The 97,748-nt window shown below is 66.1% G+C and carries 91 protein-coding genes and 1 pseudogene (1 of these 92 cut by a window edge); 39 read left to right on the forward strand and 53 right to left on the reverse strand.

Going from position 1 to position 97,748, the window contains the following annotated elements:
- The 6 genes from ACOHWE_RS15530 to ACOHWE_RS15555 form a co-directional block, all read right to left on the reverse strand.
- A protein-coding gene (locus ACOHWE_RS15530; RefSeq protein WP_420667629.1) for an acetyl-CoA C-acetyltransferase crosses the window boundary here: on the reverse strand, nt 1-1,136 show its 5' portion. 40 nt of this gene lie to the left of the window's left edge; 1,136 of the gene's 1,176 nt are visible here — the first part of the coding sequence; the start codon lies at nt 1,134-1,136; its stop codon lies off the left edge, out of view.
- 323 nt (nt 1,137-1,459) lie between these two features.
- The gene (locus ACOHWE_RS15535) at nt 1,460-2,296 is read right to left on the reverse strand and encodes an EAL domain-containing protein (RefSeq protein ID WP_420667630.1); all 837 of its coding nucleotides are present in this window, start codon (nt 2,294-2,296) and stop codon (nt 1,460-1,462) included.
- A 141-nt stretch (nt 2,297-2,437) separates the two neighbouring features.
- Nucleotides 2,438-3,373, reverse strand: a complete 936-nt coding sequence (locus ACOHWE_RS15540; RefSeq protein ID WP_420667631.1) for a sterol desaturase family protein — start codon at nt 3,371-3,373, stop codon at nt 2,438-2,440.
- Complete coding sequence (locus ACOHWE_RS15545; protein ID WP_420667632.1) at nt 3,370-3,852, reverse strand: hypothetical protein; 483 nt, start codon at nt 3,850-3,852, stop codon at nt 3,370-3,372. The genes ACOHWE_RS15540 and ACOHWE_RS15545 overlap by 4 nt, the downstream gene beginning before the upstream one ends.
- Nucleotides 3,853-3,939: 87 nt before the next feature.
- A complete protein-coding gene (locus tag ACOHWE_RS15550) occupies nt 3,940-4,281 on the reverse strand; it encodes a hypothetical protein (protein ID WP_420667633.1) in 342 nt (113 codons plus the stop codon).
- 156 nt (nt 4,282-4,437) lie between these two features.
- Nucleotides 4,438-4,998, reverse strand: coding sequence for a TlpA disulfide reductase family protein (locus tag ACOHWE_RS15555; protein WP_420667634.1), 561 nt, complete (start codon nt 4,996-4,998; stop codon nt 4,438-4,440).
- A 23-nt stretch (nt 4,999-5,021) separates the two neighbouring features.
- Here ACOHWE_RS15555 and argH point away from each other — a divergent pair, with 23 nt between their 5' ends.
- From argH to ACOHWE_RS15580, 5 genes are all read left to right on the forward strand, one after another.
- Entirely contained in the window at nt 5,022-6,413 is a 1,392-nt protein-coding gene (gene argH, locus ACOHWE_RS15560; RefSeq protein WP_420667635.1) for an argininosuccinate lyase, read from the forward strand.
- Between the two features lie 29 nt (nt 6,414-6,442).
- Complete coding sequence (locus ACOHWE_RS15565; protein ID WP_420667636.1) at nt 6,443-6,619, forward strand: hypothetical protein; 177 nt, start codon at nt 6,443-6,445, stop codon at nt 6,617-6,619.
- Nucleotides 6,620-6,647: 28 nt separating this feature from the next.
- Nucleotides 6,648-6,794 carry a hypothetical protein gene (locus ACOHWE_RS15570; protein WP_420667637.1) on the forward strand — a complete coding sequence of 49 codons (147 nt, stop codon included), beginning with the start codon at nt 6,648-6,650 and terminating at the stop codon, nt 6,792-6,794.
- A gap of 743 nt (nt 6,795-7,537) precedes the next feature.
- Nucleotides 7,538-8,803 (forward strand): diaminopimelate decarboxylase, encoded by a 1,266-nt coding sequence (lysA, locus tag ACOHWE_RS15575; RefSeq protein ID WP_420667638.1) that lies wholly within the window; start codon nt 7,538-7,540, stop codon nt 8,801-8,803.
- A 37-nt stretch (nt 8,804-8,840) separates the two neighbouring features.
- Nucleotides 8,841-11,450 carry a TIGR02302 family protein gene (locus ACOHWE_RS15580; RefSeq protein ID WP_420667639.1) on the forward strand — a complete coding sequence of 870 codons (2,610 nt, stop codon included), beginning with the start codon at nt 8,841-8,843 and terminating at the stop codon, nt 11,448-11,450.
- Nucleotides 11,451-11,542: 92 nt separating this feature from the next.
- Here ACOHWE_RS15580 and ACOHWE_RS15585 read toward each other — a convergent pair whose 3' ends face one another.
- Nucleotides 11,543-12,418, reverse strand: a complete 876-nt coding sequence (locus ACOHWE_RS15585) for a zinc-ribbon domain-containing protein (RefSeq protein ID WP_420667640.1) — start codon at nt 12,416-12,418, stop codon at nt 11,543-11,545.
- Between the two features lie 198 nt (nt 12,419-12,616).
- Here ACOHWE_RS15585 and ACOHWE_RS15590 point away from each other — a divergent pair, with 198 nt between their 5' ends.
- Genes ACOHWE_RS15590 through ACOHWE_RS15600 form a run of 3 tightly spaced genes read left to right on the forward strand, consistent with a single transcriptional unit; the run spans nt 12,617 to nt 14,945 of the window.
- Complete coding sequence (locus tag ACOHWE_RS15590; RefSeq protein ID WP_420667641.1) at nt 12,617-13,294, forward strand: cell division ATP-binding protein FtsE; 678 nt, start codon at nt 12,617-12,619, stop codon at nt 13,292-13,294.
- Complete coding sequence (locus tag ACOHWE_RS15595) at nt 13,291-14,199, forward strand: cell division protein FtsX (protein WP_420667642.1); 909 nt, start codon at nt 13,291-13,293, stop codon at nt 14,197-14,199. Before ACOHWE_RS15590 ends, ACOHWE_RS15595 begins: the two co-directional genes overlap by 4 nt.
- Nucleotides 14,196-14,945, forward strand: coding sequence for a lysophospholipid acyltransferase family protein (locus ACOHWE_RS15600; RefSeq protein WP_420667643.1), 750 nt, complete (start codon nt 14,196-14,198; stop codon nt 14,943-14,945). Before ACOHWE_RS15595 ends, ACOHWE_RS15600 begins: the two co-directional genes overlap by 4 nt.
- A gap of 343 nt (nt 14,946-15,288) precedes the next feature.
- Here the strand turns inward: ACOHWE_RS15600 and lpdA are convergent, their stop codons facing one another.
- From lpdA to ACOHWE_RS15655, 11 genes are all read right to left on the reverse strand, one after another.
- The gene (lpdA, locus tag ACOHWE_RS15605; protein WP_420667644.1) at nt 15,289-16,680 is read right to left on the reverse strand and encodes a dihydrolipoyl dehydrogenase; all 1,392 of its coding nucleotides are present in this window, start codon (nt 16,678-16,680) and stop codon (nt 15,289-15,291) included.
- A gap of 188 nt (nt 16,681-16,868) precedes the next feature.
- Nucleotides 16,869-17,279, reverse strand: a complete 411-nt coding sequence (locus ACOHWE_RS15610; RefSeq protein WP_420667645.1) for an MAPEG family protein — start codon at nt 17,277-17,279, stop codon at nt 16,869-16,871.
- Entirely contained in the window at nt 17,276-17,545 is a 270-nt protein-coding gene (locus ACOHWE_RS15615) for a hypothetical protein (RefSeq protein WP_420667646.1), read from the reverse strand. Before ACOHWE_RS15615 ends, ACOHWE_RS15610 begins: the two co-directional genes overlap by 4 nt.
- Before the next feature lie 75 nt (nt 17,546-17,620).
- On the reverse strand, nt 17,621-19,159 hold the full coding sequence (gene odhB, locus ACOHWE_RS15620; protein WP_420667647.1) for a 2-oxoglutarate dehydrogenase complex dihydrolipoyllysine-residue succinyltransferase: 1,539 nt from the start codon (nt 19,157-19,159) through the stop codon (nt 17,621-17,623).
- 13 nt (nt 19,160-19,172) lie between these two features.
- Nucleotides 19,173-22,124: a 2-oxoglutarate dehydrogenase E1 component gene (locus ACOHWE_RS15625; protein WP_420667648.1), complete on the reverse strand. Its 2,952-nt coding sequence runs from the start codon at nt 22,122-22,124 to the stop codon at nt 19,173-19,175.
- A gap of 201 nt (nt 22,125-22,325) precedes the next feature.
- Complete coding sequence (gene sucD, locus ACOHWE_RS15630) at nt 22,326-23,210, reverse strand: succinate--CoA ligase subunit alpha (RefSeq protein ID WP_420667649.1); 885 nt, start codon at nt 23,208-23,210, stop codon at nt 22,326-22,328.
- Between the two features lie 13 nt (nt 23,211-23,223).
- Nucleotides 23,224-24,051 carry a glycosyltransferase family 25 protein gene (locus tag ACOHWE_RS15635; protein ID WP_420667650.1) on the reverse strand — a complete coding sequence of 276 codons (828 nt, stop codon included), beginning with the start codon at nt 24,049-24,051 and terminating at the stop codon, nt 23,224-23,226.
- Nucleotides 24,052-24,151: 100 nt separating this feature from the next.
- Nucleotides 24,152-24,589 carry a hypothetical protein gene (locus tag ACOHWE_RS15640; protein WP_420667651.1) on the reverse strand — a complete coding sequence of 146 codons (438 nt, stop codon included), beginning with the start codon at nt 24,587-24,589 and terminating at the stop codon, nt 24,152-24,154.
- Nucleotides 24,590-24,603: 14 nt separating this feature from the next.
- On the reverse strand, nt 24,604-25,797 hold the full coding sequence (sucC, locus tag ACOHWE_RS15645; protein WP_420667652.1) for an ADP-forming succinate--CoA ligase subunit beta: 1,194 nt from the start codon (nt 25,795-25,797) through the stop codon (nt 24,604-24,606).
- A gap of 314 nt (nt 25,798-26,111) precedes the next feature.
- On the reverse strand, nt 26,112-27,074 hold the full coding sequence (mdh, locus tag ACOHWE_RS15650) for a malate dehydrogenase (protein ID WP_420667653.1): 963 nt from the start codon (nt 27,072-27,074) through the stop codon (nt 26,112-26,114).
- Between the two features lie 371 nt (nt 27,075-27,445).
- Nucleotides 27,446-27,769: a hypothetical protein gene (locus tag ACOHWE_RS15655; protein ID WP_420667654.1), complete on the reverse strand. Its 324-nt coding sequence runs from the start codon at nt 27,767-27,769 to the stop codon at nt 27,446-27,448.
- A 346-nt stretch (nt 27,770-28,115) separates the two neighbouring features.
- Between ACOHWE_RS15655 and ACOHWE_RS15660 the strand changes: the two genes are divergently transcribed.
- From ACOHWE_RS15660 to ACOHWE_RS15730, 15 genes are all read left to right on the forward strand, one after another.
- Nucleotides 28,116-28,970: an HpcH/HpaI aldolase/citrate lyase family protein gene (locus tag ACOHWE_RS15660; protein ID WP_420667655.1), complete on the forward strand. Its 855-nt coding sequence runs from the start codon at nt 28,116-28,118 to the stop codon at nt 28,968-28,970.
- A gap of 36 nt (nt 28,971-29,006) precedes the next feature.
- Nucleotides 29,007-29,555: an NnrU family protein gene (locus tag ACOHWE_RS15665; protein ID WP_420667656.1), complete on the forward strand. Its 549-nt coding sequence runs from the start codon at nt 29,007-29,009 to the stop codon at nt 29,553-29,555.
- 7 nt (nt 29,556-29,562) lie between these two features.
- Complete coding sequence (locus tag ACOHWE_RS15670) at nt 29,563-29,766, forward strand: DUF1737 domain-containing protein (RefSeq protein WP_420667657.1); 204 nt, start codon at nt 29,563-29,565, stop codon at nt 29,764-29,766.
- Nucleotides 29,766-30,827: a MaoC family dehydratase gene (locus tag ACOHWE_RS15675; protein WP_420667658.1), complete on the forward strand. Its 1,062-nt coding sequence runs from the start codon at nt 29,766-29,768 to the stop codon at nt 30,825-30,827. Before ACOHWE_RS15670 ends, ACOHWE_RS15675 begins: the two co-directional genes overlap by 1 nt.
- A 109-nt stretch (nt 30,828-30,936) precedes the next feature.
- Nucleotides 30,937-32,076, forward strand: a complete 1,140-nt coding sequence (locus tag ACOHWE_RS15680; RefSeq protein WP_420667659.1) for a sensor histidine kinase — start codon at nt 30,937-30,939, stop codon at nt 32,074-32,076.
- Nucleotides 32,073-32,531 (forward strand): response regulator, encoded by a 459-nt coding sequence (locus tag ACOHWE_RS15685; protein WP_420667660.1) that lies wholly within the window; start codon nt 32,073-32,075, stop codon nt 32,529-32,531. The genes ACOHWE_RS15680 and ACOHWE_RS15685 overlap by 4 nt, the downstream gene beginning before the upstream one ends.
- 67 nt (nt 32,532-32,598) lie before the next feature.
- Complete coding sequence (locus tag ACOHWE_RS15690; RefSeq protein WP_420667721.1) at nt 32,599-33,288, forward strand: DUF1194 domain-containing protein; 690 nt, start codon at nt 32,599-32,601, stop codon at nt 33,286-33,288.
- Between the two features lie 194 nt (nt 33,289-33,482).
- Nucleotides 33,483-33,866: a succinate dehydrogenase, cytochrome b556 subunit gene (sdhC, locus tag ACOHWE_RS15695; protein WP_420667661.1), complete on the forward strand. Its 384-nt coding sequence runs from the start codon at nt 33,483-33,485 to the stop codon at nt 33,864-33,866.
- An 18-nt stretch (nt 33,867-33,884) separates the two neighbouring features.
- Nucleotides 33,885-34,256: a succinate dehydrogenase, hydrophobic membrane anchor protein gene (sdhD, locus tag ACOHWE_RS15700; protein ID WP_420667662.1), complete on the forward strand. Its 372-nt coding sequence runs from the start codon at nt 33,885-33,887 to the stop codon at nt 34,254-34,256.
- Between the two features lie 20 nt (nt 34,257-34,276).
- A complete protein-coding gene (gene sdhA / locus ACOHWE_RS15705) occupies nt 34,277-36,082 on the forward strand; it encodes a succinate dehydrogenase flavoprotein subunit (RefSeq protein WP_420667663.1) in 1,806 nt (601 codons plus the stop codon).
- A gap of 11 nt (nt 36,083-36,093) precedes the next feature.
- Nucleotides 36,094-36,873, forward strand: a complete 780-nt coding sequence (locus ACOHWE_RS15710) for a succinate dehydrogenase iron-sulfur subunit (protein ID WP_420667664.1) — start codon at nt 36,094-36,096, stop codon at nt 36,871-36,873.
- Nucleotides 36,874-37,008: 135 nt separating this feature from the next.
- On the forward strand, nt 37,009-37,278 hold the full coding sequence (locus tag ACOHWE_RS15715; protein WP_420667665.1) for a hypothetical protein: 270 nt from the start codon (nt 37,009-37,011) through the stop codon (nt 37,276-37,278).
- Nucleotides 37,279-37,347: 69 nt separating this feature from the next.
- Nucleotides 37,348-38,058 carry a ZIP family metal transporter gene (locus ACOHWE_RS15720; RefSeq protein WP_420667666.1) on the forward strand — a complete coding sequence of 237 codons (711 nt, stop codon included), beginning with the start codon at nt 37,348-37,350 and terminating at the stop codon, nt 38,056-38,058.
- Nucleotides 38,059-38,880: 822 nt separating this feature from the next.
- Nucleotides 38,881-40,056 carry a type III PLP-dependent enzyme gene (locus ACOHWE_RS15725; RefSeq protein WP_420667667.1) on the forward strand — a complete coding sequence of 392 codons (1,176 nt, stop codon included), beginning with the start codon at nt 38,881-38,883 and terminating at the stop codon, nt 40,054-40,056.
- A 108-nt stretch (nt 40,057-40,164) separates the two neighbouring features.
- A complete protein-coding gene (locus ACOHWE_RS15730) occupies nt 40,165-41,019 on the forward strand; it encodes an urea carboxylase-associated family protein (RefSeq protein WP_420667668.1) in 855 nt (284 codons plus the stop codon).
- Nucleotides 41,020-41,204: 185 nt separating this feature from the next.
- Here ACOHWE_RS15730 and deoD read toward each other — a convergent pair whose 3' ends face one another.
- The 3 genes from deoD to ACOHWE_RS15745 form a co-directional block, all read right to left on the reverse strand.
- Complete coding sequence (deoD, locus tag ACOHWE_RS15735; protein ID WP_420667669.1) at nt 41,205-41,909, reverse strand: purine-nucleoside phosphorylase; 705 nt, start codon at nt 41,907-41,909, stop codon at nt 41,205-41,207.
- Between the two features lie 19 nt (nt 41,910-41,928).
- Nucleotides 41,929-42,246, reverse strand: a complete 318-nt coding sequence (locus ACOHWE_RS15740) for an H-NS histone family protein (protein WP_420667670.1) — start codon at nt 42,244-42,246, stop codon at nt 41,929-41,931.
- Nucleotides 42,247-42,364: 118 nt separating this feature from the next.
- Nucleotides 42,365-44,332 (reverse strand): methylmalonyl-CoA mutase family protein, encoded by a 1,968-nt coding sequence (locus ACOHWE_RS15745; protein ID WP_420667671.1) that lies wholly within the window; start codon nt 44,330-44,332, stop codon nt 42,365-42,367.
- A gap of 198 nt (nt 44,333-44,530) precedes the next feature.
- Between ACOHWE_RS15745 and ACOHWE_RS15750 the strand changes: the two genes are divergently transcribed.
- From ACOHWE_RS15750 to ACOHWE_RS15775, 6 genes are all read left to right on the forward strand, one after another.
- Nucleotides 44,531-45,964, forward strand: a complete 1,434-nt coding sequence (locus ACOHWE_RS15750; protein ID WP_420667672.1) for a 1-acyl-sn-glycerol-3-phosphate acyltransferase — start codon at nt 44,531-44,533, stop codon at nt 45,962-45,964.
- Nucleotides 45,965-46,074: 110 nt separating this feature from the next.
- Nucleotides 46,075-47,361, forward strand: coding sequence for a crotonyl-CoA carboxylase/reductase (gene ccrA, locus ACOHWE_RS15755; RefSeq protein WP_420667673.1), 1,287 nt, complete (start codon nt 46,075-46,077; stop codon nt 47,359-47,361).
- 369 nt (nt 47,362-47,730) lie between these two features.
- Nucleotides 47,731-48,450, forward strand: a complete 720-nt coding sequence (locus ACOHWE_RS15760) for a helix-turn-helix transcriptional regulator (RefSeq protein WP_420667674.1) — start codon at nt 47,731-47,733, stop codon at nt 48,448-48,450.
- A 102-nt stretch (nt 48,451-48,552) separates the two neighbouring features.
- Entirely contained in the window at nt 48,553-49,194 is a 642-nt protein-coding gene (locus tag ACOHWE_RS15765; protein ID WP_420667675.1) for an acyl-homoserine-lactone synthase, read from the forward strand.
- 66 nt (nt 49,195-49,260) lie between these two features.
- Entirely contained in the window at nt 49,261-50,796 is a 1,536-nt protein-coding gene (locus tag ACOHWE_RS15770; protein WP_420667676.1) for an ATP-dependent DNA helicase, read from the forward strand.
- On the forward strand, nt 50,793-51,530 hold the full coding sequence (locus tag ACOHWE_RS15775; RefSeq protein ID WP_420667677.1) for an SDR family oxidoreductase: 738 nt from the start codon (nt 50,793-50,795) through the stop codon (nt 51,528-51,530). Before ACOHWE_RS15770 ends, ACOHWE_RS15775 begins: the two co-directional genes overlap by 4 nt.
- An 83-nt stretch (nt 51,531-51,613) precedes the next feature.
- Here ACOHWE_RS15775 and ACOHWE_RS15780 read toward each other — a convergent pair whose 3' ends face one another.
- The 20 genes from ACOHWE_RS15780 to pcaF form a co-directional block, all read right to left on the reverse strand.
- Entirely contained in the window at nt 51,614-52,396 is a 783-nt protein-coding gene (locus tag ACOHWE_RS15780) for a TIGR02186 family protein (protein WP_420667678.1), read from the reverse strand.
- Between the two features lie 2 nt (nt 52,397-52,398).
- Nucleotides 52,399-53,322 (reverse strand): sulfite exporter TauE/SafE family protein, encoded by a 924-nt coding sequence (locus ACOHWE_RS15785; protein ID WP_420667679.1) that lies wholly within the window; start codon nt 53,320-53,322, stop codon nt 52,399-52,401.
- Between the two features lie 377 nt (nt 53,323-53,699).
- Complete coding sequence (locus tag ACOHWE_RS15790) at nt 53,700-54,665, reverse strand: ABC transporter permease (RefSeq protein WP_420667680.1); 966 nt, start codon at nt 54,663-54,665, stop codon at nt 53,700-53,702.
- Nucleotides 54,665-55,759 (reverse strand): ABC transporter permease, encoded by a 1,095-nt coding sequence (locus ACOHWE_RS15795; protein WP_420667681.1) that lies wholly within the window; start codon nt 55,757-55,759, stop codon nt 54,665-54,667. Before ACOHWE_RS15795 ends, ACOHWE_RS15790 begins: the two co-directional genes overlap by 1 nt.
- Entirely contained in the window at nt 55,760-57,289 is a 1,530-nt protein-coding gene (locus ACOHWE_RS15800) for an ABC transporter ATP-binding protein (RefSeq protein WP_420667682.1), read from the reverse strand.
- Complete coding sequence (locus tag ACOHWE_RS15805) at nt 57,286-57,546, reverse strand: nuclear transport factor 2 family protein (RefSeq protein ID WP_420667683.1); 261 nt, start codon at nt 57,544-57,546, stop codon at nt 57,286-57,288. Before ACOHWE_RS15805 ends, ACOHWE_RS15800 begins: the two co-directional genes overlap by 4 nt.
- A 16-nt stretch (nt 57,547-57,562) precedes the next feature.
- Nucleotides 57,563-58,558 carry a BMP family lipoprotein gene (locus tag ACOHWE_RS15810; protein WP_420667684.1) on the reverse strand — a complete coding sequence of 332 codons (996 nt, stop codon included), beginning with the start codon at nt 58,556-58,558 and terminating at the stop codon, nt 57,563-57,565.
- A 154-nt stretch (nt 58,559-58,712) separates the two neighbouring features.
- Complete coding sequence (locus ACOHWE_RS15815; protein WP_420667685.1) at nt 58,713-59,138, reverse strand: GNAT family N-acetyltransferase; 426 nt, start codon at nt 59,136-59,138, stop codon at nt 58,713-58,715.
- Nucleotides 59,131-59,739, reverse strand: coding sequence for a tRNA (adenosine(37)-N6)-threonylcarbamoyltransferase complex dimerization subunit type 1 TsaB (gene tsaB / locus ACOHWE_RS15820; protein WP_420667686.1), 609 nt, complete (start codon nt 59,737-59,739; stop codon nt 59,131-59,133). The genes ACOHWE_RS15815 and tsaB overlap by 8 nt, the downstream gene beginning before the upstream one ends.
- A 34-nt stretch (nt 59,740-59,773) precedes the next feature.
- Nucleotides 59,774-60,340 (reverse strand): NifU family protein, encoded by a 567-nt coding sequence (locus tag ACOHWE_RS15825; protein ID WP_420667687.1) that lies wholly within the window; start codon nt 60,338-60,340, stop codon nt 59,774-59,776.
- 74 nt (nt 60,341-60,414) lie between these two features.
- Entirely contained in the window at nt 60,415-61,023 is a 609-nt protein-coding gene (locus ACOHWE_RS15830) for a 2-hydroxychromene-2-carboxylate isomerase (protein ID WP_420667688.1), read from the reverse strand.
- A 21-nt stretch (nt 61,024-61,044) separates the two neighbouring features.
- Entirely contained in the window at nt 61,045-61,500 is a 456-nt protein-coding gene (locus tag ACOHWE_RS15835; protein ID WP_420667689.1) for a universal stress protein, read from the reverse strand.
- Between the two features lie 246 nt (nt 61,501-61,746).
- Nucleotides 61,747-62,610 (reverse strand): branched-chain amino acid aminotransferase, encoded by an 864-nt coding sequence (locus ACOHWE_RS15840; RefSeq protein WP_420667690.1) that lies wholly within the window; start codon nt 62,608-62,610, stop codon nt 61,747-61,749.
- A 666-nt stretch (nt 62,611-63,276) separates the two neighbouring features.
- Nucleotides 63,277-64,038, reverse strand: a complete 762-nt coding sequence (locus tag ACOHWE_RS15845) for a Phenylacetic acid catabolic protein (protein ID WP_420667691.1) — start codon at nt 64,036-64,038, stop codon at nt 63,277-63,279.
- Between the two features lie 24 nt (nt 64,039-64,062).
- Nucleotides 64,063-65,136 (reverse strand): 1,2-phenylacetyl-CoA epoxidase subunit PaaE, encoded by a 1,074-nt coding sequence (gene paaE / locus ACOHWE_RS15850; RefSeq protein ID WP_420667692.1) that lies wholly within the window; start codon nt 65,134-65,136, stop codon nt 64,063-64,065.
- Nucleotides 65,137-65,146: 10 nt separating this feature from the next.
- Nucleotides 65,147-65,620, reverse strand: a complete 474-nt coding sequence (gene paaD / locus ACOHWE_RS15855; protein WP_420667693.1) for a 1,2-phenylacetyl-CoA epoxidase subunit PaaD — start codon at nt 65,618-65,620, stop codon at nt 65,147-65,149.
- 123 nt (nt 65,621-65,743) lie between these two features.
- Nucleotides 65,744-66,538 carry a 1,2-phenylacetyl-CoA epoxidase subunit PaaC gene (gene paaC, locus ACOHWE_RS15860; protein ID WP_420667694.1) on the reverse strand — a complete coding sequence of 265 codons (795 nt, stop codon included), beginning with the start codon at nt 66,536-66,538 and terminating at the stop codon, nt 65,744-65,746.
- Nucleotides 66,538-66,822, reverse strand: coding sequence for a 1,2-phenylacetyl-CoA epoxidase subunit PaaB (gene paaB / locus ACOHWE_RS15865; RefSeq protein WP_420667695.1), 285 nt, complete (start codon nt 66,820-66,822; stop codon nt 66,538-66,540). Before paaB ends, paaC begins: the two co-directional genes overlap by 1 nt.
- Before the next feature lie 58 nt (nt 66,823-66,880).
- Nucleotides 66,881-67,858, reverse strand: a complete 978-nt coding sequence (paaA, locus tag ACOHWE_RS15870; protein ID WP_420667696.1) for a 1,2-phenylacetyl-CoA epoxidase subunit PaaA — start codon at nt 67,856-67,858, stop codon at nt 66,881-66,883.
- A 31-nt stretch (nt 67,859-67,889) separates the two neighbouring features.
- On the reverse strand, nt 67,890-69,092 hold the full coding sequence (gene pcaF / locus ACOHWE_RS15875) for a 3-oxoadipyl-CoA thiolase (RefSeq protein ID WP_420667697.1): 1,203 nt from the start codon (nt 69,090-69,092) through the stop codon (nt 67,890-67,892).
- A gap of 456 nt (nt 69,093-69,548) precedes the next feature.
- On the opposite strand from pcaF, the gene ACOHWE_RS15880 reads away from it, so the two are divergent.
- Nucleotides 69,549-71,177: a sulfatase-like hydrolase/transferase gene (locus ACOHWE_RS15880; protein WP_420667698.1), complete on the forward strand. Its 1,629-nt coding sequence runs from the start codon at nt 69,549-69,551 to the stop codon at nt 71,175-71,177.
- Nucleotides 71,178-71,276: 99 nt separating this feature from the next.
- Here ACOHWE_RS15880 and ACOHWE_RS15885 read toward each other — a convergent pair whose 3' ends face one another.
- Nucleotides 71,277-73,253 (reverse strand): Hint domain-containing protein, encoded by a 1,977-nt coding sequence (locus ACOHWE_RS15885; RefSeq protein ID WP_420667699.1) that lies wholly within the window; start codon nt 73,251-73,253, stop codon nt 71,277-71,279.
- Between the two features lie 406 nt (nt 73,254-73,659).
- On the opposite strand from ACOHWE_RS15885, the gene ACOHWE_RS15890 reads away from it, so the two are divergent.
- Complete coding sequence (locus ACOHWE_RS15890; protein ID WP_420667700.1) at nt 73,660-75,750, forward strand: 3-hydroxyacyl-CoA dehydrogenase NAD-binding domain-containing protein; 2,091 nt, start codon at nt 73,660-73,662, stop codon at nt 75,748-75,750.
- Nucleotides 75,751-75,932: 182 nt separating this feature from the next.
- Here the strand turns inward: ACOHWE_RS15890 and rpe are convergent, their stop codons facing one another.
- Entirely contained in the window at nt 75,933-76,622 is a 690-nt protein-coding gene (rpe, locus tag ACOHWE_RS15895; RefSeq protein WP_420667701.1) for a ribulose-phosphate 3-epimerase, read from the reverse strand.
- Nucleotides 76,623-76,831: 209 nt separating this feature from the next.
- Between rpe and phnC the strand changes: the two genes are divergently transcribed.
- The 4 genes and pseudogenes from phnC (at nt 76,832) to ACOHWE_RS15915 (ending at nt 81,025) form a co-directional block, all read left to right on the forward strand.
- Entirely contained in the window at nt 76,832-77,686 is an 855-nt protein-coding gene (gene phnC / locus ACOHWE_RS15900) for a phosphonate ABC transporter ATP-binding protein (RefSeq protein ID WP_420667702.1), read from the forward strand.
- A 58-nt stretch (nt 77,687-77,744) separates the two neighbouring features.
- Nucleotides 77,745-78,647: a phosphonate ABC transporter substrate-binding protein gene (gene phnD / locus ACOHWE_RS15905; protein ID WP_420667703.1), complete on the forward strand. Its 903-nt coding sequence runs from the start codon at nt 77,745-77,747 to the stop codon at nt 78,645-78,647.
- 124 nt (nt 78,648-78,771) lie between these two features.
- Nucleotides 78,772-79,641: a phosphonate ABC transporter, permease protein PhnE gene (gene phnE, locus ACOHWE_RS15910; protein ID WP_420667704.1), complete on the forward strand. Its 870-nt coding sequence runs from the start codon at nt 78,772-78,774 to the stop codon at nt 79,639-79,641.
- A pseudogene (locus ACOHWE_RS15915) lies at nt 79,638-81,025 on the forward strand (PhnE/PtxC family ABC transporter permease). The gene phnE and the pseudogene ACOHWE_RS15915 overlap by 4 nt, the downstream one beginning before the upstream one ends.
- A 400-nt stretch (nt 81,026-81,425) precedes the next feature.
- Here ACOHWE_RS15915 and ACOHWE_RS15920 read toward each other — a convergent pair.
- Nucleotides 81,426-82,490 carry an Mrp/NBP35 family ATP-binding protein gene (locus ACOHWE_RS15920; RefSeq protein ID WP_420667705.1) on the reverse strand — a complete coding sequence of 355 codons (1,065 nt, stop codon included), beginning with the start codon at nt 82,488-82,490 and terminating at the stop codon, nt 81,426-81,428.
- 357 nt (nt 82,491-82,847) lie between these two features.
- Nucleotides 82,848-83,858, reverse strand: coding sequence for a type I glyceraldehyde-3-phosphate dehydrogenase (gene gap, locus ACOHWE_RS15925; protein ID WP_420667706.1), 1,011 nt, complete (start codon nt 83,856-83,858; stop codon nt 82,848-82,850).
- A gap of 229 nt (nt 83,859-84,087) precedes the next feature.
- On the opposite strand from gap, the gene ACOHWE_RS15930 reads away from it, so the two are divergent.
- A complete protein-coding gene (locus ACOHWE_RS15930; protein WP_420667707.1) occupies nt 84,088-85,092 on the forward strand; it encodes a LacI family DNA-binding transcriptional regulator in 1,005 nt (334 codons plus the stop codon).
- Between the two features lie 173 nt (nt 85,093-85,265).
- The gene (locus ACOHWE_RS15935) at nt 85,266-86,411 is read left to right on the forward strand and encodes a lytic murein transglycosylase (protein WP_420667708.1); all 1,146 of its coding nucleotides are present in this window, start codon (nt 85,266-85,268) and stop codon (nt 86,409-86,411) included.
- A 306-nt stretch (nt 86,412-86,717) separates the two neighbouring features.
- On the opposite strand, the gene ACOHWE_RS15940 is transcribed toward ACOHWE_RS15935, so the two are convergent.
- The 7 genes from ACOHWE_RS15940 to ACOHWE_RS15970 form a co-directional block, all read right to left on the reverse strand.
- On the reverse strand, nt 86,718-87,863 hold the full coding sequence (locus ACOHWE_RS15940; RefSeq protein WP_420667709.1) for an iron-containing alcohol dehydrogenase: 1,146 nt from the start codon (nt 87,861-87,863) through the stop codon (nt 86,718-86,720).
- Nucleotides 87,864-87,958: 95 nt separating this feature from the next.
- Nucleotides 87,959-89,341, reverse strand: coding sequence for an aldehyde dehydrogenase family protein (locus ACOHWE_RS15945; protein ID WP_420667710.1), 1,383 nt, complete (start codon nt 89,339-89,341; stop codon nt 87,959-87,961).
- Nucleotides 89,342-89,447: 106 nt separating this feature from the next.
- Nucleotides 89,448-90,800 carry a glutamine synthetase family protein gene (locus tag ACOHWE_RS15950; RefSeq protein WP_420667711.1) on the reverse strand — a complete coding sequence of 451 codons (1,353 nt, stop codon included), beginning with the start codon at nt 90,798-90,800 and terminating at the stop codon, nt 89,448-89,450.
- 115 nt (nt 90,801-90,915) lie between these two features.
- On the reverse strand, nt 90,916-91,950 hold the full coding sequence (locus ACOHWE_RS15955) for a TRAP transporter substrate-binding protein (RefSeq protein WP_420667712.1): 1,035 nt from the start codon (nt 91,948-91,950) through the stop codon (nt 90,916-90,918).
- A 50-nt stretch (nt 91,951-92,000) separates the two neighbouring features.
- Nucleotides 92,001-93,503 (reverse strand): TRAP transporter large permease, encoded by a 1,503-nt coding sequence (locus ACOHWE_RS15960; RefSeq protein WP_420667713.1) that lies wholly within the window; start codon nt 93,501-93,503, stop codon nt 92,001-92,003.
- Entirely contained in the window at nt 93,503-94,099 is a 597-nt protein-coding gene (locus ACOHWE_RS15965) for a TRAP transporter small permease subunit (protein ID WP_420667714.1), read from the reverse strand. Before ACOHWE_RS15965 ends, ACOHWE_RS15960 begins: the two co-directional genes overlap by 1 nt.
- Nucleotides 94,092-94,877, reverse strand: coding sequence for an N-formylglutamate amidohydrolase (locus tag ACOHWE_RS15970; RefSeq protein ID WP_420667715.1), 786 nt, complete (start codon nt 94,875-94,877; stop codon nt 94,092-94,094). The genes ACOHWE_RS15965 and ACOHWE_RS15970 overlap by 8 nt, the downstream gene beginning before the upstream one ends.
- Nucleotides 94,878-95,017: 140 nt before the next feature.
- Here ACOHWE_RS15970 and ACOHWE_RS15975 point away from each other — a divergent pair, with 140 nt between their 5' ends.
- Both ACOHWE_RS15975 and ACOHWE_RS15980 read left to right on the forward strand, forming a co-directional pair.
- Nucleotides 95,018-95,890 carry a MurR/RpiR family transcriptional regulator gene (locus tag ACOHWE_RS15975; protein ID WP_420667716.1) on the forward strand — a complete coding sequence of 291 codons (873 nt, stop codon included), beginning with the start codon at nt 95,018-95,020 and terminating at the stop codon, nt 95,888-95,890.
- 106 nt (nt 95,891-95,996) lie between these two features.
- Entirely contained in the window at nt 95,997-96,347 is a 351-nt protein-coding gene (locus ACOHWE_RS15980; protein WP_420667717.1) for a RidA family protein, read from the forward strand.
- A gap of 113 nt (nt 96,348-96,460) precedes the next feature.
- On the opposite strand, the gene ACOHWE_RS15985 is transcribed toward ACOHWE_RS15980, so the two are convergent.
- The gene (locus tag ACOHWE_RS15985) at nt 96,461-97,147 is read right to left on the reverse strand and encodes a dimethylsulfonioproprionate lyase family protein (RefSeq protein WP_420667718.1); all 687 of its coding nucleotides are present in this window, start codon (nt 97,145-97,147) and stop codon (nt 96,461-96,463) included.
- Between the last annotated feature and the right edge of the window lie 601 nt (nt 97,148-97,748).

Here is a 97,748-nt window from a genome sequence, read left to right on the forward strand (position 1 = left end):
CCGATGCACAGTGTGGCGAGCCCCTTCTTGGCGCCGCGCCGCTTCATCTCGAACAGAAGCGTGTTCAGCACCCGGCAGCCGGAAGCGCCGATCGGGTGGCCGATGGCGATGGCGCCGCCGTTCACGTTCACGATCGACGGATCCCAGCCCATGTCCTTGTTCACGGCGCATGCCTGGGCGGCGAAGGCCTCGTTGGCTTCAACCAGGTCCAGGTCATTCACCGACCAGCCTGCCTTTTCCAGCGCCTTGCGCGAGGCATAGACCGGGCCGACGCCCATGATCGACGGATCGAGGCCGGCAGTCGCGTAGGAGACAATCCGGGCGAGCGGCTCGATGCCGCGCTTCTCCGCTTCATCGGCGCTCATCAGCAGCGTCGCGGCGGCGCCGTCGTTAAGGCCGGAGGCGTTGGCCGCGGTGACCGAACCGTCCTTGGTGAAGGCCGGGCGCAGTTTCTGCATCGCCTCGATAGTGGCGCCGTGGCGGATGTACTCGTCCTGATCCACCACGGTCTCGCCCTTGCGGTGCTTGACGGTGAAGGGGGTGATCTCGTCGGCGAATTTGCCCGCCTTCTGAGCCGCTTCGGCCTTGTTCTGCGAGGCGACGGCGAATTCGTCCTGCATGTCGCGGGAGATCTGCCACTGCTCGGCCACGTTCTCGGCGGTCTGGCCCATGTGGTAGCCGTTGAAGGCGTCCCAGAGGCCGTCGCGGATCATCGTGTCGATGTATTTCATGTCGCCCATCTTGTGGCCCGCGCGCAGATGCGCGGCATGGGGGGAGAGGGTCATGTTCTCCTGCCCGCCGGCAGCGACGATGGAGGCATCGCCAAGCTGGATGTGCTGGGCGCCGAGCGCCACGGCGCGAAGGCCCGAGCCGCACACCTGGTTGATGCCCCAGGCAGCGCTTTCCTTGGGCAGGCCGGCGTTGATATGAGCCTGGCGGGCCGGGTTCTGGCCCTGGGCCGCGGTCAGCACCTGGCCGAGAATGGTTTCCGACACTTCGGATTTGTCGACGCCAGCACGCGCCACCACCGCTTCCAGCACTGCAGCGCCAAGGTCATGCGCCGGCGTGTTGGCGAAGGCGCCGCCAAAGGAGCCGACGGCGGTGCGCGCGGCGGATGCGATTACAACATTGGTCATTGATCTGGGTCCTCTGCCATCATTTGTCTGCCGGAAAAGCGGCGTCGCGCCGTGCAGGGCATCGGGCGCAGCGGCCGGGTTTCCTCCCATGTCCGGATGCAGGCATAACGCTTTGCTGCACCTGCAGCAATGGACAGGGTGTCTCATGCCCCGTGGCGGTGTCAACCGCAGGAAGCGCAGCCAGTGCGGGGAAATCCGCCAAGCGGCGCTTCGGGCGGACCGCCGAAACACCGGCCCTTCGCGTGGAGCCTCGGTTCGGAGTATCTGGGAAAGATGGAAGGCGGGGGCTGGCAGAAGCCAGCCCGGCGGAGCGTCCCGCGGGCCTAGCTGCCGCTGCGCCGCTTCATCGCCTCGACCCAGGGCGGCGTCACCGAGGGTGCGCCGTAGAGGAATCCCTGCAGGCAGTCGACGCCAATGGAGACCAGGAACTCGGCCTCGTCCGGCCGTTCCACCGATTCGGCGACGGTGAGCATGTCGAACTGCTTGGCGATGCTGACCAGCGCCCGCACCACCGCCTGGTTGTCGTGGTTGGCGTGCACGCCGCGGATGAACTGGCCGTCGATCTTCACCGCGTCGAAGAACAGCTGGCGGAAGTGGCCGATCGCCGTGGTTCCGGCGCCGAAGTTATCCAGCGCGAAGGCGATGCCGTGCTGCTGCATCCGGCCCATGAAGTCAGTCACCAGCTCGGGCGCGGCCATGGCGGAAGATTCGCTGATTTCCAGCACCAGCCTCTCCCCCAGGGTGGAATCGCGCTTGAGAATCCGCTCCAGCACCCGGGTCCAGGGCTGATAGCCGATTGAGCGTGCCGACATGTTGACCGACAGGCGGATGTCCGGGAAGCGTTCCAGCGCCTGCAGCCCGTGCTTCAGCGCCAGGCAGTCAAGCTCGCGGCCAAGCTCTTTGTCTTCCACCAGATGGAAGAAATCCCGTGCGGGGATCACCCGGCCGGTGGCGTCCAGCACCCGGATGTAGCCCTCGTAAAAGGCGGTGCCATGCGGCGGCATCGCCTGCATCACTGGCTGGTAGGCCAGCACCGTTTGGCCGTGCCGCACCGCCTCCTCCACCATGTCGAGCGTCGACCGGTCGCGGGTGGTCACCGCCGCGCTAAGCGGGTTGTCGGCCCCCTCGGGCAGATCTGCGGCTTGGAGGTGCTTGCTCATCTCTGTATTTTTCCCTGTTTCGGCCCGGGCAGGGCCCAGTATGCGGCTGCCTGCACCCTGGCGCAAAAGGGTTGCTGGGGAATTAAAGGCGGCATTTTCGTCAAATCCCGGGCAGTTTCCCCGCCGGGCCGGTGCCATTTCTCAGCGGCGGGCAAAACCCGGCGTGCCCGCTTCTTCGGGGTGGCGCGCAAGGTGCTTCGCCTTGATCGCGGCGGAGGTGTCGCGGCTGCCGTCGTGGCTGTAGCCGGGCGGCGCCAGCGCGTAGGCCAGCCGCTGCCGCCAGGTGAGCCCGGGCTGGCGCATGTCGGCAAGCATCCCCGCCCATTCGTGGAAGGCCACCCGCAGCGGGTTGAAGGTGGCGATGTTGCGGACCAGGCCGTAGTCCGGCTTGTCGTGGTCCTGTTCCGGCACGAAGGTGCCGAAGATCCGGTCCCAGATGATGAAGACGCCCGCGTAGTTGCAGTCGAGGTAGCGCGGGTTGCGGCCATGGTGGGCGCGGTGGTGGCTGGGGGTGTTCAGCACCGCCTCGACCCAGCGCGGCAGGCGGGTGATTGCCTCGGTATGGATCCAGAACTGGTAGACCAGGTTCACGCCCCCGACGAACAGCACCAGCGCCGGGTGAAAGCCCAGCAGCACCATCGGCGCCTTCACCACCATCATGAAGGTGAAGGTGCCGGTCCAGGTCTGCCGGAGCGCGGTGGTCAGGTTGTAGTGCTGGCTGGAGTGGTGGTTGACATGGGACGCCCAGATCCAGCGCACCCGGTGGCCCAGCCTGTGCACCCAGTAGTAGCGCAGGTCGTCCAGCACAAAGCAGACCGCGAGCGCCCAAACCGAGGTGCCGAGATCGAGCGGCGTGAGGCGCCAGAGAAACATCAGGAATCCCCAGGCCAGGAAGCCCAGGAGAAGCCCCTCTGCCACGCTGCCTGCCCCCATGATGAGCGAGGTGGCGGCGTCCCGCGTCTCGTAGCGGCCGCCGCGTTTCCTGAGGCTGATCCAGAGGATCTCGGCCAGAATGGCGGCGATGAAGAAGGGCACTGCGAGCTGGGTGGCATCGGGATAGGCGAGGGCGTCCGTCATGCGCGGGCTCCGGAACTGGGGGCAGGGGTAGAGGGTGGGCAGAAAGAAGAACGGCAGTCCGGGGAGAGGCTGGCGGCAGGCAGGCGGGCGAGCCAGGCGGCGCGTTCCTGTTCCGTGAGCGTGATGGTGAGGCCGGGGGCGGCAAAATCCGCGAATGCCGCCCGGAGCCCGGCGGGGGCCGGGGAAATGCGTGCGCCCTCAAGACTGCGCGCGGCTGTGTCGGCGCCGAAGGACCAGACCAGGCCGGGAAAGCCAGGTGCGGCAGAGCCGGAGCTGGGGCAGGGCAGCAGCAGCGCCGCGTCCTGTGCGGCGTTCACCAGAATCTCGCCGGGAGCGGCCTCAGGGTCATGCCGGAGCCAGGCTTGGCGGGCACTCGCGGCATCCAGAACGGCCCGCTGCGACCGGCCGGTCAGATGCAGCAGGGCGGCAATTGCAGTAATCCCGCCAGCCACCAGGGCCAGCAACAAGGGTAGCGGCATGATTTCCTCCCGCCGCCAGAGTGGCGCCGGGCCCGGCCGCCTGTCAAAGGTGGCGTGGGGTCAGGCCGGGTTCAGTTGGGCCAAGGTTCAGCCGGCAAGCGGCACTTTCGGCGGTTCAGCCAGCCCCTCCATCCGCACCACGCGTTCGACGAACGGCACCAGACCCTCCGGGCCGGACGCGCGGTCCTTCAGGTGGATGCAGAGATCAGGGCGCTGCTCGGCGATGATGCCGACCAGGTCGCCGCGGATGCGGTCGTCGAGTCCGGCGCCCATGATCACGCATCTGATGCGGGGTTCAGTCTCTAACTGGCGCACCACCTCGGCGTGGTCATGCGCGCCCAGCCATTCGATCGGCAGATGCTCCAGCTCGCGCGCCACATTGCCGATCACATGCGGCAGCTTGCCGATCAGCAGCACTACAGGTTTCATCTCTCTCTCCTCCACTCTGCACGGCGGCGGCGGGCGGCAAGGGCTGCGGCCCGCCTTAGCAAGAGGCCCGCCAAAGCAAGAGGGTAGAGCGTTTTGCCGCCGGGTCAGCCCGGAAGCGGCGGAGTCCGCAGCCCGGGACAAGGGCAGCCGCGCTGTTCAGCCCTCGATCATCTTGGAAATGATCGCCTTGGCGCTTTCCGAGTTCCACTCGGCATCGCCCAGCAGCCGCGCCACTTCCTGGCCCTCGCGGTCCAGGAGCACCGTGATCGGCAGGCCGATCACCGCCATCTCCCGCGCCAGGGCCTGTTTCGGGTCCTGGTGGCGGGGCAGATTGGTGACGCCGATCTCGTCGAAGAACTTCTGGATGCCCGCGGGGGAGTTGCGCCCCGTCGCGATGGTCAGGACCTCGAAGTCCTCGCCGCCCAGCTCCTCCTGGAGTTCAGCCAGCTGCGGCATCTCCTTGCGGCAGGGGGCGCACCAGGTGGCCCAGAAGTTCAGAAGCACCACCTTGCCCTTGTAGTCGGCCAGTGTCGCGGTGCCCGCGTCATCGGCGAGCTGGAAGGCGGCATCGGAGACCGGTTTCGGCTCGGCATGGACCACCAGTTTCCTCATGTCCCCCTGGCGCAGCGCCTCCAGTGCGGGACCATCGGCGGCAAACGCCGCATTTGCACCCAGAGCAAGGGCCATATAAAGGGTGAGCTGACGAAACAGACGCATTTTATCTCCGGGGTTTCACCACAATGACAGATCAATCCTCGAACCAGATGTGGGGCGGCCGCTTTGCCGCCGGCCCGGACGCGATCATGGAGGCGATCAACGCCTCGATCGGGTTCGACAAGCGGATGGCAGCCCAGGACATCGCCGGTTCCAGGGCCCACGCGGCGATGCTCGCCGCCACGGGTGTGATCAGCGATACCGATGCGGAGGCCATTCGGGAAGGGCTGCTCACCGTTTTGTCAGAAATCGAAAGCGGCAAATTTGCCTTCTCCACCGCGCTGGAGGACATCCACATGAACGTGGAGGCCCGCCTGAAGGAGATCATCGGCGAGCCCGCGGGCCGTCTGCACACCGGCCGCTCGCGCAACGACCAGGTGGCGACCGACTTCAAGCTCTGGGTGCGCGACCAGCTGGATGCTGCGGAAGCGGGCCTCCTGGCGCTGATCCGGGCGCTGCTGGCGCAGGCCGGGGCGGGCGCGGACTGGGTGATGCCGGGCTTCACCCACCTGCAGACCGCGCAGCCGGTGACCTGGGGCCACCACATGATGGCCTATGTGGAGATGTTCGGCCGCGATCTGTCCCGCGTGCGCGACGCGCGGGCACGGATGAACGAATGCCCCTTGGGCTCCGCCGCGCTGGCGGGCACCTCCTTCCCGATCGACCGGGAGATGACGGCGCAGGCGCTGGGCTTCGACCGGCCCACGGCGAACTCGCTCGATGCGGTCTCCGACCGCGACTTCGCGCTGGAGTTCCTCTCGGTGGCGTCGATCTCTGCCATGCACCTCAGCCGCTTTGCCGAGGAGCTGGTGATCTGGTCCTCCGCGCAGTTCCGCTTCGTGACCCTGTCGGACCGTTTCTCCACTGGCTCCTCGATCATGCCGCAGAAGAAGAACCCGGACGCGGCCGAGCTGATCCGCGCCAAGGTGGGGCGGATCTTTGGCGCCAATACCGCGCTGATGATGGTGATGAAGGGGCTGCCCTTGGCCTATTCCAAGGACATGCAGGAGGACAAGGAACAGGTCTTTGACGCCGCCGACAACTGGATGCTGGCGCTGGCGGCGATGGAGGGCATGGTGAAGGACATGACCGCCAACCGCGAGAGCCTCGCGGCGGCGGCGGGCTCGGGCTTCTCCACCGCGACCGACCTCGCGGACTGGCTGGTGCGGGTGCTGAAGGTGCCGTTCCGCGACGCCCACCACGTGACTGGCACGCTGGTGGCGATGGCCGAGGCGAGCGGCTGCGACCTGCCGGACCTGTCTCTGGCAGACATGCAGGGGGTGCACGCGGGCATCACCGAAGACATCTTCACTGTGCTCGGGGTCGAGAACTCGGTAAACTCGCGCCAGTCCTATGGCGGCACCGCGCCGGACCAGGTGCGGGCGCAGGTGGCGCGCTGGCAGGAGATCCTGGGCTGAGCGCCCGGGTGAAGCAGGGGGAGAGGCCGATGACCCGTTTGCTGATGGTACTGGGCTGCGCCCTGTCGCTTGCTGCCTGCGGTGCGGATGGCGAGCCGGTGCGCCCGTCGCTCAACGCCGGCATCGGCGTGGGCGGCGGCGGCGTTCATGCAGGCGGCAGCGTCGGCCTGCACAAGGGGCCGCTCAACGTTTACCTCGGGTTCTGAACGGGAACGGCCCGGAAAGGAAAGCGGGATGAAACAAGCTGTCGCGGCCCTGGCCCTGCTGGCCCTTGCCGCCTGCGAGACCGGCGGTTCAGGTGCAGACCAGCCGCAGGACGCGCCCTCGGGCGGCGTGAGCATCTCCGGCTACGCCCGCATCGGCGCGTCGCATACCTTCTGAGCCAAGTTCCGCTGCGGCCTGCGGCAGCGGGCGGCTCCCGCGCCTGAAGATGCTCCCTGCGGGATCATATTGCAGCCTTGGGCCGGGCGCCGGGCTGACGCCCGGCGCGGCGCTGCTGCTTGCGGAGTGGCAGAAAGGCAGCGAACCGAGGCGGGACACCGGGCGGTTTCTTTTTTGCTGAGAAACGTTTGAGGGGCAGATTTGCCCCTCAAGCGCCTTATCGAGTTTATCGAAGAGGGCGCGTCAAGGGTGAACGGCGCTGCGCGCCGCCGCCGACGCGGGCCTTGACTCGCCGGCGCGGTCTGGCGTTGCGGCTCGGCGGTGCGGCGGAATGGTGGCGTGCCCGGAGGGGGGATACCGCGGCCTGGGACCATGCACCGGGACCGGGAAGGGCCAGCGGCTGCTGGTGTTTGATCAGATGGCGGGCCGGGGCGGAAGATCGGGCGGTTTCTTTAAGCTGAGAAGCGCTTGAGGGGCAGGTTTGCCCTCAAGCGCCTTGTCCAGAGTATCAAAGTGGGCGCGTCAAGGGTGAACGCCGCTGCGCGCCGCCGCTGGCGCGGCCCTTGACCCGCCGGCGCGGCCTGGCCCCGCCGCGCGTGAGCGCGGCGCACGGCCCAACGGGAGCGGGGGCATCTTGGATGCGCCTTGCGACGGGCGGGAGGGGACGCGGGCGGCGGGGTGCCACGCCCCGCTAGGGCGGAATCAATTGATCCGCCTGCCCGTTTTGCCCTAAACGCCATCCCATGGATCACTTTCTCTACCGCGACGGCGCGCTTTACGCCGAGGATGTTCCCGTCACCGAGATCGCCGCGGCGGTGGGCACCCCGTTCTACGTCTATTCCACCGCCACCCTGCTGCGCCACTTCCGGCTGTTCGACGAGGCGCTGGAGGGCACCGACCACCTGGTCTGCTACGCGATGAAGGCGGCGAGCAATCAGGCGATCCTGAAGACCCTGGCGCAGGCGGGCGCGGGCATGGATGTGGTGAGCCAGGGCGAATACCTGCGCGCCAAGGCGGCGGGCGTGCCGGGGGAGAAGATCGTCTTCTCCGGCGTCGGCAAGACCGCGGAGGAAATCCGCGTGGCCCTCACCGGCGGCATCCGCCAGTTCAATGTCGAGAGCGAGCCCGAGATGGAGGTGATCAGCGCCATCGCCGCCGAACTCGGCACCGTGGCCCCGATCACCATCCGGGTGAACCCGGACGTGGACGCCAAAACCCACGCCAAGATTGCCACCGGCAAATCCGAGAACAAGTTCGGCATCCCGATTGCCCGCGCCCGCGAAGTCTATGCCCGCGCCGCCGCGCTGCCGGGGCTGGAGGTGGTCGGCATCGACGTCCACATAGGCTCGCAGCTGACCGAGCTGGAGCCGTTCCGCCTCGCCTACCAGAAGGTCGCGGAGCTGACCGAAACTCTGCGCGCCGACGGTCATGACATCCGCCGCCTCGACCTCGGCGGCGGCCTGGGAATCCCCTACGAGCGCTCCAACAGCGCTCCGCCTCTGCCGGTGGAATACGGCCAGCTGATCAAGGACACCCTGGGCCATCTGAACTGCGAGATCGAGATCGAGCCGGGCCGGCTGATCGCAGGCAATGCGGGCCTGATGGTTTCCAAGGTGATTTACCTGAAGCAGGGCGAGGGCCGCGATTTCCTGATCATCGACGGCGCCATGAACGACCTGATCCGCCCTGCCATGTATGAGGCGCATCACGACATCGTGGCGGTGATCGAACCCGCGCCGGGCGTCGACAGCCAGCCCTATGACATCGTCGGCCCGGTCTGCGAGACCGGCGACACCTTTGCCCGCCAGCGCGCAATGCCGCCAGTGGCGCCGGGGGACCTGATCGCCTTCCGCAGCGCCGGCGCCTATGGCGCGGTGATGGCGAGCGAGTACAATTCCCGTCCGCTGATCCCGGAGGTGCTGGTGCATGGGGATCAATTTGCGGTCATCCGCCGCCGCCCGGACTTTGACGAAATGATAAACCGCGATACCATCCCGGAGTGGCTCTGACGCGATCCGGCGCGGGCCATTGGCAGGGGAGCCCCGCATGGCCCGCAATACGGACCGCACCTGCGGCACCGAAGACACGCTGGAGCAGCTCAAGCGCCCCCTGGCCCTGACCCGGGCCGGGATGGCGGCTGAGCGCAGCTTGCGCGCCTTCTGGCCGTTCGCCTCGGTGGTGATGGCGGCTTTGGCGGCGCTGATGCTGGGGCTGCATGAGCTTCTGCCGGTTGAAGCCGTCTGGACCGGCACCGTGGCAGCGGTGCTGGGCGGGCTGACGGCTCTGGGCTGGGGCCTCTGGCGCTTCCGCTGGCCGAGCCGCGCCGCTGCGCTTGCGCGGCTGGATGGAACGCTGCCGGGCCGGCCGGTCAGCACGCTTCTGGATCAGCAGGCCATCGGCGCGGATGATCCCGCCTCGGCCGCGCTCTGGCAGGCGCATCAGCGCCGCATGGCCGAGGCCGCGCGGCGCGCCCGAGCGCCTGCGCCGGATCTCAGGCTTGCAGCCGCCGACCCGTTCGCGCTGCGCTATGTGGCGGCGCTTGCGCTGGTGGTGGCGCTCCTGTTCGGCTCTATCTGGCAGGTGGCCTCGGTCCGCGGGCTGGCGCCCGGCGGCAACGGCTCGGCGCTGGGCGGTCCGGCCTGGGAGGGCTGGGCCGAACCGCCCGCGTACACCCGCCTTCCGGTGCTTTACCTCAACGACCAGGCAGAAGGCCCGCTGGAGCTGCCCGAGGGCAGCAAGGTGACACTGCGCTTCTATGGTAAGGCGGGAGCGCTGTCGCTGGCGGAAACCGTCTCGGGCCGCGCCGGCGCGGAGGTCCCGCCCGCGGCGCCGATGCATGAATTCGAGGCCGCGCACTCCGGAACGCTGGAGATCGAGGGCCCAGGCGGGCGCAGCTGGTCTGTGGAGGTGATTGCCGATCAGCCGCCCAAGGCCGCCGCGGCGGGCGATCCCGAGCTGGACGCGGGCGGCGAGACCGCGATTGCCTATTCCGCCAGCGATGACTATGGCGTGGCAGGCGGCACGCTGACCATCACGCTGGACCTCGCCAGCGTCGAGCGGCGCTATGGTCTCACCATCGACCCGGACGCCCGCGAACCCATAGTGGTGGACCTGCCCCTGCCGATCACCGGCGGCCGCAAGGCCTTCACCGAAACCCTGGTCGAGGATTTCTCCGAGCACCCCTGGGCCAACCTGCCGGTCACCTACAGCATTGCCGTCAGCGACGAGGCCGGGCATGAGGCCGATGCGGCGGCGTACAGCGCGCCGCTGGTCACGCGGCGGTTCTTCGACCCGCTGGCGGCGGCGGTGGCGGAGCAGCGGCGGGACTTGCTGTGGTCGCGCGCGAACGCGCCGCGGGTGGCGCGCATCCTGCGCAGCCTGTCGCACCGGCCAGAAGGCGTCTTCCGTGATTATGGGGATTACCTGCGCCTGCGCAGCATTCTGCGCCGGCTGGAGAGTTACATCGCCCAGAACGCCCTGCCCGAACCGCGGCAGGAAGAAGTGGCCGCTGCGCTCTGGGCTCTGGCGCTGCATATGGAGGAAGGCGACATTGGCGATGCCCTGGAACGGATGCAGCGCGCTCAGGAACGGCTCAGCCAGGCAATGCGCGACGGCGCCAGCAATCAGGAGATCGCCCGCCTGATGCAGGAGTTGCGCGAGGCCACCCAGGACTACCTGCGCCAGCTCAGCCGCCAGGCAGAGGCCGGGCCGGAACAGCCGGGCGGCGGCGATCAGAATACGATGACGCTGAGCCAGGACGACTTGCAGGCGATGATGGACCGCATCCAGGAACTGATGGAACAGGGCCGCATGGCCGAGGCCGAACAGGCCCTGCGCGAGTTCCAGCAGATGATGGAGAACATGCGGGTGACCCGCTCCCAGGGAGGGCAGGGCGCTGATGCAGGCCGCGAGGCGATGGAGGGGCTGGCGGAAACCCTGCGTGAACAGCAGGGGCTCTCGGACCAGGCTTTCCGCGACCTGCAGGAGCAGTTCAATCCCGGTGCCCAGAGCGGCGAGAGCCAGGGCAACGAAGGCCGCGAGGGGGGGCTGGGCCGCGGCCAGTCCCATCAGGACGGCGGCCAGGAGGGCGCGGGCCGCGGCAGCGAGGCCGGCCGCGGCGAGGGCGGAAACCGCCAGAGCCGCGGCCCGGACGGCGGCGCTCAGGAGCCGGAAGCGGGCAGCCTCGCCGACCGCCAGGACGCGCTGCGCCGTCAGTTGCAGCGCCAGCAGCAGGGACTGCCCTTTGCGGGCGGCGAGGCGGGCGAGGCCGCGCGCGAGGCGCTCGACCGTGCGGGCCGCGCCATGGAGGGTGCGGAAGAGTCTTTGCGCGGCGGCGATCTCGCCGATGCCATCGGCCGCCAGTCCGAAGCGATGGAGGCGCTGCGCGAAGGCATGCGCAGCCTCGGCGAAGCGCTGGCGCAGCAGCAGCAGGGCCAGCCGAACGGCCAGGGCCAGCCGTCGGCGACGGCGCGCGGCGACCGGATGGACCCGCTGGGCCGCAACAGCCGCGGCACCCTGGACGGCGGCGAGGTCGGCGAGGGCCAGGCCTACCGCCGCGCCTGGGATCTGCTGGAGGAAATCCGCCGCCGGGCCGGCGACCGCGAGCGCGGCGACAGCGAACGCGGCTACCTGCAGCGGCTGCTCGACCGCTTCTGACTGCAGCTTGGGCGCGGCGGCGCGGCTGGGATGCGACGCCCGCTGCCCCGCGAACTCCCGGGATCGGGGGCCCAGGGGGCGGAGAAGGTTTTCTACGCTGCGGTGAGCGACTTCACCTGCACGTCCAGCCACAGCCGCAGCTGGTCGACCCAGGCGACATAGCCTTCCAGCGCGCTGCCCGCCTGCGGCAGATACTCGGCAATCAGTGGCGCGTTGGCATAGGTCATGACCAGCGCCAGCATCACCAGCAGCGACAGCGTAAAGCCGCGGGCAAAGCCACCCTGTCTGCGCCGCACGGAGCCGGTGCCGTCGGCTGCTCCGGCCGCGGTGGCGCTTTCGCCTGCGCGCAAGGTGGAGTTGATCTCTTCGATATCGGGCAGCAGGTCGCGGCGGGAGCCTGCTGCGGCGGCCTCGGTCTCCAGACCGTTGCGCCGCCAGTCCTGATCCCGCGCTTCGGCTGCGGGACGGGCCCCGCGGCGGGCACGGGCGATACGCTCGGGCTGCTCATGGTGCTCGGGGCGTTCTGCGCGGCGCGGGCGTGCGGGCGGCCCGCCGGGCATTGCGTCAAGGCCGAGGTCGGGCTGGGTTTCCAGCGCCTGGGCTTCGGCTGCGCGCAGGGCGGACTCGCGCGCCGCCTCCTCGCGCAGGATGTCGGACAGTTCCGGGTCAAGCCCGCGGGCCCGCGGGGCAGGCGGTTCGGGGGCGGGTCCGGGGGCAGGGTCGTGCTGGGGAGTTTCCGGCGCAGGCGTGCCGGATTCCGGCGCGTCAGGTGCAGCCGTTTCAGGCGCCTCGGGCTTGGTGTGTTCCGGGCGCGTGGTGTCTGGTGCCTGCGCCGCCGCTTCTTCTGCAACCCCGGGCTGGAACCAGGTCTGGTCGCACTCCGAGCACTGCACGTCCCGGCCCTCGGCGGGAATGACGTCATCCGGCACTTCGTACTGGGCGGCGCAATTCGGACAGGTCAGGCGCATTGCTCTCTCCTCGGCGCCGGCGCCCGCGGCCGCCGGCAGGTTGTTTTCCAGCGATCATAGGTAGTTCCGCCCCGCCATAAAAGGGCCAATCGCGGTGTGGCCCGGCCGCCCTCCGCCACGGCGGCTCTGCCGCAACAGCAGCCATTGAATCTGACGGGGCCTTGGGGCACAACGGCACGGAAAAACAAGGGGGCAGCGGTGATCGAGCTGGACGAGGTGGGCTACAATTACGGCGGCGGCGAGTTGCTGTCCGGCGTCTCGGTGCGGCTGGCGCCGGGCTCGTTCCACTTCCTCACCGGTCCCTCCGGCGCAGGCAAGACGACGCTCCTGAAGCTCTGCTACGGCGCGCTCACTCCGACCGCAGGGCGGGTGCGGGCCTTCAACATGGATGTGAAGGGGCTGGACCGGGACCAGATGGCCTATTTGCGCCGCCGTGTCGGCGTGGTGCACCAGGACTGCCGCTTTCTCGACCATTTGCCGGTAATCGAGAACATCGCCCTGCCGCTCACCGTCTCGGGACGCGGTCTTTCGCAGGAGGAAGCCAACCTGCGCGAGCTCCTGAACTGGGTGGGCCTGGCCGACCGCGCCGATGCGCTGCCGCCGGAACTCTCGGGCGGGGAGCGGCAGCGGGCGGCGCTGGCCCGCTCCTTGATCCTGTCCCCCGACGTAATCATCGCGGATGAGCCCACCGGCAACGTCGACTGGGAGATGTCGCAGCGGCTGCTGCAGCTTCTCGTGGAGCTGAACCGGATGGAGAAGACCATCCTGGTCGCCACTCACGACCTGTCGCTGATCCGCGCCGCCAAGAACCAGGTGCAGGCGCGGGTGCTGAGGATCTCGGGCGGGCGGCTGCACTCGGCGGGGGCCGATCTGTGAGCGGCGGGCGGTCCGCGCGGCTGCGCCAGCTGATCCTGGGCGATGCCCAGGCCGACCGGGTGGTGCCGCCGAGCGGCTTCACTGCCCATCTCACGCTGTTTGCCGCGGGGGCGATGGCGTTCCTCGCGGTCTTTGCGCTGGCGCTGTCTCTGGCCTCGGGGCGGCTGGCGGACCGCTGGGCCTCGGAACTCGCGCGCGCTGCTACCCTGCGCATCAACGCCCCTGCTGAGCAGCGCGCGGCGCAGACCGAAGCGGCGCTGGAAATCCTGCGCCAGACTCCCGGCGTTGCCCAGGCACGGGCGCTGAGCGTGGAGGAGCAGGCCGCACTGCTTGCGCCCTGGCTCGGCTCCAGCCTGCCTGCCGAAGATCTGCCGGTGCCGCAGCTGATCGAGGTGACGGCGGATGATCCGGGCTACGACGCCACCGGGCTGAGGCTGCGGCTGCAGGCCGAGGTGCCGGGCGCCGTTCTCGATGACCATGCCCGCTGGCGCGCGCCGCTGGTCGACGCCGCCCGCGCGCTCAGGCGGCTGGCCTGGGTCTCGATCCTGCTGATCGGCGGCGCGACGGCCGCGATGATCACGCTGGCCGCCAATGCCGCGCTGGCCGCGAATGCCCAGGTGATCGAGGTTCTGCGGCTGGTTGGCGCGCTTGACAGCTACATCGCGCAGGCCTTCGTGCGCCGCTTCACTCTGCGGGCGCTGATGGGCACTGCCGCGGGCGTGGCTTTGGGAATGGCCGGGGTCTGGCTGATGCCCGCCGCCTCGGAAGAGGGCGGCTTCCTGACCGGGCTTGGCTTCCAGGGCTGGGGCTGGCTGGCGCCGCTGCTGATCCCGCCGCTGGGCGCGCTGGTGGCCTTTGGCGCCACCGCCCGCGCGGCGCGCAAACGTTTGGGGGAACTTACGTGAAATCCGCATTCCAGTGGCTGCGCTCGGCCCTGTTCGAATTCCAGATCTACCTGGCGATGGCGGTCATCGGGCTGGTCTTCGCGCCCTGGGCGCTGGTTTCGCGCCGCGGCGCGAGGGTGGCCTGCAAGAGCTACTGCCGCTGGGTGCTGTGGACGGCGCGCTGGATGGTCGGCATCAAGAGCGAGGTGCGCGGCCCGGTGCCCGAGGGCGAGGTGATCATAGCCGCCAAGCACCAGAGCTTCCTCGACATCCTGATCATCTTCAACGCCGTGCCTTCGGCCCGCTTCATCATGAAGCGCGAGCTTCTGTGGACCCCGGTGATCGGCATCTATGCCAAGCGCCTGGGCTGCGTGCCGGTGAACCGCGGCAAGCGCGGCGCCGCCATTGCGAGGATGGTCAAGGGCGTCGCCGCCGAAAGCCGCGAGCCGGGCCAGCTGATCATCTATTCGCAAGGCACCCGCGTGGCGCCGGGGGTCAAAAAACCGTACAAGGTCGGCACCGCGGTGCTGTATCAGGCGCTGGGTCAGCCTTGCGTGCCGGCCGCCACCAACGTGGGCCTGTTCTGGCCGCGCAAGGGGCTGATGCGCAAGCCGGGCCTGGCGGTGGTGGAATTCCTGCCGCCCCTGGAGCCGGGGCTCGGGCGGGAAGAATTCATGGCAAGTCTGGAAGAGCAAGTCGAGCGCCGCTCGGACGCATTGATGCGGGAAGCGGGGTTTGAGCCGGATGGAGTATATCAGCAGTCTTGACGAGCTGGAGGCGCTTTACGGGGGACCGGGAGCGCGTGCCGGCCGGGGGCTGTTCCGCCCGGTCGGCCGACTGAGTGGCTTCTTCGCGGGAAGAGACTAGCTGCGCTTTGACGGCGCGCGCGGGGGCGATGCCAGCAGACGTGACTGGCAGTTTATCCCGGCAAAGTCCGTATGCCCTCCCGAGGGACCACCCAGCCGAAGCCAAATCGCCGCCGCGTGGGGGCGCGGCGGCGATGCGCGGCGGCCTTGCGGCCTTGTTCCGCGCTGAGGAGAAACGGACCGGGCAAGAAAAAAGGCAGCTCCGGGGAGCTGCCTTTGCGTTTCAGTGCCGGTGCGCGCCGGATCAGCTGTGGATCGCGCCGTCGCCGCAGGCCAGCGCCGCCTCGCGCACCGCTTCGGAGTAGGTCGGATGCGCGTGGCAGGTGAGCGCAACATCCTCGGCCGAAGCGCCGAACTCCATCGCCACGCAAAGCTCGTGAATCAGGTCGCCGGCACCGGGGCCGATGATCGCGGCGCCCAGGATGCGGTCGGTTTCCTTGTCGGCGATGATCTTGACGAAGCCGCCCTCGGCCTGGTGCACGGCCTTGGCGCGGGCATTGCCCATGAACATGAACTTGCCGACCTTGACCTTCTTGCCCTCGGCCTTCAGCGCGTCTTCGGTCGCGCCGACGGTGGCCACTTCCGGAGTAGTGTAGACCACGCCCGGGATCACGCCGTAGTTCACGTGGCCATGCTTGCCCGCGATCACCTCGGCCACGGCCATGCCCTCGTCCTCGGCCTTGTGGGCGAGCATCGGGCCTTCGATCACGTCGCCGATGGCGTAGATGCCCTTCACGTTCGTGGCCCAGGTCTTGTCGGTGGCGATCTGGCCGCGCTCGGTCATCTTCACACCCAGCGCATCGAGCCCCAGCCCCTCGGAGTAGGGCTTGCGGCCGGTGGCGACCAGCACCACGTCGGCATCGAGCGTTTCCTTATCGCCGCCCTTCTTGGGCTCATAGGTCACCTTGGCTTTGCCCTTGCCGGTCTCCACGCCCTGCACCGCGGCGCCCATGATGAACTTCAGGCCCTGCTTTTCCAGGATCCGCTTGAAGCTGCGCTGCACGTCCTTGTCCATGCCGGGGCAGACCGCGTCGAGGTATTCCACCACGGTCACGTCGACGCCGAGGCGGGCATAGACCGAGCCCAGCTCCAGGCCGATCACGCCCGCGCCGATCACCACCATCTTCTTGGGGATCTTCGGCAGCTCCAGCGCGCCGGTGGAGGAGACCACCTGCTTCTCGTCGATCTCCACGCCGGGGATCGAGGCGGGGACCGAGCCGGAGGCGATCACGATGTTCTTCGCCTCATGGGTGTCGCCGCCGACCTTGACCTTGCCCGCCTCGGGGATCGAGGCCCAGCCCTTGATCCAGTCGATCTTGTTCTTCTTCATCAGGAACTCGACGCCGCCGGTGTTCTGGCCGATGACCTCGTCCTTGTAGGCCTTCATCTGGTCCCAGTCGACGGAAGGCGTTTTGCCCTTGAGGCCCATGTGCGCGAAGTTGTGCTCTGCCTCGTGCAGCAGGTGGGTCGAGTGCAGCAGCGCCTTCGAGGGGATGCAGCCGACGTTGAGGCAGGTGCCGCCGAGCGTCTCGCGGCCCTCCACGATGGCGGTCTTCAGGCCCAGCTGGGCGCAGCGGATGGCGCAGACATAGCCGCCGGGGCCGGCGCCGATTACGATCACGTCATAAGAGGCCATTACAAGGTCCTTTCTTCAGAATGGGCGTGGTCCAAGCGGGGTGAGTCCCCTGCACCCCTTAGGCAGCGGGCCTACACCGGCTTGGACGGATTTGACAGAGAAGTGTTGCGCAGGGCGCAAGCCGGGGAGGGGGCGCTGCCCCCGGCCCTGGCGGGCCTCCCCCGGAGTATTTGGAGAAAGATGACAGGTCATAGCAGCGCCGCCAGCAGCATGAGCGCGGTGGCGAGGCAGCCGGCGCTCCAGATCAGGCTGCGCCAGGGCACCCAGCCGAAGGCATAGGCCGGGATGTAGAGCAGGCGCGCGCCGAGGTAGGCATAGGCGCAAGCCGCGGTGAGGGGCGAGCTTTTGCCTGCCAGCGTGACCGCGAGGCAGGCGATGGTGAACAGGATCAGCCCTTCGAAGTGGTTATTCATTGCCCGGTAGAGCCGCGCAGTGCGCCTCGAGACCTGGTCCTGCAAATCACCGCCCAGCCGGTCCCGGTCGCGGGGGCCGAGCGTCTTGCCCTGGCCAAGCTCCAGGTTGGCAGGCACCGCCATCAGGGCGATCTGAACCACCTGCAGAAGCGCAGCAAAGGTGAGGGCGGTGAGTTCGGGGGTCACGTTTGCTGCCTCCGGGCTTTTACCCATAGGCAAAACGGGTAAATCCAGCCAAGGGCAGTATAAAGCGCAAACCCTTTCGACGACGGGCGTTCCAACTGCTGCGGAGAGGAAACGGGCAAAAACAAGAGCGTGACACCGGCGCAGAGCAGCCAGATCCAGAACCAAAATGCAATCGGACGCTGAGCTTTCCACGCAATCACGCGGTGTTTAAGCGCAAACAGCCTGGGGTATTCCTTTTCAGGATCCGGTTCCGGTTGATAGCTCATACAGCCCACGCAATGCCTTAAAGAAACACGCATCGGGCCGCTGATGGGCCCGATGCAATCCGGATGCGCCTGTTTTTACAGATCCATCAGCAGCCGGCGCGGGTCCTCGAGGGCTTCCTTGACGCGGACCAGGAAGGTCACCGCGCCTTTGCCGTCGACGATGCGGTGGTCGTAGCTGAGCGCCAGGTACATCATCGGGCGGATCTTGATCTCGCCGTCGATGACCATCGGGCGCTCCTGGATCTTGTGCATGCCGAGGATGCCGGACTGCGGCGGGTTCAGGATCGGCGAGGACATCAGCGAGCCGTAGACGCCGCCGTTGGAGATGGTGAAGGTGCCGCCCTGCATCTCCGCCATCGACAGCTTGCCGTCGCGGGCGCGCTTGCCCTTCTCGGCGATCGCCTTCTCGATCTCGGCAAAGGACATCCGGTCGGCGTCGCGGATCACCGGCACCACCAGGCCCTGCGGGGTGCCAGCGGCAACACCCATGTGCACGAAGTTCTTGTAGACGATGTCGGTGCCGTCGATCTCGGCGTTGACCTCGGGCACTTCCTTCAGCGCATGGCAGCAGGCCTTGGTGAAGAAGGACATGAAGCCGAGGCGCACGCCGTGCTTCTTCTCGAACTGGTCCTTGTACTGGTTGCGCAGCGCCATCACCTCGGTCATGTCCACCTCGTTGTAGGTGGTCAGGATCGCGGCGGTGTTCTGGGCGTCCTTCAGGCGCTTGGCGATGGTCTGGCGCAGGCGCGTCATCTTCACCCGCTCCTCCCGCGCGGCGTCATCGGCCGAGACCGGGCCGCGGACCTGGGCGGCGGGCGCGGGCGCGGCGGCGGGTGCGGATTTCGCGGCGGCGATGGCGGCGGCCACGTCTTCCTTCATGATGCGGCCATCGCGGCCGGTGCCCTTCACGTCCGAAGCATTGAGGCCCGCTTCGGCCATCGCCTTCTCGGCGGAGGGGGCGTTGGCGACGTCCTTGCCTCCCGACGTTTCCGGGGCAGCTTCGGCCGCGGCTTCGCCGTTGCCGGATTTAGCGGCGGGCTTGGCAGCGCCCGCGCCGCCCGAGATCACGCCGAGCTTTGCATCGGCGGTCACGGTCGCGCCTTCTTCGGCGCTGATTTCTGCGAGCACGCCCGCGGCCGGTGCGGGGACCTCGACGGAGACCTTGTCGGTTTCCAGTTCGCACAGCATCTCGTCCTGGGCGACGCTGTCGCCGACCTTCTTGAACCAGGTGGAGACGGTGGCCTCGGTCACCGATTCCCCGAGCGCAGGCACCATGATGTCGGTGCTGGCACCGGCATCCCCGGTTCCGGAGGCTTCGGGCTCGGCAGCGGCGGCTTTTTCGCCGCGGGGCTTCACGACTTCGGGGCCGGCCGCGTCGGATTCGGCGATGTTGGCGAGCAGCGCATCGGCGCCGACGGTTTCGCCTTCGCCCGCGACGATGTCCTCCAGCCGGCCGGAGGCCGGGGCGGGCACCTCGACGGTGACCTTGTCGGTCTCCAGCTCGCAGAGCATTTCATCGGCAGAGACCTGATCGCCTGGCTTCTTGAACCAGGTGGCTACCGTTGCTTCGGTCACGGATTCGCCCAGGGCGGGCACGCGCACTTCGGTGGTCATATCAAATACTTCCTCAGATGCTCAGCGCTTCGTTCACGAGCGCCTCTTGTTGGGCTTTGTGTTCGCTGGCCAGGCCGGTCGCGGGCGAGGCCGAGGTGGCGCGGCCGACATAGATCGGCCGGGTGTGCTTGGCGCCGATCCGGGTCAGCACCCACTCGATGTTGGGCTCGATGAAAGTCCAGGCGCCCTGGTTCTTGGGCTCTTCCTGGCACCAGACCATCTCCGCCTGCTTGAAGCGCTCCAGCTCTTTCACCATGGAGATCGCGGGGAAGGGATAGAACTGCTCGATCCGCATCAGGTAGACGTCGTCGATGCCGCGGGCGTCGCGCTCCTCCAGCAAGTCGTAGTAGACCTTGCCCGAGCACATGACGACGCGCTTGATGTTGCCGTCCGCCACCAGCTGGGTGTCGGAGTTGCCATGCTGGGCGTCATCCCAGAGCACCCGGTGGAAGCTGGAGCCGGTGGTGAACTCATCGGCCTTGGAGACCGCGAGCTTGTGGCGCAGCAGCGACTTCGGCGTCATCAGCACCAGGGGCTTGCGGAAGGTGCGGTGCAGCTGGCGGCGCAGGATGTGGAAGTAGTTCGCAGGCGTCGTACAGTTCGCCACGATCCAGTTGTCCTGGCCGCACATCTGCAGGAAGCGCTCGAGCCGGGCGGAAGAGTGCTCCGGCCCCTGGCCCTCGAACCCGTGCGGCAAGAGACAGACAAGGCCCGACATGCGCAGCCATTTCGACTCACCCGAGGAAACGAACTGATCGAACATGATCTGAGCGCCGTTGGCGAAATCGCCGAACTGCGCTTCCCAGAGGGTGAGCGCGTTGGGTTCGGCCAGCGAGTAGCCGTATTCAAACCCCAGCACCGCATATTCGCTGAGCGCTGAATCGATCACTTCGAATTGCGACTGGCCGGACCGGATGTTGTTGAGCGGGTAGTAGCGCTCCTCGGTCTCCTGGTTCACGATGCCGGAATGGCGCTGCGAGAAGGTTCCGCGGGTGGCGTCCTGGCCCGCCAGGCGCACCGGGTATCCTTCCAGCATCAGCGAGCCGAAGGCGAGCGCCTCGCCGGTGGCCCAGTCGATGCCTTGGCCGTTCTCGAACATCTTGGCGCGGGCGTCGAGGAAGCGTTTCACGGTGCGGTGCACCGGGAAGCCCTCGGGCAGCCGGGTCAGCGCCTGGCCGATTTCCTTGAAGGTCTCCGGCTCGACCGCGGTGCGGCCGCGCTGGTAGTCGGCGTCCTGCTTGTCCAGATGCGACCAGCGCCCGTCCAGCCAGTCGGCCTTGTTGGGCTTGTAGTTCTTGCCGGCCTCGAACTCCTCGTTCAGCATCGCCTGGAAGGCGGCCTTCATATCCTCGATCTCGCCCTCGGGGATCAGGCCATCCTTGACCAGCCGCTCGGTATAGAGGCTGAGGGTAGTCTTGTGGCCCTTGATCTTCTTGTACATCAGGGGGTTGGTGAACATCGGCTCATCCCCCTCGTTGTGGCCGAAGCGGCGGTAGCAGAAGATGTCGAGCACCACGTCCTTGCCGAACTTCTGGCGGAACTCGGTCGCCACCTTAGCGGCGTGCACCACTGCTTCCGGGTCGTCGCCGTTGACGTGGAAGATCGGCGCCTCGACCACCAGGGCGTTGTCGGTCGGGTAGGGGGAGGAGCGCGAGAAATGCGGCGCGGTGGTGAAACCGATCTGGTTGTTCACCACGATGTGCATGGTGCCGCCTGTGCGGTGGCCGCGCAGGCCGGAGAGCGCAAAGCATTCCGCCACCACGCCCTGGCCCGCGAACGCGGCGTCGCCGTGCAGCAGGATCGGCAGCACCTGGGTACGGGTCTTGTCGCCCAGCTGGTCCTGCTTGGCGCGGACCTTGCCCAGAACCACCGGGTTCACCGCTTCCAGGTGCGACGGGTTGGCGGTCAGGCTGAGGTGGACCTCGTTGCCGTCGAACTCGCGGTCGGAGGAGGCACCGAGGTGGTATTTCACATCGCCGGAGCCGTCCACGTCCTCGGGCTTGAAGCTGCCGCCCTGGAATTCGTGGAAGATCGCCCGGTAGGGTTTCTGCAACACGTTGGCGAGCACCGACAGGCGGCCGCGGTGCGGCATGCCGATCACGATGTCCTTCACGCCAAGCGCGCCGCCGCGCTTGATGATCTGCTCCATCGCCGGGATCAGGCTTTCGCCGCCATCAAGGCCGAAACGCTTGGTGCCGGTGTATTTGACATGCAGGAACTTCTCGAAGCCCTCGGCCTCGACCATCTTGTTGAGGATCGCCTTGCGGCCCTCGCGGGTGAAGGTGATTTCCTTGTCGTAGCCCTCGATCCGCTCTTTCAGCCAGGCGGACTGCTCGGGGTCGGAAATATGCATGTACTGCAGCGCGAAGGTGCCGCAGTAGGTGCGCTTCACGATGCCGACGATCTGGCGCATGGTTGCAACCTGCAGGCCAAGCACGTTGTCGATGAAGATCGGCCGGTCCATGTCGGCGTCGGTGAAGCCGTAGGTCCTGGGGTCCAGTTCCGGGTGCGGGGTCTCGGCGCGCATGCCCAGCGGGTCGAGGTTGGCGGCCAGGTGGCCGCGGAAGCGGTAGGCGCGGATCAGCATCAGGGCGCGGATCGAATCCAGCACCGCGCGCTGCACGTCCTTGTCGGAGATCTCGACGCCCTTCTCGGATGCCTTGGCCTTGATCTTTTTGCCTGCGGCCTCGGCCTCAACCGGGTCGGGCCACTGGCCAGTGAGCGCGCTGGTCAGCTCATCGGCAGGCGCGGGCGGCCAGTCGGACCGGGCCCAGGACGGGCCGGTGGCCTCCGCCTTCACGTCCAGTTCGGCGTCGCCCATGCGGCGGAAGAACTCCCCCCAGGCGGCGTCCACCGCATTCGGATCATTGGCGTACTGGGCGTAGAGCTGCTCCAGATACTCCGCATTGTGCCCCTGCATGAAGGAGGAGGCGTGGAAGAGGTCATTGGGGCTTTGGTCGGTCATGAGGTTACCTCTAGCGGATTGGGACCGTATGGGTTTCGGCCCGGAGGCCGCGCCCCGCAATGTGGACTGCGGGGGTATTCAATGTCTTAAACCGCGCCTGATCGCCACTGCGGGGCGGCCGGGCCGGAGCATCAGACAGAAGCGCCCGGCGGGAACCGCCGGGCCGTGCCTGCCGTGCAGATGCCCCGCAGGCCCGCGGTCTTACTTGCCGATCGCCTTCAGCACGGCTTCGCCCAGGCCCGCCGGGCTTTCAGCGACGACGATGCCTGCCGACTTCATCGCTTCGATCTTGTCCTCGGCGCCGCCCTTGCCGCCGGCCACGATGGCACCGGCATGGCCCATGCGGCGGCCCGGAGGCGCGGTGCGGCCGGCGATGAAGCCAGCAACCGGCTTCTTGCGGCCCTTCTTGGCCTCGTCGGCCAGGAACTGCGCGGCTTCTTCCTCGGCGGAGCCGCCGATCTCGCCGATCATGATGATGCTCTCGGTCTCGTCATCGGCCAAGAACCACTCCAGCACGTCGATGTGCTCGGTGCCCTTGATCGGGTCGCCGCCGATGCCCACGCAGGTAGACTGGCCAAGGCCGACGTCGGTTGTCTGCTTCACGGCCTCGTAGGTAAGCGTGCCGGAGCGCGAAACAACCCCGACCGAGCCGCGGCGGTGGATGTGGCCGGGCATGATGCCGATCTTGCAGGCATCCGGGGTGATCACGCCGGGGCAGTTCGGGCCGATCAGGGTGGACTTGGAGTTCTCCAGCGCCCGCTTCACCTTCATCATGTCGAGCACCGGGATGCCTTCGGTGATGCAGACGATCACTTCCATCTCGGCGTCGATCGCCTCCAGGATCGAGTCGGCGGCAAACGGCGGCGGCACGTAGATCACGGAGGCGTTGGCCTCGGTCACGTGCTTGGCTTCATGCACGGAGTTGAAGACCGGCAGGTTCAGGTGCGTCTGGCCGCCCTTGCCGGGGGTCACGCCGCCGACCATCTTGGTGCCGTAGGCGATGGCCTGCTCGGAGTGGAAAGTGCCCTGCGAGCCGGTGAAGCCCTGACAGATGACTTTGGTGTTTTCGTCGATGAGGACTGCCATGTCGTCGGTTCCTTCAAGCGATAGGTGTCTGTTGGTTCTGTGGGGTGGCCAAAGCGCGGCCGTCGAAGCGGATTTTTTCGAGGGTGGCCCGCCCCAAGACCACACTGGGAAGTATTCGGAAGCCGCCGCGGAACTCGTAGATCCCGCGGCGGAGTTTCTGGCGGATCAGCGGCCAGCCGGTGGGGCGGTGGCGCGCCGGGCCAATGGCGTGTTCGCCGGGGGCCTCGTTGCCCTGTTCGGCGAGGGCCGGCTGGACCTGGTAGACCTTGATGCCGCGCGCGGGCGCGGAGGCATCGAAGTTGAACAGCAGGTTGTCGAGCGTGATGGCGAAGGGACGGCTGTCCAGCAAATGCTGCGCCGCCTGCCGCGAGATCACATAGGCCGCGCCGCCCGCGTGGCGGGACAGCAGCCTGCGCACCTCGCGGCCCATGTGGGTAAAGCCGCCCTTGGCAAGCGCCACCTGCAGCCGTTTTGCCCGCCAGCGCTCGAACTTGACGATGCCGGCATCGGCAGGCCACCAGGAGAGGTTCGCAAGCCAGGCGCCGGTGTCGGGCGACAGGAACACGTCATCCTCCAGGATCAGTGCCACCTCGGCATCGGACGCCAAGAGCGCCTCCCAGGCCTTGGCATGGCTCAGCGTGCAGGCCATGTCCTTGGTCTGGAAGTAGCCCCAGTTGCCCTCGGGCTCGCACTGCCTGAGCATCTCCTCGCGGCTGACGACGGTGCTGTCCACCGCGTCGACACGCGTGGCCTCGAGCCCGGCCTGATCCAGCTCGCGCTGCATCAGCTCCGCCCGGCCCGTGGCCTGCGCCAAGCCTATGAGGAAGACGGCGGCTTTCACGGTGCATTGCCCTCCAAGACGCAAGGCCGCATCCCGCGATCAAACATGCCGAACGAGCAATATTTGGTTTTGCCAATGATGCGTGGCACGGGATCGGTTCCTATTTCTGCAACGGAGAACTGGATACGAACGAGAAGGCTGGGACTTCACCACTTACACCGCCCACTCTGTAGCGCTCCTTCCGGCCTACCAAGCCCTCTCCCAGAAAGGAGAACGCAGTTTCGACCGTAGGGTTTGCTGAGGTGGAAAGCAGGCACAGCATGTTTGCCTCGACCTCGCCCGACATCGACTTGATGGTCAGCCCGGAATAGAGAAACGCCGTGTTTCCTGTGATTGCGGAGTCCCAGTAATCCGGGCCTGGAAAATCGATTTTCTCAAGGCCTTTCGCGAACTTATCCAGATGGCTTGCGGCCTTCTTCTGGCAAATGGTATCGGCAGCCACGAGAGCGGGTGCAGTGAAGCGGAAGCTGCCCTCGCGGGTGATCTCGACTGCCTGCGCCGAATTTGCGGCGGCGCAAGCTGCCATTGCCAAAAGCATGGATCGCATACCGATCAGCCCTTCACCGCCTTCACGATCTTCTCGGCGCCGTCCTTGAGGTCGTCGGCGGCGATCACGTCGAGGCCGGAGGTGTTGATGATCTCCTTGCCCTTGTCGACGTTGGTGCCTTCGAGACGGACCACCAGCGGCACCTTCAGGCCGACTTCCTTCACCGCGGCGACCACGCCCTCGGCGATCACGTCGCAGCGCATGATGCCGCCGAAGATGTTGACCAGGATGCCTTTGACGTTCGGGTCCGAGGTGATGATCTTGAACGCTTCGGTCACCTTCTCCTTGGTGGCGCCGCCGCCAACGTCGAGGAAGTTCGCGGGCTCGGCACCGTAGAGCTTGATGATGTCCATGGTCGCCATCGCGAGGCCCGCGCCGTTCACCATGCAGCCGATCTCACCGTCGAGCGCGATGTAGTTCAGGTCGTACTTGGAGGCTTCCAGCTCTTTCGGGTCTTCCTCGGTTGTGTCGCGCAGCTCGGCCACGTCGGCATGTCGGTAGATCGCGTTGCCGTCGAAGCTCAGCTTGGCGTCCAGCACCTTCAGGTTGCCATCGTCGGAGACGATCAGCGGGTTGATCTCCAGCATCTCCATGTCCTTCTCGACGAAGGCCTGGTAGAGCTGGCCCATCAGCCTCACGCACTGCTTGATCTGCGCGCCCTCGAGGCCGAGCGAGAACGCGATGCGGCGGCCGTGGAACGGCTGGTAGCCGGAGGCCGGGTCAACCGAGAAGGAGAGGATCTTCTCCGGGGTGGCTTCTGCCACTTCCTCGATGTCCATGCCGCCTTCGGTGGAGCAGACAAAGGAGATGCGCGAAGTCTGGCGGTCGACCAGCAGCGCCAGGTACAGCTCGCGCTCGATGCCGGAGCCGGCCTCGATGTAGATGCGGTTCACCTGCTTGCCCGCCGGGCCGGTCTGATGCGTGACCAGAGTGCGGCCGAGCATCTTCTTGGCTTCCTCGGCGGCTTCCTCGACCGATTTGGTCAGGCGCACGCCGCCCTTCTCGCCCGCGCCGGCTTCCTTGAAGGAGCCCTTGCCGCGGCCGCCTGCGTGGATCTGTGCCTTCACCACCCAAAGCGGGCCGTCCAGTTCACCCGCTGCGGTCTTTGCCTCTTCGGCTCTCAGCACCACCCGTCCGTCGGACACCGGGGCGCCATAGCTGCGAAGAAGGGCTTTGGCCTGATATTCGTGGATGTTCATCTGAAACTGTCCCGTCTGGCTGCAATTGTCGCGCACACTAGGCCGTCTCCGGCGGGCGGTTTAAAGGCTTTTCAGGCGGAGCGGCGGAAATTGGCGGAGATTTGCCAGATTTGTGATCACGCTTTTCAGGCGTGTGATCACGAATTTCCGAAGCCTTAACGGAGGGTGATTCGAAGCTGCGGCAAAGCGGCGCGCCCGGCACTCCGCGGCACGAAAGCGGCAGCAGGGCATGGACCCGTTTGCGGCAGGGGAGGCCGGAACAGCAAGTGGCCCGCCACGAGGGCGGGCCTTTCAGGTAGCTTGGCGTGGCGGGCTTATGCCAGCGAGGCGTCGATGCCCTTGCAGGCTTCGACCAGGCCTTTCACGGCGTTCACCGAGTTGGTGAACATCGCTTGCTCTTCCGAGGTCAGCTCGATCTCGACGATGCGCTCGACACCGCCGGCGCCGATCACGGTGGGCACGCCCACATACATGTCCTTCACACCCAGCTCGCCGTCGCAGTAGGCGGCGCAGGGCAGCACGCGCTTCTGGTCCTTGAGGAAGGCCTCGGCCATCTCGATCGCCGCGGTGGCGGGTGCGTAGAAGGCGGAGCCGGTCTTCAAGAGGCCCACGATCTCGGCGCCGCCATCACGGGTGCGCTGCACGATGGCGTCGAGTTTCTCCTGGCTGGTCCAGCCCATCTTGACCAGGTCGGGCAGCGGGATGCCGGCCACGGTGGAGTAGCGCACGGACGGCACCATGGTGTCGCCATGGCCGCCCAGCACAAAGGCGGTCACGTCCTTCATCGAGACGTTGAATTCCTCGGCCAGGAAGTGGCGGAAGCGGGCCGAATCCAGCACGCCTGCCATGCCGCAGACCTTGCTGTGCGGCAGGCCGGAGAATTCGCGCAGCGCCCAGACCATCGCGTCGAGCGGGTTGGTGATGCAGATCACGAAAGCGTCCGGCGCATGGTCGCGGATGCCTTCGCCAACGGATTTCATGACCTTGAGGTTGATGCCCAGAAGGTCGTCGCGGCTCATGCCCGGCTTGCGCGGCACGCCGGCGGTCACGATGCAGACGTCGGCGCCTGCGATGTCCTCGTAGGACTGGGTGCCCTTCAGTTTGGCGTCGAAGCCTTCCGAGGGACCGGACTCCGCGATGTCCAGCGCCTTGCCTTCGGGGGTGCCTTCGGCGATGTCGAACAGAACGACGTCGCCAAGTTCCTTCAGGGCTGCGAGATGTGCGAGGGTGCCGCCGATCTGACCTGCGCCGATAAGGGCGATTTTGGGTCGTGCCATTGGATGATTTCTCCGGTCCGGTTGAATTTGCCTGATGACCTACGGCGTAACGCCTTCCCGCGCAAGTGTTCTGCGCTGCGGCATCGGGCGCCGGGCGGGAGCTGGTCTGGAACGTTGAAGCCGGTGGGGCGCCTGCGCAGGGTCACCGGAATGGCGCCCCCGGCAGGATTCGGGCCGGTCTCAGGAAGCGGCGCGGGCGCATCCCGGCGCGCGGCCGCCGGTGGCACCAGCGGTGCCCGGGCGGCGGCATGGCGTGCGGCGGCCCGCCCTTCCGGCCGGGGCGGTCGCCGCGCCTGTATGGCCCTTCGGCCTGCCTCGTCCGTTGCGGCTTCGGCCTGCGCTTGGCCGGAGCCGATTCCGTTCCGCGCGCCTCAGGCGTCGCTCTCCATCTCCGGCAGCGCTTCGGCCAGCACCTCGTAGGATTGGCCGGAGGCGACCAGGCAGGTGATCCCGGTGGGGGTGGTTACGGTGATGGTCCAGCTGCCGGATTCGGCGGAGGCAAAGGTTTCCATCACCAGGCCGCGCTCACCCATGCCGATGCTCTGCCTGCTTTCGCCGTATTTCTCAGCCAGCCGCTGCACCACCTTCTCGCGCGGTGCGCATTTGCGCCCCTGCGCGGCAGCGGGTCCGGCGCTGAGCGCGAGCAGGGACAGCAGACACAGCCCCAAGGTCAGGTTCATTATTGTCTTCAGCATTGCGTTTCACCCTTCTCCCGAGCGGCCGGACAGGGCGGGGCGCCTCATGAGGCATCCCCGGTCGCCCCAAGCGGGCCGGTGTAGCGTTGGTCCTGGAAGCGGGCGCCTGCCCGCGGGCAGCTGCTGCGCCGTTTGGCGGCGAAGAGCCTTTGGCTTGATGTCTCCCAGCATGACTGTGAGGTGCTGAGATACGGTTAATCCGGCGATCTCCGGTATTTTACACTTCGTTTCAGCATCTTGCCGCGAGGCCGCAACGTCTGTGCTGCGTTGCGGCGGAATTTGCCTTGAAAGTTTGCATTCGATTCGGTAGCGGTTTGAGCAACAAAATAACCAAAGGAGAGGCTTCATGGATCCGCGCGCGCGCCCTTACCGTTCGGTTTTGTACATCCCCGGCTCCAAGCCGCGCGCCTTGGAGAAGGCCAAAACCCTGCCGGTGGACGCGGTGATCTTCGACCTGGAGGATGCGGTCTCGCCGGACGAGAAGGTGAACGCGCGCACGACGCTGGCGGAGGCGCTGGCCGGCGGCGGCTATGGCGCGCGGATGCGGATTGTGCGGATCAACGGGCTCGATACCGAGTGGGGGCGCGCCGATGCTGAAGCGGCAGCGCAGATGGACTGCGACGCGGTCTTGCTGCCGAAGGTGTCCTCCGCTGCGGATCTGGACGCGCTGGCGGAGTTCACCGGGGACAAACCGCTCTGGGCGATGATGGAGACCCCGCGCGGCATGCTGAACGCCGCCGCCATTGCCGCACACCCGAAGCTGCAGGGCATGGTGATGGGCACCAATGATCTGGCCAAGGAGCTGCAATCGCGCAGCCGCCCCGACCGGCTGCCGATGATGACGGGGCTGGGGCTATGCCTGCTGGCCGCCAAGGCCGAGGGGCGCGCCATCGTCGATGGGGTCTACAACGCCTTCAAGGACGCCGAGGGGCTTGCAGCTGAATGCGAGCAGGGCCGTGATATGGGGTTCGACGGCAAGACGCTGATCCATCCGGCGCAGGTGGAGGTTGCCAATGCTGCCTTTGCTCCGGCGGAAGAGGAGATCGAAACCGCCCGCCGCCAGATTGCCGCCTTCGAGGAGGCCCAGGCCGCGGGCCAGGGAGTCGCGGTGGTCGACGGCCGCATTGTCGAAAACCTGCATGTGGCCACAGCGCGGGAAATCCTTGCAAAAGCGGATGCAATCGCCGCGCTTTCCGCCTAGCTGTAGACGCAGAAAAAACGGCGAAAGGAGAGGGACATGGCGCTTTTGATTGCGGGGCTCGTGCTGTGGTGGGGAGCGCATCTGTTCAAGCGGCTCGCGCCCGGGCCGCGGGCCGCGATGGGCGACAAGGGTAAGGCCTTGGTGGCTCTGGCGCTGCTCTTGAGTGTTTTGCTGATGGTGCTGGGCTACCGTTCGGCCGAGGTCTACGACCTGGCCGCGCCGCCGCCCTTCCTGCGCCACATCAACAACCTGATGGTGCTGATCGCGATTTACATGATGAGCCCGGCACCGAAAAAGGGCGCGCTGCTTAATGGCATGCGGCACCCGATGCTGATTGGCATCAAGCTCTGGGCGGTGGCACATCTGCTGGTCAACTGGGATGCGGCCTCGTTCGTGCTGTTCGGCGGGCTTCTGGCCTGGGCGGTCACAGAGGTCATCGTGATCAACCGCGCCGAGCCAAACTGGTCCCCGCGCCCCAGGGGCAGCCTGGCCAAGGACGGTCTGTTCCTCATTGCGTCGGTCGCGCTCTACGGCGTGATCGGCTACATCCACGGGCTGATCGGCCCCTCCCCCTTTCCAGGATAAGTGACCCATGAAACTCTATCGTTTCCTGTCCGAGGACGACACCTCGGCCTTCTGCCACAAGGTGACCGATGCGCTCAACAAGGGCTGGGAACTGCACGGCAGCCCGACCCAGGCCTTTGACCCGGTGAAGGGCCTCATGCGCTGCGGCCAGGCCGTGGTGAAGGAGGCGGAGGGCACCTATACCCCCGAGACCAAGCTGGGAGAGAACTGATGCCCGAGGCCCGCACCGCCCCGAAAGCCGCCAAGACCAATCCCGGCCGCTTCTTCGAGGACTACCGCGTTGGCGAGGTGATCCGCCACGCAGTGCCGCGCACCGTCTCGGGCGGGGAGCGGGCACTTTATCATGCGCTGTATCCGGCGCGCCACGCTCTCTATTCCTCCGACGAATTCGCCCGCGCCTGCGGCCTGCCCGCCGCCCCGATCGACGATCTGGCCGCCTTTCACCTGGTCTTCGGCAAGACGGTGCCGGACATTTCGCTCAATGCGCTGGCAAACCTTGGCTATGCCGGCGGGCGCTGGCTGAAGCCGGTCTACCCCGGTGACACGCTGCGCGCGGAATCCGAGGTGATCGGGCTCAAGCAGAACTCAAACGGCAAGTCCGGCGTCGTCTATGTGCGCACCCGCGGGCTGAACCAGCACGATGATTGTGTGATCGACTTCGTGCGCTGGGTGATGGTGCGCAAACGCGATTCCGATACGCCTGCGCCGGAGACCGTGATCCCCGAGCTCGACAAGGTGATCCCGGCGGACCGGCTGGTGGTGCCGGAGGGGTTGGATTTTGCCAATTACGACTTCACGCTTGCCGGGGAGCCGCACCGCTGGGGCGACTACGCAGTGGGGGAGACTATCGACCACGTCGACGGCGTCACCATCGAGGAAGCCGAGCACATGATGGCCACGCGGCTGTGGCAGAACACAGCCAAGGTGCATTTCGACACCACCGCACGCCCGGATGGCACCCGGCTGATCTATGGCGGCCACGTGATCTCGCTGGCGCGCACGCTGTCGTTCAATGGGCTTGCCAACGCGCAGGTGATTGCCGGGCTCAACGGCGGGGCCCATGCCAACCCCTGCCTGGCGGGCACCACGGTGCGGGCATGGTCCGAGGTGCTGGACAAGGCCGACACACCCGCGCCCGGCGTCGGCGCGCTGAGGCTGCGGCTGGTGGCCGTTCGCGACGGCACGCCGCCCTTTGCACTGAAGGGCGGGGACGGCAAATACCTGCCCGGCGTGCTGCTCGATCTCGATTACTGGGCGCTGATGCCGCAATAGGCGCTGATCACCGCCTTCGGAGGGAGGTCCCGGGATCGGTTAACTCAATCTTTACTTTTGCATGGCGACAATCTACAACCTATAGGGGCGGCTTCTCATAGGGTGGCACATGCTGGACCGGCACTACCTCGAGGATGAGTTGTCGCAGCTGATCCAGACCGACCCTTCGGTCTGGCAGTTCATCCAGGAAGGCTCCCTGGACGGGATCTGGTACTGGGATCTGGAAAACCCGGACCAGGAGTGGATGAGCCCGGAGATATGGCGCCTGTTCGGGGTCGATCCGGCCAGCAAGCGCCACGATCCTTCGGAATGGCAGGACCTGATCAACCCCGACGACCTGAAGCGGGCGCTGGAAAATTTCGACGCCCACTGCGCCGACCCCAATCACCCCTATGACCAGATTGTGCGCTATACCCATGCCGACGGATCCACGGTCTGGGTGCGCTGCCGCGGCATCGCGATCCGGGATGAGAGCGGCAAACCGGTCCGGATGCTGGGCGCGCACAATGACCTGACCGCGGTGAAACGCGCAGAGCAGACCGAGAAGGCCGGTGCGGTGCTTGCGACAGAGGAGTTGCGCGCCTTCTCCTACGCGCTTTCTCATGATCTGAAGGCGCCTGCGAACACTGTTCTGATGGTGCTGAACGAACTGAGCGAGCATCTGGAGGGCCAGCTTGACGGCGAAGGGCGGGAGATGCTCGCCATTGGGCTCAAGACAGTGATGCGGATGCGCAGCCAGATCGATGCACTGCTGAACTTCACCCATGTCACCGAAAACCGTCAGCGGCACGAGGATCTGGACCTCGCTGCCCTGACGCAGGAGGTGCTCTCCGACCTCAGGGGCGACATTGCCGGGGCAAAAGCCGGAATCGAGGTGGGTGAGCTTCCGGTCTACTCCGGCAACGCGGTGCAGATCCAGATGCTGATCCAGAACCTGCTGAGCAACGCCATCAAGTTCAGGCGCCCCGGGCAACCGCCGCGGATGCGCATCAGCGCTGCCCCGTTAGACGGAGCGGGCGGCGTGCGGCTGTCGGTTGCCGACAACGGCATCGGCATCGCACCCGCTGACCGGGAGAAGATCTTTGGCATGTTTCAGCGGCTGCATGTCTATCAGGACTATCCCGGCTCCGGGCTGGGGCTGTCGATGTGCCGCCGTGTTGCGCGGAACCACGGCGGCAGCATCACCGTGGCGGACACTCCGGGTGGGGGCACCACCTTCATCGTCAACTTGCCGGGAAAACACTCATGAATGGGCCGAGCCAAGACCAGCCGGCCATCGGGCGGGTCGTTGTTGTCGATGACGACCGCGCCGATCAGATCTTTTACCGGCGCATCATCCGCCGCTCCAAGCTCGCGGATGACATCATCATGTTCGACTACGCCGAAGAGGCACTGGAGTTCCTCTCCGGCGACGACTGCCCGCCGGTTGACGTGATCCTGCTCGACATCAACATGCCGCGGATGAATGGGTTCGAGTTTCTGGAGGAGGCCTGCCGGCGCTTGGGGCCGGACCTCGGTCAGGCGCTGGTGGTGATGCTGACCTCCTCGCTGGACCCGCGCGATCTGCAGCGGGCACAGCGGTTCGAGGCGGTGAAAGGCTACCTGAGCAAGCCGCTTACGGTGGACTGCCTGCAGCGGATTTCCGACCTGCTGGCCGGCAAGCTGGAGCGGGACGCGGGCTCGGGGCTTCTGCTGCATCAGTGACCGGAGCGGGCGCGGCGCTGGCATAAAAGTGATGACCCGTGGGTCAAATCCCGCCTACTCTCGGCCCATGCGGGTCCTGCGGCATCTGTTTCTATCCCTCATTTTCCTGGCACCGTTCAAGGCGGCGGCCTGCGATCTGGCGCTGGTGCTGGCGGTGGACGTTTCGGGCTCCGTGGATTCCGGTGAATACCGGGCGCAGATGGATGGTTTGGCGGCGGCGCTGCGCGACGGCATCGTGGCAGAGTCGCTGGTGCGCGGCCGGGCCCAGGTTATGCTGCTGCAATGGTCGGGAAGCGCGCGCCAGGAGGTGACCCTGCCCTGGACAGAGGTGCAGAGCTTCGCCGGGCTCGAGGCCCTGGCGCAGCGCATCGAGGAGGCGCCGCGGCCCTGGCGCAACTACTCCACCGCGGTGGGAGAGGCGCTGGCGCTGGGGCTTGCGCAGTTCGGCGCCGTCCCCGGCTGCCGCCGCCGGGTGATCGACATTTCCGGCGACGGCCCTTCCAACGAAGGCGCCGAGCCGCGCACTCTGCAGCCGGCCTTGCGCGCCGCGAACGTAACCGTGAACGCCATCGCCATCGAACAGAGCGAGCCGGACCTTACCGCCTATTTCTACGAGAACGTGATCCTGGGGGAGGGGGCCTTTGTGGTCACTGCCGCGAGCTTTGCGGACTACCCCGAGGGCATCCGCAAAAAGCTGCTGCGGGAGGTGGCGCGGCAGACCGCGGCGCTGCCCGCAGCCGCCGGGAGTTTGCGGTAATTTGCAGACCCGGTATTGATTCTGTAAAGAATTTCCAATTGCAGCGTTTGTGATCACTATTGAATGGCGTGTGATCACAACTATCGGCGTTTTCGCGCTAACGGGACAAATAACCGCGTATTTTTACCCTTCGTTCGGGTGACAGTCCGCAAAAATCGGCTAAAACGTCGTCAGCCAACCGGAAAGGAGCCAAAATGGCCGATGTTAATCGGGGCAACCGCCCGCTTTCGCCACATTTGCAGGTCTACCGTCCGCAGCTGACTTCCATCACGTCGATCCTGACGCGGATCACCGGCAATGCGCTGATCGTTGCGGCGCTGCTGATTGCCTGGTGGTTTCTCGCCGCCGCCACTTCTGCGGAAAGCTTTGCCTCCGCCAATGCCGTGCTGACCAGCTGGTTCGGCGATCTGGTGCTGAGCCTGTCCGTGCTCGGCCTGTGGTATCACACGCTGGCCGGTATCCGGCACCTGATCTGGGACAACGGCTACATGCTGGACCTGGACCAGGCCGAGAACCTGGGCTGGATCGTCCTGATCGGTTCAGTTGCCCTCACCCTTTTCACCCTCATCATCGTTTGAGCCGGGAGAATTGACGCGATGCGTTTTCTGACTGACCGCAAGCGGGCCATGGGGCTCGGCAGCGCCAAATCCGGCACCCAGCACCACTGGTCGATGCAGATGAGCTCGATCGGGCTCCTGATCCTGGTGCCGCTCTTCGTCTTCACCTTCGGCCCGGCGCTGGGCGGCTCCTACGAGGAGATCACCGCCTATTATTCACGCCCCTTCCCGGCACTGGTTGCCGCGCTGACCATGTGGGTGGGCATGATGCATTTCAAATCCGGTGCCCAGATCATGATCGAAGACTACGTGCACGGCCTGCCCGGGCGCCTGACGATCATCCTGGTGAACTGCCTGTCTTATGCAGTGGCCGCCGCCAGCGTCTATGCGCTGGTGCGCCTGGCCCTCTGACGAACCCCGAGGTTTTTTCTATGGCTGCTTACGAATACGAAACTCACGAATACGACGTGGTTGTCGTCGGCGCCGGCGGCGCCGGCCTGCGCGCGACGCTCGGCATGGCCGAACAGGGGCTGCGCACCGCCTGCGTCACCAAGGTGTTCCCGACCCGCTCCCACACCGTGGCGGCGCAGGGCGGCATCGCCGCGTCGCTGGGCAACATGGGTCCCGACAGCTGGCAGTGGCACATGTATGACACCGTGAAGGGCTCGGACTGGCTGGGCGACACCGACGCGATGGAATATCTCGCCCGCGAGGCGCCCAAGGCGGTGTACGAGCTGGAGCACTACGGCGTGCCGTTCTCGCGCACCGAGGAGGGCAAGATCTACCAGCGCCCCTTCGGCGGCCACACCACCGAGTTCGGTGAAGGCCCCGCGGTCCAGCGCACCTGCGCCGCCGCCGACCGCACCGGACACGCCATCCTGCACACGCTTTATGGCCAGAGCCTCAAGAACAACGCGGAATTCTACGTCGAGTATTTCGCCATCGACCTGATCATGTCCGAGGACGGGCAGTGCCAGGGCGTGGTGTGCTGGAAGCTCGACGACGGCACCATGCATGTCTTCAACGCCAAGATGGTGGTGCTGGCGACCGGCGGTTATGGCAGGGCCTATTTCTCCGCCACTTCCGCGCATACCTGCACCGGCGACGGCGGCGGCATGGTGGCGCGCGCAGGGCTGGCGCTGCAGGACATGGAGTTCGTGCAGTTCCATCCGACCGGCATTTACGGCTCCGGCTGCCTGATCACCGAAGGCGCGCGCGGCGAAGGCGGTTACCTGACCAACTCCGAAGGCGAGCGTTTCATGGAACGCTACGCGCCGCAGTACAAGGATCTGGCACCGCGCGACTATGTGTCCCGCTCCATGACCATGGAGATCCGCGAAGGCCGCGGCGTGGGCGAGCATGGCGACCATATCCATCTGAACCTGTCCCACCTGCCCGCCGAAGCGCTGGCTGAGCGGCTGCCGGGGATTTCGGAAAGCGCCAAGATCTTTGCCGGCGTCGATGTCACCAAGGAGCCGATCCCGGTTCTGCCCACCGTGCACTACAACATGGGCGGTATCCCGACCAACTACTGGGGCGAGGTTCTGAACCCGACCGAAGACGATCCGACCGCAACCGTGCCGGGCCTGATGGCCGTGGGCGAGGCGGGCTGCGCCTCGGTGCATGGCGCCAACCGTCTGGGCTCGAATTCGCTGATCGACCTCGTGGTCTTCGGCCGCGCCGCGGCGATCCGCGCAGGCAAGGTGGTGGACGCAGAAGCCGCCAACCCGAAGCTGAACCAGGCCTCCGTCGGCAAGGCATTCGAGCGCTTCGACAGTCTGCGCTACGCCAAGGGCAGCACGCCCACGGCCGAGCTGCGGCTGGAGATGCAGCGCACCATGCAGGAAGATGCGGCTGTGTTCCGCACCGACAAGACCCTCAAGGAAGGCGTCGAAAAGATGACCGCGATCGCCGGAAAGCTCGATGACCTCAAGGTCACCGACCGCTCGCTGGTGTGGAACTCCGATCTGATGGAGACGCTGGAGCTGACCAACCTGATGCCGAATGCGCTTGCCACCATCGTGGGCGCCGAGGCGCGCAAGGAAAGCCGCGGCGCGCATGCGCACGAGGATTACGCAGAGCGCGACGACGAGAACTGGCGGGTGCACACCGTCTCCCGCGTCGATGGCACGAAAGTCACCCTCAGCTACCGGCCGGTGATCACCGATCCGCTCACCACCGAGGATCAGGGCGGCATCAGCCTGAACAAGATCGCGCCCAAGGCGCGGACGTTCTAAGGAGAGGCATCATGGTTGAATTTACGCTCCCCAAGAACTCGCGCATCACCACGGGCAAGACCTGGCCAAAGCCGGCGGGCGCCAGCAACGTCCGCAAGTTCCAGATCTACCGCTGGAACCCGGATGACGGCCAGAACCCGCGGGTCGATACCTATTTCGTCGACATGGACAGCTGCGGCCCGATGATTCTGGACGCGCTGATCAAGATCAAGAACGAGATCGACCCGACGCTGACCTTCCGCCGCTCCTGCCGCGAGGGTATCTGCGGGTCCTGCGCGATGAACATCGACGGCATCAACACGCTGGCCTGCATCTACGGCATGGACGAGATCGAAGGCGACGTGAAGATCTACCCGCTGCCGCATATGCCGGTGGTGAAGGACCTGATCCCCGATCTGACGCTTTTCTATGCCCAGCACGCCTCGATCATGCCGTGGCTGGAAACCAAGACCAACCGCCCGGCGAAGGAATGGAAACAGTCGATCGAGGACCGCAAGAAGCTTGATGGCCTCTATGAATGCGTGATGTGCGCCAGCTGCTCCACCGCCTGCCCGAGCTACTGGTGGAACAGCGACCGCTATCTCGGCCCGGCGGCGCTGCTGCACGCCTACCGCTGGATCGTGGACAGCCGCGACGAGGCGACGCCGGAGCGGCTCGACGATCTTGAAGACCCCTTCAAGCTCTACCGCTGCCATACCATCATGAACTGCGCCAAGACCTGCCCCAAGGGCCTGAACCCTGCCAAGGCCATCGCGCATATCAAGAAGATGATGGTCGAGCGCACGCTCTGATCCGCAAAGCTCTGCCGGTGCGGCCGCTGCCGCGCCTCCACGATTGATCGCGCCCCGGTTTCCTGCGAAACCGGGGCGTATAACGTTCCGGGCCCTCCCTGAGGGCAGGGCGCAGGGCAGGCGGAGGACACGGGCATGAACAGGCATTTTCCGGCTCTGGCGGCAGCGGCGCTGCTTGCGGGGTGTATTACGGCGGGTGACAGCGACCGGCTCGGCGCCCAGATCGCCGCCTCTGACGCGCGGCTGCCGGGTTGCATTGCTGAGGCCGGGATTACAGGGAGCTACCGGGTGCAGACCCAAGTGCTGGGCCATGGGGCAGGGGCCACGGTGCTGCGCCGGGTGGAGCCGGGCGCGGGCGTGAGCGAGGCGCAGGCCGCGCAGGCAACCTCCTGCCTCAACGCCTGAACCGCGGCGGCGTTTGGCGGCGTCTTCGGCGCAGTTGTGAAGCCTGCCGCGCGGGCCTAGGCTCTCGCCATGCAACCCGTTCTCTATGCCGTTCTCCTGTCGGCCGCCGCCGGCCTGTCGATGCCCCTGGGCGGGCTGCTCGCCGTCTATGAGCACATCCGCAACCCGGTGGTGCGCGACGCGGTGCTGCATGCGGTGACCGCCTTTGGCGGCGGCGCGCTGGCGGCTGCGGTGGCGCTGGTGCTGGTGCCCGAGGCGGCGGAGGCGCTTTCGCCGCTCGCGGCCGTGGCGCTGTTCCTCGCGGGCGGGGCGGCCTTCTACCTGGTCGATGGGGCCCTGGAGCGGCGCGGCGGCAGCTGGGCGCTTTTGCTTGCAATGATGCTCGACTTCCTGCCCGAGGCGATGGCGCTGGGGGCGATGCTGGTGGATCAGGCCGCCACTGCCTATGTGCTGGCCGCGATGATCTTCCTGCAGAACGTGCCGGAAGGTTTTGCCGCCTTCCGTGAGCTCTGCCGCAAGGACAGCCCGGCCTGGCCGGTGCTGGCAGGTTTCACCGGCCTTGCCGCGCTCGGACCGCTTTGCGCGGTGGCGGGCACCCTGTGGCTTGCGGATGCGCCGGAGGCACTTGGGGCAGTGATGATATTTGCCGCGGGCGGGATACTCTACCTGCTGTTCCAGGACATCGCGCCCAAGGCGCGGGGCGGGGGCAGCAGCGCCCCGGCCCTGGGGGCGGTCGCGGGATTCGCGCTGGGGCTGGCGGGGCATTTGCTGGCTGGTTAGGGATACTGGCTGCCCACACGTCGGTTTCGCAATGGCCACGGCGCCATTGCGGACATGCCTGCTGCGCCGCGCGGCAGCAGGCCCTGCCTGGGTGGCGGGAGGAAACCGGGAAAGACCGGAGGCAACCTAGACGACGCTGAGCCAACATCCCGCGGTTCCCGCAACCGAAGAGACCCGCAGCGCCGCAGCCCGCACCGCTGCGGAGGCGCTGGACCAGGCCTTTGCCTTCTATACGCCCGAAGCCGCGCCGGAAGCGCCCGCTGCGGCACCTGCGGCGGAAGAATGCCGGCCCGCGGCCTGAGACTTGCTGCTTCCCCGCCACCGGCGGCCCCGTTGCGGTGTCGCGGCGCCGCGCCTAGATAGGGGCCATGCCGGTGCTTCTTCTCCTCCTTCTGGCCGGGGTGCTCGCTTATTTCTTCTGGCGCCGCCGCACCACCAGCCTTACCCGCGACTGCCGCTGGCGGCAGGAGCGCGCCCAAGCGCGGTGGCGCTGCAGCGCATGCGGCGCGGTCGAGCCGGGGGAGGCTCCGCCCCGCGTCTGCCGCAAGCCGCAATAGGGCAGACCCGGCTTATCGCTCAGCTCCCGCGGCCGCAGGCGGCCCGGTGCCGCCGGGGTGGAACCTGTGACTGAAAAAGCGCTGCGGAAAAGACTGAAAAATTGCCGCAGAAAATACTTGAAAGACTCGTTCTCTTGCCCGATATGGGCGCTCTAGACGCCAACGCACGCGCCTCTGTCGAAAGGGCTCACTCCCCTAAGGTTACGTAGCGACGGTAACGTCTCTGATGGAACTGAGCGGTCATATATGGCCGGGTCTTTTGGAGATGACAATGAACGCATTCGCCGCTGGGCAAACCGCCCTCGAGCCTGTTTCTGTTCCCCGCCACCTGCATTACATCGCCCAAGCGCATTTCGACCGCCCGACCCTGGTGATCGACAGCGAGGCCGTTGCACGGCAGTACCGAGCGCTGGACCGCGGTTTGGGCCGCGCCCGCATCCATTACGCCGTGAAAGCCAACCCGGCCCCCGGCATCCTGGAAATGCTGGCCCGCCTCGGCTCCAATTTCGACGCTGCCAGCCGCGCCGAGATCGAGATGTGCCTGGCAGCCGGTGCCACCCCGGACCGGATTACCTTCGGCAACACCATCAAGCGCGCCTCCGACATTGCCTTTGCCCACGCGCTGGGGATTACCCATTTCTCCGCCGACGCGGTGGAGGAGCTGGACAAGCTTGCCGAACATGCGCCGGGCGCGCATGTCTGCCTGCGCGTGGTGGTCGAGGCCTCCGGCGCCGACTGGCCGCTGAGCCGCAAGTTCGGCTCCTCGCCCGAGATGGCGCTCGAGCTGATGGACGCTGCCGCCGCCCGCGGCCTCTCGGTGCACGGTCTGTCTTTCCACGTCGGCTCGCAAACCCGCGATCCGCTGATGTGGGCGCCGGTGCTGGATCAGGTCGCCGAAGTCTGGCGGCAAGGCCGCGATGCGGGCCATGACCTGCGGCTGATCAACATCGGCGGCGGCTTCCCGGCCGCCTACCGCAGCGAAGTGATGGCGGCCGAGGAATATGCCCGCGTGGTGATGGCCCAGGTCGAGGCCCGCTTCCCCGATGCGGCCGAGGTGATGGCCGAGCCGGGCCGCGGCCTGGTCGCCGAAGCCGGTGCGATTGCCGCCGAAGTGCTGCTGGTCTCGAAGAAACACGCCGACGACCTGCACCGCTGGGTGTATCTGGACATCGGCAAGTTCTCGGGCCTCGCTGAGACCATGGACGAGGCGATCCGCTACCGGATCACCACTGCCCGCGATCACGAGACCTTCGGGCCTTGCGTTCTTGCAGGCCCCTCCTGCGACAGCGCCGATGTGCTCTATGAGAAGCAGCCCTTCCAGCTGCCGCTGGGCCTGACGGCGGGCGACCGCGTGGTGATTCACTCTTGCGGCGCCTACACCTCGACCTATTCCTCGGTCGGCTTCAACGGCTTCCCGCCGCTGGACGTAGTGGTGATCTGATCCGGGCAAACCGGACGTGATCCGATCTGACGGAACAAGCCGCGGCAGGGGTTGCACCTCTGCCGCGGCTTCGTCTTGATGGGGCAAACGAACAGGAAGGTCTGCCTGATGCCCTCTCTCTCTGCCGCGCCCGAAGACGCCGGGGCCCGCCGCGCCGTAAAGCCGGTGATCTGCTACCCGAACGAGACTCTGCCGGTACCGGACCTCGCGCTCTACCGCCGCGCCCGGGCGGGTGCGGTAAAGACCGGCGAGCTGCTGGCCCAGCCGCGCGATGCCGCGTGTTTCGAGGTGCCCGCGGGGCATTTCTTCCGGATTTCTTCGGTCGAGGGGCCGCAGGTCGGCGATCTCAACCTGTGGAACCGCCATGACTTGTCCGAGCGGTTCTACTCCGGCAAGACCCGGGCGCTGCACGGCACCCATGTCACCACGGGCGAGCGGCTGTGGAGCAGCCTGCCGCAGCTGCGCCCGATGGCGACCATCATCGAAGATACGCTCGACTGGTACGGCATCGATCCTTACGGCGGCGCGGTGCATGACGTGATCGGCACCCGTTGCGATCCCTATACCGGCAACCTCCTGAAGGGCAGCCAGTACCACCATTGCTGCCATTCCAACCTGACCCGGGCGCTGGCCGATCACCTCGGCCTGCCGCTCCTGGAGGCGGAGCCGCATGTGCATGACGTGCTGAACGTCTTCATGTGCACGGGGTTCACCCGCGATACCGGCCAGTATTTCATGAAGGCAAGCCCGGTGCGGCCAGGCGATTACCTGGAGTTTTTTGCAGAAATCGACCTTTTGGGAGCACTCAGCGCTTGCCCGGGCGGGGATTGCTCGGCCGAGCATACCTCGGATGCGGCCGCCTGCCATCCGCTGCTGATCGAGATATTTGCCCCGGTGGAGGGTGCGCTGGAGGGCTGGCAGAGCCCGGCGCCGAACGGCTACGACCGCAGCCACGGACGCTGAACACGCTTCCGGGAACAGAGGCAGGGGAGGGCTCCCGCGCCCCGGTGCCGCATTGCAAATGCGGCGGCCGGGCCTTGGGCCGGGCAGCGCGCCTGCGGCGTGCTGCGGTAATGCAAATTGCGGCGGCCAGCAAAAAAAAGGCAGCGGAGACCCGCTGCCTATTCCTGTCTTAACAGCTCCGCCGCTCAGGCGAAGGCTGCTTCCAGTGCTATTTCCACCATGTCGCCGAAGCTGCGCTCGCGCTCGCCGGAGTCCAGCGCCTCGCCGGTGCCCAGGTGGTCGGAAACCGTCAGCACAGCCAGGGCCCGGCAGCCGTGGCGCGCCGCAAGCGTGTAAAGCTCGGCAGCCTCCATCTCCACGCCGAGGATGCCATGGCGCACCATCTGCTCGTTCAGGTCGGGGCGCTCGTCGTAAAACGTGTCCGAGGAGTAGATGCCCCCCACGTGAGTGGTGACGCTGCGCTTCGCCGCAGCCGCATGCGCCGCCTGCAGGAGGCCCCAGTCGGCGCAAGGCGCAAAGTCGAACTCCTTGAAGATGGTGCGGGAGGGGCTGCCCGCGGAGCTCGCCGTCATTGCCAGGATCACGTCGCGGAGCGCAACCTTCTCCTGCATGCCGCCGCAGGAGCCGATGCGGATCAGCGTTCTGGCGCCGTAGTTTCGGATCAGCTCGTTTGCGTAGATCGACAGCGAGGGCATGCCCATGCCGCTGCCCTGGATGGTGACGCGGTGGCCGTTCCAAGTGCCGGTATAGCCAAGCATGCCGCGCACCTCATTGACGAGGGTTGCGCCCTTGAGAAAGGTTTCTGCCGCCCATTTCGCCCGGTAGGGGTCACCGGGCATCAAAACGGTTTCCGCAATTTCACCTTTTGCGGCACCAATGTGGATGGTCATGAATTCACCTGTTCCTGGTTCAGATTTCCAATTCGGAAATATCCATGCCCGCGGTCAGCGCTTCGTGCACCCAATGCGGTTTCCGGCCGCGGCCGGTCCAGGTTTCGCTCGGGTTTGCGGGGTTGCGGTATTTCGGGGCGGCCTTGGTCTTTTTTGAACTCTGGCGCGCGGCAGAGGAAATTTCATCCAGCGAGAAACCATATTTTGCGGCGGCTTCCTCGGCCGCTTTCAGGGCTTCCTGACGTTCCCGCAACTCTGCCTCCCGCAGGGCGTTTTCGACATCACCCTGCAGCTTGAGCAATTCTTTACGGGACATCGACGAAAGGTCTTGGGTCACGTGGCACTCCTTTGCAAATGGCACACCACTTGATTTGGTGTGTCATTCTTTATGACCCAAATACCAGACGCGGTTCAGCATCTTTTTTTGCTTCTCGCGAAAAATTGCGCAGGCAAAGTCAATTTGCTGCAATTTGAGGCGGCTTTGCCAGCTCTACGATGTCACCAATAATTGAATTGAGCTCGAAATCCTTGGGCGTATAGACACGCGCCACGCCGTAGGATTTCAATTTCCGGGCGTCTTCGTCGGGAATGATTCCGCCCACGACTACCGGCACGTGGCCAAGGCCTGCCGCTTTCATGCGCTGCATCATCTCCTCCACCAGCGGCAGGTGGCTGCCCGACAGGATCGACAGGCCAACCACATGGGCATCGTCCTTCTGCGCCGCCGCGACCAGTTCCGCTGGCGTCATGCGGATGCCGTCGTAGGTGATGTCCATGCCGCAGTCGCGGGCCCGGAATGCAATCTGCTCGGCACCGTTGGAATGGCCGTCGAGCCCAGGCTTGCCGACCACGAACTTGATGCGGCGGCCGAGCGTGCGGCTCACCGCGTCCACGGCGGCGCGCAGGTCGTCCAGCCCCTCGGTTTGGTTGGAGACCGAAGCGGAAACCCCGGTGGGCCCGCGGTAGGTACCGTGGACGCGGCGCATCTCCTCGGCCCATTCGCCGGTGGTGACGCCGGCCTTGGCGGCCGCGATGGAGGGCGCCATGATGTTTGCGCCGCGCGCGGCGGCCTCCCGCAGGCCTGCCAGCGCCGATTGCACCGCGTCCGCGTCGCGGCTGCCGCGCCACTCGTTCAGCCGGGCGATCTGCTCCTGCTCCACCGCCGGATCGACCACCATGATGCCGCCGTCCTCGCTCTGCAGCGGCGAGGGCTCTCCCTCGGTCCACTTGTTGACGCCGACGACCACGGTTTCATTCCGCTCGATCCGGTTCAGCCGCTCGGCGTTGGAATCGACCAGCCGGCCCTTCATGTACTCGATGGAGGCCACCGCACCACCCATCGACGCGAGATTGGCGAGTTCGGCGCGGGCGCCTTCCTTCAGCTCCTCCACTTTGGCGTCCACGACCGGGTTTCCGTCGAACAAGTCGCCGTATTCCAGCAGGTCGGTCTCGTAGGCCAGGATCTGCTGCATTCGCATCGACCACTGCTGGTCCCAGGGGCGGGGCAGGCCGAGGGCCTCGTTCCAGGCGGGGAGCTGTACAGCCCGGGCGCGGGCCTTCTTCGACAGTGTCACCGCCAGCATCTCGATCAGGATGCGGTAGACGTTGTTTTCCGGCTGCTGCTCGGTCAGACCCAGCGAGTTCACCTGCACGCCGTAGCGGAAGCGGCGGAACTTCGGGTCCTCCACGCCATAGCGGTCGCGGCAGATCTCGTCCCAGAGGTCGACGAAGGCGCGCATCTTGCACATTTCGGTGACAAACCGGATGCCCGCGTTCACGAAGAAGGAGATGCGGCCGACCATCGCCGGGAAATCCTCCGCCGGGACCCGCGGCTTCAGCTCATCGAGCACCGCCTGCGCGGTGGCAAGCGCAAAGGCCAGCTCCTGCTCCGGCGTCGCGCCCGCCTCCTGCAGATGGTAGGAGCAGACGTTCATCGGATTCCACTTAGGCACATTGGTGTAGCAGTACTCCGCCACATCCGCGATCATCTTGAGGCTGGGCTTGGGCGGGCAGATATAGGTGCCGCGCGAGAGATATTCCTTGATCAGATCGTTCTGCACGGTCCCCTGGAGCTTGGCGACATCCGCCCCCTGTTCCTCTGCCACCGCAATATAAAGTGCCAGCAGCCAGGGCGCGGTCGCGTTGATCGTCATTGAGGTATTCATCTGCTCCAGCGGAATCTGGTCGAACAGGGCGCGCATGTCGCCCAGGTGGCCGATTGGCACACCGACCTTGCCGACCTCGCCGCGCGCCAGCTCGTGGTCGCTGTCATAGCCGGTCTGGGTGGGCAGATCGAAGGCGACGCTAAGCCCGGTCTGCCCCTTCGCCAGGTTAGACCGGTAGAGCGCGTTCGAGGCCTTGGCGGTGGAATGGCCGGCATAGGTGCGGATCAGCCAGGGGCGGTCTTTTTGCGTCTGCGGCATTGCGGGCCTCGCGATTCATGGTGTTGGTAATTTTATTTCGTCACGGTGATGTAAACCGTAATGATCGACCCTTGTCAATTCGCTGCGTTGCGGCAAAGGCCGCATGGCCCGAGCAGCAAGGGCGGGGCGGTGGCTGGGCAAATTCGGTGGCTGGGCAAATTCCTTGTCAACGTCCGGCACCTGGGCAACTGTCCGGATATGACGCAGACGGTAGAACTTCCGCTTTGGCTTTTCGTGCTTGTCGTGGTTTTTGCCGCGGTGACCTTTGCCTCGCATTTCCTGTTCCCCTCAGTGCGCTGGTTCTTCCGGCGGCGGCTGGAGCGCGCGGTGGCCCGGCTGAACCGGCGGCTGGAGCGGCCAATCGAGCCTTTCAAGCTGGCGCGCCGCTACGATATGATTCAGCGGCTGATCTACGACCCGCAAGTGACGAAGGCCGTGGCAGAGCAGGCGGCGGCCGAGGGCATCCCGGAAAACGTCGCATTCGAGCAGGCCCGCCGCTATGCCCGAGAGATCGTGCCGGGGTTTTCCGCGTTTGCTTATTTCGGTCTGGCGATCCGGGCCGCCCGGTTCCTGTCCAACGCGCTTTACCATGTGCGCTTCGGCCACCGGGACGAAAGCGCGCTGCGCCAGATCAGCCCGGATGCCACCGTGGTCTTCGTGATGAACCACCGCTCCAACATGGATTACGTGCTGGTCACTTACCTTGCGGCGCACCGGCTGACGCTGTCTTATGCGGTGGGGGAGTGGGCGCGGGTCTGGCCCTTGTCCCGGCTGATCCGGGCGATGGGCGCCTATTTCATCCGCCGCCGCTCGCTGAGCCCGCTCTACCGCGCGGTTCTGGCGGCCTACGTGCGGCTTGCGACCCGCGGCGGCGTAACTCAGGCGATGTTCCCCGAAGGCGGGCTCAGCCTCGATGGGGCGCTGGCAGCGCCCAAGCTGGGGCTGCTGAAATACATTGCCGATGCCAGCGCGGCCGAGGCACGCGACGTGGTTTTTGTGCCGGTGGCGCTGAACTACGACCGGGTGCTTGAGGACAAGATCCTGACATCCGCCGCCCGCGCGGGCGAACGCCGCTTCCGGGCGCGCATTGGGGTGGTGGCGCTGAAGATGCTGCGCCAGCTGTGGCTGTGGATGACCGGCCGATACCGCCGCTTCGGCCACGCGGCAGTAAGCTTCGGCCGGCCGCTCAGCCTGCGCGGCTTTGCCGAAGGGCGCAGCGGCGAGGTGACCGTACCGCTCGCACGGGAGCTGATGGAGCGGATCGGGGAGATCGTGCCGGTGCTGCCGGTGCCGCTGGCCGCCGCGGTGCTGCTGGAGCAGGACGATCTGAGCCGCGCTGCCGTCACCCACCGCGCGGCTGCGCTGCTGGAAGCGATTCCGTTCTCGGCACTGCACCTGCCGCGGGAGAACTGCGTATTCGAGATGGCCACAGCGCTGCGGCGGCTGGAGTCGCGGGGATTGATCACCTGCCGTCAGGGCCGCTGCCGGGTGGCGCCGGGGCAGCGCGATCTGCTGGCCTTTTACGCCGCATCGATCCGCCATCTGCTGCCGAAACCAATGCTGGCGGAGCCCGCATCCGCTCCCGGCGATGCTGCGGCTGCCACATGCGATGCTGCATCCGCTCGGTCATAAAATTGCGCAGTTGATCCGAAGGGGGTTGCATTGTTACCCTGCCAATCCTATCCCTCAGATAAGCGCTGCGATTCTGCACCGCGGCAAAAGAGGCAAACAAGGAGGCCATCATGGCACTGGACACCCAGACCGACGTCATGTCGTACGAGGCGCCCGAAAAGGATCTTTATGAGATGGGGGAAATTCCCCCGATGGGTTTCGTGCCCAAGAAGATGTACGCTTGGGCAATCCGCAAGGAGCGCCACGGCGAGCCGGACACTGCGATGGTGCAGGAAGTGGTCGATGTGCCGGAGCTGGACAGCAACGAGGTGCTGGTTCTGGTGATGGCGGCAGGCGTCAATTACAACGGTGTCTGGGCCTCGCTCGGCAAGCCGATCTCGCCCTTTGACGGCCACAAGGCGCCTTACCATATCGCCGGCTCCGATGCTTCGGGTATCGTCTGGGCAGTCGGCTCCAAGGTGACGCGCTGGAAGGTTGGCGACGAGGTTGTAATTCACTGCAACCAGGACGACGGCGACGACGAGGAGTGCAACGGCGGCGACCCGATGTATTCGCCCAGCCAGCGGATCTGGGGCTACGAGACTCCGGACGGCTCCTTCGCCCAGTTCACCAATGTGCAGGCGCAGCAGCTGATGCCGCGGCCCAAGCACCTGACCTGGGAGGAAAGCGCCTGCTATACGCTGACTCTGGCCACCGCCTACCGGATGCTCTTCGGCCACGAGCCGCACGACCTGAAGCCGGGCCAGAACGTGCTGGTCTGGGGCGCCTCGGGCGGGCTGGGGTCCTATGCGATCCAGCTGATCAATACCGCGGGTGCCAACGCCATTGGTGTGATCTCGGACGAGAGCAAGCGCGACTTCGTCATGGGGCTCGGGGCCAAGGGCGTGCTGAACCGCAAGGACTTCAACTGCTGGGGCCAGCTGCCGACGGTCAACACTCCGGAATATGCCGAGTGGTTCAAGGAAGCCCGCAAGTTCGGCAAGGCGATCTGGGACATCACCGGCAAGGGCGTGAACGTTGACATGGTGTTCGAGCACCCGGGCGAGGCGACCTTCCCGGTCTCCACTTTCGTCGTGAAGAAGGGCGGCATGGTGGTGATCTGCGCTGGCACCACCGGCTACAACCTGACATTCGACGTGCGCTATATGTGGATGCACCAAAAGCGCCTGCAGGGCTCGCATTTCGCGCATCTGAAGCAGGCCTCCGCTGCCAACAAGCTGATGGTGGAGCGCCGTCTCGACCCTTGCATGTCGGAGGTCTTCACTTGGAACGATCTTCCCGAAGCGCACATGAAGATGATGCGCAACGAGCATCTGCCGGGCAACATGTCGGTGCTGGTGCAAGCGCCGAAGACTGGCCTGCGCACCCTGCAGGACGTGCTGGAGGCGCGCGGCTAAGCAGACCGGCACCGGCCCGCTGCGCCGGTGAACGTCCGCGAATCACGGCAGTGACTCGCGGACGTTGCACGTTCCGGAAGGTTTGCGCGCGCTTAACGCGCATCGCATCCGAACCCGCCATTTATGGGGAGGGAAAAATAGTGAATATCTTGCAGGTCCGCCTGCCGTTAATCAGATATTTTACGGTGTTTTTGCTTTTTCACGGGGCGCCCATGGAACAAAATGAGTGGATATTGGACGTTCTCATTGACCTCAGGGAGGTTGCCGCTGCAAAAGGGCTGGGGACCCTGGCCAGTCAGCTGGACACAACCTTGCAGGTCGCTCGGACAGAGATTGCGCCAATTCCCAACCACAGCGGCACCCGGGTGAATGGCGAAGCAAGCAGAATTGGACCGTATTCTGGAGGCACTTGATGCCACCACTTCCCTCGATGGTCTGCAACAGATCATCGAACAGGTCTGTGCGGTCTTCGATGTCGATCATGCCATGTACCATTGGGTCGACAGCGCCGGCGACCATTACTATTTCGGCACCTATTCCCAGGAATGGACCGAACGCTACGCCGAAAAGGCCTATGTGCGGATCGACCCCGTGGTGGCCGGATGCTACCAGCGCTTTCACCCGGTGGACTGGAAACGGCTGGACTGGTCTTCGAAACCCGCGCGCGAATTCCACAAGGATGCGCTCGCGCATGGAGTCGGGAACCAGGGGTATTCCATTCCTATCCGCGGCCCGAACGGCCAATTTGCCGTGTTTACCATAAGTGACAACTGCGACGATGAGACCTGGATGAAATTCACCGGCAAGCACAGCCGGGACCTCATCCTGATGGCGCATTATTTCAACCGCAAGGCCTTGGAATTCGAACCCAGCCGCGGCCCTGACCAGACCCAGCCGCTGTCCCCGCGCGAAGTCGATGCGCTCACGCTTCTTGCCATCGGTTACAGCCGCGCGCAGGTGGCCCAGACGCTCTCGATCTCTGAGCACACGCTCAGGGTCTACATTGAAAGCGCCCGTTTCAAGCTGGGCGCTATCAACACCACCCACGCCATCGCCCGGGCGATCAGTCTCGGAATCATCATCATATAGCAATTGATTTTTGCCGTTAGCGTTAACGGGAAAAAACAACCTCAGGGACTCACCTTGGAGGCGGTACCCTGTCCCCACTTTTCAAGTTAAAGGGGACTCAACATGCTTCGATACATCTACGGCCGCGACTTGCACAAACATGCAGACCTGGCGCATTCGATGTTCTGCGACCGGGCGGATCAATTCAGGACCCGGCTGGGCTGGGACGTGCAGGTGGACGTTCGCGGCGAGGAGCGCGATCAATACGACGCACTCGACCCGCTCTATGTGATCTGGGAAATGCCCGACGGCAGCCACGGCGGCTCCATGCGCTTTCTGCCCACAACCGGCCGGGTCATGGTTAACGAGGTCTTCCCCGGCCTCACCGGCGGTGTGCCGATCTGCAGCCCGCTGATCTGGGAATGCACCCGCTTCTGCCTGTCCCGGCACGCCAGTGGCAATGCCGCGGGTGCCCTGACGCTCGGCGGGGTGGAAATCATGCGCAACTTCGCGGTGCAGCATTTCGCGGGAGTGTTCGACCGGCGCATGGTGCGGATCTACCGCAGCCTCGGCTTCAGCCCCGAAATCGTCGCCACGCAGGGAGAAGGCCGCGAGCGCATCTGCCTTGGCCTTTGGGAGTATTCCGAAGAAATCTACCGCACTGTGGCGGCTAAGGCCGGGATATCGCCGGATCTCTCGCAGCTGTGGTTCGACCGTGCCTTCGGCTGCCCTGGCAGCCAGGCGGACATGGCTCTCACCGCCTGATGGAAAGGCTCTGCCGGGCGGCCGGTTCCGCTGGCGGAGCCGGCCGCCCGGCTGTAGTGTCGCGTCATGACAGAGATCCCCGTGACATTTTCCGACGACCAGGCCACCGCCTTCGACAGCGTGGCGGAGCTTCTGCTGAAGGCTGGGGTGGATCTGGCGGACTGTCTTCTGCATCCGCCTCGCGGCGATGCCGGGGTGATGGCGGTTATCGGCAAGGCGGGTTCCGGCAAGACGCTTTTGCTGGCGGAGCTCTACAAGGCGCTGGAGCAGGCGGGCGTCGACGTCGTCTCGGGCGATTACGAAAGCCGCAAGAAGACCGACCGGCGCACGCTGGCGATTCTCGCGCCCACCAACAAGGCGGCGAGTGTGCTGCGCCTTCGCGGTGTGCCCGCCACCACCATCCACCGCATTCTCTACACGCCGGTATACGATCCGGAGTATGAGCGCATTGCAGAATGGCTCTCCGGAAACGGCGAGAAGCCCGAAATTGAAGGCCTGAGCGAGGAAGCCCTGGCCCGCGCCGCCGCCTTTTTCGGGAAGAACAAGTCAATTCCCGGGGCGCTTGCCGCTGCGGGACTGCGCGGCTCCGACTTCATCACCGGCTGGAAGCGGCGCGAAGAGCCGCTCGACATCGGTTTCATTGACGAGGCCTCGATGCTGGACGACCGCCAGTTCGAGGACCTGAAGGAGATCTTTCCCAATCTGGTGCTGTTCGGCGATCCGGCACAGCTCGCGCCGGTGAACCAGTCCGGCTCGATGGTATTCGACACGCTGCCTGAGCCGCGCCGCTTGATTCTGAACCGGGTGCACCGGCAGGAGGCGGGCAACCCGATCCTCGACCTGGCCCACGCGCTCGCCGATCCGCAGTTGGGCTTCGAGGATTTCGAACGTATGGTGGAGGACACCGCGCGCCGCGATGATCGCGTGGTCTGGGGCCAGCGGGTGGAGGTCGACTTGATGGCGCGCTCGCCAGTGCTGGTGTGGCGCAACGCGACGCGCATCCGGCTGATCAACGCTTTTCGAACCGTGCACGGCGCCCCTGAAGATGCGCTGATCGCAGGCGAGCCCCTGATCTGCGACGGGCTGGAGCTGCCGCTCAAGCACCGCAAGAAACGCCTCGATCTGGAGGCGCGCGGGCTGATCAAGGGCGCCCAGGTGATCTACCTCGGCCCCGGCCGCAAACCCGGCTTCTCACGCCTGCACGTGATGGGCGCCGAGGACCCGCAGGTCTCCGCCGCCTCCATCGTGAAGATCGAGAAACCGGACGAGGAAGAGCCCTTCATCCCCTATGCCGCCCGCATGGGGGCCACCTTCCTGCACGGTGCCGCGGTGACCATCCACAAGGCGCAAGGCTCGCAATGGGACACCGCGCAGGTCTTCGCCCCCGACATCTATGCCGCCGCCCGCATGGGCCGGGTCGAGGCGGGCCAGCCGCTCTGGAAACGGCTCGCCTATGTCGCCATCACCCGCGCTCAGGAGCGGCTGATCTGGGTGGTGCGCAACCGGCTCGCGAAGCCGACCGCCGCGCTGCCGGTCGACGACCTGAAGGCACTGCCTGCCGCGGCGCTGACGCTGGAAGCCCAGGAGGAAACCCCGGCATGACCAAGACCATCCTGATCACCGGCGCCAGCTCCGGCATCGGCCGTGCGGTCGCGGAGCAGTTCCTGGCCGAGGGCTGGCAGGCAGGCCTGCTTGCGCGCCGGGCCGAGGCTTTGGAGGAAGTGGCGGCAAATCGTTCCAATGCTCACGTTCTGCCGGCCGATGTGACCGACCCGGCGGCAGTGGACAGGGCATTTGCGCGTTTCAGCGCCGCGACCGGCCGCCTCGACGTGCTGTTCAACAACGCAGGCATCTTCACGCCACCCGGGCTGATCGACGAAATCCCGCTGGAAGACTGGCACGCCTCGCTGAACGTGAACCTCACCGGCATGTTCCTCGCCGCCCGCGCCGCCTTCCGGCAGATGCGCAGGCAAGACCCGCAGGGCGGGCGGATCATCAACAACGGCTCCATCGCCGCGCATGTGCCGCGCCCCGCGTCGGCGCCCTATGCGGCGACCAAGGCGGCGGTCACCGGCCTCACCCGCTCGCTATCCCTTGACGGGCGCGCCTTCAACATCGCCTGCGGCCAGATCGACATCGGCAATGCCCGCACCCCGATGGTGGAGGAGCTGAGCAACCGCCACGCCGCTGCCAATCCGGAAGGCGAGCCGATGCATACCTTCGCGGTGGAAGACGCCGCCGCGTCGGTGCTGCACATGGCCAATCTGCCCTTGGAGGCCAATGTCCAGTTCATGACCGTGATGGCCACCCGAATGCCCTACATCGGCCGCGGCTGACACGGAACCGGTGCGCCGCGCAGCAGCCTCCGGCGGGGGTGGGAATTGGCCGGAGGCCAAGTTGGCAGCGCCGCTCCCGGTCCTCAGCGGTCGCGCAGCAGGCTGAATGCGGTCGAGGCCCCCCAGCCGGCGGCGATGGCAATCACCAGCGACATCACGCCGTAGAGAAAGGGCTGCTCACGCGACAGGCCGTAGAGGAACTTCTCCAGCCCCACCTTGCGCACGTCGATCACGGTCTCATAGCGCGATACCACCTGGCCCCCGCGGGTGAGGAAGATGCGGGTGTTATAGGCGCCCTCGGTCAGGTCGGCGGGCATGTCGATGGCGGTGCGGAACAGGGTCTGCTCGTCCACCGCAACGGTATTTTCACGCAGCGAGTAAAGCCCGCCGTTCTCCCGGATGCGCATCACCGCCTCGGCAAATTTCTGGGCGCCGCGGATGTGCATGGCAGCCCCCACCGAGCGGATCGCGCGGCGGATCGAGACCCGGTGGCGCAAGTCTTCGGTGTCGCGCAGTACTTCGCGGAAGGGGGCGGAGGTGGCGACGGCATAAAAGGCAGGCGCCGAATCCACCAGCACGCTGTCTGTGTTGACCCAGATGCCGAAGCGTTTCTCCTTGCGGCGTACCATGACCGGGGCCTGGGGGCCCGAGACTGCGACAATTACCTGCAGCGGGTCGTCTTCGGGGATAGGGGTTTCGCGCTTCACTGCTCCAAAGACCAGAATCTCGGAGCCGTCGAAAGTAGCGGTGATGGCGACCCGGTCCTGGCTCAACCCGAGCACAACCTCTTCTTCGCCAGCCTGGGGCGCGGAGAGGGGAAGCAGCGCGAGGGCAAGCCCGAGAGCCAGGCGGGGCAGGGCGGCCATGGTCAGTGCCCTCCCGGCGCGCCGAGCGTATAAAGCTCGCCCGGCATCAGCAGCAGGTCGAGCGCCAGCTTGGCGCAGACTGCGATGACCATCAGCGCCAGCAGAATGCGCAGCTGCTCGGCCTTGAGGTAGACGCCGATGCGGGTGCCGATCTGGGCGCCGATCACGCCGCCAATCAGCAGGAGCACAGCCAGCATGATGTCCACCGTGTAGTTGGTTGTTGCGTGCAGCATGGTTGTGAAGCCGGTGACCAGGATAATCTGGAACAACGAAGTGCCGACCACGACCTTCGTCGGCATGCCCAGGATGTAAATCATCGCGGGCACCATGATGAAACCGCCGCCGACCCCCATGATCGCGGCCAGGATGCCGACGCAGACCCCCACCAGAATCGGAGGAATCACCGAGATATAGAGCCCGGAGGTGCGGAAGCGCATCTTGAAGGGGAGCGCGTGCACCCAGCCGCGCTGGCGCCTTGCGGGTGCCGGGCTGCCGCCTGCGCGTCTCGCCTTGCGGATGGCGTTCAGGCTTTCGATGAACATCAGCCCGCCCACCACGCCGAGGAAGACCACATAGCAAAGCTTCACCAGGAGATCGACCTGCCCCGCAGCCTTCAGCAGATTGAAGACCACAACCCCCAGGGCCGCGCCTATGAGGCCGCCCGCCTGCAGCACCAGGCCCATCTTGATGTCGACCGTGCGCCTTCGGAAGTGCGCCAGCACGCCCGAGAAAGACGACGCGACGATCTGGTTTGCCTCGGTCGCCACCGCCACCGCGGGCGGGATGCCGATGAAGAACAGAAGCGGCGTCATCAGGAAGCCGCCGCCGACCCCGAACATACCCGAGAGGATGCCGACCATCCCGCCAAGACCGAGGAGCAGGAAGGCATTGACCGAGACCTCGGCGATGGGAAGGTATATCTGCATAATCTTTGTTAGCCCGCCGCCCGTTGAGAAATCAAGAATCCCTGCCGCTGTGCAGCATGCAGGACCGATCAGAGTACGGCAACTGGACTTATCGCGCCGCTGCGGGGCGGCTGCGCGGATGTTCGGAAAAGGCAGGCGACCGCCGGCGCGGAACCAGGCCGCCTGGCCGCCGCGGGGCACCGGCGCCCGCCCGCGCAGCGGCGATCGGTTGGGGCGGGCGCTCCGCCGGGAGGGGGCTACGGGCTTGGCCGGCATTAACTGCCACCGACGCGGGCTGGGTGGCCTGCGCGCGCGGCGGGTCATGGTTTGGCGGCATCTCACTAAAGAAACGCCCGGCTTGGGGCCGGGCGTTTTTCCCATTCGCGGGGCAGGGCGGCTCAGCGCTCCTTCACGTAGGGCTCGCCGCCCGCCCGCGGCGGGATCGCCTTGCCGACAAAGCCTGCGAGGATCACCACCGTCAGCACGTAGGGCAGCGCATCCATCACCTGCACCGGGATCGTGATGCCGCCGAGCTCGATGCTCTGGAAGCGCAGCGCCACCGCCTGCAGGAGGCCGAACAGCAGGCAGGCGCCCATCGCGTGCCAGGGCCGCCACTTGGCGAAGATCAGCGCTGCCAGCGCGATGAAGCCGCGGCCCGCGGTCATGTCCTTCACGAAGCCCGCCTGCAGCGCAGTGGCGAGGTAGGCGCCCGCAATGCCGCAGAGGAAGCCGCAGATCAGCACCGCGCCATAGCGCAGGCCGACCACCGAGACGCCCGCGGTATCCACTGCCGCCGGATTCTCGCCCACCGCGCGCAGGCGCAGGCCGAAGCGGGTGCGGAACAGGATCCACCAGGTGGCGGGCACCGCGAGGAAGGCGAAGTAGACCAGGATCGAATGGCCGGAGAGCAGCTCGGAGTAGATCGGCCCGAACACCGGCACGTCCGCCACCGCATCGGCAAAGGGCAGCTCGACCGGCTTGAAGCGGCCGCCGCTGAACAGCGAGGGCGTGCGGCCGCCCTGTTTGAACCAGTCCTGCGCCACCAGCACCGTCATGCCCGCGGCAAGGAAGTTGATCGCTACGCCGGAGATCAGCTGGTTGCCGCGGAATGTGATCGATGCCACCCCGTGCAGTCCCGCCAGCACCAGCGAGGAAGCGATGCCCGCCAGCAGGCCGAGCCACACATTGCCGGTGACCGCCGCGACCGCCGCGGAAAAGAAGGCCGCCATCAGCATCTTGCCTTCGAGGCCGATGTCGAAAATGCCGGCCCGTTCCGAGAACAGGCCCGCAAGGCAGGCCAGCAGCAGCGGCGTTGCCAGGCGGATGGTACTGTCGAACACCTGGATGATCGTGAGGAATTCCATCAAGCCTTCTCCTTGCGCAGCGCCAGGAACAGCTTTTCAAGCGGCATCCGCACCATGTTGTCGAGCGCGCCGGTGAACAGGATCACCAGCGCCTGGATCACCACGATCAGCTCGCGCGGGATTGTGGTCCAGAGCGCGAGCTCGGCGCCGCCCTGATAGAGGAAGCCGAACAGGATTGCCGCGAGGAACACTCCGAACGGGTGGCTGCGGCCCATCAGGGCAACCGCGATGCCGATGAAGCCCGCGCCCTCGGTGGAGTTCAGGACCAGCCGCTCGGCCTCGCCCATCACGTTGTTGATCGCCATCATGCCCGCCAGTGCGCCGGAGATCAGCATCGCGATCATGATGATCTTCACCGGCGAGATGCCGGCATAGACCGCGCCCGGCTCGGAATGGCCGTAGGCGCGGATCTCGAAACCCAGCCGGGTGCGCCAGATCAGCAGCCAGACCACGATACAGGCCGCCACCGCCACCAGGAAGGAGACATTCGCGGGCGCGGCCTTGGAAAACTCGATCCCCAGGGGCGCCAGGATGTCATGCAGCGACGGCAGGTGCACCGAAGCGGGGAAGCGCGCGGTGGCCGGGTCCATCGAGCGCTCGGGGCGCAGCACGTTCACCAGCACGTAGTTCAGCACCGCCGCGGCGATGAAGTTGAACATGATGGTGGTAATCACGATGTGGCTGCCGCGCTTGGCTTGCAGATAGGCCGGGATCGCGGCCCAGGCGGCGCCGAAGAGCCCCGCCCCCAGGGCGGCAAAGACCAGCGCTATCGACCAGTGCGGCCAGGGGATATAGAGGCAGACCAGCGCCACGCCGAGGCCGCCGAGCATCGCCTGGCCCTCGCCGCCGATGTTGAACATGCGGGCGTGGAAGGCCACCGCCACGGCGAGGCCGGTGAACAGGAAGTTGGTGGCATAATAGAGCGTGTAGCCCCAGCCATAGGTCGATCCCAGCGCGCCGCTCACCATCAGATCCACGGCGGCGATCGGGTCTTCGCCAATCCCGAGGATCACCAGAGCAGAGAGGATTGCGGCCAGCACCAGACTGATCAGGGGGATCAGCACGACGTCGGCCCATTTCGGCATTTTGTCCATTTACGCGGCCTCCCCCGCGACGCCGGCCATCAGAAGGCCGAGTTCTTTTTCATTAGTCTGATCCGCCGGGCGCTCGCCCATGATCATGCCGTCAAACATCACCGCCACCCGGTCGCTGAGCGACAGGATCTCTTCCAGCTCGACCGAGACAAGGAGGATTGCCTTGCCCTGGTCGCGCAAGGCGACGATCTGCTTGTGGATGAATTCGATGGCGCCGATGTCAACGCCGCGGGTGGGCTGGCCAATCAGCAGCAGATCGGGGTTGCGCTCGATTTCACGTGCGACGACGATTTTCTGCTGGTTGCCGCCCGAGAAGTTCTTCGCCGCAAGCCAGGGATCGGGCGGCCGTACGTCGAATTTCTCCATTTTGGCGGCGGTGTCGGCCTTCAGGGCAGCGTTGTTCATCAGCAGCCCGCGCTGGTACTGCGGCGCGTGGTGATAGCCGAAGGCGACGTTCTCCCAGGCGTGGAAGTCCATGATCAGCCCTTCGCGCTGGCGGTCCTCCGGCACGTGGCCAATGTGGGCGGCGCGGCGCGCGCGTCCGTCGGCGCCATGGCCGGTCAGCGGCAGCGGCTTGCCGTGCAGCTTGATCGACCCAGTGCCTTCACGCATGCCGCCAAGCACCTCCAGAAGCTCCGACTGGCCGTTGCCCGCAACCCCTGCAATGCCGAGGATCTCGCCCGCGTGCACGGTGAGGTCGATGCCCTTCAGACGTTCAACGCCGGCGCCATCCACCACCTTGAGGTTCTCCACCTCGAGGATGGGCTTGCCGGGGCGGGCGGGGACCTTGTCCACGCGCAGCAGCACCTTGCGGCCTACCATCAGTTCGGCCAGATGCTCGGGGCTGGTTTCCGCGGTTTTCACAGTGGCGGTCATCTCCCCGCGCCGCATCACCGACACTGTGTCGGTGTATTCCATGATTTCGCGGAGCTTATGGGTGATCAGGATGATCGTCTTGCCCTCGCTGCGCAGCCGGTCGAGGATGCGGAACAGCTGGTCCGCTTCCGAGGGCGTGAGCACGCCGGTCGGCTCGTCGAGAATAAGGATCTCGGCCTTGCGGTAAAGCGCCTTCAGGATCTCGACCCGCTGCTGCATGCCGACGCCGATTTCGTCGATGCGCTTGTCCGGATCGACAAAGAGCTCGTATTCCTCCTCCAGCGCCTTCAGCTCCTTGCGGGCGCGGGTGAGCGAGGGCATCAGCATGCCGCTGTCCTCGGCGCCCAGCACGATGTTCTCCAGCACGGTGAAATTCTCGACCAGCTTGAAATGCTGGAACACCATGCCGATGCCCGCGGCAATCGCCGCCTGGCTGTCCGGGATCTCGGTCTTCTTGCCGTTGATGAAGACCTCGCCCTTGTCGGCCTTGTAGAAGCCGTAGAGAATCGACATCAGCGTCGATTTGCCGGCGCCGTTTTCCCCGATGATACCGTGGATGGTTCCCGGGGCGACGCGAATGGATATGTCCTTGTTTGCCTGGACCGGGCCAAAAGCCTTTGAAATGCCTTTGAGTTCGATGGCGGGGGCGGTCACGCGGGCTCTCCCATGCCTGCAAATCCGATCGGCAGGACTGCTTTGCCGTCTGCGGAACCGGCAAAGTAATATCCGTGCAGCATCGCGCCAAACTGCGCGATGTAGTCCAGAAAGGCTGCGCGCCCGTGCTCAGGCCCGGGCGCATTTGGATCGGAATAGTAGAAGTTGGGCCCGGCCGCCGCATCCGCCTTGGCGGCGCGGCTTCCGGGCGACGGATCGCCCCAGGCGGACAACAGAAGATGTAAGGAATCCGTCATCGCCTGGGGCATGTGCTCAGAAGCTCAGCACAGGGCAGCTGTCATCCGACATGTAGTCATGCACTTTGATTTCGCCCGAAGCGATCTTCTCGGCGGCTTCATCCACTGCCGATTTCATCTCTTCGGTGACCAGCTCGGCGTTGTGCTCGTCCATCGCGTAGCCGACACCGCCATTGGCCAGCCCCATGACGGAGAAGCCGGTTTCCATGTCCGGGCCGTCCTGGAAGGCTTCGTAGACCGCGTTTCCGACGTTCTTGGTCATCGAGGTCAGCACCTTGCCCGGATGCAGGTGGTTCTGGTTGCTGTCCACGCCGATCGACAGAATGCCCTCGTCGGCGGCGGTCTGCAGCACACCCACGCCGGTGCCGCCGGCTGCGGCATAGACCACATCGGCGCCCTGGGAGATTTGCGCCTTGGTCAGCTCCGAGCCTTTCACCGGGTCGTTCCAGGCGGCGGGCGTGGTGCCGGTCATGTTGGCAATTACCTTGGCGTCAGGCTTCGCGGCCTTCACGCCCTCGGCATAGCCGCAGGCGAATTTGCGGATCAGCGGGATGTCCATGCCGCCGATGAAGCCGACGGTATCGCTCTTGGAGGCCATCGCCGCCATCATGCCGACGAGATAGGAGCCCTCATGCTCGTTGAACACCACCGAGCGCACGTTGTCGCCTTCGACGACCATGTCGATGATGGTGAACTTGGTATCCGGATAATCCGCTGCCACCTGGCTGAGCGCGTCGGCAAAGGCAAAGCCCACCATCACGATCGGATTGGCGCCGGCCTCAGCAAAGCGGCGCAGCGCCTGCTCGCGCTGGGCTTCGGACTGCAGCTCGATCTCGCGGTAGCTCTCGCCGGTTTCCTCGGCCCACTGTTTGGCGCCGTTGTAGGCGGCCTCGTTGAAGGACTTGTCGAACTTGCCGCCCAGGTCGAAGATCAGCGCCGGTTCGGCAAGCGCAGCGCCGGCGGTCAGGGCCAGCGACGCGGCTGCGCCCATCAGCGATTTCATCAGGGTCATCAGGATACTCCCACTGCGTTTTGTTTTTTGAGCCGCCGGCCAATACCGGGGGCCGGGCCCTGTGCGGGCCCTGTAGGTGCGGCAATTTAGCCCGGAGCCCGGGGAGACGGTCAACAGGTTTTTGACCATCTGGTGCGGAATCCGCGCAGGTGGCCTAACGTAAGTACGCCCGCATCAGCAGCGCATCCGCCGCTGCACGCCCCTCCCGCGGGTAATAGCCGGGACGGCGTCCGCAAAGCGCGAATCCACAGGCGTGGTACAGCGCCTGTGCGGGCGCGTTGTCCTCGGCCACCTCCAGCAAGGCCTCCAATGCGCCGCGGCGGCGGGCCTCGGCGGACCACGCCGCCATGGCAGCGCGGGCCAGCCCCTGGCGGCGGTGCGCCGGGGCAGTTGCGATGGTCAGCAGCTCGGCCTCCTGCGCCACCACCCGCACTAAAGCAAAGGCGCGGGCATCGCCGATGGCGAAATTGAGCGGGCTGTCCAGCAGGGCGGCAAACTCCGCCGCGCTCCAGGGGCGGGACTGGGTGAAGGCGGCGGCATGGGTCTCGGCCATCGCCTGCGGGGAAAGCGGCTCACTCATCTATCAGATCGGGCGGCAGGTCGCGTGCAGGTGCGGCATCCGCGGGACGCAGATAGAGAGGTGCCGGAGCCTCCACCGGCCCGTCCAGGCGGGTGGCGGCGATGCGCGCTATCGCTTCGGCAATGCCTGCGGGGCTCGCCTCGGGCGCAAACGCCAGCCCGGCGCCGCGGGCGGCGGCCTCGGCCTCCGCGCGCGGCATCAGACGCGGCGCCTCGCTGCCACCCCCCGCGGGCAGGGCGGCATAGACCTGATCGCGCGGCGCGGGCACGGCGGGCAGGGTGCCTTCTGCGGCGCGCGCCTCGAAGCCGTCGACGCCCACGGCCGGGATCTCCAGCCCCAGCGCCAGCCCACGCGCGGCGGAAACAGCGATGCGGATGCCGGTGAAATTGCCGGGGCCGATGCCCACGCCGATTGCGTCCAGGTCCTGCCAGGAGGCGCCGCCCTCCGCCAGCACCTCTTCCAGCAGCGACATCAGCCGCTCGGCCTGGCCGCGGGTCATCTCTTCCAGCCGTGCGGCGAGCACATCGTTCCCGCGCAGCAAAGCGGCCGCGCAATGCGCGGCCGATGTATCAAATCCCAGAACCAGCGGTTCGGAGCTCATGCCTTGTCCTTTCGCAGCGTCCTTTCGCAGCCGGTCAGACGGCAACCGGGCGCACCTCGGTGACTTCCGGGATATAATGGCGCAGCAGGTTCTCGATGCCCATCTTCAGCGTCAGGGTCGAGGACGGGCAGCCCGCGCAGGCGCCCTGCATGTGCAGGTAGACAACGCCGCGGTCAAAGCCGTGGAAGGTGATGTCGCCACCGTCCTGAGCCACCGCCGGGCGCACCCGGCTGTCCAGCAGCTCCTTGATCTGGTTGACGATTTCTTCGTCCTCGCCGGAGTGTTCGGCATGGCCCGAGGCCGGGTCCGAAGCGCCGCCCGCCATCACCGGCTGGCCGGACTGGTAGTGCTCCATCACCGCGCCCAGGATCGCGGGCTTGATGTGATCCCACTCGACATCGTCCGCCTTGGTTACGGTGACGAAATCGTTGCCGAAGAAGACACCGGTCACGCCCTCGACGGCGAAGATGCGCGCAGCCAGCGGCGACTGCTGTGCGGCCTCGGCGCTGGCGAAATCGGCTGTGCCCGCCTCCAGGACGGTCTGGCCCGGCAGGAATTTCAGCGTCGCCGGGTTGGGCGTGGATTCGGTCTGAATGAACATCTCGGGCCTCCGTAAAGCGTGCCACCGATATGCGCCCTGGGGCCGGGCAAGTCAAGTTTTGGAACGGTTCTAAATTATGCGATGCCCGCGGAATGCCCCGCGGCGTGCTCTAAAGCCTGTTCCAGCCGGTCGTCCCCCCAGAACAGCTCCGTTCCGCTGGTGAAGCTGGGCGCGCCAAAGATGCCGGCCGCGATGGCAGCATCGGTCTGGGCCCGCAGCGCCGATTTGATTTCAGGTGCCTCGGCGCGTTCCAGCAGCGCCGGGTCAAGGCCCGCTTGACGCAGGCAGTCCAGGAGAACGGCCTCGCTGGAAATATCCGCCCCGCAGCCGAACTCTGCCCGGAACACCGCCTTCGAGAAGGCCTCCACCCCGCCCGGCGCTGTCGCGGCCAGCGCCAGACGCGCGGCGCGCAGGCTGTTCTGCGGAAAGGGATCGGTCCGGCGGAAAGGCAGCCCGCGGGCAGCACTGATCCGCTCCAGGTCGCGCCACATGTAGCGGCCTTTGGCAGGGTAGAGGTCGAATGGCGAGGTGTCCCAGCCCTGGGCGGCAAAGACCGGTCCCAGCAGGAACGGTTTCCAGGTGACTAAGACGCCGCGCGCCGCGGCTGCTTCGCCAATCCGCATGGCGCTGAGATAGGAGTAGGTGGAGGCAAACTCGAACCAGAAGGTAATTCTGCCGTGCATCGCCTTTGCCCCGCTGCCCGGTCAGGTGATTGCCTCAAGCTTCTCTTTGCTGAGGTCGCCCGGCACGATGGTGATCGGCACCGGCAGGGTCCCTGAGTTCTTGGTGAGCTGGGTGACCAGCGGCCCTGGTCCCTTGCGCCCGGTGCCGGCTCCAAGCACCAGCACGCCGATCTCAGGATCCGCCTCGATGTAATCGAGAATCTCGGGAACCGGCTCCCCTTCGCGGATCACCAGCTCGGGGTCGATGCCCTGGCGGTCGCGCATCCACTTCGCGAAGACCTCGAAATGCGCGTGGATGCGCTCGCGCGCCTCCTCCCGCATCACCTCGCCCACGCCGATCCAGTGGTTGAACTCATCCGGGGGGATCACCGACAGGATGGTCACCCCCGCGCCGGTATGTGACGCGCGCATGGCAGCAAAGCGCATCGCGTTCAGGCATTCGCGGCTGTCGTCCAATACCACAAGGAATTTGCGCATATCCGCTCTCTCTTTGTTCCGCCGGGGATCATGGCGCATGGAGGCCGGTCAGGCAAGGGCGGCCGGTGCCGGTGCTCAATCGGTGGCTGCAAAAGGGGAACCCTCCCGTGCCGGCCTTGGCGCCTAGGTCGCGGCGCGGCGGCGTCCCGTAACACGGTGCGCGGGCCATCCGGGCGGGGAGCTGCTCCGCGGCTTCCGGGATAGGCGTGAGACCTCCGGCGGTTCCTGAAACCCAGCAGCTGCGGGTCAAGCCCCGCTGGCGGCCCAATCCCAGTACATCTCGCGCACGCGCCTGGTCACAGGTCCGGCTTGATAGCGGGTCTCGTCGAAAGCTGTGACCGGGGTCACCTTGCTCATATTGCCAGAAAGGAAGACTTCTTCGGCATCCTCGAAGTCCTCGCAGGTCAGCACGCATTCATGCACCGTCACCCCATCGGCGCGGAGATTCCTGATGTGGCGCGCGCGGGTGATCCCCGCGAGGAAGGTGCCGTTCGGCACCGGCGTGAAAACCTCGCCGCCGCGCACCATAAAGACATTGGCAGTCGCGGCCTCGGCCACATTCCCCATCGCGTCCAGGGCTAGCGCATTGCCGAAGCCCTTGGACCGCGCCTCGTGCAGCATCCGCGCGTTGTTGGGATAGAGGCAGCCGGCCTTGGCATTCACTACCGCGCTTTCCAGTACCGGGCGGCGGAACCGGGTGCGGGTCAGCGTGGTGCTGGCCGAGGGCGGCGCCATCGGGATTTCCTCCAGGCAGACCGCAAACTGCGTGCTGCCGGCGTCCGGCACGATCAGCGAAGGATCGCCATCGGCGGCCCAGTACATCGGCCGGATGTAAACGGCGGCACCGGGTGCAAAGCCTTGCAGGCCCTCCTGGATGATCTCCACCATCTGCTCCGGCGTGTGGGTCGGTGCCATCATCAGCGCCTCAGCCGAGGCATTGGTACGGGCGCAGTGGAGGTCGAGGTCCGGGGTCAGCCCGTTGAACAGGCGCGCGCCGTCAAACACCATCGAGCCCAGCCACATCGCGTGGTCGGCCGCGCGCAAGACAGCCGGGTTGCCGTCGTGCCAGATGCCGTTGAAATAGGTCCGGATCGCGCTGCCCGCTGCCATGGCTGTCTCCCTCTCTCTCTCGCTCGGGCGCGAGGGTAGGGCGGGATGGGTCAGCCGTCCAGACCTTTTTCTGCGGCTCCCGTGCCACCGTGGAGCGCCTGATAGGCAATGTTTCACGTGCAATAATGGGGGATGGTGTCACGGGATCAGAGGGAGCAGTCCCGGTTCCTTCGAGCGGGTACTGCAAAGTGAGAAACTGCCGCCTCCCCTCAGCGTCGAGCCGCGCATTGCCGGCGCGCGCGGAGGCGATCCGAACCGGCATAACTGGCAGTTTATCACCTCCAAGTCCGTACGAGATTTCGTGGGACCGCCCAGCCGCAGCCAAATCGCCGCCGCGAGGGGGCGCGCCGGCGATGCGCGGCGGCCTCTCGGCCTTGTTCCGCGCCGGGCGGAAATTTCGGGGAAGGATTGCCGTGAGCGGATGCGAGCAAGACCAGCGCAGAAGCATCGAAAAATGTTTCGCGCGCGAAACATTCGGTCAGGCCTGCTGACCCGATTGCAAGCCCCGGCACCAGCCAGGTTTTACCCGCCGCCCGCCAGCCGCAGGGCGCCCGCGCGCCTTCAGGCGCGCGCGGCCCAACCGGGCCAGTCCAATTCTTTGGGCTTGAAGCCCGGGCGGGAGCGCACCGCTTGCCGTTCAGCGCAGGGTTTGCGCCGCAGGGCAGCTCACCCCGGCCGCTGCAGCCCGGCCTGTTCCAGGATCGCACCTGCCTCCGCCTCCCAGCGGGCCTTCAGATCCGGGTTCGGGGTGCGGCGCAGGCCCATGGCCTTAAGGCCTTCGAATTTCTCGGAACTCTCCGAGCCAAAGCTCGCGGCGACCCGTGGCCACCAGTAATCCACATGTTCCTGCAACTGTGCCGGACCTTCCCGTTCCACCAGCTGCATCAGGCCTTCCTCGGCGAGTTCCGCGTGATGCGTCTCGGCTGGCAGGATCGCGCGGAAGGCTTCGGCCAAGGGCTGGTAGGAGACATGGCTGAGCTCCTCAAGCTGTACCGCCACCGCGCGGCCCATCAGGAGGTTCATCACCACCGCATCGGCCCAGCCTTCCAGCGGGTAGTTGAACACCGCCAGCCGCATGTCGTGCTTGCTGCGGCTCTGGCCGATGTCGGCGTCGCGCTCCAGCCGCGCGGTCCAAGGGTGGTGATCGGCGTAGCGCTCGGTATCGGCGCCGAATTCGCCCATCAGCCGCAGCACCTGGCCCGCGTGGTCGGACTTCTCCAGCACGATGCGGGCGGCGGCGATGCGGGCCTTGATGCCCGGTCCTTCGTTGATGATGTCGGCAAAGCCCGCGGCACCCGCAAGCTCGCTGTCGACAAAGGTCGCCATCAGCTTCAAGAGCTCGGCGCGGTAGCGCGGCGGGACGTTGGCGGGGTTGCTGAGCACCCCTCCCTGCTTAAGGTAGCTTGCGATGCTCATCTCGTCGGTCATGGCCGGTCCTCCCCGGGAAAGCCGTTACTGATCGTAGTCCACCACCACGCGGTCGGTCACCGGATAGGCCTGGCAGCTCAGCACATAGCCCTTCTCGACCTCGTAGTCCTCAAGCGCATGGTTGGCGACCATCTCCACCTCGCCTTCCAGCACCTTGCAGCGGCAGGTGGAGCAGACTCCGGCCTTGCAAGCGTAGGGCGCGTCCATCGCGTTTTCCAGCGCCGCGTCCAGGATCGTGACGTCCTTGCCCATCTCGATGGTCTGGGTGGCGCCGTCCAGCGTGATCGCGGCCCTGGTCTGGTTGGCACCGGAGGCGGCATCCCCCGGTTTGACCTGCCGCTTGGCGCGGCCAGGCTGGGCGGAAGCGAAGAGCTCGAACTTGATCTGCCCTTCGTCGAGGCCTGCCTTGCGCAGGGCGCTCGCGATGCCCAGCATCATCGGTTCGGGGCCGCAGATGAAGGCGGTATCGACCGATTGGACGTCGATCCAGTGCTCGAAGAGTTGGGCGCATTTCTCCTCAGTGACCAGGCCGGTAAAGAGGTCGATCTCCTGGGTGTCGGTCTCCAGCACGTGGATCACGTTCAAGCGCCCCATGTGCAGGTTCTTCAAATCTTCCAGTTCCTCGCGGAACATGATCGTGTTCACGCCCTTGTTGGCATAGACCAGCGTGAAGGAAGAGTGCGGCTCGGCCTCCAGCGTGGTCTTCAGGATCGACAGCACGGGCGTGATGCCGGAGCCGCCGGCAAAGCCGAGGTAGTGCTTCTGCGCGGCAGCGTCGAGCGGGGTGAAGAAGCTGCCCATCGGCGGCATCGCCTGCAGGATGTCGCCCGGCTTCAGCTCAGTGTTGGCCCAGGTCGAAAAAGCGCCGCCCTCAACGCGCTTGATGCCGACCTGCAGGATGCCCTCGTTTTTCCCGGCACAGATCGAATAGCTGCGGCGCAGCTCCTCACCGTCGAAGTCGCGGCGGAAAGTGAGGTACTGGCCTTGGGTGAAGTCGAACGCCGCCGCCGCTTCCGAGGCGGGTTTCAGGGTGACCACCACCGCATCGCGGATGGTCTTGCGGACACCGGTCACTTCAAGATCGTGGAAGCGCGCCATGGAGGTCTCCTCAGATGCACTTGAAATAGTCGAAAGGTTCAAGGCAGTCCTGGCAGCGCCAGTGTGCCTTGCAGGGGGTCGAGCCGAATTGGCTGACCTTGGTGACATGTTTGCTGCCGCAATGCGGGCACTTCTCCGGCCCGCCCGCGGGCTGGGGCGGGGCGATGCCGTAGTTCTCCAGCTTGGCGCGGCCCTTCTCCGACAGCCATTCGGTGGTCCAGGCAGGGGAGATCTGGGTCTTCAGCTTGAGGTTCCGGATGCCGCGGGCACGCAGAGCGGTTTCGATATCCATCTGAATTACCGCGGTGGCGGGGCAGCCGGAATAGGTCGGGGTGACAGTGACCACGAGGGTTTCGCCCTGCCACTCGACGCCGCGGATGATGCCGAGGTCGACGAGCGAGATTACCGGGATTTCCGGATCCGGCACGGCGTCGAGCCAGTCCCAGATCTGGTCCACGCTAGGTTGAGAGGTAACTTGGCTCATGCGGAAATCCTCATTGGCTGTTTCGCCCGGACGATAGGCCGGGCAGCCCCCGACCTTCCCCACGGGAGGGGGCTTCACCCCCACCCGAGGCCGGGGGCCGCCCTCAGTACTTGAACCGTGGCGTTACCACTTGGCGCCGGGGTAGGCGCGTTGCAGCCATTGCATCTGGGTTAGGAGATGGCCCAGGTGCTCGGTGTGCATCTGGCCGGTGCGGCCGCCCTTGTGGCCGTAGCGGCTTTCCGGGACCTTGAGCGTCGCCTCTTCCAGCACGGCCAGCACCCGCGCATCGTAGGCGTCGCGCAAGTCCGCCGGGTCGGGGGCGATGCCTGCCTCCGCCATCGCGGCGTCGACCGCGTCGGACTGGAACATCTCGCCCACGTAAGGCCAGAGATAGTCCAGCGCCGCCTGCATGCGGCTGTGGCTTTCCCCGGTCCCGTCACCCAAGGCTATCACCGTGTCGCTGGAGCGTTCCAGGTGGTAGGCGACCTCCTTCGAGGCCTTCTCCGCAATTGCGGCCACCCGTTCGTCCGAGGACGCCTTTAGCCGTTCCAGCATCAGCCTATGCCAGGCGTCGAACAGGAACTGGCGCATAAGGGTCTGGCCGAAATCGCCGTTCGGCATCTCCACCAGCAGGATGTTGCGGAAGTCCCAGGCGTCGCGCAGGAAGGCGAGATCGTCGGCACTCTTGCCGTTGCCCTGAACCTCGGCCGCGAGGCCGAGCCACATCTGGGTCTGGCCAATCAGGTCCAGCGCAATGTTGGCGAGTGCGATGTCCTCTTCCAGTACGGGCGCGTGGCCGCACCACTCGCTGACGCGGTGGCCGAGGATCAGCGTGTTGTCGCCCATCCGCAAGAGGAACTGCTCGAACGCCTCATCATGGCTGAGCGCGGTTTCGGTTTTGGCGGCGGCGGCGGTCATCACATCGCCCCCACTTCTTCGGGGATGTCAAAGAAGGTCGGGTGGCGGTAGACCTTGCTCTCAGACGGCTCGTAGAGCGGGCCTTTGTCGCTGGGAGACGACGCGGTGATGGCCGCGGCCTCGACCACCCAGATCGACACGCCCTCGTTGCGGCGGGTGTAGACGTCGCGGGCGTTCTTGATCGCCATCTCGGCGTCGGGCGCATGCAGGGAGCCGACGTGGCGGTGGCTCATGCCATGCTGGCCGCGGATGAAGACTTCCCAGAGGGGCCATTCGTTTTTCATTGCTCAGATACTCCTGGCTGCGGCGGCCCCGGCAGGCGGGGCGCGCAGCATAGTTGGCTCATTCGGCGGCGTGTTTGCGGGCGGCTTTCTTGCGGGCGTGGGCCAGCATGCCGTCGCGCACCCATTTGCCGTCGTCCCAGGCCTTGTTGCGGGCGGCGAGCCGGTCGGTGTTGCAGGGGCCGTTGCCCTTGATCACCTCGAAGAACTCGCTCCAGTCCGGTTCCGAGAAGTCGTAGTGGCCGCGCTCCTCGTTCCACTTCAGCTCCGGGTCCGGGATGGTGAGGCCGAGATATTCGGCCTGCGGCACGGTCTGGTCGACGAACTTCTGGCGCAGCTCGTCGTTGGTGTTCATCTTAATCTTCCAGGCCATCGACTGCGCCGAATGAACCGAGTCCTTGTCGGAGGGGCCGAACATCATCAGCGAGGGATACCAGAAGCGGTTGAGCGCATCCTGCGCCATCTTGCGCTGCTCGGGCGTGCCCTCGGCCATGCGGCGGATCGCGTCGTAGCCCTGGCGCTGGTGGAAGCTCTCCTCCTTGCAGACGCGGATCATCGCGCGCGAGTAGGGGCCATAAGACGTCCGCTGCAGCGGCACCTGGTTCATGATTGCGGCGCCATCGACCAGCCAGCCCACCGCGCCGATGTCGGCCCAGTTCAGCGTCGGGTAGTTGAAGATCGAGGAATACTTCATGCGGCCGTCCAGAAGCATCTCGGTCAGCTCGTCGCGCGACACGCCCAGCGTTTCTGCCGCACAGTAGAGATACAGGCCGTGGCCCGCCTCGTCCTGCACCTTGGCCAGCAGGATCGCCTTGCGCTCCAGCGTCGGCGCGCGGGTGATCCAGTTGCCCTCGGGCAGCTGGCCGACAATTTCGGAATGCGCGTGCTGGCCGATCTGGCGAATCAGCGTCTTGCGGTAACCCGCGGGCATCCAGTCCTTTGGCTCGATTTTCTCGCCCGCGTCGATGCGCGCCTGGAATTCGGCGAGCTTTTCCGGGTCGTCCTGGGTCGCCTCGGACTTCACCATCTGTGCATACATGACTTGTACCTCCCCTCAGGGGTTAACCGGGTTACACGCGTTCCAGGATCAGGGCGGTGCCCTGACCGACGCCGACGCACATGGTGCAGAGCGCATAGCGCCCGCCGGTGCGCTGCAGCTGGTAGGCGGCGGTCAGCACCAGCCGCGCGCCGGACATGCCGAGCGGGTGGCCCAGTGCGATGGCGCCGCCATTAGGATTAACATGGGGCGCATCGTCCGGAACGCCAAGTTCCCGAAGCGTCGCCAGACCCTGCGAGGCGAAGGCCTCGTTCAGCTCGATCACGTCTATCTGCTCGATGGTGAGGCCAGTGCGGGCCAGCAGCTTGCGGGTTGCGGGCACCGGGCCGATGCCCATCACCCGCGGCTCCACGCCCGCGGCCGCCATGCCGACGATGCGGGCAATCGGGGTGAGTCCGTTCTTCTCCGCCGCCGCTTCGTTCGCGAGCAGGATCGCCGCGGCGCCGTCGTTGACGCCGGAGGCATTGCCAGCGGTCACTGTCTTCTCGGGGCCGTTGACGCCCTTCAGCCCTGCGAGCTTCTCCGCCGTGGTGCCGGGGCGGGGGTGCTCGTCCGTGGCGACGACGATATCCTCGCCCTTGCGCTGCGGGATCGTCACCGGCGTGATCTCATGCGCGAACACCCCCGCCTCATGCGCGGCGGCCCAGCGGGCCTGGCTGCGGGCGGCAAAGGCGTCCTGGTCCTCGCGGGAAACACCGTAATCCTCGGCCACGTTGTCGGCGGTCTGCGGCATCGAGTCGGTGCCGTACATCTTCTCCATCTTCGGATTCACGAAGCGCCAGCCGATGGTGGTGTCATAGACCGCGTTGGCGCGGCTGAAGGCGGAGGTGGCCTTGGGCATCACGAAAGGCGCGCGGCTCATGCTCTCGACGCCGCCGGCGATGGCCATGTCGTAGTCGCCCGCGCGGATCGCCCGCGCCGCCATGCCGGCCGCGTCCATGCCGGAGGCGCAGAGCCGGTTGATCGTGGTGCCCGGCACATCCACCGGCAGGCCTGCAAGCAGGGCCGCCATGCGCGCGACGTTGCGGTTGCTTTCACCGGCCTGGTTGGCGTCGCCGAAGATCACATCGTCGAGGCTGGCCCAGTCAACCTGCGGGTTGCGCGCCATCAGCGCAGCGATCGGCGCGGCGGCAAGGTCGTCGGTGCGGACCTGGCTCAGCGCGCCGCCGTAGCGGCCGATCGGGGTGCGGGTGGCATCGCAGATGAAAGCTTCCATGGTATTCGCGTCTCCTCACTGGCGGCAGATAAGCCGACCGTTGGGTCGGTGATACGCCGGAAGATGATTCGCAGCAAGGCATTTGTAACCGAAGTTTGGCTGGTTAGAGGTTTCTGTAACGTATTGCCAGCCGGGGCAGCCCAATGGTTTGGTGGCAAGGGCGGAGGTGTCCTGATGGGGGAGGTTCTCCTCATCCAGCCGGGACCCTCCCGCCCGTCGCCGGGTGCATCGATAATGCCCCCGCTCCCGTTGGGCCGGGCGCCGCGCCCTGCGCGGCGCCCGGCCCAACGGGAGGAGGCCTTTCGCCAGAAAGGCAGACGACGGGCGGGAGAGCCCTGTTTGTTGAACAGGCTTGATTGCCGGCGGCGGGCGCCGGGCGGCATTCGCGCTCGCCATTCTGCTTCACCTGTTCAATAGTTGCGCCATGACCAAATGCAGTGCGGCGGGGAGACCAAGGTGAATATTCTCTACATCATGTTCGATCAGCTGCGCTTTGACTACCTCAGCTGCGCGGGCCATCCGCATCTCGAGACCCCGCATATCGATGCGCTCGCCGCAAGGGGCGTGCGCTTCTCGCGCGCCTATGTGCAATCGCCCACCTGCGGCTCTTCAAGGATGTCGAGCTATACCGGGCGCTACCCTTCCAGCCACGGCGTGCAGTTCAACGGCTATCCGCTGCGGGTCGGCGAGTGGACGATGGGCGACCACCTGCGCAAGGCGGGCATGGGCTGCCACCTGATCGGAAAGACCCACATGGCCGCGGATGCCGAGGGCATGGCGCGGCTGGGGCTGGCGCCTGACAGCGTAATCGGGGTGCGTCAGGCGGAATGCGGTTTTGACCCCTATGTGCGCGACGACGGGCTCTGGGCGGAGGGCCCGGACGGTTTCTATGACCCGCGGCGCAGCCCTTACAACGAGTACCTCAAGGCAAAGGGCTACCCGGGGGATAACCCCTGGGCTGATTTTGCCAATGCTGGCGTTGAGGGTGGAGACATCGCTTCGGGCTGGTTCATGGTGAATGCCGGCAAGCCCGCCAATATCGCCGAAGAGGACAGCGAGACCCCCTGGCTCACCACACAGGCAATGAAATTTATCGAGCAGGCCGAAAGCCCCTGGTGCGCGCATCTGAGCTACATCAAGCCGCATTGGCCCTATATTGTGCCCGCACCCTACCACGACATGTACGGGCCGGAGCACGTGCTTCCCGCAATGCGCAGCGCGGGGGAGCGCGCCGATCCGCACCCGGTCTTTGCCGGGATGATGAATAATCCGATCGGCCGCGCCTTCAGCCGCGAGGAGGTGCGGCAGAAAGTGATCCCCGCCTACATGGGGCTGATCAAGCAGGCTGACGACCAGATGGGTCGGCTGTTTGGGTGGCTGGAGAAGACCGGGCGCATGCAGGACACGATGATCGTGCTGACATCGGACCATGGCGATTACCTGGGTGACCACTGGCTGGGCGAGAAGAACCTGTTTCACGAGGTTTCGGTCAAGGTGCCGCTGATCGTCTTTGACCCGCGCCCTGAGGCTGATGCCACTCGCGGCACGGTATGCGGCGAGCTGGTTGAGGCGGTCGACGTGCTGCCCACCTTCCTGGAGGCGGCCGGGGGCGATCCTGCACCGCATATCCTGGAGGGGCGCTCACTGTTGCCGCTTATCCGGGGCGAGCGGCCGGAATGGCGGGAGTTCGCGGTGTCGGAGTTCGACTATTCCACCATGCCGCTTTGCGCGGCGCTGGGGCTGGCGCCGAAGGACGCGCGGCTGTTCATGGTCGCGGATAAGCGCTGGAAGTTCATGCATGCCGAGGGCGGGATGCGGCCGATGCTGTTCGACATGGAGAATGACCCGGGCGAGCTGGAGGACCTCGGCGCCAGTGCCGCGCACCGGGAAGTGATTGCGCAGATGTATGACCGGCTCCACGCCTGGGGCCTGCGGATGTCGCAGCGGATCACGGTGCCGGATGCGGAGATCATCGCCCGGCGCGGCGACTCGGATCGCAAGGGCATTCTGTTAGGCGTCTACGAGCCTGGGGAGCTGGATCCGGAGCTGACCGCTGCGTACCGCGGGCCGGTTCCGCGGGGCTGAAATCGGGGCGGCCGGGCATCTGGCGGATATGCGGATATACTGCCGGAGCGGCGGCAGGTAGGGCGGACGCTGACCGCTTCGAGCGCCGCCGACGCGCCGCTAGCCGGTGTGCGTGCAGGATGGGCGCCAGTCTGACCGGCCTGCCTGCGCAGCCCCCTCACGCAGGGGACGCAGCGCGCGGATGTGGGCAGGCAGCTGCCTGCGGCGGGCATAGGGCAATGCGGGCTTGCCGTAGGCCGCTCTGACCGGCCTTTGTCCGAGCTGCGGCAGCGCGGCCGCAAGCTGCAGCAGCGCGGCTGGGGAGAGGCAGGACAAAGCGCGGGGGCCGGGGTAAAAACTCTCCGTTGCGAGGCCGGCGGAGCAGAGCAGGCTGTGTTGCGGCAGCATCAGGTGCACGTAGGTGACGGACCGCGCGCCGCACATCACCCGCACGGCGCCGCCTTCGAGCCGCGCCAGCTGGATGGCCCGCGCCAGCAGACGCCGTCCGCCGGCAGTGCGGACGGCGATGCCGTGCTGCGGCGACACCGTGAGGCTGCGGCCGGTACCGGTCCAGCGGGCGGAGAGGCGCACGGGGCGCAAGTTCGGACGCGTGGCGAGCGCCTTTGGCCCCAGGCTTGTCTGCCCGGCCCAGACCACCGGCTGCACGCCCCGGTCCAGCGTGCTGACCAGATCGCCCGCTCGCAGATCCCCGGCCGCCCGCAGTCCGCCCGGCGTGCGGATCAGCGTCTCTGCGGTGAAGCAGGGGATCCCCGAGGCGACCATCTGCTGTGTAGTCATCTGCCCGGGGGCGATGCCGTAGAAGGTGATGGTTTCACCTTCCGGGAAGGTCAGCAGCGCATTGCCATGGCCATCGTCGCTGACGCTGACGTCCCAGACCGAGACCGGCTGCCCGGTCGCGTCGCGCAGGCCGGCCACGTCGAGCTGGTCGTTGGAGAAACCGTCGGTATTGTCGTCGCCGATGTCGAAATCCAGAATCACCGTGTGCCCGGCGCTCTTCTGGAAAATCAGCAGATCGTCGCCGTCGCCGGTGTGGATCCGGTCATTGCCGGTGCCGCCCGTGATGGTGTCACTGCCGGTGCCGCCCTGGATGGTATCGTCACCCGCACCTCCGGAGAGGGCATCATTGCCGCTGCCTCCGAAAAGGGCATCATTACCGTCGCCGCCGCGGATCTGGTCGCTGCCGCCGCCGCCCTTGATGGTGTCGTTCCCGGCGCCGCCAAAGACCTGGTCGTTGCCGTCGCCTGCATAAACGAGGTCATCCCCGGCGCCGGCGCCGATCGTGTCGTTGGTGACGGCGCCGCCATCCGGTTCGCCCGCGCTGTTGCCCCCGTAGATGGTGTCGTGGCCCGCAGTGCCGGTGATGATGCCGTCATCATGGCCGTCGGACATGTCGTGGAGGGTGTTGAGTTCCGTGGGCGAACGGGCGTCGCTGTAGATCTCGAAATGATCGATCGAGCCTTCGAAGAACTGCCGCAATTTGTCGGCGGTGTTGTCACTGCTGTGGGTTTGGCTGGCGCCCAGAGTCCAGGGCTCGTTGTTCTGTGACAGCGCCAGGGAATCGCCATTTGTCACGGCGTCGCTATTGGCGCCGACAGCCACGCCGTCCACATAGAGGATCATTCCGCCGGTAGGGCTGAACTCGTAGACGAGATCGGCTTTCTGGCCTTCTGTGATCACGCCCGCGGCGGTGTGTATGTAATAATCCTGGGTTGCAGATTGGTGGCGCACCAGCAGGGAGCCGTCGCCGTCGACCATGATTGTCAGGTGGCCGCCGCCGTCATAGCCGCTGGAGTCGCGTGATACGAGTGTTTGGAAGCTGCTGTCGTTGATATTCGTGCTGCGGAAACCGTCCAAGCTGCCATGCGCCGTGGTAAACGTCGTTCGGATGGTCCCTTCCGTGACCGCGTATTGCGGCGCGTCCGCGATCTCAACATAATCGTTGACGCCATCGAAGGTGGCGGCCCCGGACATGTCCTGCGCGGCACCATTGTGAAAGACGGCGTCATTGCTGTTCCCGGATGTGTCCTTCCCGTTTCCGTCGCCGGTCCAGAAAGCCCAGAGCCCGATGAGAGACATGCCACTTACCCTTTTACTAAGTGGTGCCACTATAAATAACCTATATTTAGAATGTCTGAATCCTGGGGGGCGGTGCCTCTAGTCTGTGCCGGGGATGCCCGGCGGCATAGGTGCGGGGGAATGCCGGCTTCGAACCGAAGCTGCGGCGCGTGTGTCTTCAGGAAAGTGAAAAGGTAACGCTGCGGAAGGAACTCCTGGCGCTCGGATGCGAAGGCGCGGAGCTGCGGGGGAAGGGGGGGCGGCAGGAAAGTTCCGCAAGTTCCATGTGTCCTGGAAGTTTGTTACATGCGGGGAGAGCCGGGCCGCTCTGCGGCCTGGGAGGCTTGGCGCGGGGGCGCCTCTGTGGCCCTATCGGATGAGACCCGAAGCCGCCTGTGCGGCACCCGGGGAGGAGAGAGGAAGAACGATGACTGAAGCAATTGCATATGAACGGGTGGGGGAGATCGCCGTCCTGAAGGCGCAGAACCCGCCGGTGAACGCGCTGGGCGTGGAGGTGCGCCGCGGCCTCCTGGCCGGGATCGAACGAGCTGAGCGGGAAGGCGCCAAGGCGGTACTGATTTATGGCGAGGGAAAGACCTATTTCGCGGGCGCCGACATCCGCGAGTTCGGCAAGCCGCCGCTGGAGCCTGGGCTGCCGGATCTGTGCAACCGGATAGAATCCTCGCCGCTGATCGTGGTCTCGGCCTTGCACGGCACCGCGCTGGGCGGCGGGCTGGAGGTCGCCTTGTCTTCGCATTACCGGGTCGCAGTGCCCTCGGCGAAGATGGGGCTGCCGGAGGTGAACCTCGGCATCCTGCCCGGCGCGGGCGGCACCCAGCGGCTGCCGCGGGTGGCCGGAACCGAAGCGGCGCTGGAGATGATCACCACCGGGCGCCATATCCCGGCGGCAGAGGCGCTGGAGAAGGGTGTCATCGACCGGATCGAGGACGGCGAGCCGCGGGAAATCGGCCTGGCATACGCGCAGGAGCTGCTGGAGCAGGGCGCTCCGCGGCGGGCGGTGGGCGAGATGCCCGCGCCGGAGGCGGTGGATTTCGATGCGGTCTATGAAACGACCTTGAAGAAGGGCCGCGGCCAGCTCTCGCCCGCCGTGGCGGTTCGCGCGGTTCAGGCGGCGGCTGAGGCGGAGAGCTTCGAGGCCGGGCTGAAGCGGGAACGTGAGCTGTTCATGGAGCTGATGGGCTCCGACCAGCGGCAGGGGCTGATCCACGCGTTCTTCTCGGAGCGCGCGGTGAGCAAGCTGCCGGAGCTGGAGGGGGTTGAACCGCGCGAGGTGGCCTCGATGGGGGTGATCGGCGGCGGCACCATGGGGGCGGGGATCGCCACCGCGGCGCTGCTTTCGGGCCTGCCGGTGGTGCTGATCGAAATGACGGATGAGGCTGCTGCCGCTGCGCGTGGGCGGATCGAGGGCAACCTCAAGGGCGCGCTGAAGCGGGGCAAGATCAGCGAGGTGCAATACTCCCAGCTCACCGGAGAGGCGCTGACGGTGGCCACGGATTACGCCGCCTTGTCGGACGTGGACCTCGTGGTCGAAGCGGTGTTCGAGGACATGGGCGTGAAGCGCGAGGTCTTCGCCAAGCTGGATGCCCATTGCAAGGCGGGCGCGGTGCTGGCGACCAATACCTCCTATCTCGACGTGGACGAGATCGCCGCGGCCACGTCGCGCCCCGGGAACGTGATCGGGCTTCACTTTTTCTCGCCCGCGCATGTGATGAAGCTGCTGGAGGTCGTGGTAGCAGAGAAGACCGCGCCGGAGGTGCTGGCCACGGGATTTGCGCTTGGCAAGCGGCTGAAGAAGGTGGCGGTGCGCTCCGGCATTTGCGACGGCTTCATCGGCAACCGGATCATGAACGCCTACCGCAAGGCGGCGGAATACGCGGTGCTGGACGGCGCCTCGCCTTACCAGGTCGACAAGGTTGTGACCGGCTTCGGCTTCCCGATGGGGCCCTTTGCGATGGGGGACCTGGCCGGGCTTGACATCAACTGGGCCGCCCGCAAGCGCCGTGCGCCCACGCGCGATCCGCGCGAACGGGTGGCGCGCTTCTACGAGATGCTCTGCGAGGGCGGCGATTTCGGCCAGAAAACCGGCAAGGGGTTCTACATCTACGAGGAGGGCAAGCGCGGCGGCGTGCCGAACCCGAAGGTGGCGGAGCTGATCGCGCAGGACCAGGCGGAGCAGGGTGTGGCGCCGCAGGAGTTCAGCGACGAAGAGGTTCTGCGCCGCTACATGTGCGCGATGGTGAACGAGGCCGCCAAGGTGGTGGGCGAGGGCATCGCGCAGCGGCCGCTGGACGTCGATATGGTGATGGTCTTCGGCTACGGCTTCCCGCGCTTCTGGGGCGGGCCCCTCAAGTGGGCGGACCTGCAGGGGCTGGAGGGCATCCTCGCCGACATCCGCCGCTACGGCGAAGAAGATGATTTCTTCTGGCAGCCCGCGCCCCTGCTGGAGCGGCTGGTGGCCGAGGGCAAGAGTTTCGACGACCTGAACAAGGGCGGCTGAACCGGAGCGGGGAGCGCCCTTCGGGCCCATCGAGGACCCTCAGGGCGCGGCCCGGCTGTGCCGGGCTGGCCGCGCCGCCGCTGGCCGTCTCACGACAAAGCGCCGCGCGGAACGCGCGGCGCTTGGCCCAACAAGAGCGGCGCATCCCCCGGATGCGCCTGGCGATTGGCGGGAGGGTTTCGTTACACCCAGGTGCCTTCGGTGGCGGCGCGGATCTTGCGGATGTTCTCGCCGTAGACTTCGGGGGTGTCGACCGAGCCGCCCTTGAACACGGCGGAGCCTGCAACCAGAACGTCTGCGCCTGCCTCGGCCACCAGCGGCGCGGTGGTGGGATCAACGCCGCCGTCGATCTCGATATGCACCGGGCGGTCGCCGATCATCTCGCGCAGGCGGCGCACCTTGGCGGTCATGTCGATGAACTTCTGCCCGCCAAAGCCCGGGTTCACCGTCATCACGCAGACCAGATCGGTGAGGTCGAGGAGATGCGCCACCGCCTCGGCCGGGGTGCCGGGGTTCAGCGCGACACCTGCCTTCATGCCGGCCCCGCGGATCGCCTGCAGGGTGCGGTGAATGTGCGGGCCCGCCTCGACATGGGCGGTCAGCACGTCGGCGCCGGCATCGGCGTAGGCGTCGATATAGGGATCGACCGGAGCGATCATCAGATGCACGTCCATCACCGTCTTCACATGCGGCCGGAACGCCTTCACCGCCTGCGGGCCGAAGGTGAGGTTGGGCACGAAATGGCCGTCCATCACGTCGACATGCACCCAGTCGGCGCCCTGCGCTTCGATGGCCTGGATTTCCTGGCCGAAGTTGGCGAAATCGGCGGAGAGGATCGAGGGAGCGATCTTGATGTTGCGGTCAAAACCCATCGGGCAGTTTCCTTCTGCATCGGGAGAACGGGGAGTCGGGGGCCGTATAGCCGCTTGCGGCCGGGTTTGACAGGGGGCAGTTCGCCCGCGCCCGGGCGGCTGCGGACTCCGGGACCCCCGGCGCGCGTTACAAAAAATTCACTGCCGCGACACGGAAGTATTGATCTGGCGCCGTAGCCAGTCCCCGCACCAGGAAGAGGGCCGGGGCTATGCTGCGCATCGACAAATTGAGCAAAAGTTTCAGCGGCAAGATCGCTGTGGACAACGCAACGCTGGACATTGGCAAGCCCTGCATGATCGGTGTCATCGGCCGTTCCGGCGCGGGCAAGTCGACGCTTCTGCGGATGATCAACCGTCTGGAGACCGCAAGCAGCGGCCGCATCCTGTTCGAGGACCGCGAAGTGACGCAGCTGAAGGGCCGCGCCAGGCGGGCCTGGCAGGCGCAATGCGCAATGATCTTCCAGCAGTTCAACCTGGTGTCGCGGATGGACGTGGTCTCCAACGTGCTGCACGGGACGCTGAACCGCCGCCCGGTGCTGGCGGCGCTGTTCAACCTCTACCCCGCGGCCGACATCCACCGGGCCATCGGCATCCTGGAGCGGCTGGGCATCGCCGAACATGCTGCCAAGCGCGCCGAGGCGCTCTCGGGCGGGCAGCAGCAGCGGGTGGCGATTGCGCGCGCGCTGATGCAGGACCCGGCGATCATTCTGGCGGATGAGCCGATCGCCTCACTCGACCCGATGAACGCCCAGACTGTTATGCAGAGCCTGCGCCGCATCCGCGAGGAGGACGGGCGCACGGTGATCGCCAACCTGCATACGCTGGACACCGCGCGGCGCTACTGCGACCGGGTGGTGGGCATGCGCGACGGGCGCATTGTCTTTGACGGGCTGCCCCGACAGCTGACCGCGGGCGTGGCCCGGGAGATCTACGGCGCGGGCGAAGGCTTCAGCGAGGCCGCGACATCGACCGCAATCGAGATGCTGGATCCGGCCTTGCCGGCCATCGGCAGCCGCGCCGCTCCCGGCTCTGTCCCCAGCCGCTCGGCCACTACCCCCGCCTGACGAAGATTCTGACTTCCGGGCAGGGACGCTCCGGAAGCGACCAACCGGAGTGAATGAGATGAAGATACTGATTGCTGCCGCCTTTGCTTCAACTGCCCTGGCCACTACTGCCCAGGTCGAAGGGATCACCGAATTCCGCATCGGCATCCTGGGCGGCGAGAACGCCCAGGACCGCCTGAACAACAACGAGTGCCTGCGCGAATACGCCGAGGACGCGCTCGGCGTAAAGACCAAGCTGTTCGCACCCGCCGACAACAACGGCGTGATCCAGGGCTTGCTGGGCGGCACCATCGACATGGCCTGGCTCGGCGCCTCGGCCTACGCCAAGACCTACCTGAGCGACCCGGGCGCGGTGGAGCCGGTGCTCGTCAAGGTGAACACCGATGGCGGCTACGGCTACTACTCGGTCGGCTTTGCCCGCAAGGACAGCGGCATCGCCTCGCTGGAGGACATGGAGGGCAAGACATTCGGCTTTGGCGACCCGAACTCGACCTCGGGCTACCTGATCGCGTCGATCGAAATCCCGCAGGCAACCGGCGCCACCATGGAGAGCGGCGACTACTTCGGCGAGGTGACCTTCACCGGCGGCCACGAGCAGACCATCGTCGCGGTTGCCAACGGCGACGTCGACGGCGGTGTGACCTGGGCCGATGGCTTGGGCGAATGGGAAGACGGCTACCAGTCCGGCGCGCTGCGCCGTGCGGTGGATGCGGGCCTCGCCGACATGAACGACATGGTCGAAATCTGGAAGTCCAAGCCGATCCCGGAAGGCCCCGTGGTGCTGCGCAGGGCGCTGCCTGCGGAGGTGAAAACGACGATGACCGCGCTCATGGACGATCTGAGCGAGAAGGACCGCGAATGCTTCTACGGCGTGGCCGCGGGCGAAGCCAAAAGCTTCGATCCGATCGGCCACGATGCCTATGAGGCGGTCATTGCAGCGCGGAAACTGAAGTCCAAGTGATTTCAGCACCACTCGGGCGGGGGCTGTCCTGGCCCGCCCCCGCAATTTCGGAAAGGCCGCGGCGCCCTGCCTGATCGGGAAGGAACGGGCGCGGCGCAGCAGGACAAATGGCGGGACTTACCTCATGGCAGACCTTACCGCGGCGGCGCCGTCAGGCGCGGATATCCGCACGCAATACATGGCGCTCACGCGGCGCAAGCGGCTATATGGCGGCATCCTTCTCGCGTTGTTTGCCGCGCTCATGGCGGCGGGCTTCCGCACCGCGGATGCGCGCAACGCGGGCTCCTTTGCGGATGGCGCTGCCCATGTCTTCGACTACCCGGCCGAAGTGCTGATGGAGGCCTCGGCGAAGGCCTCCGAGCTGCCTGGCCACCTGGTGCGGTTCTTCCCGTCGCTTTTGGAGACGCTGAACATCGCCGCCGCCGCCACCCTGGCCGGAGGGATTGCGGGCACGCTGCTGGCGCTTCTGTCGGGCCGCGGGCTGGCACCTTGGCCGCGGATGATTCCGCTATTCCGCCGGATGATGGACATTGCCCGCGCAGTGCCGGAGATCGTAATTGCGCTGGTGCTGATCTTCGTCCTCGGCGGCGGGCCGGTGGCGGCGATGATCGCCATTGCCATCCACACCGCCGGCGCGCTGGGCAAGCTGTTTTCCGAGGTGAACGAGAACGCCTCCCCGCAGCCGGTGGATGGGCTCGCCTCCACCGGCGCGACCTGGACGCAGAGGATGATGCTCGGGGTGATGCCGCAGGTGGCCCCGAACTACGTGAGCTACGCTCTCCTGCGCTTCGAGATCAACATCCGCGCCTCCGCCATTCTTGGCTTCGTCGGCGCGGGCGGCATCGGCTACGAGCTGAAGAACGCGATGTCCTGGGGGCAGGGCCGCTATGATGAGGCGGCGGCGATCTTCATCCTCCTGTTCATCACCATTGTTGCGGCCGACCAGCTGTCAGGCCTGCTGCGCACCCGCCTGGGACAGGAAGACGCCCGATGACCATAATCGGTACCAACATGAGCGGCGCGGACCTGCGCCGGGACATGTCGCGCCTGTTCCTGAAAAAGCGGCTGGCCAGCTTTGCGCTGCGCGCGGCGGTGCTGGCCTATCTCACCTATATTTTCTTGGCCTTCGGCGTCCCCGGGCTCTGGGCGCGGGCGGACATGGGAAACGCCCGCACGCTGATCAGCGACAGCTACAGCTACAAAACCCACGTCACACGCGACAACCGCACCGGGGAAGTCAGTGCCGCGATCGAGGGCGAGCGCAAGGGCGCCTATCCCGCAGGCCGGGGGCCGCATTGGGTTGCCTTCGGCGAGACCACCGTAATCGACCTTGAGGGCGGCCATGTGGTGCGTTTCACGCCGGACGCGGTGGAGTACGAGATCCCCGGCTACGGCACCGTGCGGGCGCGGCCCAGCCGCAGCGCCGGGGTGCAGGCGGAACTGCCGCCGGGCGCGGTGCCGGACTGGATCAGCCAATCCCGCAACCGGCTGACGGTGCGCACCGACGCGGGCCGCCTGACGGTGACTCGCAACCGGGCCGAGGTGTTCCGCTATTTCACCGGCTGGGAGCTGTTCTTTTTCACACTGGACAGCCCCTATCACGGGCTCGGCGCGGGTGAGCTGCTGTCGCGGGCGACCTCGGGCGAGGCGGGGGCGATCCTGAATGATGTCTGGACCAACAGGATGTGGCGCCACCAGGACGTCGCTGGGGCCATCGCCGAGACGCTGCTGATGGTCTTCCTCGGCACCATCGGCGCCGGCATGGCGGCGCTGCCGCTCTCCTTCCTCGCCACCCGGAACTTCATGACGCTGCGCGCCCTGCGCTTGCCACCCGGCGGCTGTTCGACCTGGTGCGCGGGGTGGACTCGCTGATCTGGACGGTGGTGCTCGCGCGCGCCTTCGGTCCCGGCCCGCTGACCGGCGCGCTGGCGATCCTGGTGACCGATACCGGCACCTTCGGCAAGATCTTCTCGGAGGCGCTGGAAAACACCGACCGCAAGCAGATCGAGGGCGTTCAGTCGACCGGCGCCGGTGCCGTGCTCCGCGGCCGCTTTGGAGTTCTGCCGCAGGTGACGCCGGTGCTGTTGAGCCAGCTGCTCTATTTCCTGGAATCGAACACCCGCTCCGCCACCATCATCGGCGCCATCACCGGAGGCGGCATCGGCCTGTTGCTGACCCAGGCAATCAGCACCCGGAAGGACTGGGAGGAAGTCGCCTATTACATCGTGCTGATCGTTCTGATGGTGATGGTGATGGACGGGCTGTCGGGCTGGCTGCGGCGGCGGCTGATCAAGGGTAGAGCGGGCGGCGCGCGCAGGGCAGACAAGGTGACGACAGGCGGTGCGTCAGGAATGCCCACTTCTTTCCCGCTACCATGAGCCATTTGCGCTGTGCAGCAGTTCCCCAGCGCGGAGCAAGGCCGAAAGGCTGACGCCCATCGCCGCCGCGCCCCCATGCGGCACTTGGCTGGGCTGAACGGTGCCCCCGACAGAGCGTACGGACTTGGCCGGGATGAACTGCCAGTCCCTCCCGTTCGCATCGCCATGCCTTCTGTTGATGCAATTTGAAAACGATACGGGCGGCCTGCTTGACAGCCGGGGCAAAAGTGATCCGGCGCCGTTACCCCGAGCCGGCCGCGGAGCGATGATGGATATGGCCTGGTGGGGCTCGGACCACGGAACCTTGCGCGCGGCGCTGCCAAAATACCCAGCCCCGCCTAAAGGGTGAACGGTGCTGTGCACCGCAGCTGCGCGGCACTTGAGCCGGCGCTGGCGGAAATCAGGCGGCGCCTGTCTCGACCAGTTGCGCCGCAATGCCAAGGAAGACTTTGGCTTGGGGGCTGCCGGGCTGTGCAGCCACGATCGGCGTGCCGCTGTCGCCTGCCAGCCGCACGTCCAGGTGCAGCGGCACCTCGCCCAGCAGCGGCACGCCTAGCTTCCGGGCCTCCTGCGCGACGCCGCCATGCCCGAAGACATGCTCCTCATGCCCGCAGTTGGAGCAGATGTGGGTCGACATGTTCTCTACCATTCCAAGAACAGGCACGTTCATCTTGCGGAACATGTCGATACCCTTGCGGGCGTCGATCAGCGCCACGTCCTGCGGGGTGGAGACAACGATGGCGCCGTCCACCTGCGCCTTCTGCGCCAGCGTCATCTGCACGTCACCGGTGCCGGGCGGGAGATCGACGATCAGCACGTCGAGATCGCCCCATTGCACCTGCATCAGCATTTGCTGCAGGGCCCCCATCAGCATTGGGCCGCGCCAGATCACGGCCTGGTCTTCGCCGGTCATCAGCCCCATCGACATAAGGGTGACGCCGTGGTTGCGCAGGGGCAGGATGGTCTTGCCGTCGGGGCTGGCCGGGCGGCCGGAGACGCCGAGCATGCGCGGCTGTGAGGGGCCGTAGACGTCGGCGTCCAGGAGCCCGGCCTTGCGGCCTTGCAGCGCCAGCGCACAGGCCAGGTTGGCGGAGACGGTTGATTTGCCGACGCCGCCCTTGCCCGAAGCGACGGCCAAAAGGCGCGCGACGCCGGGGATCTTCTGCGGGCCCTGCGGCTGGGCCGGCTGGCGCGGCTTCAGGTCGGGCGGCGCCTTGGCGGAATGAGCGGTCAGGAGCGCCGAGACCGTATCGGCACCTGGCAGCGCTGCGGCCGCCGCCTCGGCTTTTGCGCGTACCGGGCCGTAGGCCTCGGCGCGGGAAGGCTCCACTTCCAGCACGAAGCGCAGGGTGCTGCCCTCGATGGTGACGGCGTGGACCAGGCCCGCGGTGACGATGCCGGTGCCGCTCACCGGGTCGGTGACGGTATCCAGGGCTTCAAGGACAGTGTCTCGGGTTAGGGTCACGCGGGGCGGCTCCTCTGGCTGCTGGGACTGCAAGTGCTGAATGCCTGTGTGACCGATTCCGCGCCCGCATGCCAGCCGCACGCAGGGCTGTCATTGCTGCATTCGGGGGCCGTTGGGAGGCCCAGATGTACTGCGAAATACGAGAGGCAGCGGTGCATGCCTGCGGCTTGGCGACAGCTTTGGTCGAATGCAGGGCAGGAAATGTGCCAGTGTTTCCCCTGGGCGGTGACGCGGCTGCGGCGCGCCGGGAGGCGCGCCGCCCGGCCCAAAGGGAGGAGGGGCCCGCAGCGGCCGGACGACGGGCGGGAGCGCGCCCGGCCTGCGCGGGCTCTGCCGCCCGGAGGGTTCGCTTTGGGCTCAGCCGGCCTTCAGGACTTCGCCGATACGGCGGCCGGTATCGACCATGCGGTTGGAGAAGCCCCATTCGTTGTCATACCAGCTGACCACCCGCACCAGCCCTTCGGAGGTCACCGCGGTTTGCGGCGCGGCAAAGCAGCTGGAGTGGGGGTCGTGGTTGAAGTCCACCGAGACCAGCGGCTCGGTCTCGTAGGAGAGGATGCCCTTGAGCGGGCCCTCGGCCGCAGCCTTCATCGCGGCGTTCACCTCTTCGACGGTTGCTGCGCGTTCGGGCATGAAGGTGAGATCCACCATCGAGACGTTGGCAGTGGGCACGCGGATCGCCGAGCCTTCCAGGCGGCCTTCCAGATGCGGCAGCACCTCGGAGATGGCGCGCGCGGCACCGGTGGAGGTGGGGATCATCGACAGTGCCGCGGCGCGCGCGCGGTAGAGGTCCTTGTGGCTCGCATCATGCGTCGGCTGGTCGCCGGTATAGGCGTGGATCGTGGTCATGTAGCCGGTCTTGATGCCGAAGGTCTCGTCCAGCACCTTGGCCACCGGTGCGAGACAGTTGGTGGTGCAGGAGGCGTTGGAGACAACCACGTCATCAGCCGTCAGATCCATGTGGTTGACGCCGTAGACCACGGTGCGGTCGGCCTCCTTGCCGGGAGCGGAGATCAGCACCCGCTTGGATCCGTTCTTGAGGTGCCGGGCAGCGGTGTCGCGGCTGACGAAGATGCCGGTGCACTCAAAGGCCACGTCGACGTCCTGCCAGGGCAGATCCTCGGGGTTGCGTTCAGCAGTGAGGCGGATGTCGTGGCGGCCGGCCTTGAGGCGGCCCCCGCTGATCGTGGCGGGCACCGTCAGGCGGCCGTGGACGCTGTCGTATTTCAGCAGGTGCAGCAGGGTCTCGGCCGGGGCCAGGTCATTGATGGCCACCACCTCGACATCCTCGGCGCCGCTTTCCAGGAGCGCCCGCAGCACGCCGCGGCCGATGCGTCCGAATCCGTTGATCGCAATTTTCAGGGTCATCTCATTTCTCCGGCTGCTGACACCGGGATTGGGGGGCTCCGGTATCGATAACGGTTTGGGGTGTTCAGCTTGCACTGTTAGCGGTATCGTTATCGGCACCGGCGCCAAAAATCAAGCCTCCCCCTGCGCGCACGTCTGGCCGCAGCCTGCGGCCAAAGACCGCTGCCGCCCTGCGGCGCGGCAGGCAGCAGGACTTGCGGGCGGCAGAGAAGTACGGGAGCATGAAGGCATGACGAGGAAACTGCTGCTGAAAGATGTAGCCCGGCTGGCCGGGGTGAGCGAAATGACCGCATCGAGGGCTTTGCGCGGAGCGCCGGATGTATCGGAGAAGACCCGCGCCCGGGTGGAGGAGGTGGCCCGCACGCAGGGCTATGTGCCCAACCGCATCGCGGGCTCGCTCTCGTCGCAATCGGTGAACCTGGTGGCGGTGGTGGTGCCTTCGCTTAACAGTTTTGTCTTTCCCGAGGTGCTGTCCGGGATCTCGGCTGCGCTCAAGGACAGCGGCCTGAAGCCGGTGGTAGGAATCTCGGGCTATGACCTCGCTGAAGAGGAAAGCGTCATCCGCGAGATGCTGAGCTGGCGGCCTTCGGGGCTGATCGTGGCGGGGCTGGAGCATACCGAGGCCACCCGGCGGATGATGCAGCAGGCAGGGTGCCCGGTGGTGGAGGTGATGGACGTGGACGGCAGCCCGGTGCGCCATTGCGTGGGTATCTCGCACCTGCAGGCGGGGCGCGGGATGGCGGCGCAGATTCTCGCGCGCGGGCACCGCAGGATCGGGTTTATCGGCACCAAGATGCCGCAGGACTTCCGTGCCCGGAAGCGGTTCGACGGCTTCACCGATGCGCTTGCGGCGGAGGGGGTGAAGCTGGCGGACCGGGAGCATTATGCGGGCGAAAGCTCCATCGCGACGGGGCGCGCGCTGACCGCCCAGATGCTGGCGCGCAGCCCGGGGCTCGACTGCATCTACTATTCCAGCGACGTGATGAGCGTCGGCGGGCTGATGCATTGCCTGGCCGCCGGGCTGAAGGTGCCGCAGGAGATTGCGCTGGCGGGGTTCAACAACCTGCAGATCCTGCAGGGCATGCCGCTGGCGCTGGCCACGACCGATTCCTGCCGCCGCCGGATCGGCGCGCGCGCGGCGGAAATCATCCTGCAATCTCGCCAGGCGGGCGGGGCAGAGGGCTTGGTGTTCGAGTGCATGGCGCCCGAAATCAGCCTGGGCGAAACGCTGTAGCCCGGCGGCGTTGCGCGGGGGCGGCGGCTCGCCGCCGCAATTGAGGCGCGGGCACGGAGGCGGCCTTGGCGCGGCTCGGGGAATCTGACAGGCTGGCGTTTCAGGCCCCGGGCGGCACGCCGCAGCGGGGCGCAAGAATTGACCTATGGGCAAACCAGCAGGCAGGGCAGAGCATGGATATTTCAAGGCGGCATTTCGGTTTCGGGCTTCTGGCGTTCGGGCTTTCTGCTTGCGGCAGCCCCGCGATACAGGGCACCCGCCGCGCGGAGGCGGGCGGGCTGCCGCCGGACCTGAGGCCGGTGCCGAACGCGGGCTATGACGCCTGGGTGGCGGGCTTCCGCGGCCGTGCCCGGGCGCAGGGCATCTCGGACGGCACTTTGCGCGCGGCCTTCCGCGGCGCGGGTTACCTGCCAGGGGTAGTCACCCGCGACCGCAATCAGACCGAGTTCAAGCGCAGCCTGGAGGATTATCTTTCCATCGCGGTGTCGGACGAGCGGGTCGCCAAGGGCCGCGCGGCCTTTGCCCGCCACCGGAGCACGCTCGCTGCGCTGGAGCGGGCCTATGGCGTCGATGCTGAGATCATCGCGGCGATCTGGGGGCTGGAGAGCTTCTACGGCGAGCGCCGGGGCGATGTGCCGGTGATCTCGGCCGCCTCGACGCTGGCTTATGACGGGCGGCGCGGGGCGTTCTTCGAGAAGCAACTTCTGGCGGCGCTGAAGATCCTGCAGAACGGCGACATCACGCCGGCAAAAATGACCGGAAGCTGGGCTGGGGCGATGGGGCACACGCAATTCATCCCCACCTCCTACCAGGCCTTTGCTGTCGATTTCACCGGCGACGGAAAGCGCGACATCTGGTCCGAGGATCCGAGCGACGCCCTGGCCTCCACCGCCGCCTACCTTGCGCGCAATGGCTGGAAGCGCGGTCTGAAGTGGGGCGGTGAAGTCGGCGCGGAAGCGCCAGAAGGCCGGGTGATCCAGCCGCAGCCGGGAGGGCCGCGCTTTGCGGTCACAAGGAACTTTGACGCGATCAAGCGATATAACAATTCGGATGCCTATGCGATCGGCGTGGGCCACCTGGCGGACCGGATTGCCGGCGGCGGGCCATTGCGCGCGGGCTTCCCGCCGGATGCCAACGGGCTGACCAAGGCAGACAGGATCGCGCTGCAAAAGCGGCTCACCGCGCACGGCTTCGACACCGGCGGCAGCGACGGGGTGATCGGCCCGAACAGCCAGTCCGCGATCCGCGCGTATCAGGAGAGCCGCGGGCTGCCTGTAACCGGCACGCCTTCGCAGGATCTGCTGCGCAGCCTGCGCTAGGAGGCTGTCACAAGCGCATGCCACGCGTCGACGGCGCGCGCGCTGGCGATCCTGACTGAGGTGGCTGGCAGTTTATGGCTGCCAAGTTCGTATGAGTTGTCGAGGGACCGCCCAGCCTCGCCAAATTGCCGCCGCGTGGGGGCGCGCCGGCGATGCGCGGCGGCCTTGCGGCCTTGTTCCGCGCCGGCGATGCGCGGCGGCCTTGCGGCCTTGTTCCGCGCGGGCAGGATGCGGAAACTGTCAAGCAGGCACAAAAAAACGCTCCCCGCCGCGGCAGGGAGCGTTTCCATTCCGAATATCAGTTCCTCAGAGCGCAGCCTTGAACAGCGTGGTGAGGTTCTCCTTGGTCAGCGCGACCGGGTTGCCGCCGCAGGAGGGGTCGATCAGCGCGCCTTCGACCAGCTCGGGGATCGACGCTTCGGTCACGCCGAGGTCCGACAGGCGGCGCGGGATGCCGAGGCTGTCGTTGAACTCCTGCACGAAGGCGCGGAAGCCGTCAAAGCCGCCGTCGATGCCGAGGTAGGCCGCCGCCTTGTCGAAACGCTCAGCGATCGCGGGCGCATTGAAGTCCAGCACCGCGGGCATGCAGACCGCGTTGGTGGTGCCGTGGTGGGTGTTGAAATGCGCGCCGATCGGATGGCTCATCGCGTGGATCGCACCGAGGCCCTTCTGGAAGGCGGTGGCGCCCATTGCGGCCGCCGACATCATCTGCGCCCGCGCCTCGATATCGCTGCCGTCGGCATAGGCGCGCGGCAGGTAGTCCTTGACCAGCCGCATGCCTTCGAGCGCGATGCCCTGTGACATCGGGTGGTAGTGGGGCGAGGAGTAGGCCTCGACACAGTGGGCAAAGGCATCGAGCCCGGTGCCAGCGGTGATGAACTTCGGCATGCCAACGGTGAGCTCGGGGTCGCAGATCACCACGGCGGGCAGCACCTTGGGGTGGAAGATGATCTTCTTCTGATGCGTCACGCTGTCGGTGATGACGCTGGCGCGGCCGACTTCCGAGCCGGTGCCTGCGGTGGTCGGCACTGCGATGATCGGCGCGATGGCGTCGGCATCGGCGCGGGTCCACCAGTCGCCAATGTCCTCGAAATCCCAGACCGGCCGGGTCTGGCCCGCCATGAAGGCGACCATCTTGCCCAGGTCCAGACCAGAGCCGCCGCCAAAAGCGATCACCCCGTCATGGCCGCCCGCCTTGTAGGCGGCGACCCCGGCGTCGAGGTTCTTCTCGTTCGGGTTGGGATCGACCTCGGAGAAGATTCCGCGGCCAAGACCCGCCGCTTCCATGATGTCGAGCGTGCCTCGGGTGACCGGCAGGCTGGCCAGCCCCTTGTCGGTGACCAGCAGCGGCTTCTTGATGCCCGCGAGCGCGCAGGCCTCGGCCAGTTCCTTGATCCGGCCGGGGCCGAACTTGATGGCGGTCGGGTAGGACCAGTTTCCAATGAGAGACATAGACGTGTTCCTGTGATGAAACCGGGGAGGGGGCGCTGCCCCCGCTTGGCCAGGGCCAAGCCCCCCGGAGTATTTGCCGGAAAGATGAAAGGGGGTCAGCCCGTGACTTTCTTCAGGTGGTAGGATTTCGGGCGCGTGAGGTTGTGGTAGCCGATCACCGACAGCCCGCCGCCGCGCCCGGTGTCCTTGCAGCCGGTCCAGCAGAGGCCGGGATCGAGGTAGTCAGCCCGGTTCATGAAGACAGTGCCGGTCTCGATCCGGTCGCCCACGGCCTGCGCGCGTTCCACATCGCGGGTCCAGAGCGAGGCGGTGAGGCCGAAGTCGCTGTCGTTCATGAGGTCAATGGCTTCCTCGTCGGAAGAGACCTTCATGATGCCGACCACCGGGCCGAAGCTCTCCTCGCGCATCACCCGCATGTCGTGAGTGACATTGGTGAGGATCTGCGGCGTGAGGTAAGCGCCGCCGTCGTCTTCCGCCACGGTCTCTATATGGGCCACGGCCCCGGCCGCGACGGCCTCGGCGATCTGCTCCCGCACCTCCTTGGCGAAGCGCACGCTGGCCATCGGGCCGATGGTGGTCTCGTTGTCGAGCGGATTGCCGAGCTTGTACCCCCTCACCGCCGCGATGGCCTTCTCCAGGAAGGCGTCATAGAGGCTTTCGTGCACATAGATCCGCTCGATCCCGCAGCAGCACTGGCCGGAGTTGAACATGGCGCCGTCGATCAGCGTGTCCACCGCCGCATCCAGATCGGCATCATCCATCACGTAGCCCGGGTCCTTGCCGCCAAGCTCGGTGCCGACGCCGGTGAAGGTGCCCGCGGCGGCGCGCTCCATCGCCTTGCCGCCGCCAACCGAGCCGGTGAAATTCACGAAGTTGAAGGCGCGGTTCGCAATCAGCTCCGAAGTCGTGTCGTGGTCGAGGAAGACGTTCTGGAACACGTCCTGGGGCACGCCCGCGGAATGGAAGGCCTGCGCCATGCGCTCGCCCACGAGGAGGGTCTGGGTGGCGTGTTTCAGCACCACGGTGTTGCCCGCGATCAGCGCGGGGGCCACGGTGTTGATTGCGGTCATGTAAGGGTAGTTCCAGGGCGCCACCACCAGCACCACGCCATGCGGCAGCCGCTTGATGTAGCGCTTGAAGGTCTCGTCCTCTCCGACCTCGATATCGGCGAGGGCATCTTTGGCGATCTTCGCCATGTGCGAGGCGCGCTCGTTGAAGCCGCCGAACTCGCCGCCATAGCGCACCGGGCGGCCCATCATCTGCGCCAGCTCGGGCACGATCTCGTCGTTCATTGCGCCCACGGCGGCAACGCCCGCCATCACCAGATCGATCCGCTCCTGCAAGGGCCGTGCGGCCCAGGCGGCCTGTGCCGCGCGGGCGCGCCCGGCGGCCGCGAAAGCTTCATCGCGCGAAAGAACCGCGCGCTCCGCAAAAACCGATCCATCTACCGGCGAGATGCATTTCAATGTCTGGCTCATCGCCACTAACTCCAGTCTCTCGGGCCCGAGGCCCGTGTTGCTTTCTGTCCGTAATTGCTCGGGGTCCGGGGGCTGGCCCCCGGCGCACGCCGGAGTGCGCCCCGGATCACGCCCGCTCGAAGCCGCGCGCGATCTCGTAATCGGTCACCACGCGGTCGAAATCCTCGATCTCCACCTCGGCGGCGCGCAGGTAGTGGTCCACCACCTCCTCGCCAAAAGCCTCGCGCAGCATCTGCGAGCTATTCAGCGCGGCGCGGGCGTCGCGCAGGGTGGACGGGATCATGCCGGTGTCGCCTTTGTAGACGTCGCCCTTGGCAGGCGGCTGCAGCTCCAGCCCTTCTTCGATACCCGCGATGCCCGCTGCCAGCATTGCGGCCGAGGCGAGGTAGGGGTTCATGTCCGAACCCGGCAGGCGGCATTCCACCCGGATAGCCTTGGTGCCATCGCCGCAAAGCCGGAAACCCGCGGTGCGGTTGTCGACCGACCAGATGATGCGGGTCGGTGCAAAGGTGCCCTTCACGAAGCGCTTGTAGCTGTTGATGTAGGGCGCCATGAAATAGGTGTAGTCGGGCGCGTATTTCAAAAGCCCCGCCATGTAGCTCTTCATCAGCGCCGACATGCCCAGCTCGTCTGCCTCGTCATAGAACGCGGGCTGGCCGTTCTTCCACAGCGACTGGTGCACGTGGCTGGAGGAGCCGACCTTGGCGTGGCTCCACTTCGGCAGGAAAGAGACGGCGTGACCCTGCTGGTGGGCGATTTCCTTCACCGCGTGTTTGGCGATGGTGTGGTGATCGGCGGTGCCGAGCGCATCGGAATACTTGATATTCAGCTCTTCCTGGCCGGTCTCCGCCTCGCCCTTGGTGCATTCCACCGGGATGCCCGCTTCCCACAAGTGATTGCGGACCGGGCGCAGCACGTGTTCCTCGCGGGTTGTTTGCAGGATGTTGTAATCCTCGTTGTAGCCGGAGATCGGCGCGAGGTCGCGGAAGCCTGACCTGCGGATCTCGTCGAAGCTCTTCTCGAACAGGAAGAATTCCAGTTCGGTCGCAGTCATCGCGTCAAAGCCCATCGCCTCCAGCCGCCGGATCTGGCGTTTCAGCATCGCGCGGGGGGAATGGGTGATTTCCTCATGGGTGTGATGGTCAAGCACGTCGCAGAGCACCATCACCGTGCCCTCGAGCCAGGGCACCGGGCGCAGGGTGGCGAGGTCGGGCTTCATCACATAGTCACCATAACCGCGCTCCCAGCTGGTGGCGGCAAAGCCCTCGGGAGTGGACATCTCGAGGTCGGTGGCGAGCAGGTAGTTGCAGCAGTGGGTTTCCTCCCAGGCGCCATTCACGAAATGCTTGGCGTGGAAGCGCTTGCCCATCAGGCGGCCCTGCATGTCCACAAGGCAGACCAGAACGGTGTCAACGGCGCCATCGGCAACCTGGTCCTTAAGAGTGTCGAAGGAGAGCATGAGCGGCCCTTTGTCTGTTGCGGCCAAAACGCTTGAAAAGCGTTTCGGCAAATTCCTCTGGCAAGGAATTTGGCCCGCTGCGGCGCAGGCCAAATCCCGTGTTTCAGCCGGTGCCTCAGCCGTAGCGGTAGGGGCGGCCGGCTTTCTGCATGTCAGCGTTATACTTCTTGAAGATCTCGACAACCTTCGCCTTGGTTTCGGACTCGGCTGCGATCTCATCCCAGAACTTCACCGCCGCGTCCTCGACCTGCTGCCATTCGTTGTCCGGAATAGTGGTCAGCTTCATCTTGTCGCCGTTCACGCGCAAGCTGGCTTCACCGCCCCAGTACCACCACTGGCGGTAATAATGCGATTGGTCGCAGCAGACGCGGAACAGGGTCTGCAGGTCTTCCGGCAGCTCTTCCCAGCGGCCCATGTTGGCGAAGAAGGAGCCAGCCCAGGCGCCGGAGATGTTGTTGGTCAGGAAGTAGTCGGTCACGTCGGCCCAGCCGACGGTGTAGTCTTCGGTGATGCCGGACCAGGCGATGCCGTCGAGCTCACCGGTCTGCACCGCAACTTCGATGTCTTCCCAGGGCAGGGTGACGGGCACCACGCCGAACTGGCTCAGGAAACGGCCCGCGGTCGGGAAGGTGAAGACGCGCTTGCCCTTCAGGTCCTCCAGCGAGTTGATCGGATCCTTGGTGGCAAAGTGGCAGGGGTCCCAGGCACCTGCCGAAATGTGCTTGACGCCGACCTTGGAATATTCCGCGTCCCAGATTTCATTCAGGCCGTACTGGTTGAACAGCACCGGCACGTCGAGCGAGTAGCGCGAGGCAAAGGGGAAATAGCCGCCGAACACGGTGACCTCGGTGGGCGAGGCCATCGAGTCATCGTCCGACTGCACCGCGTCGATGGTGCCGCGCTGCATGGCCCGGAACAATTCGCCGGTGGGCACCAGCTGGTCGGCGTAGAACAGTTCGATCTGCATGCGGTCGCCCGCGATCTTGTTGAACATGTCGATTGCCGGTTTCACCACATGCTCGGCAAGTGCGGCCCCGGCATAGGTCTGCATCCGCCAGGTTATGGTGGACTGGGCCAGCGCCGGGGCGGCGAGCGGTGCCGCCATGGCGCCCACGCCGGCGGATTGCAAAAACTTGCGTCTTGTCGTCATCAATTCACTCCTTGTTGAAAGATCCGGCCTCTTGGCGGGGCTTCTCTTGGTTATTTTCCGTAAACATACTCCGGCAGCCACAGAGCGATCTGCGGGAAGATCATGATCAGCGCCAAGGCCAGCACCATCACTGCAGCAAAGGGGATGATCGAGACGTAGATGTCCTTCAGCTCGATCTCAGGCGGCGCCATCGCGCGCATCAGGAACAGGTTGTAGCCAAACGGCGGCGTCATGTAGGCGATCTGGGTGGTGATAGTGTAGAGCACGCCGTACCAGATCAGATCGAAACCGAGCGCGCCCACCAGCGGCACATAGAGCGGGGCTACGATCACCAGCATCGCGGTGTCATCGAGAAAGGTGCCCATGATGATGAAGCTCAGCTGCATCAGGATCAGGATCATCCAGGGCGAAAGCCCCAGCTTGGTGGTAAACAGATCCTCGATCGCCTTCACCGCGCCCAGCCCGTCGAACACCGCGCCAAAGCCCAGGGCGGCAAGGATGATCCACATAAACATGCAGGAGATACCAAGGGTGGAGCGCACCGAGGTCTCGAACACTTCCTTGTTCATCCGGCCTTTCAGCACCGCCGCCAGAAAGGCGGTGATGGCGCCGATGGCGGAGCTTTCGACCAGCGAGGTCCAGCCATTCACGAAGGGCACCATCATCGCGGCGAAGATCGCCAGCGGCAGCACACCGGAGAACAGCAGCCGGTGCTTCTCTTTCAGGTAGAGGTCCTTGTAGAACGCCGGGTTTCCCCGCATCACGAAGGACAGCACGCCGAGACCGAAACCGAGGCCGAGCGCGGGCTGCGCATCGGTCGCACCGGTCAGGATCAGGAGCGGCACCAGCACCAGAGTTGCCAGGGTCAGGTAGTTGAGGCGCAGCGGGTGATCGGTGATCTGCTCGTATTCAGCCAGATCCTCGGGGTGCATGGCGGGGCCCAGGTGCGGCTGCATGCGGGCGCGGACATAGATGTAGATGATGAACATGACAGCCATCATCAGCCCGGGCACCACGCCTGCGAGCCACAGCTGCCCGACCGGCTGGCGCGCGATCATCGCATAAAGCACCAGCACCACCGAGGGCGGCACCAGGATGCCGAGGCTGGAGCCAGCCTGGATGGTCCCGGTCACCAGGATCTTGTCATAGCCGCGGCGCAAGAGCTCCGGCAGGGCGATGGTGGCGCCGATCGCCATGCCCGCCACCGACAGCCCGTTCATCGCAGAAATCAGCACCATCAGCCCGATGGTGCCGATGGCAAGACCGCCCTTCACCGGGCCCATCCACACGTGGAACATCCGGTAGAGGTCGTCGGCGATCTTCGATTCCGACAGGACGTAGCCCATGAAGATGAACATCGGCAGGGTCAGCAGCGGATACCACTTCATCAGCTTCATCGAGGCGGAGAAGGGGATTTCCACTCCGCCGGTGCCCCAGAGGAACAGCCCCGCAACCGCGCCGACAAAGCCGATGGCGCCAAACACCCGCTGGCCGGTCATCAGCATGAGCATCATGCCGGCAAACATGACGATGGCGATCATTTCGTAAGGCATTAAATTTCGACTCCGCGCAGGCGTCCGATATCCCGGAACAGTTCGGCAAGGCATTGCAGCAGCATCAGGAAGACACCGAAGCAGAGGATGGTTTTGACCGGCCACAGGAAGGGCCGCCAGGCGGTGGAACTGCGCTCCAGGTAGCCAAGCTCCTCACCGGCGGCGGCAAAGCCCTGGGTGACAAGCGTCTTAAGCAGGGCCCAGAAGAACTGGAAGGGCTCCATCCCGAAGTAGCCCAGCGAATAGGCGGTGGAGCTCACTGCGCCGTAGAGCAGAATGCCAAGATAGGTGATCAGGAACAGAACGGTGAAGGCATCGACCATGGCTTTGGTTTTCACCGACCAGGCGCCATAGAACAGGTCCATCCGCACATTGGAGCCCATCTGGATCGAATAGGGGCCGCCCAGGATATAATAGGCGACCATGACGAACTGCGCGGTCTCCAGCGTCCAGAGCGATGGGTTGAAGAAGGTCTTGGAGACCGATGACCACAACAGCACGCCGATCAGCGCAAAGATCAGGTACATCGCAAAGCGGCCAATGAAGCGGTTCATCGCGTCGATGCCGCGGACATAGGCGGTGATCACTCTAGGCATCGCGGCCTCCTTCTGCCGCCAGCGCGGCAAGCGCCGGGCGCAGCAGGGTCAGCATCTCTTCCGCCATCGCCTGTTCGTCCGCGGGGGAGCGCAGCAAGTCGTTGCGGATCTCGATCATCACGTTGGGCAACCCGCGCGACAAAGCGTGTACCTTCAGCGAATGGGTCACCCCGTCTGCCGGGCCATAGGGTTCGTTGCGCTCGATGCGGCGGTGTGGCAGGGCTGGGGCTGCCGCCAGCATCGCATCGGCCAGGCGGCTGTCGCTGTCGTGCAGGACGCCGATCTCTACCCTGCGGGGCTGACCGTAATAGACCGGAGTAAAGCTGTGCATCGTGACGATGTTGGTTTGGAGCCCGGCCTTCTGCCGCGCCTCGATCACTCGGGTCACCGCCTCGCAGAACGGGGTATAGACCCTGTCGACCCGTTCCTGCCGCTGTTCGGGGGTGAGGTTCGCGTTGCCCGGCACTTCGATCAGTTCGGATTTCTCCGGCATTGCCGAAGCCGCCTCGGGCGGCCGGTTGCAGTCGAACACCAGGCGCGACACCCGGCCGGCGACCAGCGGTGCGTCGAGGGCAGCCGACAGGTGCAGCGCCACGGCGCGCGCGCCCGGATCCCAGGCCGCGTGGCTCTGCCTGTCTTCCGGCTTCAGCCCCAGCCCGTCGTAGCGGGCAGGAATGTCGCTGGAGGCATGTTCGCACAGCAGGAGCACGGCGCCGGCCCCGTCCGGGTTTACCACCTCTACCGCGTCGTGCTGCGCTTCAGAATCGCCGCCTGGCATGCGCTGTCTCCCTGTCTTTGGAAAAATGTTTCCATGGCAGATAAACTCTGTCAATATACTTCCAGACGCGGCGTTGCTGAAAGGATGTTTTCAGACGCGGCCGGGAACGCCCCCAGGCCGCCCTCAAGAGGAGCCTGTCCTTGCCGAAAGCGCCTGCCACCGTCCGCGAGCTGATCCGCGAACACTATTCCGCTCTCACCCAATCCGAGCGCAAATTTGCCAACCTGCTGCTGGAAAACTATCCGGCAGCTGGGCTTGCCTCGATCACCATCGTGGCGGCCAATGCCGAGGTCTCGACTCCAACGGTGGCGCGGATGGTGCAGAAACTGGGCTTCAAGGGCTATCCGCAGTTCCACCAGGCGCTGCTGAAGGAACTGGAGGCCAAAGTCTCCGGCCCCACCAAGCGGCGCGAAAACTGGGCGTCTGATGCGCCGGAAGGGCATTTGCTGAACAGATTTGCACAGGCGGTCACGGGCAACTTGCAGCAGACCTTCTCCAACCTCGACAGCGAGGCCTTTGACGCCGCCGTGCGCCAGCTCGCCAATACCGAGGGGCGGCTCTATGTGGTGGGCGGGCGGATCACCAGGGCGCTGGCGGATTACGCCTTCACCCACTTCCAGGCGATCCGGCAGCGGGTCACGCATATGACGTCCTCTTCCGCCACCTGGCCGCATTACGTGCTCGATATGGTGGAGGGCGACACGCTGATGATGTTTGACGTGCGCCGCTACGAGACCAACCTGCAGCGTCTGGCGGAGCTGGCGGCGGGGCGCGGCGTGCGCATCATCCTGGTGACGGACCAATGGGCGAGCCCGATTGCCGGGGTCGCGGACCACACCTTCAACTGCTGGGTGGAGATTCCGTCGGCCTGGGATTCGAACATCTCCACTATGATGCTGCTGGAAGCGATGATTGCCGCCACCCAGGAAGAGAGCTGGGACAAGACCAAGGAGCGCTACGACCGGCTGGACGAGCTGTTCGACATGACCCGGCTGTTCCGCAAGTTTTCTTGAGGCGAAGTGGCGGAGCGATTGCCGGGCTGACGGCGCCGGGCTATCCGGGAAGAGACGGGAGCCGCGGCTTGCCCGTATATATGGCAGCATGAAAGAGGAGGGGCCAATGGCTGGAATTACACGCAGACAGAGCGGCACACGGATGAGCCAGATCGTGACCCATGGCGAGACTGTCTATCTGGCAGGCCAGGTTGGCACCGCGGGCGCCAGTGTGGCGCAGCAGACTCAGGAGTGCCTGGATAAGGTCGACGCGTTGCTGGCCGAGGCAGGCAGCAGCCGCAACCACATGCTGCAGGTGGTGATATGGCTCGCGGACATGGGCGATTTCGACGAGATGAATGTGGTCTGGGACGCCTGGGTGCCGGAAGGCCACGCTCCGGCCCGCGCCTGCGGCGAAGCCAAGCTCGCCCGCCCCGACTTCCTGGTCGAGGTCATCGTCACCGCAGCGCTGGCCTGATCCGGCGCTTTCACGAGAATCCCCGTTCCGGAGCGTTCCGGGGCGGGCTGTGCAGCCGCTCCCATTCGAGCGGCTGCCTATATAGAGAGAGGGCCGCGCTGGGCGGCCCCGCCTCACGACACGGACATGCGCGGGTCCTCCGCCAGCCCCTCACCCCTCCACAGCACGAAGCACAGGACCGGTTCGTCCCCGGTCACCATCGCATGCGGCTGGTTGGCGCCGTGCAGCCTTGTGTCTCCGGGGGTGAGCACCAGCGGCGCCTCGCCTTCGGCCAGGAAAGTGGCATGGCCCGAAAGCACGCAGTAAAGCTCCTCCGGCCCGTGCTGGTGCCAGGGGTAATCCAGCCCGCGGCCCCAGTAGCCCACCGTCATCCGGATCTGCTCCGAGTGGAAATGCCCGGTGGGGCCCGCCAGTTCGAACCAGCCGAAGCGCCGCAGGAAATCCGCGCCGACCTCGGCCTCCGTATAGGTGAGGCGCCATTCGGCGTAGGGGGCGAGGGCGGCGAGGGTCTCCTGCAGCGCGCGGACCTCCGCCGCTGCGGGGCCTGATGCGGCTGCCTGGCCCGGGTCATATGCCAGCAGTTCTGCACCCGGGACATGGGCCGCGGCACGTCCCGCCCAGGTGAGGTCGTCCGGCCAGGGCTGGAAGGCGGCCATGGCTGGCAGCGCCGCATGCAGGCCCCGCGCGGCCGCGAGCGTCCTGTCGAATGCCAGCCGGGCGGGGTCTGCCGGCGGGGAAGAGGGGAGGGGGAGCCCTGCGTTCGCGAAGGCATCGGTACGGGGTTCTGCGAAGCTGTCCATCTGCGGTCGGTCCTTGTGCCGGAGGAGGAAGGCCGTCTGGTTCCGGAAAACGCTAGGACCGGATGCCGATGCGCGTCGCACATGAAACGCGCGCACTGTTGGTCGTTTTTGTGCCGGACAAACGGAAGGGCGGGACTTGGGGGCTCTGCCCCCGGCCCTTTTGGCCTCCCCCGGGGTGTTTTTGGTCAGAAAGCGGCTGGGGCGGCATCGGGCGGGGCGAGTCAGGGGGGGGGGGGCGATTCATGGCGATTCCGGGGTGAGTCTGGCGGCGGGTCTGTGGGTAAGTGGCGCGGTTCTGTGGATAAGGGCGCGGGGCGGGGTGCGGGGGATGCTGCGGGTGCGGAAAGCGGGTCAGGATGGCTGACTTTCTTTTCATGTAAGTACCTGATTTTACTGTGTTTTGCATTTTTCTGTCCGAAAGTTGGGATTTTGGGTGATTTTCGGGTTGCGGGCCGGCGGTGCTATCCGTAGAACCCCCTTCACCGGCGGCGCTGAGGCGCCACGGGGACACACCGGACGGGACGGCGGCCACGCCAGCCAGGGACGGGAAACGCGGCGGAGAGGCGCCGGGGCAGCTCGGGGAGACGGGCGGACGGCTGGA

The sequence above is a fragment of the Cribrihabitans neustonicus genome (assembly GCF_048820895.1).
Taxonomy (GTDB): Bacteria; Pseudomonadota; Alphaproteobacteria; order Rhodobacterales; family Rhodobacteraceae; genus Cribrihabitans_A; species Cribrihabitans_A neustonicus.

What these genes read in the sequence shown, in the direction of transcription:
- ACOHWE_RS15535 (WP_420667630.1), bottom strand. Translation starts at nt 2,296, where the DNA reads ATGAGCAAGCACCTCCAAGCCGCAGATCTGCCCGAGGGGGCCGACAAC.
- ACOHWE_RS15540 (WP_420667631.1), bottom strand. Translation starts at nt 3,373, where the DNA reads ATGACGGACGCCCTCGCCTATCCCGATGCCACCCAGCTCGCAGTGCCC.
- ACOHWE_RS15545 (WP_420667632.1), bottom strand. Translation starts at nt 3,852, where the DNA reads ATGCCGCTACCCTTGTTGCTGGCCCTGGTGGCTGGCGGGATTACTGCA.
- ACOHWE_RS15550 (WP_420667633.1), bottom strand. Translation starts at nt 4,281, where the DNA reads ATGAAACCTGTAGTGCTGCTGATCGGCAAGCTGCCGCATGTGATCGGC.
- ACOHWE_RS15555 (WP_420667634.1), bottom strand. Translation starts at nt 4,998, where the DNA reads ATGCGTCTGTTTCGTCAGCTCACCCTTTATATGGCCCTTGCTCTGGGT.
- argH (WP_420667635.1), top strand. Translation starts at nt 5,022, where the DNA reads ATGACAGATCAATCCTCGAACCAGATGTGGGGCGGCCGCTTTGCCGCC.
- ACOHWE_RS15565 (WP_420667636.1), top strand. Translation starts at nt 6,443, where the DNA reads ATGACCCGTTTGCTGATGGTACTGGGCTGCGCCCTGTCGCTTGCTGCC.
- ACOHWE_RS15570 (WP_420667637.1), top strand. Translation starts at nt 6,648, where the DNA reads ATGAAACAAGCTGTCGCGGCCCTGGCCCTGCTGGCCCTTGCCGCCTGC.
- lysA (WP_420667638.1), top strand. Translation starts at nt 7,538, where the DNA reads ATGGATCACTTTCTCTACCGCGACGGCGCGCTTTACGCCGAGGATGTT.
- ACOHWE_RS15580 (WP_420667639.1), top strand. Translation starts at nt 8,841, where the DNA reads ATGGCCCGCAATACGGACCGCACCTGCGGCACCGAAGACACGCTGGAG.
- ACOHWE_RS15585 (WP_420667640.1), bottom strand. Translation starts at nt 12,418, where the DNA reads ATGCGCCTGACCTGTCCGAATTGCGCCGCCCAGTACGAAGTGCCGGAT.
- lpdA (WP_420667644.1), bottom strand. Translation starts at nt 16,680, where the DNA reads ATGGCCTCTTATGACGTGATCGTAATCGGCGCCGGCCCCGGCGGCTAT.
- ACOHWE_RS15615 (WP_420667646.1), bottom strand. Translation starts at nt 17,545, where the DNA reads ATGAGCTATCAACCGGAACCGGATCCTGAAAAGGAATACCCCAGGCTG.
- odhB (WP_420667647.1), bottom strand. Translation starts at nt 19,159, where the DNA reads ATGACCACCGAAGTGCGCGTGCCCGCCCTGGGCGAATCCGTGACCGAA.
- ACOHWE_RS15625 (WP_420667648.1), bottom strand. Translation starts at nt 22,124, where the DNA reads ATGACCGACCAAAGCCCCAATGACCTCTTCCACGCCTCCTCCTTCATG.
- sucD (WP_420667649.1), bottom strand. Translation starts at nt 23,210, where the DNA reads ATGGCAGTCCTCATCGACGAAAACACCAAAGTCATCTGTCAGGGCTTC.
- ACOHWE_RS15640 (WP_420667651.1), bottom strand. Translation starts at nt 24,589, where the DNA reads ATGCTTTTGGCAATGGCAGCTTGCGCCGCCGCAAATTCGGCGCAGGCA.
- sucC (WP_420667652.1), bottom strand. Translation starts at nt 25,797, where the DNA reads ATGAACATCCACGAATATCAGGCCAAAGCCCTTCTTCGCAGCTATGGC.
- mdh (WP_420667653.1), bottom strand. Translation starts at nt 27,074, where the DNA reads ATGGCACGACCCAAAATCGCCCTTATCGGCGCAGGTCAGATCGGCGGC.
- ACOHWE_RS15655 (WP_420667654.1), bottom strand. Translation starts at nt 27,769, where the DNA reads ATGCTGAAGACAATAATGAACCTGACCTTGGGGCTGTGTCTGCTGTCC.
- ACOHWE_RS15660 (WP_420667655.1), top strand. Translation starts at nt 28,116, where the DNA reads ATGGATCCGCGCGCGCGCCCTTACCGTTCGGTTTTGTACATCCCCGGC.
- ACOHWE_RS15665 (WP_420667656.1), top strand. Translation starts at nt 29,007, where the DNA reads ATGGCGCTTTTGATTGCGGGGCTCGTGCTGTGGTGGGGAGCGCATCTG.
- ACOHWE_RS15670 (WP_420667657.1), top strand. Translation starts at nt 29,563, where the DNA reads ATGAAACTCTATCGTTTCCTGTCCGAGGACGACACCTCGGCCTTCTGC.
- ACOHWE_RS15675 (WP_420667658.1), top strand. Translation starts at nt 29,766, where the DNA reads ATGCCCGAGGCCCGCACCGCCCCGAAAGCCGCCAAGACCAATCCCGGC.
- ACOHWE_RS15680 (WP_420667659.1), top strand. Translation starts at nt 30,937, where the DNA reads ATGCTGGACCGGCACTACCTCGAGGATGAGTTGTCGCAGCTGATCCAG.
- ACOHWE_RS15685 (WP_420667660.1), top strand. Translation starts at nt 32,073, where the DNA reads ATGAATGGGCCGAGCCAAGACCAGCCGGCCATCGGGCGGGTCGTTGTT.
- ACOHWE_RS15690 (WP_420667721.1), top strand. Translation starts at nt 32,599, where the DNA reads ATGCGGGTCCTGCGGCATCTGTTTCTATCCCTCATTTTCCTGGCACCG.
- sdhC (WP_420667661.1), top strand. Translation starts at nt 33,483, where the DNA reads ATGGCCGATGTTAATCGGGGCAACCGCCCGCTTTCGCCACATTTGCAG.
- sdhD (WP_420667662.1), top strand. Translation starts at nt 33,885, where the DNA reads ATGCGTTTTCTGACTGACCGCAAGCGGGCCATGGGGCTCGGCAGCGCC.
- sdhA (WP_420667663.1), top strand. Translation starts at nt 34,277, where the DNA reads ATGGCTGCTTACGAATACGAAACTCACGAATACGACGTGGTTGTCGTC.
- ACOHWE_RS15710 (WP_420667664.1), top strand. Translation starts at nt 36,094, where the DNA reads ATGGTTGAATTTACGCTCCCCAAGAACTCGCGCATCACCACGGGCAAG.
- ACOHWE_RS15715 (WP_420667665.1), top strand. Translation starts at nt 37,009, where the DNA reads ATGAACAGGCATTTTCCGGCTCTGGCGGCAGCGGCGCTGCTTGCGGGG.
- ACOHWE_RS15720 (WP_420667666.1), top strand. Translation starts at nt 37,348, where the DNA reads ATGCAACCCGTTCTCTATGCCGTTCTCCTGTCGGCCGCCGCCGGCCTG.
- ACOHWE_RS15725 (WP_420667667.1), top strand. Translation starts at nt 38,881, where the DNA reads ATGACAATGAACGCATTCGCCGCTGGGCAAACCGCCCTCGAGCCTGTT.
- ACOHWE_RS15730 (WP_420667668.1), top strand. Translation starts at nt 40,165, where the DNA reads ATGCCCTCTCTCTCTGCCGCGCCCGAAGACGCCGGGGCCCGCCGCGCC.
- deoD (WP_420667669.1), bottom strand. Translation starts at nt 41,909, where the DNA reads ATGACCATCCACATTGGTGCCGCAAAAGGTGAAATTGCGGAAACCGTT.
- ACOHWE_RS15745 (WP_420667671.1), bottom strand. Translation starts at nt 44,332, where the DNA reads ATGCCGCAGACGCAAAAAGACCGCCCCTGGCTGATCCGCACCTATGCC.
- ACOHWE_RS15750 (WP_420667672.1), top strand. Translation starts at nt 44,531, where the DNA reads ATGACGCAGACGGTAGAACTTCCGCTTTGGCTTTTCGTGCTTGTCGTG.
- ccrA (WP_420667673.1), top strand. Translation starts at nt 46,075, where the DNA reads ATGGCACTGGACACCCAGACCGACGTCATGTCGTACGAGGCGCCCGAA.
- ACOHWE_RS15760 (WP_420667674.1), top strand. Translation starts at nt 47,731, where the DNA reads ATGGCGAAGCAAGCAGAATTGGACCGTATTCTGGAGGCACTTGATGCC.
- ACOHWE_RS15765 (WP_420667675.1), top strand. Translation starts at nt 48,553, where the DNA reads ATGCTTCGATACATCTACGGCCGCGACTTGCACAAACATGCAGACCTG.
- ACOHWE_RS15770 (WP_420667676.1), top strand. Translation starts at nt 49,261, where the DNA reads ATGACAGAGATCCCCGTGACATTTTCCGACGACCAGGCCACCGCCTTC.
- ACOHWE_RS15775 (WP_420667677.1), top strand. Translation starts at nt 50,793, where the DNA reads ATGACCAAGACCATCCTGATCACCGGCGCCAGCTCCGGCATCGGCCGT.
- ACOHWE_RS15780 (WP_420667678.1), bottom strand. Translation starts at nt 52,396, where the DNA reads ATGGCCGCCCTGCCCCGCCTGGCTCTCGGGCTTGCCCTCGCGCTGCTT.
- ACOHWE_RS15785 (WP_420667679.1), bottom strand. Translation starts at nt 53,322, where the DNA reads ATGCAGATATACCTTCCCATCGCCGAGGTCTCGGTCAATGCCTTCCTG.
- ACOHWE_RS15790 (WP_420667680.1), bottom strand. Translation starts at nt 54,665, where the DNA reads ATGGAATTCCTCACGATCATCCAGGTGTTCGACAGTACCATCCGCCTG.
- ACOHWE_RS15795 (WP_420667681.1), bottom strand. Translation starts at nt 55,759, where the DNA reads ATGGACAAAATGCCGAAATGGGCCGACGTCGTGCTGATCCCCCTGATC.
- ACOHWE_RS15805 (WP_420667683.1), bottom strand. Translation starts at nt 57,546, where the DNA reads ATGACGGATTCCTTACATCTTCTGTTGTCCGCCTGGGGCGATCCGTCG.
- ACOHWE_RS15810 (WP_420667684.1), bottom strand. Translation starts at nt 58,558, where the DNA reads ATGACCCTGATGAAATCGCTGATGGGCGCAGCCGCGTCGCTGGCCCTG.
- ACOHWE_RS15815 (WP_420667685.1), bottom strand. Translation starts at nt 59,138, where the DNA reads ATGAGTGAGCCGCTTTCCCCGCAGGCGATGGCCGAGACCCATGCCGCC.
- tsaB (WP_420667686.1), bottom strand. Translation starts at nt 59,739, where the DNA reads ATGAGCTCCGAACCGCTGGTTCTGGGATTTGATACATCGGCCGCGCAT.
- ACOHWE_RS15825 (WP_420667687.1), bottom strand. Translation starts at nt 60,340, where the DNA reads ATGTTCATTCAGACCGAATCCACGCCCAACCCGGCGACGCTGAAATTC.
- ACOHWE_RS15830 (WP_420667688.1), bottom strand. Translation starts at nt 61,023, where the DNA reads ATGCACGGCAGAATTACCTTCTGGTTCGAGTTTGCCTCCACCTACTCC.
- ACOHWE_RS15835 (WP_420667689.1), bottom strand. Translation starts at nt 61,500, where the DNA reads ATGCGCAAATTCCTTGTGGTATTGGACGACAGCCGCGAATGCCTGAAC.
- ACOHWE_RS15840 (WP_420667690.1), bottom strand. Translation starts at nt 62,610, where the DNA reads ATGGCAGCGGGCAGCGCGATCCGGACCTATTTCAACGGCATCTGGCAC.
- ACOHWE_RS15845 (WP_420667691.1), bottom strand. Translation starts at nt 64,038, where the DNA reads ATGACCGACGAGATGAGCATCGCAAGCTACCTTAAGCAGGGAGGGGTG.
- paaE (WP_420667692.1), bottom strand. Translation starts at nt 65,136, where the DNA reads ATGGCGCGCTTCCACGATCTTGAAGTGACCGGTGTCCGCAAGACCATC.
- paaD (WP_420667693.1), bottom strand. Translation starts at nt 65,620, where the DNA reads ATGAGCCAAGTTACCTCTCAACCTAGCGTGGACCAGATCTGGGACTGG.
- paaC (WP_420667694.1), bottom strand. Translation starts at nt 66,538, where the DNA reads ATGACCGCCGCCGCCGCCAAAACCGAAACCGCGCTCAGCCATGATGAG.
- paaB (WP_420667695.1), bottom strand. Translation starts at nt 66,822, where the DNA reads ATGAAAAACGAATGGCCCCTCTGGGAAGTCTTCATCCGCGGCCAGCAT.
- paaA (WP_420667696.1), bottom strand. Translation starts at nt 67,858, where the DNA reads ATGTATGCACAGATGGTGAAGTCCGAGGCGACCCAGGACGACCCGGAA.
- pcaF (WP_420667697.1), bottom strand. Translation starts at nt 69,092, where the DNA reads ATGGAAGCTTTCATCTGCGATGCCACCCGCACCCCGATCGGCCGCTAC.
- ACOHWE_RS15885 (WP_420667699.1), bottom strand. Translation starts at nt 73,253, where the DNA reads ATGTCTCTCATCGGGCTCTGGGCTTTCTGGACCGGCGACGGAAACGGG.
- ACOHWE_RS15890 (WP_420667700.1), top strand. Translation starts at nt 73,660, where the DNA reads ATGACTGAAGCAATTGCATATGAACGGGTGGGGGAGATCGCCGTCCTG.
- rpe (WP_420667701.1), bottom strand. Translation starts at nt 76,622, where the DNA reads ATGGGTTTTGACCGCAACATCAAGATCGCTCCCTCGATCCTCTCCGCC.
- phnC (WP_420667702.1), top strand. Translation starts at nt 76,832, where the DNA reads ATGCTGCGCATCGACAAATTGAGCAAAAGTTTCAGCGGCAAGATCGCT.
- phnD (WP_420667703.1), top strand. Translation starts at nt 77,745, where the DNA reads ATGAAGATACTGATTGCTGCCGCCTTTGCTTCAACTGCCCTGGCCACT.
- phnE (WP_420667704.1), top strand. Translation starts at nt 78,772, where the DNA reads ATGGCAGACCTTACCGCGGCGGCGCCGTCAGGCGCGGATATCCGCACG.
- gap (WP_420667706.1), bottom strand. Translation starts at nt 83,858, where the DNA reads ATGACCCTGAAAATTGCGATCAACGGATTCGGACGCATCGGCCGCGGC.
- ACOHWE_RS15930 (WP_420667707.1), top strand. Translation starts at nt 84,088, where the DNA reads ATGACGAGGAAACTGCTGCTGAAAGATGTAGCCCGGCTGGCCGGGGTG.
- ACOHWE_RS15935 (WP_420667708.1), top strand. Translation starts at nt 85,266, where the DNA reads ATGGATATTTCAAGGCGGCATTTCGGTTTCGGGCTTCTGGCGTTCGGG.
- ACOHWE_RS15940 (WP_420667709.1), bottom strand. Translation starts at nt 87,863, where the DNA reads ATGTCTCTCATTGGAAACTGGTCCTACCCGACCGCCATCAAGTTCGGC.
- ACOHWE_RS15945 (WP_420667710.1), bottom strand. Translation starts at nt 89,341, where the DNA reads ATGAGCCAGACATTGAAATGCATCTCGCCGGTAGATGGATCGGTTTTT.
- ACOHWE_RS15950 (WP_420667711.1), bottom strand. Translation starts at nt 90,800, where the DNA reads ATGCTCTCCTTCGACACTCTTAAGGACCAGGTTGCCGATGGCGCCGTT.
- ACOHWE_RS15955 (WP_420667712.1), bottom strand. Translation starts at nt 91,950, where the DNA reads ATGACGACAAGACGCAAGTTTTTGCAATCCGCCGGCGTGGGCGCCATG.
- ACOHWE_RS15960 (WP_420667713.1), bottom strand. Translation starts at nt 93,503, where the DNA reads ATGCCTTACGAAATGATCGCCATCGTCATGTTTGCCGGCATGATGCTC.
- ACOHWE_RS15965 (WP_420667714.1), bottom strand. Translation starts at nt 94,099, where the DNA reads ATGCCTAGAGTGATCACCGCCTATGTCCGCGGCATCGACGCGATGAAC.
- ACOHWE_RS15970 (WP_420667715.1), bottom strand. Translation starts at nt 94,877, where the DNA reads ATGCCAGGCGGCGATTCTGAAGCGCAGCACGACGCGGTAGAGGTGGTA.
- ACOHWE_RS15980 (WP_420667717.1), top strand. Translation starts at nt 95,997, where the DNA reads ATGGCTGGAATTACACGCAGACAGAGCGGCACACGGATGAGCCAGATC.
- ACOHWE_RS15985 (WP_420667718.1), bottom strand. Translation starts at nt 97,147, where the DNA reads ATGGACAGCTTCGCAGAACCCCGTACCGATGCCTTCGCGAACGCAGGG.